Annotated in this window: 108 protein-coding genes, 1 other RNA gene, 1 pseudogene and 1 riboswitch (1 of these 111 only partly in view); of the genes and pseudogenes, 26 read left to right on the top strand and 84 right to left on the bottom strand. The window is 36.3% G+C overall.

Features of this window, described 5'->3' with window-relative positions; all coding sequences use genetic code 11:
* Window positions 1–69: 69 nt before the first annotated feature.
* The 3 genes from AC6UDG_RS04095 (at window position 70) to AC6UDG_RS04085 (ending at window position 4,185) form a co-directional block, all read left to right on the top strand.
* Window positions 70–2,883 carry a helicase C-terminal domain-containing protein gene (locus AC6UDG_RS04095; RefSeq protein WP_500706517.1) on the top strand — a complete coding sequence of 938 codons (2,814 nt, stop codon included), beginning with the start codon at window positions 70–72 and terminating at the stop codon, window positions 2,881–2,883.
* 67 nt (window positions 2,884–2,950) lie between these two features.
* On the top strand, window positions 2,951–3,454 hold the full coding sequence (locus AC6UDG_RS04090; protein ID WP_500693735.1) for a cell wall elongation regulator TseB-like domain-containing protein: 504 nt from the start codon (window positions 2,951–2,953) through the stop codon (window positions 3,452–3,454).
* A gap of 26 nt (window positions 3,455–3,480) precedes the next feature.
* Window positions 3,481–4,185, top strand: a complete 705-nt coding sequence (locus AC6UDG_RS04085; RefSeq protein WP_500706515.1) for a DnaD domain-containing protein — start codon at window positions 3,481–3,483, stop codon at window positions 4,183–4,185.
* A 164-nt stretch (window positions 4,186–4,349) separates the two neighbouring features.
* Here the strand turns inward: AC6UDG_RS04085 and AC6UDG_RS04080 are convergent, their stop codons facing one another.
* Together AC6UDG_RS04080 and recU are read right to left on the bottom strand one after the other, a co-directional pair.
* The gene (locus AC6UDG_RS04080; RefSeq protein ID WP_500706513.1) at window positions 4,350–6,656 is read right to left on the bottom strand and encodes a PBP1A family penicillin-binding protein; all 2,307 of its coding nucleotides are present in this window, start codon (window positions 6,654–6,656) and stop codon (window positions 4,350–4,352) included.
* Window positions 6,657–6,668: 12 nt separating this feature from the next.
* The gene (gene recU / locus AC6UDG_RS04075; RefSeq protein WP_500706511.1) at window positions 6,669–7,295 is read right to left on the bottom strand and encodes a Holliday junction resolvase RecU; all 627 of its coding nucleotides are present in this window, start codon (window positions 7,293–7,295) and stop codon (window positions 6,669–6,671) included.
* A 107-nt stretch (window positions 7,296–7,402) separates the two neighbouring features.
* Between recU and AC6UDG_RS04070 the strand changes: the two genes are divergently transcribed.
* The 5 genes from AC6UDG_RS04070 to AC6UDG_RS04050 all read left to right on the top strand — a co-directional run bounded on the left by AC6UDG_RS04070 (window position 7,403) and on the right by AC6UDG_RS04050 (window position 11,180).
* A complete protein-coding gene (locus AC6UDG_RS04070) occupies window positions 7,403–7,966 on the top strand; it encodes an SLOG family protein (RefSeq protein ID WP_500706509.1) in 564 nt (187 codons plus the stop codon).
* A 54-nt stretch (window positions 7,967–8,020) separates the two neighbouring features.
* A complete protein-coding gene (gene gpsB / locus AC6UDG_RS04065; RefSeq protein WP_500706507.1) occupies window positions 8,021–8,461 on the top strand; it encodes a cell division regulator GpsB in 441 nt (146 codons plus the stop codon).
* A 12-nt stretch (window positions 8,462–8,473) separates the two neighbouring features.
* Window positions 8,474–8,850, top strand: an RNA gene (gene rnpB / locus AC6UDG_RS04060) — RNase P RNA component class B.
* A 68-nt stretch (window positions 8,851–8,918) separates the two neighbouring features.
* Entirely contained in the window at window positions 8,919–10,067 is a 1,149-nt protein-coding gene (locus tag AC6UDG_RS04055) for a THUMP domain-containing class I SAM-dependent RNA methyltransferase (RefSeq protein WP_500706506.1), read from the top strand.
* Window positions 10,068–11,180, top strand: a complete 1,113-nt coding sequence (locus AC6UDG_RS04050; RefSeq protein ID WP_500706504.1) for an NAD(P)/FAD-dependent oxidoreductase — start codon at window positions 10,068–10,070, stop codon at window positions 11,178–11,180.
* Here AC6UDG_RS04050 and AC6UDG_RS04045 read toward each other — a convergent pair.
* Window positions 11,177–11,581, bottom strand: coding sequence for a reverse transcriptase-like protein (locus AC6UDG_RS04045; protein ID WP_500695657.1), 405 nt, complete (start codon window positions 11,579–11,581; stop codon window positions 11,177–11,179). The genes AC6UDG_RS04050 and AC6UDG_RS04045 overlap by 4 nt on opposite strands.
* A 40-nt stretch (window positions 11,582–11,621) precedes the next feature.
* Here AC6UDG_RS04045 and AC6UDG_RS04040 point away from each other — a divergent pair, with 40 nt between their 5' ends.
* Genes AC6UDG_RS04040 through AC6UDG_RS04010 form a run of 7 tightly spaced genes read left to right on the top strand, consistent with a single transcriptional unit; the run spans window position 11,622 to window position 19,231 of the window.
* Window positions 11,622–12,017: an EbsA family protein gene (locus AC6UDG_RS04040; RefSeq protein WP_500706502.1), complete on the top strand. Its 396-nt coding sequence runs from the start codon at window positions 11,622–11,624 to the stop codon at window positions 12,015–12,017.
* Between the two features lie 11 nt (window positions 12,018–12,028).
* The gene (locus AC6UDG_RS04035) at window positions 12,029–13,687 is read left to right on the top strand and encodes a formate--tetrahydrofolate ligase (protein WP_500706499.1); all 1,659 of its coding nucleotides are present in this window, start codon (window positions 12,029–12,031) and stop codon (window positions 13,685–13,687) included.
* The gene (gene lspA / locus AC6UDG_RS04030; protein ID WP_500693746.1) at window positions 13,662–14,165 is read left to right on the top strand and encodes a signal peptidase II; all 504 of its coding nucleotides are present in this window, start codon (window positions 13,662–13,664) and stop codon (window positions 14,163–14,165) included. Before AC6UDG_RS04035 ends, lspA begins: the two co-directional genes overlap by 26 nt.
* A complete protein-coding gene (locus AC6UDG_RS04025) occupies window positions 14,155–15,072 on the top strand; it encodes an RluA family pseudouridine synthase (protein WP_500693747.1) in 918 nt (305 codons plus the stop codon). The genes lspA and AC6UDG_RS04025 overlap by 11 nt, the downstream gene beginning before the upstream one ends.
* A 12-nt stretch (window positions 15,073–15,084) precedes the next feature.
* Window positions 15,085–15,621, top strand: coding sequence for a bifunctional pyr operon transcriptional regulator/uracil phosphoribosyltransferase PyrR (gene pyrR / locus AC6UDG_RS04020; protein ID WP_500693748.1), 537 nt, complete (start codon window positions 15,085–15,087; stop codon window positions 15,619–15,621).
* A 12-nt stretch (window positions 15,622–15,633) separates the two neighbouring features.
* Window positions 15,634–16,707 carry a carbamoyl phosphate synthase small subunit gene (locus AC6UDG_RS04015; RefSeq protein ID WP_500693749.1) on the top strand — a complete coding sequence of 358 codons (1,074 nt, stop codon included), beginning with the start codon at window positions 15,634–15,636 and terminating at the stop codon, window positions 16,705–16,707.
* A 4-nt stretch (window positions 16,708–16,711) separates the two neighbouring features.
* On the top strand, window positions 16,712–19,231 hold the full coding sequence (locus AC6UDG_RS04010) for a carbamoyl phosphate synthase preATP-grasp domain-containing protein (protein WP_500706497.1): 2,520 nt from the start codon (window positions 16,712–16,714) through the stop codon (window positions 19,229–19,231).
* A gap of 12 nt (window positions 19,232–19,243) precedes the next feature.
* Here the strand turns inward: AC6UDG_RS04010 and AC6UDG_RS04005 are convergent, their stop codons facing one another.
* Window positions 19,244–20,980, bottom strand: coding sequence for an Rqc2 family fibronectin-binding protein (locus tag AC6UDG_RS04005; protein WP_500706495.1), 1,737 nt, complete (start codon window positions 20,978–20,980; stop codon window positions 19,244–19,246).
* A gap of 125 nt (window positions 20,981–21,105) precedes the next feature.
* Between AC6UDG_RS04005 and AC6UDG_RS04000 the strand changes: the two genes are divergently transcribed.
* On the top strand, window positions 21,106–21,525 hold the full coding sequence (locus tag AC6UDG_RS04000; protein ID WP_500693752.1) for a MarR family winged helix-turn-helix transcriptional regulator: 420 nt from the start codon (window positions 21,106–21,108) through the stop codon (window positions 21,523–21,525).
* Window positions 21,526–21,539: 14 nt separating this feature from the next.
* Window positions 21,540–22,403 (top strand): DegV family protein, encoded by an 864-nt coding sequence (locus tag AC6UDG_RS03995; RefSeq protein ID WP_500706656.1) that lies wholly within the window; start codon window positions 21,540–21,542, stop codon window positions 22,401–22,403.
* A gap of 308 nt (window positions 22,404–22,711) precedes the next feature.
* Here AC6UDG_RS03995 and AC6UDG_RS03990 read toward each other — a convergent pair.
* From AC6UDG_RS03990 to parE, 9 genes and pseudogenes are all read right to left on the bottom strand, one after another.
* Window positions 22,712–23,254: pseudogene (locus tag AC6UDG_RS03990) on the bottom strand (HAD family hydrolase); the annotation flags it as partial.
* Between the two features lie 149 nt (window positions 23,255–23,403).
* Window positions 23,404–24,537 carry an N-methyl-L-tryptophan oxidase gene (gene solA, locus AC6UDG_RS03985; RefSeq protein ID WP_500706493.1) on the bottom strand — a complete coding sequence of 378 codons (1,134 nt, stop codon included), beginning with the start codon at window positions 24,535–24,537 and terminating at the stop codon, window positions 23,404–23,406.
* Between the two features lie 403 nt (window positions 24,538–24,940).
* Window positions 24,941–25,894, bottom strand: coding sequence for a Dyp-type peroxidase (locus AC6UDG_RS03980; RefSeq protein WP_500706491.1), 954 nt, complete (start codon window positions 25,892–25,894; stop codon window positions 24,941–24,943).
* A gap of 140 nt (window positions 25,895–26,034) precedes the next feature.
* Complete coding sequence (gene msrA, locus AC6UDG_RS03975; protein WP_500696684.1) at window positions 26,035–26,562, bottom strand: peptide-methionine (S)-S-oxide reductase MsrA; 528 nt, start codon at window positions 26,560–26,562, stop codon at window positions 26,035–26,037.
* Between the two features lie 30 nt (window positions 26,563–26,592).
* On the bottom strand, window positions 26,593–27,030 hold the full coding sequence (gene msrB / locus AC6UDG_RS03970; RefSeq protein WP_500706489.1) for a peptide-methionine (R)-S-oxide reductase MsrB: 438 nt from the start codon (window positions 27,028–27,030) through the stop codon (window positions 26,593–26,595).
* Window positions 27,031–27,138: 108 nt separating this feature from the next.
* A complete protein-coding gene (locus AC6UDG_RS03965) occupies window positions 27,139–28,077 on the bottom strand; it encodes a manganese-dependent inorganic pyrophosphatase (RefSeq protein ID WP_500693759.1) in 939 nt (312 codons plus the stop codon).
* Window positions 28,070–29,101: a LysR family transcriptional regulator gene (locus AC6UDG_RS03960; protein WP_500693760.1), complete on the bottom strand. Its 1,032-nt coding sequence runs from the start codon at window positions 29,099–29,101 to the stop codon at window positions 28,070–28,072. The genes AC6UDG_RS03965 and AC6UDG_RS03960 overlap by 8 nt, the downstream gene beginning before the upstream one ends.
* A gap of 65 nt (window positions 29,102–29,166) precedes the next feature.
* A complete protein-coding gene (gene parC / locus AC6UDG_RS03955; RefSeq protein ID WP_500706487.1) occupies window positions 29,167–31,629 on the bottom strand; it encodes a DNA topoisomerase IV subunit A in 2,463 nt (820 codons plus the stop codon).
* A 15-nt stretch (window positions 31,630–31,644) separates the two neighbouring features.
* Window positions 31,645–33,606 carry a DNA topoisomerase IV subunit B gene (parE, locus tag AC6UDG_RS03950; RefSeq protein ID WP_500706485.1) on the bottom strand — a complete coding sequence of 654 codons (1,962 nt, stop codon included), beginning with the start codon at window positions 33,604–33,606 and terminating at the stop codon, window positions 31,645–31,647.
* Between the two features lie 172 nt (window positions 33,607–33,778).
* Here parE and plsY point away from each other — a divergent pair, with 172 nt between their 5' ends.
* On the top strand, window positions 33,779–34,426 hold the full coding sequence (gene plsY, locus AC6UDG_RS03945) for a glycerol-3-phosphate 1-O-acyltransferase PlsY (RefSeq protein ID WP_500693763.1): 648 nt from the start codon (window positions 33,779–33,781) through the stop codon (window positions 34,424–34,426).
* A 40-nt stretch (window positions 34,427–34,466) separates the two neighbouring features.
* On the opposite strand, the gene AC6UDG_RS03940 is transcribed toward plsY, so the two are convergent.
* The 13 genes from AC6UDG_RS03940 to AC6UDG_RS03880 form a co-directional block, all read right to left on the bottom strand.
* Entirely contained in the window at window positions 34,467–35,351 is an 885-nt protein-coding gene (locus AC6UDG_RS03940) for an aldose 1-epimerase family protein (RefSeq protein WP_500706483.1), read from the bottom strand.
* Window positions 35,352–35,397: 46 nt separating this feature from the next.
* A complete protein-coding gene (hslU, locus tag AC6UDG_RS03935) occupies window positions 35,398–36,852 on the bottom strand; it encodes an ATP-dependent protease ATPase subunit HslU (RefSeq protein ID WP_500695639.1) in 1,455 nt (484 codons plus the stop codon).
* A gap of 16 nt (window positions 36,853–36,868) precedes the next feature.
* Window positions 36,869–37,411, bottom strand: coding sequence for an HslVU peptidase proteolytic subunit (gene hslV, locus AC6UDG_RS03930; protein WP_500706480.1), 543 nt, complete (start codon window positions 37,409–37,411; stop codon window positions 36,869–36,871).
* A gap of 20 nt (window positions 37,412–37,431) precedes the next feature.
* Window positions 37,432–38,358 (bottom strand): tyrosine recombinase XerC, encoded by a 927-nt coding sequence (gene xerC, locus AC6UDG_RS03925; protein ID WP_500695637.1) that lies wholly within the window; start codon window positions 38,356–38,358, stop codon window positions 37,432–37,434.
* Between the two features lie 76 nt (window positions 38,359–38,434).
* Window positions 38,435–40,564 carry a type I DNA topoisomerase gene (gene topA / locus AC6UDG_RS03920; RefSeq protein ID WP_500695636.1) on the bottom strand — a complete coding sequence of 710 codons (2,130 nt, stop codon included), beginning with the start codon at window positions 40,562–40,564 and terminating at the stop codon, window positions 38,435–38,437.
* A gap of 90 nt (window positions 40,565–40,654) precedes the next feature.
* Window positions 40,655–41,527 carry a DNA-processing protein DprA gene (dprA, locus tag AC6UDG_RS03915; protein WP_500706478.1) on the bottom strand — a complete coding sequence of 291 codons (873 nt, stop codon included), beginning with the start codon at window positions 41,525–41,527 and terminating at the stop codon, window positions 40,655–40,657.
* A 38-nt stretch (window positions 41,528–41,565) separates the two neighbouring features.
* Entirely contained in the window at window positions 41,566–42,330 is a 765-nt protein-coding gene (rnhB, locus tag AC6UDG_RS03910; protein WP_500706475.1) for a ribonuclease HII, read from the bottom strand.
* Window positions 42,320–43,195, bottom strand: a complete 876-nt coding sequence (gene ylqF / locus AC6UDG_RS03905) for a ribosome biogenesis GTPase YlqF (RefSeq protein ID WP_500706473.1) — start codon at window positions 43,193–43,195, stop codon at window positions 42,320–42,322. Before ylqF ends, rnhB begins: the two co-directional genes overlap by 11 nt.
* A gap of 17 nt (window positions 43,196–43,212) precedes the next feature.
* A complete protein-coding gene (locus tag AC6UDG_RS03900; RefSeq protein WP_500693772.1) occupies window positions 43,213–43,434 on the bottom strand; it encodes a YozE family protein in 222 nt (73 codons plus the stop codon).
* Between the two features lie 11 nt (window positions 43,435–43,445).
* A complete protein-coding gene (locus AC6UDG_RS03895; protein WP_500693773.1) occupies window positions 43,446–43,940 on the bottom strand; it encodes a dihydrofolate reductase in 495 nt (164 codons plus the stop codon).
* Window positions 43,941–43,949: 9 nt separating this feature from the next.
* On the bottom strand, window positions 43,950–44,900 hold the full coding sequence (locus AC6UDG_RS03890; protein WP_500706471.1) for a thymidylate synthase: 951 nt from the start codon (window positions 44,898–44,900) through the stop codon (window positions 43,950–43,952).
* A gap of 30 nt (window positions 44,901–44,930) precedes the next feature.
* Entirely contained in the window at window positions 44,931–46,850 is a 1,920-nt protein-coding gene (locus AC6UDG_RS03885; RefSeq protein ID WP_500706469.1) for an ABC-F family ATP-binding cassette domain-containing protein, read from the bottom strand.
* Window positions 46,851–46,870: 20 nt separating this feature from the next.
* Window positions 46,871–48,079 carry a CCA tRNA nucleotidyltransferase gene (locus tag AC6UDG_RS03880; protein WP_500706467.1) on the bottom strand — a complete coding sequence of 403 codons (1,209 nt, stop codon included), beginning with the start codon at window positions 48,077–48,079 and terminating at the stop codon, window positions 46,871–46,873.
* A gap of 114 nt (window positions 48,080–48,193) precedes the next feature.
* Between AC6UDG_RS03880 and AC6UDG_RS03875 the strand changes: the two genes are divergently transcribed.
* Window positions 48,194–49,012, top strand: a complete 819-nt coding sequence (locus tag AC6UDG_RS03875; protein ID WP_500693777.1) for a site-specific integrase — start codon at window positions 48,194–48,196, stop codon at window positions 49,010–49,012.
* Between the two features lie 38 nt (window positions 49,013–49,050).
* On the opposite strand, the gene AC6UDG_RS03870 is transcribed toward AC6UDG_RS03875, so the two are convergent.
* From AC6UDG_RS03870 to dnaE, 17 genes are all read right to left on the bottom strand, one after another.
* Window positions 49,051–50,313 (bottom strand): tetratricopeptide repeat protein, encoded by a 1,263-nt coding sequence (locus tag AC6UDG_RS03870; RefSeq protein WP_500706466.1) that lies wholly within the window; start codon window positions 50,311–50,313, stop codon window positions 49,051–49,053.
* A 68-nt stretch (window positions 50,314–50,381) separates the two neighbouring features.
* Window positions 50,382–50,657 (bottom strand): non-specific DNA-binding protein Hbs, encoded by a 276-nt coding sequence (gene hbs, locus AC6UDG_RS03865; protein ID WP_010021419.1) that lies wholly within the window; start codon window positions 50,655–50,657, stop codon window positions 50,382–50,384.
* A 209-nt stretch (window positions 50,658–50,866) separates the two neighbouring features.
* On the bottom strand, window positions 50,867–52,174 hold the full coding sequence (der, locus tag AC6UDG_RS03860) for a ribosome biogenesis GTPase Der (RefSeq protein ID WP_500706463.1): 1,308 nt from the start codon (window positions 52,172–52,174) through the stop codon (window positions 50,867–50,869).
* Window positions 52,175–52,239: 65 nt separating this feature from the next.
* Window positions 52,240–53,460 (bottom strand): 30S ribosomal protein S1, encoded by a 1,221-nt coding sequence (gene rpsA / locus AC6UDG_RS03855; RefSeq protein WP_500706461.1) that lies wholly within the window; start codon window positions 53,458–53,460, stop codon window positions 52,240–52,242.
* A gap of 64 nt (window positions 53,461–53,524) precedes the next feature.
* On the bottom strand, window positions 53,525–54,226 hold the full coding sequence (gene cmk / locus AC6UDG_RS03850) for a (d)CMP kinase (RefSeq protein WP_500706459.1): 702 nt from the start codon (window positions 54,224–54,226) through the stop codon (window positions 53,525–53,527).
* Window positions 54,227–54,256: 30 nt separating this feature from the next.
* Window positions 54,257–54,919, bottom strand: a complete 663-nt coding sequence (locus AC6UDG_RS03845; protein WP_500706457.1) for a LysM peptidoglycan-binding domain-containing protein — start codon at window positions 54,917–54,919, stop codon at window positions 54,257–54,259.
* A 58-nt stretch (window positions 54,920–54,977) separates the two neighbouring features.
* Entirely contained in the window at window positions 54,978–56,405 is a 1,428-nt protein-coding gene (locus AC6UDG_RS03840; RefSeq protein WP_500706455.1) for a RecQ family ATP-dependent DNA helicase, read from the bottom strand.
* Window positions 56,398–57,465, bottom strand: coding sequence for a helix-turn-helix domain-containing protein (locus AC6UDG_RS03835; protein WP_500706453.1), 1,068 nt, complete (start codon window positions 57,463–57,465; stop codon window positions 56,398–56,400). The genes AC6UDG_RS03840 and AC6UDG_RS03835 overlap by 8 nt, the downstream gene beginning before the upstream one ends.
* Window positions 57,462–58,094: an ECF transporter S component gene (locus AC6UDG_RS03830; protein WP_500693785.1), complete on the bottom strand. Its 633-nt coding sequence runs from the start codon at window positions 58,092–58,094 to the stop codon at window positions 57,462–57,464. Before AC6UDG_RS03830 ends, AC6UDG_RS03835 begins: the two co-directional genes overlap by 4 nt.
* Before the next feature lie 6 nt (window positions 58,095–58,100).
* A riboswitch (FMN riboswitch) is annotated at window positions 58,101–58,221 on the bottom strand.
* A 6-nt stretch (window positions 58,222–58,227) separates the two neighbouring features.
* The gene (locus tag AC6UDG_RS03825) at window positions 58,228–58,953 is read right to left on the bottom strand and encodes a pseudouridine synthase (RefSeq protein WP_500699459.1); all 726 of its coding nucleotides are present in this window, start codon (window positions 58,951–58,953) and stop codon (window positions 58,228–58,230) included.
* Window positions 58,946–59,518, bottom strand: a complete 573-nt coding sequence (gene scpB / locus AC6UDG_RS03820) for an SMC-Scp complex subunit ScpB (RefSeq protein WP_500706450.1) — start codon at window positions 59,516–59,518, stop codon at window positions 58,946–58,948. The genes AC6UDG_RS03825 and scpB overlap by 8 nt, the downstream gene beginning before the upstream one ends.
* The gene (locus tag AC6UDG_RS03815) at window positions 59,518–60,240 is read right to left on the bottom strand and encodes a segregation and condensation protein A (RefSeq protein WP_500706448.1); all 723 of its coding nucleotides are present in this window, start codon (window positions 60,238–60,240) and stop codon (window positions 59,518–59,520) included. The genes scpB and AC6UDG_RS03815 overlap by 1 nt, the downstream gene beginning before the upstream one ends.
* On the bottom strand, window positions 60,209–60,589 hold the full coding sequence (locus AC6UDG_RS03810; RefSeq protein ID WP_500706446.1) for a riboflavin biosynthesis protein RibT: 381 nt from the start codon (window positions 60,587–60,589) through the stop codon (window positions 60,209–60,211). The genes AC6UDG_RS03815 and AC6UDG_RS03810 overlap by 32 nt, the downstream gene beginning before the upstream one ends.
* 45 nt (window positions 60,590–60,634) lie before the next feature.
* A complete protein-coding gene (gene xerD, locus AC6UDG_RS03805) occupies window positions 60,635–61,522 on the bottom strand; it encodes a site-specific tyrosine recombinase XerD (protein ID WP_500693790.1) in 888 nt (295 codons plus the stop codon).
* A 6-nt stretch (window positions 61,523–61,528) separates the two neighbouring features.
* Window positions 61,529–62,398: a CvfB family protein gene (locus AC6UDG_RS03800; RefSeq protein ID WP_500693791.1), complete on the bottom strand. Its 870-nt coding sequence runs from the start codon at window positions 62,396–62,398 to the stop codon at window positions 61,529–61,531.
* Window positions 62,399–62,488: 90 nt separating this feature from the next.
* Window positions 62,489–64,249 (bottom strand): pyruvate kinase, encoded by a 1,761-nt coding sequence (pyk, locus tag AC6UDG_RS03795; protein WP_500706444.1) that lies wholly within the window; start codon window positions 64,247–64,249, stop codon window positions 62,489–62,491.
* A 115-nt stretch (window positions 64,250–64,364) separates the two neighbouring features.
* Window positions 64,365–67,715: a DNA polymerase III subunit alpha gene (gene dnaE, locus AC6UDG_RS03790; protein ID WP_500706442.1), complete on the bottom strand. Its 3,351-nt coding sequence runs from the start codon at window positions 67,713–67,715 to the stop codon at window positions 64,365–64,367.
* A gap of 125 nt (window positions 67,716–67,840) precedes the next feature.
* Here dnaE and AC6UDG_RS03785 point away from each other — a divergent pair, with 125 nt between their 5' ends.
* Window positions 67,841–68,017 carry a YjzD family protein gene (locus AC6UDG_RS03785; RefSeq protein WP_500693794.1) on the top strand — a complete coding sequence of 59 codons (177 nt, stop codon included), beginning with the start codon at window positions 67,841–67,843 and terminating at the stop codon, window positions 68,015–68,017.
* A gap of 45 nt (window positions 68,018–68,062) precedes the next feature.
* Here the strand turns inward: AC6UDG_RS03785 and pepT are convergent, their stop codons facing one another.
* The 14 genes from pepT to rpsU all read right to left on the bottom strand — a co-directional run bounded on the left by pepT (window position 68,063) and on the right by rpsU (window position 81,711).
* Window positions 68,063–69,301 carry a peptidase T gene (gene pepT / locus AC6UDG_RS03780; RefSeq protein ID WP_500699455.1) on the bottom strand — a complete coding sequence of 413 codons (1,239 nt, stop codon included), beginning with the start codon at window positions 69,299–69,301 and terminating at the stop codon, window positions 68,063–68,065.
* Between the two features lie 11 nt (window positions 69,302–69,312).
* Window positions 69,313–70,125, bottom strand: coding sequence for a Nif3-like dinuclear metal center hexameric protein (locus AC6UDG_RS03775; RefSeq protein ID WP_500706440.1), 813 nt, complete (start codon window positions 70,123–70,125; stop codon window positions 69,313–69,315).
* Complete coding sequence (locus AC6UDG_RS03770) at window positions 70,112–70,816, bottom strand: tRNA (adenine(22)-N(1))-methyltransferase (protein ID WP_500693797.1); 705 nt, start codon at window positions 70,814–70,816, stop codon at window positions 70,112–70,114. Before AC6UDG_RS03770 ends, AC6UDG_RS03775 begins: the two co-directional genes overlap by 14 nt.
* Window positions 70,817–70,873: 57 nt before the next feature.
* A complete protein-coding gene (gene rpoD / locus AC6UDG_RS03765) occupies window positions 70,874–72,139 on the bottom strand; it encodes an RNA polymerase sigma factor RpoD (protein ID WP_500693798.1) in 1,266 nt (421 codons plus the stop codon).
* Between the two features lie 26 nt (window positions 72,140–72,165).
* The gene (dnaG, locus tag AC6UDG_RS03760; protein WP_500706438.1) at window positions 72,166–73,986 is read right to left on the bottom strand and encodes a DNA primase; all 1,821 of its coding nucleotides are present in this window, start codon (window positions 73,984–73,986) and stop codon (window positions 72,166–72,168) included.
* A gap of 45 nt (window positions 73,987–74,031) precedes the next feature.
* A complete protein-coding gene (gene glyS / locus AC6UDG_RS03755; RefSeq protein WP_500706436.1) occupies window positions 74,032–76,110 on the bottom strand; it encodes a glycine--tRNA ligase subunit beta in 2,079 nt (692 codons plus the stop codon).
* Window positions 76,111–77,079 carry a glycine--tRNA ligase subunit alpha gene (gene glyQ, locus AC6UDG_RS03750; protein WP_500696652.1) on the bottom strand — a complete coding sequence of 323 codons (969 nt, stop codon included), beginning with the start codon at window positions 77,077–77,079 and terminating at the stop codon, window positions 76,111–76,113.
* 280 nt (window positions 77,080–77,359) lie between these two features.
* Complete coding sequence (recO, locus tag AC6UDG_RS03745; protein ID WP_500706434.1) at window positions 77,360–78,133, bottom strand: DNA repair protein RecO; 774 nt, start codon at window positions 78,131–78,133, stop codon at window positions 77,360–77,362.
* 8 nt (window positions 78,134–78,141) lie between these two features.
* The gene (era, locus tag AC6UDG_RS03740; protein WP_500706432.1) at window positions 78,142–79,050 is read right to left on the bottom strand and encodes a GTPase Era; all 909 of its coding nucleotides are present in this window, start codon (window positions 79,048–79,050) and stop codon (window positions 78,142–78,144) included.
* A gap of 10 nt (window positions 79,051–79,060) precedes the next feature.
* Window positions 79,061–79,456 (bottom strand): diacylglycerol kinase family protein, encoded by a 396-nt coding sequence (locus tag AC6UDG_RS03735; protein WP_500706430.1) that lies wholly within the window; start codon window positions 79,454–79,456, stop codon window positions 79,061–79,063.
* Window positions 79,440–79,922: an rRNA maturation RNase YbeY gene (ybeY, locus tag AC6UDG_RS03730; RefSeq protein ID WP_500696650.1), complete on the bottom strand. Its 483-nt coding sequence runs from the start codon at window positions 79,920–79,922 to the stop codon at window positions 79,440–79,442. Before ybeY ends, AC6UDG_RS03735 begins: the two co-directional genes overlap by 17 nt.
* Before the next feature lie 2 nt (window positions 79,923–79,924).
* Window positions 79,925–80,899, bottom strand: coding sequence for a PhoH family protein (locus AC6UDG_RS03725; RefSeq protein ID WP_500706428.1), 975 nt, complete (start codon window positions 80,897–80,899; stop codon window positions 79,925–79,927).
* Window positions 80,900–81,015: 116 nt separating this feature from the next.
* Window positions 81,016–81,459 carry a GatB/YqeY domain-containing protein gene (locus AC6UDG_RS03720; protein ID WP_500706426.1) on the bottom strand — a complete coding sequence of 148 codons (444 nt, stop codon included), beginning with the start codon at window positions 81,457–81,459 and terminating at the stop codon, window positions 81,016–81,018.
* Between the two features lie 54 nt (window positions 81,460–81,513).
* Window positions 81,514–81,711: a 30S ribosomal protein S21 gene (gene rpsU, locus AC6UDG_RS03715; RefSeq protein WP_039142968.1), complete on the bottom strand. Its 198-nt coding sequence runs from the start codon at window positions 81,709–81,711 to the stop codon at window positions 81,514–81,516.
* A gap of 143 nt (window positions 81,712–81,854) precedes the next feature.
* Between rpsU and AC6UDG_RS03710 the strand changes: the two genes are divergently transcribed.
* Window positions 81,855–82,673: a pyruvate, water dikinase regulatory protein gene (locus AC6UDG_RS03710; protein ID WP_500696648.1), complete on the top strand. Its 819-nt coding sequence runs from the start codon at window positions 81,855–81,857 to the stop codon at window positions 82,671–82,673.
* Here the strand turns inward: AC6UDG_RS03710 and AC6UDG_RS03705 are convergent.
* From AC6UDG_RS03705 to aspS, 6 genes are all read right to left on the bottom strand, one after another.
* Complete coding sequence (locus AC6UDG_RS03705) at window positions 82,654–83,589, bottom strand: deoxyribonuclease IV (RefSeq protein ID WP_500693809.1); 936 nt, start codon at window positions 83,587–83,589, stop codon at window positions 82,654–82,656. The two genes, AC6UDG_RS03710 and AC6UDG_RS03705, sit on opposite strands and share 20 nt — an antisense overlap.
* Complete coding sequence (locus tag AC6UDG_RS03700; protein ID WP_500695604.1) at window positions 83,582–84,805, bottom strand: CDP-glycerol glycerophosphotransferase family protein; 1,224 nt, start codon at window positions 84,803–84,805, stop codon at window positions 83,582–83,584. Before AC6UDG_RS03700 ends, AC6UDG_RS03705 begins: the two co-directional genes overlap by 8 nt.
* Before the next feature lie 11 nt (window positions 84,806–84,816).
* On the bottom strand, window positions 84,817–85,626 hold the full coding sequence (locus AC6UDG_RS03695; protein ID WP_500693811.1) for an ABC transporter permease: 810 nt from the start codon (window positions 85,624–85,626) through the stop codon (window positions 84,817–84,819).
* A gap of 27 nt (window positions 85,627–85,653) precedes the next feature.
* The gene (locus AC6UDG_RS03690; RefSeq protein ID WP_500695603.1) at window positions 85,654–86,721 is read right to left on the bottom strand and encodes a CDP-glycerol glycerophosphotransferase family protein; all 1,068 of its coding nucleotides are present in this window, start codon (window positions 86,719–86,721) and stop codon (window positions 85,654–85,656) included.
* Between the two features lie 157 nt (window positions 86,722–86,878).
* Window positions 86,879–87,757 (bottom strand): YitT family protein, encoded by an 879-nt coding sequence (locus tag AC6UDG_RS03685; protein ID WP_500693813.1) that lies wholly within the window; start codon window positions 87,755–87,757, stop codon window positions 86,879–86,881.
* Between the two features lie 101 nt (window positions 87,758–87,858).
* Window positions 87,859–89,637: an aspartate--tRNA ligase gene (gene aspS, locus AC6UDG_RS03680; RefSeq protein WP_500706424.1), complete on the bottom strand. Its 1,779-nt coding sequence runs from the start codon at window positions 89,635–89,637 to the stop codon at window positions 87,859–87,861.
* Window positions 89,638–89,985: 348 nt separating this feature from the next.
* On the opposite strand from aspS, the gene AC6UDG_RS03675 reads away from it, so the two are divergent.
* Window positions 89,986–90,837: an N-acetylmuramoyl-L-alanine amidase family protein gene (locus AC6UDG_RS03675; RefSeq protein WP_500696642.1), complete on the top strand. Its 852-nt coding sequence runs from the start codon at window positions 89,986–89,988 to the stop codon at window positions 90,835–90,837.
* Window positions 90,838–90,850: 13 nt separating this feature from the next.
* Window positions 90,851–91,699: a fructosamine kinase family protein gene (locus AC6UDG_RS03670; protein ID WP_500693816.1), complete on the top strand. Its 849-nt coding sequence runs from the start codon at window positions 90,851–90,853 to the stop codon at window positions 91,697–91,699.
* Here AC6UDG_RS03670 and AC6UDG_RS03665 read toward each other — a convergent pair.
* From AC6UDG_RS03665 to AC6UDG_RS03620, 10 genes are all read right to left on the bottom strand, one after another.
* Window positions 91,688–92,320 carry an HAD-IA family hydrolase gene (locus tag AC6UDG_RS03665; RefSeq protein ID WP_500706422.1) on the bottom strand — a complete coding sequence of 211 codons (633 nt, stop codon included), beginning with the start codon at window positions 92,318–92,320 and terminating at the stop codon, window positions 91,688–91,690. The two genes, AC6UDG_RS03670 and AC6UDG_RS03665, sit on opposite strands and share 12 nt — an antisense overlap.
* A 1-nt stretch (window position 92,321) precedes the next feature.
* Window positions 92,322–92,777, bottom strand: coding sequence for a D-aminoacyl-tRNA deacylase (dtd, locus tag AC6UDG_RS03660; RefSeq protein WP_500706420.1), 456 nt, complete (start codon window positions 92,775–92,777; stop codon window positions 92,322–92,324).
* Window positions 92,778–92,783: 6 nt separating this feature from the next.
* Window positions 92,784–95,009 carry a RelA/SpoT family protein gene (locus tag AC6UDG_RS03655; protein WP_500706419.1) on the bottom strand — a complete coding sequence of 742 codons (2,226 nt, stop codon included), beginning with the start codon at window positions 95,007–95,009 and terminating at the stop codon, window positions 92,784–92,786.
* Window positions 95,010–95,015: 6 nt separating this feature from the next.
* Window positions 95,016–95,759, bottom strand: coding sequence for an RsmE family RNA methyltransferase (locus AC6UDG_RS03650; RefSeq protein ID WP_500706418.1), 744 nt, complete (start codon window positions 95,757–95,759; stop codon window positions 95,016–95,018).
* On the bottom strand, window positions 95,760–96,716 hold the full coding sequence (gene prmA / locus AC6UDG_RS03645) for a 50S ribosomal protein L11 methyltransferase (RefSeq protein ID WP_500706417.1): 957 nt from the start codon (window positions 96,714–96,716) through the stop codon (window positions 95,760–95,762).
* A 36-nt stretch (window positions 96,717–96,752) separates the two neighbouring features.
* Window positions 96,753–97,076, bottom strand: coding sequence for a hypothetical protein (locus AC6UDG_RS03640; protein ID WP_500695594.1), 324 nt, complete (start codon window positions 97,074–97,076; stop codon window positions 96,753–96,755).
* A gap of 152 nt (window positions 97,077–97,228) precedes the next feature.
* The gene (locus AC6UDG_RS03635; RefSeq protein WP_500693823.1) at window positions 97,229–97,615 is read right to left on the bottom strand and encodes a VOC family protein; all 387 of its coding nucleotides are present in this window, start codon (window positions 97,613–97,615) and stop codon (window positions 97,229–97,231) included.
* Between the two features lie 97 nt (window positions 97,616–97,712).
* Entirely contained in the window at window positions 97,713–98,075 is a 363-nt protein-coding gene (locus tag AC6UDG_RS03630; protein WP_500693824.1) for a hypothetical protein, read from the bottom strand.
* Between the two features lie 20 nt (window positions 98,076–98,095).
* Window positions 98,096–98,410 (bottom strand): acetyl-CoA carboxylase, encoded by a 315-nt coding sequence (locus tag AC6UDG_RS03625; protein WP_500693825.1) that lies wholly within the window; start codon window positions 98,408–98,410, stop codon window positions 98,096–98,098.
* Complete coding sequence (locus tag AC6UDG_RS03620; RefSeq protein WP_500706416.1) at window positions 98,403–99,701, bottom strand: Y-family DNA polymerase; 1,299 nt, start codon at window positions 99,699–99,701, stop codon at window positions 98,403–98,405. The genes AC6UDG_RS03625 and AC6UDG_RS03620 overlap by 8 nt, the downstream gene beginning before the upstream one ends.
* A 129-nt stretch (window positions 99,702–99,830) precedes the next feature.
* Here AC6UDG_RS03620 and AC6UDG_RS03615 point away from each other — a divergent pair, with 129 nt between their 5' ends.
* A complete protein-coding gene (locus AC6UDG_RS03615; RefSeq protein WP_500695590.1) occupies window positions 99,831–100,280 on the top strand; it encodes a sunset domain-containing protein in 450 nt (149 codons plus the stop codon).
* Window positions 100,277–101,059: a DNA/RNA non-specific endonuclease gene (locus AC6UDG_RS03610; RefSeq protein ID WP_500706414.1), complete on the top strand. Its 783-nt coding sequence runs from the start codon at window positions 100,277–100,279 to the stop codon at window positions 101,057–101,059. Before AC6UDG_RS03615 ends, AC6UDG_RS03610 begins: the two co-directional genes overlap by 4 nt.
* Window positions 101,060–101,103: 44 nt before the next feature.
* On the opposite strand, the gene pnuC is transcribed toward AC6UDG_RS03610, so the two are convergent.
* Window positions 101,104–101,868 (bottom strand): nicotinamide riboside transporter PnuC, encoded by a 765-nt coding sequence (pnuC, locus tag AC6UDG_RS03605; RefSeq protein ID WP_500693829.1) that lies wholly within the window; start codon window positions 101,866–101,868, stop codon window positions 101,104–101,106.
* 294 nt (window positions 101,869–102,162) lie between these two features.
* Between pnuC and AC6UDG_RS03600 the strand changes: the two genes are divergently transcribed.
* Window positions 102,163–102,432, top strand: coding sequence for a hypothetical protein (locus tag AC6UDG_RS03600; RefSeq protein WP_500701126.1), 270 nt, complete (start codon window positions 102,163–102,165; stop codon window positions 102,430–102,432).
* Window positions 102,433–103,244: 812 nt separating this feature from the next.
* On the opposite strand, the gene AC6UDG_RS03595 is transcribed toward AC6UDG_RS03600, so the two are convergent.
* From AC6UDG_RS03595 to infB, 10 genes are all read right to left on the bottom strand, one after another.
* Window positions 103,245–103,730, bottom strand: coding sequence for a GNAT family N-acetyltransferase (locus AC6UDG_RS03595; protein WP_500706413.1), 486 nt, complete (start codon window positions 103,728–103,730; stop codon window positions 103,245–103,247).
* Between the two features lie 29 nt (window positions 103,731–103,759).
* A complete protein-coding gene (lepA, locus tag AC6UDG_RS03590) occupies window positions 103,760–105,598 on the bottom strand; it encodes a translation elongation factor 4 (protein WP_500706412.1) in 1,839 nt (612 codons plus the stop codon).
* 126 nt (window positions 105,599–105,724) lie between these two features.
* A complete protein-coding gene (gene dnaJ, locus AC6UDG_RS03585) occupies window positions 105,725–106,870 on the bottom strand; it encodes a molecular chaperone DnaJ (protein WP_500693833.1) in 1,146 nt (381 codons plus the stop codon).
* A 97-nt stretch (window positions 106,871–106,967) separates the two neighbouring features.
* Complete coding sequence (gene dnaK / locus AC6UDG_RS03580) at window positions 106,968–108,827, bottom strand: molecular chaperone DnaK (protein WP_500693834.1); 1,860 nt, start codon at window positions 108,825–108,827, stop codon at window positions 106,968–106,970.
* Between the two features lie 39 nt (window positions 108,828–108,866).
* The gene (gene grpE, locus AC6UDG_RS03575) at window positions 108,867–109,448 is read right to left on the bottom strand and encodes a nucleotide exchange factor GrpE (protein ID WP_500706654.1); all 582 of its coding nucleotides are present in this window, start codon (window positions 109,446–109,448) and stop codon (window positions 108,867–108,869) included.
* A complete protein-coding gene (gene hrcA / locus AC6UDG_RS03570; RefSeq protein WP_500693835.1) occupies window positions 109,445–110,488 on the bottom strand; it encodes a heat-inducible transcriptional repressor HrcA in 1,044 nt (347 codons plus the stop codon). Before hrcA ends, grpE begins: the two co-directional genes overlap by 4 nt.
* Window positions 110,489–110,578: 90 nt before the next feature.
* Window positions 110,579–111,529: a riboflavin biosynthesis protein RibF gene (gene ribF / locus AC6UDG_RS03565; RefSeq protein ID WP_500701131.1), complete on the bottom strand. Its 951-nt coding sequence runs from the start codon at window positions 111,527–111,529 to the stop codon at window positions 110,579–110,581.
* Window positions 111,530–111,537: 8 nt separating this feature from the next.
* Window positions 111,538–112,449: a tRNA pseudouridine(55) synthase TruB gene (truB, locus tag AC6UDG_RS03560; protein WP_500695581.1), complete on the bottom strand. Its 912-nt coding sequence runs from the start codon at window positions 112,447–112,449 to the stop codon at window positions 111,538–111,540.
* Window positions 112,450–112,511: 62 nt separating this feature from the next.
* Window positions 112,512–112,865, bottom strand: a complete 354-nt coding sequence (rbfA, locus tag AC6UDG_RS03555) for a 30S ribosome-binding factor RbfA (protein ID WP_500706411.1) — start codon at window positions 112,863–112,865, stop codon at window positions 112,512–112,514.
* Between the two features lie 21 nt (window positions 112,866–112,886).
* A protein-coding gene (infB, locus tag AC6UDG_RS03550; protein WP_500706410.1) for a translation initiation factor IF-2 crosses the window boundary here: on the bottom strand, window positions 112,887–115,343 show its 3' portion. 57 nt of this gene lie beyond the right edge of the window; 2,457 of the gene's 2,514 nt are visible here — the last part of the coding sequence; its start codon lies beyond the right edge, outside the window; the stop codon is at window positions 112,887–112,889.

Genomic DNA, 115,343 nt, shown 5'->3' with positions numbered 1-115,343 from the left:
GTTTATATAAATATTAAGATAAATGTAGTAATATTGTAGTGGAGTTAGTTTTAAGGGTAGGTGAGACAGGTGTCCAAGAATACAAAATATGCAGTCGTTGACATGGAGACAACTGGAACGGATGTCTCTAATGGTGACCAAATTATTCAATTTAGTTGTACTTTTGTTCAAGATGGTCAAGTGGTCGATTCCTACTCAACATATGTTAATAATGGTGAGGCGATTCCAAAAGATATCACCCACTTAACTGGCATTAACGCCCAGACAATTAAAGGAGCACCAACGTTTGATCAAATTGCTCCCCATATTTATAAGATACTGAGCGGTACTGTCTTCGTTGCCCATAACGTTAATTTTGACTTTCCGTTTTTAAATGCGGAATTAGAAAGAGTGGGTTATCCTGAGTTAGATATTAAAGCCATTGATACGGTCACGTTGAGTCAAATCTTTTTTCCGGAATTAACGGGATATCGATTAAAAGACTTAAGTCATCATTTTGGGATTTCACACACCCATCCGCATTCCTCTAAAAGTGATGCTGACGCAACTGCTCATTTACTGTTAACAATCATGAAGAAGATTGAAAAATTACCCTTAGTGACAATTCAGTCTATTCTTAAGGTTCATCCTGATCTCCCTAGAGATACGGTTCAATTTATTGAAGATCGTGAAGAGATTAAGCGGGAACATTTAAAGAATTTGAATTCGCAATATGTGGTTGTAAATGGGATTGCGCTAAAAAACCAAGTACCATCCTATTCAATCTCAGAGCACAATTTGATAAAGTATCCTAGGACTAAGAAGCAGAAGAAACGCCAATTTATGGGTAAGTTAAATTGGCGAAGCTCACAAAGTAAAATGATGAACTTAATTTATAATAATTATCATGATAAAGAAAAACCCACCTATAATTTATTAATTGAAGCACCAACCGGGAGTGGGAAAACCCTGGGATACATGGTTCCAATGGCTTATTTGGTTAATGAAGGTGAACAGCTAGTGGTCAGTACTTCTACCAATGGACTTCAGGAACAGTTGTATTCTACAATTAAGAGTCAACTAGAACCGTTACTTAATACTAGTTTTGATGTTGCCATGTTAAAGGGTGTCAATCATTATATTAATCTAGAACGGTTTAGCAAAACACTTCAATTTCACGATAAATCTAAACAGTCACAATTCATGAAAGCACGAATCTTGGTCTGGCTCACTGAGACAAGCACGGGTGATCTTGACGAATTAAATCTTCCCAATGAAGTTCCGTTTATTGATCAAATTAATTATCAAAATTCTCATGTGGAGACGGATAAGAAGAACTCTTTTCGGGATGTTGACTTTTTACTCGCTCAATTGAAGCGGGTGGAACGTGCTGATATTGTTATCGTTAACCATAATTATCTTTTTGAGAATAGTCGTCAATTAAGTAATTACATGACTTCAAAGCCATACTTAGTGGTTGACGAAGCTCATAAACTTGCTGACGTTGCGTTTTCATCGCAAGAAAAAGTCATTAAATTCAATACTTTAAAGAAAAATACTGGAAGGGTTAAGAATGATTTATTTCAAACCCACGGATTAAATTTAAATGAAATCTTTTCTGACGATATTGATGAGTTAAATCGACTTAATGGGTTAGATTCCCAGCTAGATGCTATTTTTGATACAAATCAGTTGATTTTACAGGATTTTAGGGTAAAATTCATGAAACCTGTTACTACTAGGCGTTCTGAGTCTTCGATTAGTGCAAAAGAACTACTTCAATTTGTGAAAGACCATCAGGATCAAATAAACCATTTGACTCATATTAACGTAAAATTAGAAGAATTTATAAATACTTTCAAAAAGTTAGTTAAGAAGGAAAAGAATCGTTGGACGATTTCTGATGAAGCTTTGATTGAAAAGTTTGAACGTCATTTACTTACAATTACTGATTACATTGATAGTGTTAATGTGGATCAAGTTAAGCAAAGGGTTAGTGAGCGATCCTCTTTTTACTGGATCTATTATACAGAGGATCTAGATCCTAATCATGTCAACCTCATGACTGGCGATTTTGCTTCCAAAAATAAGTTAAAGGAAAATATCTATCACTATTTTAAGCCAGCAATTTTTACCGGTTCGACGTTGTTTACATCAAAAAAGTCACAGTATATTTTTGATCAGCTTGATTTAAGTCGGAGTGATACGAGAATGAAACGGCTAAAATCTTCTTTTGATTATTCCAAGCAAGCTGAAATGATGATTTCTGAAACGACACCGATGCCACCTAGTGTAGATAATGATGAATATATCTCTTATCTGGCTAACTCAATTTGGAAGCTTATCAACGCTAATGCAGTACCAACGCTAGTACTGTTTAACTCATTGGATATTTTGAAAAAAGTGTACGAAAAATTAGATCAGAACAATAACGATAATTTTATGATTCAAGCCGCCGGTGTTTCTGGGAGTCAAGAAAAAATGATCAAAAGATTTGAGTCAACCAAGGATGCAGTTCCAGTAATACTTGGAGCTAATGGTTATTTTGAGGGTGTTGATTTTCCGGATAATTTACTCAAGCAACTCATTATTACCCGGATACCGTTTGAATCTCCCAATAATCCGGTTGTTTCAAGTCGGGCTAAGTTTTTAAAAGAACAAAACAAGAATCCATTTTATAATTTTGACTTACCAGAAGCTATTATCAAAACTAAACAAGGGGTGGGAAGATTGATTAGAAGCTCAACTGATTATGGTATCATTAACTTTTTGGACAGTCGTTTGATTGACAAACGGTATGGTAAGCAAATCATCGATGCGCTTCCCTCTGATTTACCAATTAAAACGGGGTCAATCGCTAAGATTGTTAAAGATGGTCAAGATTTCTTTAATAAGAGGGATTAATTAATTATTAAACAAGGAAAGTTTGCTATAATGATGCATGTAAAAGCTAAATAAAAGAGGAATTTTCATGTACAGAGAACAATTAAAACGAAAAAGGACTCATCGGATTCGATGGATAACTGTTGCGGTGATCGTTCTAATCATTCTGGGTGTTATTATTTTCTTTCATGTTGCTAAAGCACCCCAATTACGCGCTCGTTCTCATGTCACTACGGTAGCAGAAAATAGTGCTGGATTTCATGATATTAATCATTTCTACTCGTCTAATTTAAATAAGACATACTATTCAGTTGGTGGTTATAATAAACAGAATCAGTATGCGTATGCCATCTTACCTAAGAACGGGAAAAGTATGCAGGTCGTTACCCAAAAGAGTGGGATTACACAACAGGAAGCAGAAAAGACGGCTCAAAAAATTGGGAAAGCCTCTAAGATTATTAACACCGGACTTGGGATTTATCAGGATCAGCCAGCCTGGGTGGTTTCCTATTTAAATCAGAACAATCGAATGAATTATGTCACGGTAAATTATAAGACGGGCAAGATTGTGCAAACAATTAAGAATTTGTAATGATGAATTATTGAAGGAGGAATAAAATGAGTGAAAATTTAGAGCGCTATTTAGAAAGTGGTTCAATTAGCGTTTCTGGTTTTTTATTGCAGCATTTCTCTGAGTTGGGGATGAGCCCAACTGAATTAGTGGTCTTCTTGGAGTTAGTACTAGCTCGTTCTAAAGGGGATTTGTTTCCAAGTGCTACTGAGTTGTCGAAAGCGACTGGTTTAAAAGAAAACGATATTTATAATTTATTACATCAATTAGTTACTAAAAAGATTATCAACATTTCTAGTACGAAGTCTGGGAAGGACGAATATAAGTTTGATCTTTTAAATCATAAAATGGACAAGTTGCTTGATTCTACATCGTTAGTAAACACTAATAATCATGCTCAAAAAGAGCGTAACAAACAAAGTAATGATATTAAGGAACGAAAAGGATTATTTAAAAAAATTCAAGAGGAATTTGGTCGGCCATTATCTTCAATCGAGTTGGAAACAATCAATCAATGGCTTGAACAAGATCATTACTCACCAAAGATTATTGAATTAGCCCTCAAAGAGGCGGTGCTAAGTCAGGTTTATAGTTTGAAGTATATGGATCGAATTCTTTTGAATTGGCAGCATCGCAACATTAAAACCGCTGCACAAGTTCAGGAAGCCAATGAACAGCGACAGAGAAATTTAAACAGTGATCAACCAAGAAAACCAAAACAAAATATCCCGATTTTTAAAATTAATCAATGATGCATGGATGTAAAAGATCTATGCATTTTTTTGTGGTTAAATAATTAAAATTCAGGTGAAAAGTTAAAAGTTACTTTAACTTAATTAAAAAAACAAAACAACAACAAAAAAGACCCAAGCCACATAAATCATAAAGTGGATGAGTCTTAAAGAGAATATTCAATTTATTGATTTGGAGTAGAAGTGCTTGATGATTGACTATTATTAGAAGCAGGAGTGATCTGATTATTGTTATCTTGATTATTTGATGATTCAGAAGATGATTGATCATTAGGTTTGCTTGATTCAGATGGCTCTTCAACCTTAGAACTAGACCCCGATGACGTCTGACTTGAACTAGAATTATCGTCAGATGATGAACTGTTGGAGTCTTTTGAACTTGATGAATTTGAGACAACTGAACGATTCTTGGATGCTTGTCCAGATTGACTAGCATTATTAGCTGAAACCGCGGTTCCCATGTGGCCTTCGATATAGTATTCGTTTACGCCATCTCGTTTGGTTTCAATCACATTATCCGGCTTCTGCCAATCAATATTAGGTTTATTAGTAGATGCCTGTGACATTACTTCTTTGTAGTAGGTTTGAGCAATTCGTGTTTGTGGCTCGGAAATATAGTTTCCAGGTTTAAACTGGTGGTCATATCCGGTCCAAATAGAAAGTGAGAAATTCTTCGTGTATCCACTAAACCATGAATCCATTGATGATTGGTCAGGCACTTTCTTAATCCAATCGTCTGGATATTGAGTAGTACCAGTTTTACCAGCTTGATAAAGTCCAGGGATCTTAGCAGCAGTTCCAGAACCATTAGGGGAAGTCATGACGCCTTTTAGCATGTCATTTATCATAAAGGCAGTATCTGGTGACATGGCTCGATGCCCCTTAGGGCTGTATTGCTTTTCAGCTCCGTTGACATTAACTACTTTATTGATTAAATATGGTTTGTAATACGTCCCACCATTTGCAAATGCAGCATACGCAGCTGCTTCCTGCTCTGATGAGATATAGGCACCAATTCCGTTTTGTAGTTCAAGTGGTTTATTAAATGTCATTCCTAATCCAGCTAAAAAGTCTTGTGATCGTTGGATTCCAACCTGTTGAAGGGTCCTGATCGCAGGAATATTACGTGATTCAACAAGTGCTTTTCGCATCGTGATGGTACCTTCGTGCTTATTGTCAAAGTCTTGAAGTTCTTTATTTGTTCCGGGATACGTGAAGGGCGTGTCTTGAACGGCTTGATAAGTTGGCCATTTTAAGTATTCAATTGCTGGTCCATAGTCCATTAGTGGTTTCATAGTTGATCCACTAGAACGATCGGTTTGAATTGCACGATTTAATCCAAAGGCAATTTTTTGTTTTCTTGATCCAAGCATCGAAACCACTTTACCGTTATTGGAATTTACCATCGTGGCACCAATTTGGAAGTTATTGTTAGGAAATTGAATAGGTGAGTTGGGATCGTTGGCCAGTTTATACATTTGTTTTTGAGTGTCCATATTCAAATTTGTATAAACCTTATTTCCAGCATTTAATTTGTATCCCTTTTGGTCTAGTTCTTGAACAACTTGTTGGATATAGGCATCGGCATACTTCTCATTTTTTGCGTATGGAGACGAATTTGAATTGTGTTGTTTAACCAGACCATCTTGAATACTGGTCTTTTCAGCTTCACTAGCTTGCTCCTTAGAAATCACTTTATTGTTAGCCATTGCTTCTAGAACTTGATTTCTTCGTTCAGTTGCTAACTTAGGATTTGTATAAGGATTATATTGAACAGGAGCTTGAGGTAAACCAGCCAAAAAAGCCGTTTGTGGGAGGTTAATCTTCTTTAATGGTTTATTGAAATAATAATCGGAAGCAGTTTGCATTCCGTAAGCATTATTACCCATGTAAACCTTGTTGATGTAAAACTCTAAAATTTGTTGTTTACTATAATCATGGTCGACTTTGACCGCTAACCAGGCTTCTTGAGCTTTTCGTTTTAGCGTTTGGTCGGATGCCTTAGTCGAAAAGACTGATAATTTGACTAATTGTTGAGTAAGGGTACTGCCACCCTGTAAACCACCTTGGCCACGAAGATTTGAAAAGGCTGCTTCAACAATTCTAGCAGGATCAACCCCATGATCCTTATAAAAATGACGATCTTCAATTGAAATAATCGCATTTTTTAGATTATCAGGAATCTGATCTTGTTTTACGTAATCCCGATTTTGGGCACCTAAACGCGAAATTATTTTACCACTTGAATCATAAATCGTCGTTGAATTATCGCTTGAAAGGGTATTATAAGATATCTTTGGAGCACTAGCTGCATAGTAAGTAAAAAGCCCTGCTCCACAAATAAATATGGCAACGATTACTGCTAAAATCCATAAAATGATTTTTTTCCAAAGTTTCATCTTTTTCCTTCTTGGTCGCTGATGATGCTTAAACCTTTGTACCCTAGAAATATTTTCATCTGAATCAGCCATTAGACTTCTCCTTTACATATTGTTCTTATTATCGATAATTTGATCAACCGCTCTGAGGTACGGAATCAAGGGTTGAAGATGGTACTTAATTTGGTATGCATTATCCTGAAGCTCTATTTTTGAAATTGACTTTCTTCCGCCCTGATTTTGTCGGTCCCAATAATAGAATAGATTCGGTCCTTCAAGCACAAAAAGTTCATTACTTTTAACAAATTTTATCATTGCAAAGGTGATCCCACCTAATTTGGTGCATTTTTTCATGTGTTCAATTTGATGTTTATGAAAGTTACTAAGAGGAAAAGAAGTGGTACTAGTAGTTTCTTTAGCATCAAAATCAATATATTTGCCCCGATAAATACCGTTATAGTCGGTTGTAGAAGCATGCTGGAAATATGCCTCCTTAATAACGGCTGCACTACGTTTGGGGTAGTCAACATTTACAATTTGAATTGGGGTAGGTTTTTTATGAACCACTGCAATATCCCTTTCCAAATAATATTGGTTGCTTTCATTTAATTCAGCTTCAAGGGACATCCCCCGATCACCGTACTTAATGGTAGATTTATTTTTTTTAATGATAAGTTTACTTGATTTACTGGTACTTCGATAGGAATTACCGTTAGGATAATGGAAATTCATTGTATAACCTCAATCCATTTATTAAAAATGATCATGTTATCATATACGTAGTATATTATAGCAATTGTAGGTAACTTGGAGAAATAATTATTGAAAGGTGGATAGAAATGAGCCGCGTTTGGGTATCAGGGTACCGGAGTTATGAATTAGGAATCTTTCAAAATGATGATCCTAAGTTAAAAATTATTAAGCAAGCTTTGTTTGATCAACTTTCACAGTTAATTGAAAATGGATGTGACTGGATTATCACCGGCGGACAGCTCGGGATTGAGCAATGGACGGTTGATGTTTCTAAAGAACTTCAAAAAAAGTATCCACATGAATTTCAATTAGCAGTAATGTTACCATTTAAAAAATTTGGGTCAAACTGGAATGAAGATAATCAAGCAAAATTAAATCGAGCAGTTTCTAAAGCTGATTTTGTAAGTTCAGTAAGTGACCATCCGTATGATTCACCTAAACAATTAAAAAATTATCAACGATTTATGCTAACGCATACAGACCAGTCGTTATTAGTGTATGATCCAGAAAATGAAGGTAAAACTAAATATGACTATCAAGCTATTCAACAGTTTCAAAAAAATCATGCATATCCGATGCAATTGATCGATTTTGATCAGTTACAAGATCTTGCTGATGATTATCAAAGACAGTTAAATGATGACTTTTAGTTTTATTTCTGATAGAATAGAATTATGCGGAAATGATTGGTGAGGTGTGCATTAATGGAAAATATTAATTTTACTCCAAAACAAATTCTACAAAAGGAATTTAAGCAAAAAATGCGGGGTTACGATCCTGCTGAAGTTGATACTTTCTTGGATAGTATCATTAAGGACTATGAGACTTTTCAACGTGAGATTGATCAGTTAGATCAGGAAAATCAAGATCTAAAGTTAAAAGTTGACGAATTATCTCGTCAAGTATCAATGGGATCGAGCACACAAAGTACTCAACGTCCTATCGAACGTTCAAGTGCTCCACAACGGGCACCAGAAGAAACAACTGCTGAGCCAACTAAATCTGCTGAGGAAGCATCAAAGAATACTGCTTCAAGTCAGCCGGCTCAAGGTCAGAATCCGACTGACATGGATATCTTAAAACGGTTATCCAGCTTAGAGCGTCGTGTATACGGCGAGGATTCAGATAAATCTAATAGGTTTTAAAGACTTGGTGCAGGTCCTGAGTAATCGCGGTCAACAATTGTTGGCTGAGGAAAGTCCACTCTCGCACAAGCTGAGATGCTTGTAGTGTTCGTGCTCGGTGAAAAAATAAGCCGAGGGATCATTGATTTGATTACGGCGAAAGAAAGAACTAAGGCAATTGCTATGCTCTAGTATTTCATAAAGTGCCACAGAAACGACTAATTTGAGAAATCAAATTATTGGAACGCAGTAAACCCCGCGAGCGGGAAACCCAAACTTTGGTAGGGGAGCTTCACACACGGAAATTGAACCAAGTGTGGGGGAAGAACAATTTGTTCTTGAGATAGATGATTACTACTTAACCACTTTTTCCTGAAGTTGTGGTTAAGCACAAAACATGGCTTATAGGGGCCTGCACCATTTTTCAGGTTGAGTGGGATCTTCCCACTCTTTTTTTATATAAAAGGGAATGAATAAAATGAAAAAAATTAATTTAATGGCAACTTGTTCTGCTGGTTTAGAAGGCTTAGTAAGAGATGAGTTGCGGGAATTGGGATACGATCCAGAAGTTAAGAACGGAATGGTTCTTTTTACTGGAACGATTACTGACATTATTAAGGCTAATTTATGGTTAAGAACTGCAGACCGAATTAAAATTATTGTGGGTCGTTTTAAAGCGACAACTTTCGACGAGTTGTTTGAGAATACTAAGAGGTTGGATTGGGAAGACCTGATCCCGATGGATGGAAAGTTTCCAGTCGAGGGACGTTCACAAAAATCAGTTCTTCATAGTGTTCCGGACATTCAAGCCATTACTAAAAAAGCAATCGTTGAAAAGATAAGTAAATTTTATCATCGCCGCACCAGATTACCTGAATCAGGGGCACTATATCCACTTGAAGTTCGGGTTAATAAAGACGAAGTTATGGATACACTAGACACTACTGGCTCTAGTTTGTTTAAACGTGGATACCGAGTTGCAAAGGGTGAAGCCCCATTAAAAGAAAATATGGCCGCAGCTCTAATTCTTTTAACAAATTGGCATCCCAAACAAATGCCATTTCTGGATCCAATGTGTGGGTCGGGGACCATCCCAATTGAAGCGGCTTTAATTGCTAGAAATATTGCACCAGGTTATAATCGTGAGTTCGTATTTGAACACTGGGATTGGGTGGATCTAGAACTTGTAAAGAAAGTGCGTGCCGATGCAGATTCAAAAGCTGATTATGACACTGAGTTTGATATCATGGCCTCTGATGTTAATGAACAAATGATTAATTATGCCAAAGTGAACGCTGAGGAAGCTGGTTTACTTCATGACATTCAGTTTAAACAAGTGGCCGTCCAAGACTTTCATACCGATAAACAAGATGGGGTTTTAGTTACTAATCCGCCATATGGTCAAAGAATGGGTAATACTAAAGAAGCAGCTCAGCTTTATCATGACATGGGAAAGGTGTTTATTCCTATGAAAACTTGGTCTAAGTATTACTTAACCAGTGATTTAAATTTTGAAAAAGAATATGGCAAAAAAGCCACTAAACGACGTAAATTGTACAATGGACGAATCAGAACGGATTATTTCCAATACTGGGCTGAGCAAACTTTTAACAAGAAGGACAAGTAATTGAAAAGAAAAATTGCGATTATTGGTGGTGGAATAGTTGGTTCCACCATTGCATATTACCTAAGTCAACTTCCAAATGCTGATGAACGAGAGGTAACGATGTTTGACGATAGTTATGGGCAAGCAACCAAAGCAGCTTCAGGAATCATATCACCATGGTTGTCGAAACGTAGAAATAAACAATGGTATAACTTAGCAAAGGCTGGAGCTAAGTTGATTCCTAAAATTGCTGATCAAACTCAAATGAATTCAGCAACTTTTAATAGTAGTGGGACCATCATTACAAAACAAGATAATAACGATTTAGATGAGCTTTATGCTTTAGCTAAAAGAAGGGCTCAAACAACTCCTGAGATGGGAAACATAATGAGGTTAGATAAAAAAGAAGTGCAAAATAAAATTCCCATTCTTACGATTACTCACCCAGGAATTTTTGTTTCCGGAGGTAGTCGGATTAATGGGAATCTCTTCTGCAAGCATTTAGTTGCAATCGCCAAAAAACGAAATTTGACTCTTTATAAGGGCAGAGTGATACTTACTAGTGACCATACCATTAGTTTTAAAGATCAACTATTAAGTTTCGATCAAATTGTCATAGCTACCGGTGCTTGGGTAAAAGAAACACTTGCTCCTCTTAACATTAAAGTAAAAGTCAGACCTCAAAAAGGACAACTGGTAGAATTAAAAGTATCTGATATTCCAGCTCATGAGAACATGCCGGTGATGATGCCAGAAGGAGAATATGACTTTATTCCGCTTGGACACGGAAAATTGATTATTGGAGCTACTCACGACGATGAAAAGGGCTTTGATTTAAAAGAGGAACCAAAGGTTAATGATGAATTGCTTAATTCAGCCAAAAAATTAATTCCTACCTTGGATTATTCTGATATTATTGGTAGTAGAATGGGAACGAGGGCTTATACAGATGACTTTGCTCCTTTCTTTGGTTCAATCCCCAATTACAAAGAATTGTTGATCGGTAGTGGTCTTGGATCGTCGGGTCTAACTACTGGACCAATGATTGGAAAATTATTATCGGATTATATCGTTTTTGGCACTACTAAAGACTGGGATATGTACGAAAAACCAATCTCTAACTACGTTAATTAATTAGAATGAAGAGCTTGAAAAGCTAATTCGTGAGCACCTAGATTTTGAGTGTCTGGAATCCATTTAGTTAACACCATTGCGAAATGATTTTGTAATTTAACGATTTCATCAACGTATTTTTGATAATGTTTGGCGTATTGTTTATTAAGACTGTCGCTTAAAATGGAACTGTCAGTGTAGTACAGGACAGTAATATCACTTGGATGCTTGTTAATACTATTTAAATGATCACAAAGCTCTCTTAGGGCAGTGAGGCATGCTTTGAATTCACCAATATGATTATTTTTTGCTTTACATTGCTTTTTAATTTGAATTTGTTGTTTCTGATGAAGAATTAAAATTCCAATTCCACATTGATTACTTTTAGGTTTAATAGCTGCATCAGAATATAATTTATACATTAATAAATTACTCCATTCGTTTAATAAAGAGGTTTAGACTATGATAACTCAAAAGAGAAAATTTTTGTATCAACCAAATATCACTACTAGTATTATCTGCTGGAGTTGGACGTTTATTATTTTGCTAATTGGGGTGATCATTTGGTTAGAAATAACTCACTTTCAAGAAATTACATTAGGTTTTTTTATTGTTTTTATCCTACTATCATGGATTCAAATTCATTTTAGAAAGTTAATCTTATCAAATAAGACATTAACAGTGCGGAGCATGTTTCATCCCAAGGGGATTCAAATGAATATTAAGGACATTATTGATATTCATTCCAAAAAATTTCAATTATCTTTCAACTATAAGAATAAAAACTATAATTTTATACTTCCCAACAATTCTATCATCGAATTAAAAGAAGCTTTTAGCACTGAAGTAAAAAAATAGAGGGTGTATGAATGAAAACTGACATTGAAATATCACAGGAAAGTCAATTGGATCCGATTCAAGATATCGCAAGTAAACTTTCGATTCCCCAAAACGAAGTTGATCCATATGGAAAGTACATGGCAAAAATATCAGGTAATACTCGTGATCGACATACTAAAAAGAAACTGATTTTAGTAACTGCTATTAATCCCACTCCGGCTGGAGAAGGGAAATCCACTGTATTAATTGGTCTTGGCGATGCGTTAAATCAACTAAATAAAAAAGTTGCCATTGCTTTGCGGGAACCTTCTATGGGTCCTGTGATGGGAATGAAAGGTGGAGCAGCCGGAGGCGGATTTGCTCAAGTTGAACCAATGGTGAACATTAATCTTAATTTTACGGGAGATATTCATGCTTTAACTTCGGCTAATAATACTTTAGCAGCACTGATCGACAATTCGATTCAACAGGGAAATCCTTTACATTTAGATCCACGTAAAATTCAGTGGCACCGAGCGATGGATGTTAACGATCGTGAACTAAGAAATATGGTGATTGGACTAGGTGGATCTAAGTCCGGCGTTCCTAGAGAAGAGCATTTCGAAATCACAGCTGCAAGTGAATTAATGGCCATTTTGTGTCTATCAACTGATTTAAATGATTTAAAAGAACGTATTAAGAATATTTTAATTGGATACACTTATGATAATGAACCAGTTTTTGTTTCAAATCTGGGGGTTGAAAGTGCTTTAACAATTATTTTAAAAGATGCGATTAATCCTAATCTAGTTCAGACATTAGAACATACCCCAGCGTTTGTTCATGGGGGGCCGTTTGCTAATTTAGCTATGGGGTGTAACAGTGTTCAAGCTACTAATGTGGCTCTTAAAGTTGCTGATTATACGTTAACTGAAGCAGGATTTGGTTCTGATCTAGGTGGTGAGAAATTCATGGATTTGGTATCACCACACTTAAATGCAGATCCGAGTGCAGTCGTTATGGTTGCATCAATTCGTGCTCTAAAATTTAACGGTGGGATTAGTAAAGAAAACTTAGCTATACCAAACGTTAAAGCATTAAAATCTGGAGTAAAAAATCTTGATCATCATATTAAGGCAATGAAATCCTTTAACAAACCAATTATCGTCGCCATTAATCAGTTTACTGATGATTCCCCTGAAGAAATTAAGTGGTTAAGTGATCATTTAAAGAAACAAGATGTTGAATTTGGTATTAGTAAGTCATTTCTTGAGGGTGGTAAGGGTTCAATTGACCTTGCTCGAAAATTAATCAAACTTGTTGATAATAATGCATCCATTAATCGAGTTTACAATGACGAGGATTCCTTGATTGATAAAATTAATAAAGTCGCTAAAAAGATTTATGGAGCAAAGGACGTCGTACTTTCTGGGAAAGCCATGAAACAATTAAAGGACATTGAAAGAAATGGATGGGATAAACTACCAATCTGTATTTCTAAAACTCAATATTCTTTATCAGATGACCCCAAAAAATTAGGTGATCCAAGTGGGTTCACTTTGCATATTACTGAATTATTACCGAAATTAGGAGCAGGATACATTGTGGCGATGGCTGGAAAAGTAATCACTATGCCGGGATTGCCTAAGCATCCAGCTGCAGCAGAAATGGATATTGATAAAAATGAAAAAATCACCGGATTATTCTAAAAAACAAATCTTGGCATGGATATGTTTTGCACTAATGTTTTTTATTCTCCTGATTTTTGATCAAATTTCGAAATGGTGGATTCGGATTAACATTCCACTTGGAAAAGAAATTCCATTCGTTCCTGGAGTTATATCATTGACTAATATTAATAACACAGGTGCTGCTTGGAGTTTTCTTGCTGGGAAATCTTTCATTTTTGAATTCATCGCCACTGGAGCTGTTTTGGTTTTTATGATATTTATTTACATCGAAAGATATCATATCGGATACTTGTTTGGTTTAACGTTGATGTTGGTTGGAACGATTGGTAATTTGTTAGATCGGCTGTTTTTAGGAGCAGTTACCGATATGATTCAATTAGATTTTATAAACTTTCCAATTTTTAACGTAGCTGATTCGTGTGTAACGATTGGTGTGATTGTCCTGTTCTTAGTTATTTTATTAGCAAAGCCTGAGAGTGAGAAAAATGCAAAATAGAGAATTTAGAGCTGACAATGAAAACGAGCGACTTGATAAATTGGTTTCGGATCACTATGAAGATTTAAGTCGTAGTCGTGCAAATGAATTGATCAAGGATCATTTAATTTTAGTTAATGGTGATACTAAAAAGCCAAAATACAAATCCCAAAATAATGACCTCATTCAAATTTCTATCCCTGAACCTAAACAAATGAATTTAGTACCAGAAAACATTAAGCTGGATATTATTTATGAAGATGATCAGGTAATTGTGGTCAACAAACCACAAGGTATGGTAGTCCATCCAGCTCCCGGTCATCCTGATCATACGTTAGTTAACGCGCTGTTATATCATACAAAATTATCTTCTATTAATGGAACAGTCAGACCAGGAATTGTTCATCGCATCGATAAGGATACTTCTGGATTGTTGATGGTAGCTAAGACCGATATTGCTCATAGATCATTGTCCAAACAACTAAGGGAGAAAACTAATCGCAGAAAGTATTTAGCGTTGGTTCATGGTAATATTAATGAAGAACGCGGTACCATTGATGCTCCGATTGGTAGATCTTTTAAAGACCGCAAGAAACAGGCAGTAATTCCTGGCGGAAGGAATGCCATCACTCATTTCCACGTTCTTGAACGGTTTGGTGGGAAATATACTTTAGTGGAATGTCAGTTAGAAACCGGAAGAACTCATCAAATTAGAGTCCATATGAAGTATATTGGTCATCCACTCGTTGGCGATCCACTTTACGGACCTAAAAATACCATTAAAGGGAAAGGACAGTTTTTACATGCTGCTGAACTGGGATTTAAACATCCAGTTACACATGAAGAACTCAATTTTAAAGTTCCAGCACCACCAATTTTTCAAAAAACAATCGATCAATTAAGAAAACAGTATTCTGATATCAGTTAAGGAGTGACATTTATGGCAAAAGAGAAAGTTGTAGTTGATGGCATGGCCATGCAACGTGCTTTGACACGAATCACTTATGAAATTATTGAGAAAAATAAAGGTATCAACGACTTAGTTTTAGTTGGTATTAAGACTCGTGGAGTTTATTTGGCAAGAAGAATTGCTAAACGCTTGGAAAAACTTGAAAATGCTAAAATTCCGGTTGTGGAACTAGATGTAACCAAATATCGTGATGACTTAAAGAACCGAAAAACAAAGCCTAATCCAACTAATAATGATGGGGTAGACATTAATAATAAAAATGTAATCCTAGTTGATGATGTGTTATACACTGGCCGGACTGTCCGGGCAGCATTAGGAGCAATCAATGAAATGGGAAGACCGAAGAGAATTGGTTTAGCTGTATTAGTTGATCGTGGTCATCGTGAACTACCAATTCGGGCTGATTTTGTTGGGAAAAATATTCCTAGTTCAAAGGACGAAAAAGTTAATGTCTTGGTTTCAGAAATTGATGATCGTGATTCTGTCGAAATCGTTTCTAACAAGTAAGGGACCTTCATTATGACTAAAAGATATTTAATCCTAAATGATGGCACTTCATTTGTGGGAAAATCGATGGGGGCTGAATCAACCGTAACGGGCGAGATTGTTATGAATACGAATCTTAATGGCTACCAGGAATCAATCACGGATCCAATTTATCACAATCAAATCGTGGCATTCACACAGCCTTCAGTTGGAAATATCGGAATCAATCGAAAAAACTATGAGTCTATTTTGACATCAGCTAAGGGTGTGGTTGTTCATCATAGTGAAGATATTTCAACTAGTTACTTAAAAAATATATCTTTAGATACATTTCTTAAGCAACGTAATATTCCGGGGATAACTGCAATTGATACTCGTTATCTTTTGAAATACATTATGGCACATGATATTTCAAAAGCGAGTCTCGTTGATGTTAATGATGAACATGCATTTGATCAGTTAAATGCAGCCGTTTTAAGTAATCAGCAGATTCAACAGGTTGCCACACCCAAACCTTATTTGGTCCCTGGGAATGGCAAAACCGTTGCGGTACTTGATTTTGGCTTAAAAGAGGGTATTATTCGTCAATTATCTCAAAGGAATTGCAATGTAATTGTGCTTCCCTTTGACACTTCATACCAAGAAATCATTGATCTTGACCCAGAAGGAATTATTTTATCAACAGGGCCTGGATCTCCGCACGAAATTGATGAAAGTGTTTTAAAGACGATTGCTAAATTAGAACAGGCACTTCCAGTTTTTGGTATGGGATTAGGGCATGAATTGTTAGCTATGGCTAATGGAGCCAGTGTTTATCGAATGAGACTTGGACACCATGGAAGCAATCATCCCATTCAAAAAATTATTACTAATCAAATTATTTATGCTAATCAAGCTCAGGATTATGCCGTAGATCCAAATTCTATCGACACATCAAAACTAATTGTGACATACATAGACTTAATCAATGGAACAGTTCAGGGAATTAGGCACCGTGACTATCCAAGTTTCTCAGTTCAATTTTCTCCGGATGGGTCTAGTGGTCCAACTGACAGTATTGACTTATTTGATGAATTTCTAGAAAGTATCACAGCTCATGGGAGATAGCCTAATGAAAGACGATATCAAAAAAATCTTAATAATCGGAGCAGGACCGTCTGGAATTGGTCAAGAATGTGAGCTTGATTCCGCTGCATTTCAAGCACTAAAGGTTTGGAAGAAAATTGGGATTACTACTTTTCTTTTGGATAATAATCCATACTCAGTAATATTACAGGAAATGAATCCTGATAATATTTCCATTAAACCTGTTAATACTGAAAATGCTAAACATGTTATTGAAACAGAGAACATTGATGCAGTTACCTCAGTTTTCGGCGGAGTTAATGCACTAAAGGTTATTCAACGCTTAAATAAAAATGGAATATTAAAAGAAAATAATGTAAAAATTATTGGTTTAAATGATGATAACATTGATCTGTTTAACAATGAAAATCGATTGAATCAAAGATTAAAAGAATATGGGATTCCCACCCCTGATTATTATATTGTTGATAATTTTGATGATTTAAGGAATGTAATTGATAAAATTTCATTTCCAATTTCTGTTAGACCGTTAGATCCTAAAGTTCGACAACAACGGTTGATTTTTCAAAACATGGAACAAATAACTAACGATGCTGATACCATCTTTGAGGAGTCAAAGTCTAGTAAATGCCTAATTGAACGGGAAATTGTCGGCTACAAAGAAGTTGGAACGGTTTCACTGCGTGATACAATGGGGACAAAATTGATGGTATCTTCTTTAGAAGATATGAATCCAGTCGGAGTGAACTCAAATGATTCGGTCGTTTATACCCCGGCACAAACTTTAAGTGATACCCAGATTCAAATGATGCGATCAATTTCATTTCAGGTCATGGACGTTTTGGGAATCAAGGGCGTTTGTCATGTACAATTTGCTCTGAATACTGAAACAAATGATTGTTTTGTTCTAAAGGTAAATCCTAGTTTTAACATGAGTACTACCTTAGCAGCAAGATCAACGGGATATCCGATTGCCTTAGTTACCTCACAATTATTATTAAATCATCCAATTACTAAAATTAAGTTACCAGCACGTTTTCATAAATTTACGACGGTGCTTCAACCAATCAGTGATCATATCACGGTAAAAATCCCCATCTGGCCGTTTGAGCAATTACCTGATGCTGATTCAAGGCTTGGAACTAAAACCAAATCCATTGGATCAGTAATTGGGGTAGGTCGTAGTTGCGAAGCCGCTTTGTTAAAGGCCATTAGAAGTTCGCAATCGAGTCCAAAAGATGTTTTGCCAAGTTATTCTGAACTTTCCGAAGATGAACTAATTTCACAATTAATTCACCCAACCGATATCCAACTCCCAATTCTATTTGAAGCCCTCTCACGTCATTATAGTATTGAAGATTTACAAGAATTGACCAAAATTGATCAATTTTTCTTTGTGATCATGGCAAATATTGATAAGAGTCGATCGTATATTTTTAAACACCAAAATGACGCTAAAGCTTTCAGGTTAGCTCATGAAATGGGATTTGGTGATGGAATGTTGTCATCCATTTGGCATACAGATATCAATCAACTTCGTCAAAAGGATTCTTATAAAACCTATAAAATGATCGAACCAACGGCTGGAGAATTTCCCGAAAAAATTAATTCCTTTTATGCTAGTTATGAAATTGACAACGAATCTAATCAAATCGGGAATAACACCGCACTAGTAATTGGAAAGGGTAGAAATAAAATTGGCCCCAATATTGCTTCTGATTTCTATACTAGTGAAATATTAATTCAACTTAAAAAGATTGGATTTGACACTGTAATTTTAAATAATAATCCTAATTCTGCCTCCTTAGCGCCAATGATGAGTGACAAGCAGTACATTGAACCAATTCAACTGGGAGAAATTTTAGACGTCATTCAAACTGAGAAACCCCAATACGTCTTTCTGCCGGGTAATCGTCACTTCCTAATTCGTGAACTTAGCAAGTATCATGATTTCAAGTTGGTGGTTTTACCACCAAATCAAAAAGATGCAGTTTGGTATGGATCTCATGTTGATTTTGCGTTTGATTTATTAGTAACGGAGAACAAAATAGTTCCAATTTCAACCGTGGGGTTTAAATCCGGTGATGGAAACGATGACGATATCAGTCTTCAAACAGATTATTATGTTCCTTATGGTAAAGATGTTTTGAATGTGGAAGGGCTAGTTGAACGAGCTAAGGTAGCGGTGAAAAATCAAAGTCTTCATGGACTAGTTCAGGTTCTTTTTTACAGGGATCAAGACAAGATTAAAATTACTGGTGTGAGACCACTTCGAATTACCGAGACCGTTCTTTTAAATATGTCCACTGGAATTAACTGGATTGGGGTGCTGGTCAGGATGGCAACCGGACATTTAAATATTGATAAAATTGTAAATACCGTTCCCAAAATTGATTCTTCAACACACTTTACGGTGATGCAGGCTTCTTTCCCATTTAAGCAACTTGGAGTGTACGATTATCAAAAAGACCGATCACTCGAGTCAGGGGCTAAATTATCAATAGGTCATACTATTAACGAAGCAACCAACAAGTTATTGAAGTAAAAAAACAAGATACTAATTAGTATCTTGTTTTTTACTATTCTCTCTTAAATGTTTAACAATTGCTTCCGTTGGCGTTACGTAAATCGTATTTTGCCCCCGATAGGTAACAAAACCGGGTTTCCCTCCATTGGGCTTTTTTACAGCTTTTACTTTAACGTAATCAACTGGCACGTTGGCAGATGCTCGTGCTTTGGAAAAATAAGCAGCCAGTTCAGCAGCTTGAAGAATTGTCTGTTCAGTTGGATTGAAAGATCTAATTATTACATGAGATCCGTGGATATTTTGGACATGAAGCCAAGTATCACGTTTATCTGCTGTCCGAAGGGTAAGTTGATCATTTTGTAAATTATTTTTACCAACCAAAATTATCTCACCATCATCTGAGACAAACTTTTCAGGTTTGCTAACTTTAGTTTTATGATGTTTACTGTTACCTTTTTTTGGCTTCCTAATGTATCCACCATTTTTTAATTCTGTCTTAATGTCATCTAAATCACGTGGATCCGCGATTTCAATTTGGGATTCAATACTCTCAAAATAATCAATTTCATCCTGACATTCCTTGATTTGCTTAACTACATATTCCTTTGCATTTCGCTTTTTATCGTATTTTTTAAAGTATTTTTGAGCATTTTCAGAAGCTGAGAGGGAAGGATCTAGTGAGATAATGATCTCCTTATTATTATTGTAAAAATTGGGTAGTTTAATCTCTTTAGATCCAACTTTAACTTGATTTAAATAAGTCGTTAAAATCTCACCTTTAACCCGTAGGTCATCTGCATGCTCAGATTCTTCTAAGGTATTTTGTAATTTTTTAAGCTTTTTCCGATTCTTTTTTAATTCATTTTTGGTAATTCGAATTAATTGTGACCCTTGTTCTCGAACTCGCTCATGTTGAACCTTAGTTTGGTAATATTCATCTAACATTTCGCTTAAAGTTTTAAATCTTTTATCCGGCTGAATGCCGTTATACTGAAATGCTGAAAATTGTAATTTTCCCTTCATATCATCTCCAATAATAGGTTCTGGATTTTCGAAATGATTAAAAAATTTCCAATATTTTTGTTTTAAAGTTGATCCAGATACATGAAGGGCACTTGCGAGCGCATAGGACGTATCAGTCCCAAGTCCTTGAAGATATTTACGTAATTGAGTAGCAAATACATCTACATTTGGAAACTCACGATTGATTTTTTCAATTTGTGTAAATTCTTTTTCGTTAACTTGAAATGGATCAATCAGATCTTGTTTTGGGGGTTGAATATATTTAGATCCTGGAAGAATGGTTCGGTATCGATTTTGAGCAGATGAAATTCTTCTAACTGAATCAATTATTGATGAATCTTTAGCTTGAACTAAAATGATGTTACTATGACGTGCCATTACTTCAATGACAAGGACTAATTCCTCAATATCACCTAATTCATTCCTTGTATTAAAATGAATGTGAATAATCCGATCATTGTTTACTTGATGAATTTTGCTAATAAAACTTCCACTTAAATGTTTTCTTAACGTCATTGCAAAGTTAGTTGGAACTTTCGGATTTGTAAAAGGGACTTTTGTAATTTGTACTCGAGCGTATGAGGGATTCGCTGATAATAATAACTGATAATTATTATGATTAGAACGAATAGTTAAAATAATTTCATTAGGGTAGGGCTCGTTTATTTTTGAAACACGTCCGTTTAGTAATTTGTTATTTAATTCATGACTCATTGCATGTGTAAATGATCCGTCAAATGACATATATAACACTCCTTTTGGCTTCATTGTCCAGTATAACTTATATTGTTGAGTGGTAGCACATAAATATTAAATCCGTAATCTTGTATTAGGCAATTAATGGTATAATATTTTACGGAGGAATATCAATGAAAAATAGTTTAACTGCTCTTAGAGTTGTTGGAAAAATGCATCAACAACAGCTCCAAGCTCTTACCAAAAAATCAAATCTTACTATTTCAGAATGGCAATTGTTAATTGCCATTGATGATGGCTATACGACCCAAGAATCGCTTTCTAAGTCAATGAAATTAGATACATCAACTTTATCGCGACAATTGAAACGATTAGTTGTAAAAGAAATGATTCAAAAGAAAGCCATTGGGCAGGATAAACGCCAGTTAATATACAGTATTACTGATAAGGGTAAGAAGGCATGTCATCAAATTAGTAATGACTACGAAGATCTTTCCACACAAATTTTTAATCAGTGGACTGATGAAGAAAAGAATCTTTTAAAGATTCTCCTCAATCGATTAGAAACAAGTATGAAGAAAATCCGTAAATAGGTTAGGTGAAAGAAATGAAGACAGCGATTGTTACTGATAGTACATCGTATTTATCTAAGGAAGATATCAAAAAATATAATGTTCATATTATTCCAATCTCCGTAATCTTCAACGGTAAAAGTTACCGCGAAGGAATTGACATTACAAATAAGGAATTCTACCAAAAGCTTAAAGAGTCACCCAAATTACCGACGACTTCACAGCCGCCAATTGGAGCACTAATTGAAGAATATAATAAATTAGCTGACGATGGTTATGATGCAGTGATTAGTATTCATTTAGCTTCAACCATTTCTGGCATGTATCAAGCAGTTTGTAATGTAGCCAAAATGATGGATAACATCAAAATTTATCCTTTTAATTCTGGAATTACTGTTGATCCAATGGCTGCTTTAGTGAAATATGCAGCTAATTTAGCACAAAATAATGTTCCTCCAGAAGAAATTATTCAAAAACTTAAACTTCTTCGGTCAACCATTGATGAGTTAATTGTTGTCGATGATTTAGATAACCTAGTGAAGGGCGGGCGTTTATCAAATGCAACAGCATTTGTAGGTGGACTATTAAACATAAAGCCCATTTTAACTTTTGATAACCAAACTGATGAGATCGTAGCATTTGATAAAGTTCGTTCTAAGAAAAAGGCACTTAAACGTGTTGAAGATTTATTTTCTCAAGCAGTATCAAAAGCCAATTATCCAATTGAAGTTGCTGTAATTGATGCCAATAACCCCAAAGAAGCTGATATTTGGCAGAAATCCATTCAAGAAAAATATCCAAATATGAAAGTTACCCGCGGATCATTCGGACCAGCAATTGGAACCCATTTAGGTAGCGGAGCTCTTGCATTAGGATGGATCAAAGATATTAATAGATAAAATAAGTTGGAAATTAAAGAACACCAAAAATGGTGTTCTTTTTAATATATATTTATAGAGGGAACCACTTAATTATTTATTCTTTTTCTAGTTTACATAATATATATTATACGAAGTAGACTTAATTTTAAGAAAAGACCAATTCATACTCATTTTAGATTATCATCATTTGTATAACTTTGAATTGATTTTGCAACTTCATCATTTGGATTCACAATAATTTGATCTGACTGTAGATTCATCTACTTTTAAAAGTTTTCGCGAGTAATTCTTGATCGTTACTATCGTTTCCAAACGCAATCTAGTTTCTAATAGTTGCTATCGGTTATAATTCTTAATGTACTGAATTTGTTAATATTTTGAGCTGTCAGGTCAATATTCTTTTCGCCAAAATGACGTATTTTGTTTAATGAATACTGTATTTTATCAATTAAGTCACTATTTATGTCCAATAAGATGATTTTAACGGCTTTTTTGATTGATGAGATAGCTACATTTTCAGCTAATTGATTTGAGTCTAGTTGCTTAAATATTGGATTTAAAGCGCTTACTTTATCACTGTAATTCCAATTATCATCAATTATGTAATTTAAATCGTATTTTTTAATGATATTTTTAGTCAATTGTATATCACAATTACTAATGGGTTTTATTGAATAAGTATGACCATTTCTTGATACAAGCGCCCCGTTTGCACCTATTAATGTCTTATTTTTAAATGTTGGTACGCTTGAAATTAGATATCTGATTGGCCTGGTTGAATCAAAGATAATTTCATTACGTTTTGCTAGTTGTTTAATTGCATTTACAATTTCTGAATTTATTTCAACACCATTAAAGCTCAACGTTCGGTCAACATCAAAGTCTTATTTAAATAGTTTCTATACTCAATGATACGCTAATAATGAGTGCTTTTAAATAACCTTCATTATTGGCTTGCTTTCAAAAAAAATAACAACAGCATTTGTTGTTATTTCATCGATTAAATTTTTGATTATTTTCAGTGGTTAAAACGGTCTAATCTAAATGGTTCTAAGTTATAAGGATTTGATTTTCCAAGAGCTTGATCACTTAATAGTTTACCAAGTACACTGGAAAATTTGAATCCGTGTCCACTTAATCCAGTTACAATTTGAATCTTATTCATGGATGGAATCCGGTCAATAATAAAATCACCGTCAGGAGAAAGATCATACGAACATGTACCACCATGGTCAATACCATCAGTCCCTGTCAAATGATGCTTTAGTAATGGATCGATTTCATCTAAATCTTCAGAATAATCGCCAAAATTGCCCCTTTCTTTTCTATTTTTAATCTTTTGACCACCCTGGTGACGTCCAATTTTAATGGTGCCATTACTTCCTGGGAAACCGTAATACTGAATAGCATTTGCAAGTTCTACCGTAAAAGCTGGGAACCCTTCATTTTCATTTAAACCGTTATCGGCGACGTTAAACCATGCAAATACCTTTCTTGTTGGCGTGATTGGTAAATTTGGCAATAGTTGTTTGACCCAGGTTCCTGCTGATAAAATGACATTTTTGGCATAAAAAGTATGATCTTGTGTTTTAATCTCAACAATTCCATTGTCTTGCTGATCAATCTTTCTAACAAAACTATCAAAGCTTTGGGTAACGCCATTATTTTTAGCACCTTCAATATATGTTTTAATAATTTCCTCTGATTCTAAATACCCTGCACCTGGCTCTAAAATCCCTTCGTATTGATCGTTAAAATTCCAGTTATGCCATTGATCGTGAATTTCAGTTGAAGTATAAGGAACAATATCAATATCGTAGTCATTGGCAGACGCTTTGATATTATTTAAAAATGCTGAATCTTTTGGCCCAACGGTCAGAACGCCAGTTTTATGGAAAAGACGTTTGCCCGTCTGTTTCTGGAGTTTATCCCATAATCTTTGAGCTTCTAGTAGTAGCGGGATATACTTCTCTCCCTCACCATAGGCATGCCGGATAATTCTAGTCTGCCCGTGATGTGATCCTAGTGTATGTGGAGGTTTAGCAATATCTAGCTCTAAAATATTGCTATTATTTTGACTGGCGTAATATCCTGCCGCCGAACCAACTGATCCTGTTCCAATGATTGCTAAATCAAAAATATTATCAGACATATTATGCCTCCGTTGTTTTATTATATTAAAAGAAAATACAAAAAAGCTCTTGAAACAAAAGTTTCAAGAGCTTGGACGAATAAACGCGGTACCACCGAGCCTTGATTGTCAGTTTTCTGCCAATCCTCAGTAACATTGCTAATTATATCTAGAATAAATTAAGCAGTGTATAGCGCTCTAATGGACGCCATCCAAATATGACTTGTAAATAACTTGTCTATATATGCTCCAAGACCATTTTCCTAAATGCCAATATGCAAACATCTCAGCGTCGCTTGCTTTCTGTATCATGGTTGGTTCAGTACTCATCTTTTCTTAGCATTTTCTTTAGACAATACATTATGCTTAACCAACGTTTTTGTCAATGATAATTAATCAATAATTTTTAAAAATTTACTGATGACTAATTCAAATCCCCATCAGCAATTTTTTCAAGCATTGGTCTTGAAGGGATGAAAAACGTTTGACCAGTTAATAAGGTTGAGAACGTTAACAAGAAATCATCTTCATCAACCATCTGTTGAAGCATGCCCTTAATAACGTGCCAGTATCGTGAATACGCAATAAAGTAAGTTCCTGTATCATTGTTAGCAGGATCAGAATAAGGAACATTCATCCTGACAATTTTTTGTTCAACTCCGTCAACGGATGTGTTTGAAGTTACATTATGGGCATTTTTAAATTTTTCTTCATCAGGTAATTCTAAGTCAGAAAATTTCTCTCTTCCAATGGCTTTATCTTGAGTAGTAGTATCTAGGTGATTCCAATAGTCCATGTTATGATGCCATTTTTGTGCAAAAGCATATGAACCATTGATAAATTCGGGATCTTCATCACCAATAAGCGCGTATGGAGCAACATCTTCAACTTGTGGAACTTCAGTCCCATCAATGAAACCAATGATAGCTCTTCCCTCTAAATATCTAAAACCATGAGTTTCGTTCACTACTTTAGTAAAATCTCTTAAAAAGAGCATGAATTGTGTAGTAACTTCGTATACAACGGCTTCAGTATTAGCACGAATATGAAGAAAGATATCTCCCTCAGATGATGGCATCGAATAGTTTGGACCATTAACGCCTGTAAAGTCCTCTAATTCTTTAGGTTTATTAGCCTTCGGAAACAAGTAATCCCAAGCTTTACTACTAAAACCAATGGCAACTCTAAGGTTTGCTTCAGGTTCTCTAATTCTCATTGATCTAATAATAGATTGTGAACGATCAGCAAAATCTTGGATTCCTTCTTGAGCCGCCTTTTGATCTTTTCTAGTTAGCTCTAAAGTGGCAAATTCAACGTTTTCACCGGTATCTTTCCAAACGTCTTGCGATTTATTTGGTCTTATCTTTTCTTCAGTCATTATAATACCTCCCAGAATATACTAAGTATTAGTATGAGATTAGAATCACTTTATTACTAATCTCATACCACTTTTATTTTACTACATATAACTAGTCATTAAAAAAGAATGTCAAATTGACATTCTTTTTGTTAACTTATTTACTTCTTCCAATGATCATCAATGAATTTTTTTCGTCCGCCACTTTCTTCGATGGCGTATCGAAGTGGATTCTTCTTGTAGAAGTCTTGATGGTAATCCTCAGCTGGATAAAACGGTTGAGCGTCTTCAATTTTCGTTACAATTGGTTCATCAAACTCGCCACTATTTTCTAATTCTTTCTTAGATTCTTCAGCAATTTTACGTTGTTCGGGACTATTCACGTAAATTACGGGACGATAAGAATCACCACGATCTTGGAATTGCCCCATTGCGTCGGTTGGGTCAGTTTGATGCCAATAGATTTCAACTAATTTTTTATATGAAATGATGCTCGGATCAAAGGTAATTTTAACTGCTTCTGTGTGACCGGTAGTACCTGAAGCAACTTGCTCATAAGTTGGATTTGGGACATGACCACCTGTGTATCCAGATACAACGGAAATAATTCCTGGCATCTGATCAAATGGTTGGACCATGCACCAGAAACAACCACCGGCAAAAATTGCTGTTTCTTTTTTATCACTCATTAATAAAGACCTCTATTTCAGTTATTTGTATTATTTAACAAACTTTTTGTATTTGCCATACCCTTCTTCGTCCATCTTATCATAAGGGATGAACTTAAGAGCGGCAGAGTTAATACAGTAACGTAAACCACCCTTGTCTTGCGGTCCATCTGGAAAGACGTGTCCTAGATGGGACTTAGAGTCTGCACCACGAACTTCTTGTCTAATCATACCAAAAGAAGTATCAGTATCATTCTTTAATTCGTCTTCACTAATTGGTTTAGTAAATGATGGCCAGCCACAACCAGCGTCATACTTATCAGCAGAACTAAATAATGGCTTACCATTTACAACATCAACATAGATTCCTTTTTTATAAAAATCATCATATTTGCCAGTAAATGCAGGTTCAGTTCCAGCATTTTGAGTTACGTTGTATTGCTCAGGTGTTAAGCGGTTTCTCAAATCATCTTTATTATTTTCAGCCATAATATAAACCTCCTATTTGTTTCTATATTTAATTTATATCTTATCCAATTAAATAGCAAACAATTTGTTTTAAACCAAAAAATCCACAATTAAGTGGATTTTTTATAACTATTCTTTTTCTAATGCATCAGTTAATGGGGGAACAACTTGCTTTTTTCTAGAAACGACTCCAGGCAAATTCATAATGTCATCATCATTGAATTTGTTATCAAAAGCTTGTTCGACCACGCTCTTTGGTTTCCCAACTACAATTAATTCTGAATTACTATCAAGAATATTGGTTACAAGCACTAAGAATAAATCATAGCCCTTATCCTTAGATTCGGCCTTCATAGCTTTCTTAATATCATCAGCACGTTTGGTAATATCGTCTAAATCGACAACGTTAATTTGGTCGATCCTGACATTCTTACCACCTAACGTAAATGACTTAGCATCTCCGTCAATAAGCTGTTGATCAGTTTTTGCGTCAACGTTAGTCCCGGCCTTAAGCATTTTAACGCCATAATCTTCGTAATCATCGATTCCGGCAATGTCCGCTAAAGCTTTGAGTGCATCGCGATCAAAATCAGTAGTAGTCGGTGATTTTAACAATAAAGTGTCAGAGATAATAGCTGACAACATTAAACCGGCTAATTTCTTGGGAATTTTAATACCCTCTTCTGAAAACATCTTAGTAATAATTGTACTGCAGCATCCATAAGGTGCAGCACGATAATACAAAGGTGCAGCAGTGTTAAATCCATTAATTCGGTGATGATCAACAACATCAGTTACGGTTAATTGATCAATATCACTTACACTTTGTTGAGGTTCGTTGTGGTCGACTAGCATTACTTTATCAACTTCAGGTTTTGCACGTTCAATCACACGTGGTGCCTTAGTATCAAAGTAATCAAGCACATACTTAGTTTCAGCATTGGGATTGCCTAAAGCGACTGCTTCTACATCATACCCGTCTTGTTTCTTCAAATATGCGAGTGCCATTGCAGCCACAATTGCATCCGTATCCGGTACTTTATGTCCAAAAACTAGTTCTTTACTCATGATTCTCTCTCCTCTTTTTCCATATTTCCAAGAGTCTCTGACGATCTCTAACTTCTATATTAATACTACTTAAGTATACATCTTTAGCCTGCTCATATTCTCCTACAAAACCACTAAATTCGTCAAATAATTTATTTAACCGCGGAATACCATCTTTAGTATCACGATAGACGGCAACGGCTTGAAGAGAAAAATCAGGAATAATATCAGTATAATAAGTATTCTTTCGAGCCATTTTAGTTCGATCACGTGTCATCATAAAGGTCTTCGGTAGAATGGTATTTAACCCAGATGATAAAGCAAATTCTATGATTTGCACTGGTCTTGTAAAACATACTTCCATTTTTGGCATTTCATAGCGCTTGGCGCTGTAAATATTCTTTAAAAATTGATTAAAGTAATAACCATTGGGAAAGCCTACCATTGGCCCAACAACTTTTTTAAGATTGATTTTACTTCCAATTTTACTTTTATCATGATGAACATAGCACAAAGTATCGTGAGTAATCGGTTTAATGGCCATTCCCTTCCAATTATGCAATTTCTCGTTTGGTAGGTACATAATGGCTAAATCAATTCTTCCACTTTCAAGATCAGAGATTAATGTTTGTTGAGTCAACATGTACATTTCAATTCGCAAATCTGGATTCTTTTCATAGAAATATAGGGCAAAATTTTCAAATATTTCATCTTCAATTGCAGAAAGAATTCCAACCTTAATTGTTCCACGGATTGAGCTTGAATATGATTCAATTTCATCAGTAGCATTATCAAGGATTCCATATACTTCCTCGGTAGCATTTTTTAAAGTATAACCCGCATCAGTTAAATGAATTTGTTTACCAACAGAATAAAATAAGTTAGCATGGAGCTTATTTTCTAATTTTTTAATTTGTTGGGATAGTGCAGGCTGTGTAATTCCTAAAATACCAGCAGCTTTTGTATAGTTCAGCGATTCAGATAATTGTAAGAAATATACCAAAGCCTTGGATGAAAATAATGATTCCCTCTTAGATTCTCTCAAAACTAATACCTCGCACTAACATTTATTATTATATTGTGTATATTATCACGAAATCACTATATTTACTATAGCAAATTATCAACTTGAGATTGTTTTAAAGTGTCATGAGCAATCAAAATTGGAGTTCCAATCATCTTCGTATTCATTACGGACGATCCATTTGACAAACGACCAGATGTTCCGTAGTCACCCAAGACCACTTCGTGTGAAGTCGCGTGATCAGTATAAATTTTAAGCGTTTCATCACTAGAATCAATTTTGATAAAATCAGCTAACAGATTACTTTTGGTTTTAAATTCCTTTAAGACTTTAATTCCTTTTCGTGCGCGGCTAGTCACTGGAATGTCGCTTACTCTCATCTTTTTAAAGTTCCCATTTTGGAAAACAACTCCAATTTCAGACTCATCATTTACAAATTGCATGTTAATGACGTGATCATCATCAGCCAAACTAATTGCCTTCACTCCTGTAGTCCTCGGACCATTCAATGAAACTTCCTGTAAGTCGTATCTAAGTGCCATTCCCTTTTCTGTCATCAATAAGACACTACCAGGATCTTCAACCCGATTGTATGAGACATTGACTACTTTTGATAGCGGTCCCTTCAATTTTTCATACATTGCAGCGCGACTTTTATAGGTACGACTGGGAAGTAATTTACTAAATTCAGTGCGCTTAATATGGCCAGCACTAGTTGTAATTACAAATTCACCATCTTGTTTACTTAGATCAGAAAAGTCATAAACAGCAATGATTTTCTCATTGGCATCAAGCCCATTCATTCTTGAGATATGTTCTCCCGTGTCTTTCCACTTAACGTCTTCGACTTCATAAACACGGCGATAAATCATATTACCCTTGTCAGTGAACATAAACAGCGAATCACGAGTGTTTAATTCATTTAGGTAAACGGCATGGTCATCGTCTTTTAAGCCGTTATCAGTGATCTCAGACGCATTAAATGAGCGAAGACTACTGCGTTTTAGATAACCATCATTACTTACCATTACCATTACATTTTCGTCCGGAAGCGTAACTTCCTCACTAACTTCCAGATTTTGAATTTTGTCTTCAATTTTAGTACGACGTGGATTACGGTAACGTTTTGCAATATCTCTAAGTTCGCTTCTTAAAACAGAGTCAAGTTCATCTGGACTTGCTAAAATAGTCTCATATTCAGCAATTTTAGCTGCCAAATCAGCGTTTTCTTTTTTTAATTCAGTAACATCTGTATTAGTTAGACGATACAATTGTAAGGCAACAATCGCATCCGCTTGTTTTTCGGAAAAGTCGTATTCAGAAATTAAATTATTTCGCGCATCTTGTTTATCTTTACTAGCACGAATGGTTTTAATCACTTGGTCCAAAATTGATAGTGCCTTAATCAAACCCAAGACAATGTGTTGTCGTGCATTGGCTTTATCTAAATTAAATTTAGTTCTTTTAGATATAACATCGCGTTGATAATCCAAGTAAGCAACTAAGATTTCTTTTAGAGAAAGCCTTTTTGGTGCCATATTGCTAATAGCAACGACATTAAAGTTATACGAAATTTGCAGGTCAGTATTTTTGAACAAGTAATTTAAGATACTAGTACTATCAACGTCCCGTTTCAATTCAATTGCAATCGTTAATCCTTCACGATCTGATTCGTCTCTTACTTCGGCAATTCCATCGATTTTTTTGTTAATTCTAACCTCATCAATTTGTTTAACTAACTGGGCTTTGTTAACTTCATAAGGAATTTCGGTTATCTTGATCATCTGTTTATTTCCACGTAATGCTTCGATTGAAGTTTTAGAACGGATCATGATGCGTCCCTTACCAGTTTCGTAGGCCTGTTTAATTCCGTCAAGTCCCTGAATGATTCCGCCGGTTGGAAAGTCTGGTCCTTTAACGTACTTCATTAGACTATCAAGTGTGGCATTTGGATGCTTTTGTAGATAAATTAATGCATCAATTACTTCACCGAGATTGTGTGGTGGAATTTCAGTGGCATATCCCGCTGAAATTCCAGTAGCACCATTTACTAGTAAGTTAGGAAATCTAGAAGGAAGAACGACAGGTTCATACTCCGTATCATCAAAGTTTAAAACCCAATCAACGGTATCTTTATCGATATCCCGCAACATTTCATCTGATATTTTACTTAAGCGAGCTTCTGTGTAACGCATGGCTGCTGGAGGGTCACCATCCATTGAACCATTGTTTCCGTGCATCTCAATCAACGGTTCCCGTAGTTTCCAGTCTTGACTCATACGAACCATAGCTTCATAGATTGAACTATCGCCATGAGGATGAAAATTACCCATGACGTTACCAACTGATTTAGCTGCTTTTCTAAATCCTTTAGAAGAAGTATTGCCATCCTTATTCATGGCATACAAAATCCGTCTTTGAACGGGTTTAAGTCCATCACGGACGTCTGGCAATGCTCTCTCTTGAATAATTGATTTAGAATAACGACTAAACCGTTCGTCCATAACTTCTGAAAGAGTTAAATCTTTAATTTTAGATCTATGTGCCATTTCATCACCTCCAAGCTAATTTTTCTCAGTATTATCTAAAATACTTCCGTCTTCTTCGAGATTAAATTGAACGTTATTTTCAATCCATTTTCGACGTGGTTCTACTTTATTACCCATTAAAGTTGATACTTGTCGTTCTGCATCAGCTGCATCATCGATTCGAACTCGAATTAAAGTCCTTTTGGCAGGATCCATCGTAGTTTCCCATAATTGATCCGCGTTCATCTCGCCCAAACCTTTGAAACGCTGTAACGAATATCCTGATTTAAAATCTTTAATGTCTTGATCACGTTCTTCATTGGTCCAAGCATATTCTACTTTGGATCTCTTCCCCTTACCATGTTGCAATTTATAAAGTGGCGGTAATGCAATATATACCTTACCTGCTTCAATCATTGGCCGCATGTATTTATAGAAGAAAGTTAAAAGGAGGATCTGAATGTGGGCACCATCATCGTCCGCATCTGTCATGATAATAATTTTGTCATAATTTGATTCCTCGATCTTAAAATCAGTTCCTACACCAGCTCCTACTGTGTAGATAATCGTACTAATTTCCTCATTTTTCATAATATCGGGAAGTTTAGCACGTTCAGTGTTTAGAACCTTCCCACGTAACGGTAAAATTGCTTGATGCTTTCGATCTCGTCCTTGCTTAGCGGAGCCTCCGGCCGAATCTCCTTCAACTAGAAATAATTCGTTTTCATTCGTATCTTTTGACTGAGCTGGGGTCAGTTTCCCAGAAAGGAGTCGTTCTCGTTTCTTTTTCTTTTTACCGTGTCGACTTTCTTCCCGAGCCTTTTTAGCAGCCTCACGCGCTGTGCGCGCATTGGTGGCCTTTTTAATCAAAGTTTTAGCAAAGTCACTATTTTCCATGAGGTAATAAAGTAATTGTTCTGAAACAACACTATCAACAACTGACCTTGCAATCGGGGTTCCCAACTTTTCTTTAGTTTGACCCTCAAATTGGAGCAGTTCTTCAGGTACTTTTAACGCTACGACAGCAGTTAACCCCTCACGAACATCGTTTCCCTCCAGGTTCTTGTCTTTATCTTTTAATAAATCAACTTTTCTAGCGTATTCATTGAAGGACTTGGTCCATGCACTCCTAAAGCCGGCTTCATGACTCCCACCGTCCTTAGTTCTCACATTGTTAACAAATGAAAGCATATTTTCGGTATAGCCGTCATTGTATTGAGCAGCAACTTCAACTTCGATGCCATCTTTTTTACCATCGAAATACATAACTTTTCCAAGGGTACTTTTGCCTTCGTTCAGATAGTCAACAAATTCCTTAATCCCATCTTTGAACTGAAATTCATCTTCACGAATCTTTCCGGGTCTTTCATCTTTAAGCGTTATTTTAACGCCCTTCAGCAAAAAGGCAGACTCACGAAGCCGTTCTGCCAAGATATCATAATTATAAGTTGTAGTAGTAAAGATGTCCGGATCAGGTTTAAATGTGACAGTCGTTCCAGTATGTTTATTGGTTTTTCCAATTTTTTTTAGGGTTCCAACAGGATGCCCACCATTTTTAAAATCTTCTTGATAAAGAGTACCATTACGGACAATTTGAACCGTTAAATGAGTTGAAAGTGCATTAACAACACTTGACCCAACTCCGTGCAATCCCCCAGAAGTTTTATATCCTCCTTGGCCAAATTTCCCACCAGCATGAAGAACCGTTAAAATTACTTCAGGAGTTGGTTTTCCAGAAGAATGCATTCCAGTTGGCATACCACGCCCATGATCAACCACTGTGATACTATCATCTTCGTGAATGGTAACGTTGATTTCATCACCATAGCCAGCTAATGCTTCATCGACTGCATTGTCAACAATTTCGTAAACTAAATGGTGCAATCCCTTTGAATCAGTAGAACCTATGTACATACCAGGTCGTTTTCGAACTGCTTCTAAACCATGTAAAACTTGAATTGAAGAGTCATCATACTCTTGCTTTTTTGCCTGTGTCATTAGGAAAGACTCCTTCTTTTAGTCATCGTTTTTAATAATAACCTATTTAAACTTGATTGCAAAGACGTTTTAAAGTTAGCTCATTTTTCCAAACTAAATTTTAAAATCATCTTTTTAATGATAGAATAAACTTTTGGGACTTATATATTACATTAATAATACGGAGGAAGATATGGTTAAATTTATTATTCTCCTAATCTTTGCTTATTTATTGGGATCAATTCCCAACGGAATTTGGATTGGCAAAGTATTTTTTCATATCGACATTAGACGACATGGCTCCAAAAATATTGGCGCTACCAACACTTATCGGGTACTAGGATGGTTTGCAGGAACCATTGTGATGATTCTTGATATTGCTAAGGGCGCCATTGCTACTTGGTTACCAATGCAGTTTGGAATCCATTCATGGTACCCACTCATTTTTGGACTGGCAGCGATCTTAGGCCATACTTATTCAATTTTTGATCATTTTCGTGGTGGTAAAGCAGTTGCAACTAGTGCCGGGATGCTTTGGGCATATAACTTCGTCTTTTTCTGCATTGCGGCCGGAACTTGGATTATCTGTATCTTTGTTACTAGTATGGTAAGTCTTGCTAGTATGCTAGGCTTTACCATTATTGTTATTGCATCATTATTTGAAAACGATCCAGCACTGACAATTCTAGCAATTTGTTTAACAATCTTTACTTTCTATCGCCACCGTAACAACATCATTAAGATTATTCATGGAGATGAAAATCTCGTTCCGTTTGGTCTTTATTACTGGTACTTAAAATACGTAAAGAAATCCATTCCTTCAAAAAAACAGCATAAATAAGGGGCACTCAACGAGTGTCCCTTATTTAATTTAATCTTATTTAGAAGAAAGTAATATCAAAATCAGCATTTAAGCTTTCGTTCGGGTCAAGTTTACTTATATCGGCCTTATCTTTTAAAAATCCAGTACTGCCTTCCTCATCAGCAATTCCCCACCATGGTTCTAAACACACAAAGGGAGCATTTTTAGGATAAGTTGACCAGATACCAATGTACTTACAGTCGTAAGCAGTCAAAGCGACTCCATGCTCGGTGACATCTGATTGGAGCATAACGGTAGTTTGCTCATTATCAGATACATCAAGCACCTTTGCATCATGAATAAATAGGTCACGATTTAACTGTAGTGGATTGTTCAGCGTTTTTTCAATTGGATGTTTAATATTACTGTATCCATTCTGATCAATTCTAACAGTTTTATAGTCATGCTTTGGAGCAATCGAGACCGAATAATCATCAAATGTTTCTTTCTTAGGAAACAATGGGACGTTGAATCCTGGATGAGCTCCTAATGAGAAATACATTGGATCTGGATTGATATTTTCTACTACCATTTCAACCGCAATGGTGTGTTCATCTAGCTCATAGTGAATAGATAAATTAAAGTTAAAGGGATAAATCTTTCTAGTAGCCGCACTCGAATGCAACATAAAATTGACTTCGGTTTGGTTGTGAGATTCGATCTCAAACTCACTATCTCTAGCAAAACCATGCTGATACATATGATAACTGTTTCCATCGTAAATATAATCATCATCTTGAAGTCGACCAACGATTGGAAACAAGATCGGTGCATGACGCTTCCAGTACTTTTTATTAGCACCCCAAATATATTCAGTACCGCTTTGATCCTTAACCGAAACAATCTCAGCACCTTTTTGATTAATTCGAACCGTTAAGTAATCATTTTTTAGTGTAACTGGCAATTTAATCCCTCCCTTTCTTTATATATTATTTCACAAAATGTAGAAACTATAAAATATATCGTGCTATATTTTCATCAGCCGCAAGATTACCAACTTTGTCTTCAACGTATTGTTGGTTAATCGTAATATCACCCATATGCATATCTGGTCCTTCATACAAAATATCTTCAAGTAATTTTTCTAGAATTGTGTGAAGCCGTCTAGCCCCGATATTATCAGTATCATGGTTAACAGAATATGCAATATCAGCAATTTTTTCAATTGCTTCCTTAGTAAAAGTTACTTTAATATTATCCGTCCCAATTAATGCTACATATTGCTTAATTAATGCATCACTCGGTTCAGTTAAAATTTTAACAAAGTCATTCTTACTTAGATCATTTAATTCTACTCGAATTGGAAATCGACCTTGCAGTTCAGGAATTAAATCTGAAGGCTTACTATCAGCAAAAGCACCGGAACCGATAAACAAGATGTGATTGGTATTTATGACTCCATACTTAGTATTTACATTTACACCTTCAACGATTGGTAAAATGTCTCGTTGAACACCTTCTCTTGACACTTCTCCACGAGTTTGTTTGTTTCCACCAGTCAATTTATCAATTTCATCTATAAAAATAATCCCGGTATTTTCGGCACGTTTAATTGCTGAGCCATTCACTTTGGCATCGTCAATTAGTGTTTCTGATTCTTGATTGATTAATGCTTCACGAGCTTCTTTTAACGGAAGGACTCTTTCAACTTGCTTCTTCGGCAGCATACTCTCTAATCCCTGCAAGTTAATTCCCATTTGTTCCATTTTGCTGTTGTCCGCGTTTAGTGCAGTTGCTGGGTCATCAATGGAGATTTTAACTTCATGGTCCTCTAACTCGCCGTTTTCAATTTGATTTAAAATTTGATCGGCATCATTTTTAATTTTATTCTTTTCGTCATTATCCATGAAGGGATCTTTTTGAGTTAACCAAGATAGATCAATTGGCTTACCCTTCTTAAACGCCTTATTAAACTCTTTGACCGTATCTTCTAATTTTTTATCGTTATTTGCGATTGCTTCTGGATCATCTACGTGATTTTCTTCGCGTGAAATGATCTCAGCCAAGTCCTTATTCGCTTTCTTTTCAGCTTCACGTCTAACGTTTTTAAACTCAATTTTCTTTTCCATTTGAACTGAGCTCTCAACTAAATCACGAACCATTGAATTAACATCTCCACCAACGTATCCAACTTCAGTGAATTTGGTTGCTTCTACTTTGACAAATGGAGCGTCTACAATCTTAGCCAAACGACGTGCAATTTCTGTCTTACCAACTCCAGTGGGACCGATCATCAATAAGTTTTTAGGAGTAATGTCCTCTTGCATCTGTGGGCTTAATTGAAGACGACGGTAACGATTACGCAACGCGATTGCTACAGACTTCTTAGCATCGTCCTGTCCAACAATATAATTATCTAATTGGGAAACAATTTCTTTTGGTGTCATTTGTTCTTCTTTTGTCATTAATTAATACCTCGGTTTATAGTTCTTCAGAAATTACATTGTGATTAGTAAAAATATCAATGTCAGCAGCAATGTTAATAGCAGCTTTGGCAATTTCTTCAGCTGACATTTCAGGCGCCTTATGTTTCATTGCAGTGGCTGCTGCTAATGCAAAATTACCACCAGATCCAATTGCTAAAATATCATCGTCTGGCTCAATTACTTCTCCTGAACCAGATACTAAAAGCAAATTATCATGATCGGCAACAATTAGCATGGCCTCAAGTTTTTGTAACTGTTGATCGCCGCGCCATTCTTGAGCTAATTTTACTGAAGCTCTTTTTAAGTTGCCGCTATATTCTTTCAACTTTTTTTCAAACTTTTCTTCTAGGTTAAATGCATCAGAAACACTTCCAGCAAAACCGACTCCAACTTTCCCATCAAAGATCCGACGGATTTTATGTGCGGTTCCCTTCATGATAACTTTTTCTCCCATAGTAACTTGACCGTCACCAGCTAGTGCAACGTGACCATTATGTCTGATGGCGCAAATTGTGGTAGCTTCAAATTTTCCTGTCATAATTAAATTCCCTTCAAAAGTTAGTTTGGATTATCTTCATCAGGACGCTTAAAGAACTTCTGGTAGTTCTTAAGTAGTCCTTCTTTGGTAACATGAGTATAAATTTGGGTTGTAGATAAATCAGAATGACCAAGCAATTCCTGAACAGTTCTAAGATCAGCTCCATTATTCAACATTTGAGTGGCAAATGTATGACGAAGCATGTGAGGATGAATTGAACTATTAAGACCACTTCTTTTCATAATTCCATCTAAAATGTATTCAATACCGCGGCTTGACAGTTTATCACCATGCTGATTGATAAATAAGTAAAGATGGTCTTTATGATATTTACGCATAATTGGCGTTCGGCATTTCTCCATATATCGTAAAATAGCACTTTTAGCATACCTTCCAAATGGCAGATAACGTTCCTTGTTTCCCTTACCTAAAACAAGCATGATTCGATTATCAAAATCAATGTCGTTAATATCAAGATTGGAGCACTCACTGACTCTCATTCCCGTCCCGTATAGAACCTCAAGAATGGCACTGTCACGAGTAGCAATTCGTTTGTCCTGATTACTTGCGGCTGTTTTAAAAAGAATGTCTAATTCTTTTTGATAAAAGAATCTTGGTAAATGCTTATTATGCTTTTTTATGTGAACATATTCAAACGGATTGTCCGAAATTAGTTCATTGTTTAGCAAAAAATTAAAAAAAGACCTTAATGAAGAAATTTTACGAGCGATGGTGCTATTCTCATCTCCTCTATCGTGCAAAGTACCTAAGAAAACTTCAACGTCAAAATTGTCGATATTTTTAAAGCTTTTAGCATTTCCTGACGTCTGTAGAAATACATTAAATTCCTCAAGATCGTCTTCGTAAGCTTTAGCCGTGTCTTTTGAATATTGACGTTCGTTTACAATATATTTTACGAATAGTTTGATTAGTTTTTTGTTTTGCATTAGTTTTTCCTAAGTTAAAGTAACTTTTTACATTTTACCTTATAAATAAAACCGTTCCGAGGAACAGCTATTTTAATTATTTCTGAATGTCTTCTTTATAATCGCCGTTTGGACAAATCACTTGCATGCCACCGCGAACCTTTTTTTCAACCAAGAAATGACCACACTTTGGACAATCTCGTCCAATTGGCTTATCCCATGAAACAAAGTCACATTCAGGATAACGTGAACATCCATAAAACAACCGATTCTTTTTTGTTTTACGTTCAATAACTTGGCCTTTCTTACACTTCGGACAAGTTACACCAATTTCTTTGACAATTGCTTGAGTATTGCGGCAATCAGGAAAGCGTGAACAAGCGTAAAACTTGCCATACTTCCCCATCTTTACGACCATCGGCGCACCACATATCTCACAGTTAAACCCGGCTAATTCATCCTTAATTTGAACATCTTCCATAAGCTGTTCCGCATGATCAACTTCTTTTGAAAATGGTTGATAGAAGTGATCTACAACTTCAACCCATTTTTCTTTAGCTTCTTCGATCTCATCCAATTTTCCTTCGACATCAGCCGTGAAATCAACGTTGACAATGTCAGGAAAGTACTCTTCAATAATTTTATTTACAATCTCACCGAGTTCGGTTGGTTCAAATCGTTTTCCAACTAGTTTAACGTAATAACGTTTTTGAATTGTACCTAATGTTGGCGAATAGGTAGATGGACGCCCCACTCCATTCTCTTCTAAAGTTTTAATCAGATTGGCTTCAGTGTATCGAGCTGGTGGTTGAGTAAAGTGTTGGTCTGGATTATTTTTAGATAATTTAACGGTGTCACCACTATTTAAATCAGGCAAGATATTATCTTTCTCTTTCCCATTTGAATAGACTTTCAAAAAACCTTCAAATTTCATCTTTGAGCCGTTAGCACGATACGTTACACCATTTTGTTCAATGGTTACTGTTTCAGTATCCATAATTGCTGGAGTCATTTGACTAGCTACAAATCGTGACCAAATTAAATTGTAAAGTTTATATTGATCCTTAGTAAGATATTGTTTAATGTTTGCAGGAGTCCGATAAACAGATGTAGGTCGGACTGCTTCGTGCGCATCCTGAGCGCCTTCTGGCATTTTCCCCTTAATTGGTTTATTAGCAGAGTATTCTGCCCCATACTTTTCATGAAGAAAGGTAGCTGCCTCATGCTTAGCAATTGATGAGATTCTTGTTGAATCAGTTCTCATATAAGTAATGAGACCCTGGCTTCCTTCTTTGCCAATATTAATTCCCTCATAAAGTTGCTGGGCAGCCATCATTGTTCGTCCAGTCTTAAAATTTAATTTCCGGTTAGCATCTTGTTGAAGAGTACTAGTTGTGAATGGTGCGTTCGGTTGTCTCCGCCGTTCTTTTTTAGTGACTTTTGTAATATCAAAATCAGCTTTTGGATCAATTTGTTTTAAAACTTTTTGTACATCATCATTATTCGCAAGTTTCGCTTTCTTGCCATTAAGACCGTAGAAACTAGCTTTAAACTTTGAACGCCCAGACTTAAATTCAGAATCGATTGTCCAGTATTCTTCTGGCTCAAATTTTCTAATCTGACGTTCCCGATCAATCACTAACCACAATGCTACTGACTGTACCCGTCCGGCACTTAATCCCTTTTTTACTTTTTTCCAAAGCAGTGGAGAAATCGAATATCCCACTAATCGATCCAAAACCCGACGTGCTTGTTGAGCATCCACGAGATTCATATCGATCGTTCTTGGATGTTTAAAAGCATCCTTAACGGTATCCTTGGTAATTTCGTTAAAGACCACGCGATTTTGATCATTAACGTCAAGATTCAACACGTGGGAAACATGCCAGGCAATTGCCTCACCCTCACGATCAGGGTCAGATGCTAAATAAATCATCTTCGACTTCTTAGCCTCAGACTTTAGCATTTTAATTACGTCACCCTTCCCCCTAATTGAAATGTAATCAGGTTTAAAATCGTCTTCAATGTCCACGCCCATCCTACTCTTAGGGAGATCACGAACGTGTCCTTTACTTGCTACGACCTTATAGGTACTTCCTAGATACTTTTGAATTGTCTTTGCTTTAGCTGGCGATTCGACAATCACTAACTTTTTCTTTCTTGAACTTGCTTTACGTTTTTTTGTTTTAGTTGTTTTCTTTGTCTTTGCTACAGAAGTTGTGGCCATTAAAATTATCCTCGTTATTTTTTTCTTCATTAATACATGATAATTTCCGTTTAAATTTCTTCCATATCATATTGCAGTTTTAAAGACCTGTCAAACTAAAGAATCTTCCAAAACATCATTATCACTCAAACAAGGACGTGCTCCAGAAGCAATTAGTTGATTACAACCCTTAGAAAGTGGAGAAGTAATATTGCCTGGTATGGCAAGGACATCCCGATTTTCAGACAAAGCCAAACTAGCAGTAATTAAACTTCCTGACCTTTGCTTTGCCTCAACAACAATTAATTTTTCGCAAAGGCCAGCAATGATGCGATTTCGTTCCACAAAATGGTATTTTAAGGGCCTACTTCCTAATGGATACTCACTGATAACCAGGTTGGTTCTCATCAAATTATCCTGAAGCTGCGTACATTCAGCGGGATAAAAACGGTCGAGGCCTGTTCCAATCACCGCAATGGTACGGCCATCATGTGCTAAAGCGCACTGATGACTTAAACAATCAACTCCCTTAGCCAGACCAGACACAATCGTAAACTTTTTAAGTACTGGACGCGTAATAATATCCTTAATTGCTGCGATTGAATAACTTGTACACTGTCGTGCACCTACCACAGAAATCGAACGTGTTGTAAGTAACGACACGTCACCCACATAAAAGAGCACAATTGGCGCGCAATAAATATCAGCAAGTTGTTCAGGATAACCATCATCAAGAATGGTCATCCAATGACACTTTTGGTTCAAACGAAAAGATCGCTCTAACTCACTACTTAAAAATGAATTCTTAAACTTCGTTGTCTGCAAATGATGACGTTTTAATAGATTGATTAATTCACCTTCAACCTCAGATAAAGACATGTTTTCAACTGAAGTCCCCTTAACCCACCGTGCAAGAATTGCTTCGCCTTTAATCCCAATCCCACGACATAACTTGATTCTAAGCAATAATTTCCGTTTATCCATTTTCTACCTCCTGGTTTGTCTATGGATAAATACGTAAATTAATGATTGATTGTTTTTAATACTGGTGAAAAAGTCTTGCGATGAATTGGGGTCGGTCCAAGTTTATCTAAAGCCCGTAAATGTTCTTTGGTTCCATAACCCGCATTTCGTTCGAATCCATATCCAGGATACTTACGAGCGTATTCATTCATTAAATCGTCTCGAAAAACCTTAGCAAGGATACTAGCAGCAGAAACACTAACTGATTTTGAGTCTCCCTTAATCAACCTAGTCTGCGGAATACTGTCATCAATTGTCATGGCGTCCACAATAATATGACCTGGCTGTGGATCTAACATACTAATTACGTTTTTCATGGCAATTCTAGTTGCTTCATAAATATTGACTTGATCAATCATCTGACTTGAAACCGCAAAACAGTTGTAAGCAATCGCTTCCTTTTTGATTTTTGGAACTAGTTCTCGTCTTTTTTCATCACTTAATTTTTTGGAATCATTGACGTCAATAAGATCAAAGTCAACTGGTAAAATTGCCGCACCAGCGACTACTGGACCAGCAAGCGGCCCTCTGCCCACTTCATCAACGCCAGCAATATACTTCACCCCGCGTTGCCATATTTCTTTTTCATATTTAAGTCTGGTTAAAAAATCACGTTTTTTCTCGGTCTGGGTATTAATTCGCTTCAACGTTCTCTTAATAATTCTTTGAACTCCAATTCGTGGATCATCCCCAAAGCGGACAAAAAGCGGATCACTAACATTATCAACGTTAGCAAACCGCTCAGAAATTTCTCTAATCGTCATTGCCATGCTCATTTCTTTCCACCAGTTCAAGGGAATCTAACGTAAAACGTCCTAATTTTCCCCTTTGAACATCATTAATAATCCTGACGCTGGCTCGGTCGTAATCGTCTTTCATTCCAATCTTTTCAGTAATTTTAAGTAATAACTCAACATCACTTAGATTTAAATCAGACGGACCCAAATGATAACGTCTCAAGATCTCGTCGCTATGGTGACTACGAAAAAAATGAAGTGCAAATAAAGCAATATCATCAGGATGATAAATACTCTCCTTAATTGCTCCCGTTAACGCTAATTTATCAGCAATCTCCTGATTTTGAAACTTCGGCCACAATATTCCGGGAGTATCTAATAATTCCATCGTTTTACTGGAGGTTAACCATTGTTGGCCCTTAGTTACTCCTGGACGATTGCCAACCGCTGCTGATCTTTTACTAACTAACTGATTCAACAAAGTTGACTTGCCTACGTTCGGAACTCCCACACAGATAGCTTTAATGATGTCTTTCTTTAGGCCCTTTGCTTGCGATTGCTCTAACTTATCCTTCAGAACTTTCCGAGCAGCAGTCTCAATCTTATTTCTGACTCCACGTGATTTTGAATCAATTGAGATGGCCGATAATCCCGTACTATTAAAGTAATCTAACCATTCTTTAGTCATCTTTGGATCAGCTAAATCAGATTTAGTTAAAATAAACAAGCGTGGCTTATTACCTGATACCCGCTTAATCTCTGGATTAATCGATGAATACGGAATCCTTGCATCAACCAATTCAAAAATAATATCAACAACATGGACATTTTCCTCAAACTGACGAATAGCTTTCGCCATGTGTCCAGGAAACCATTGTATATTACTTCCCATTTACTGCTCCTTTATCGTTAATCGAGGTAGGCAAGATACTCTTTCCATGCATCATCAAAAATTGTCATGGATGGTAAATAACCAGCATTTTCCTCCAAGTACTTAGAAAGCCTTTCAAAATTATCCTCTTGCTTTGGAAATAATTGATCAAAGAACGCATTATTAGCAAATTCCGCAATTGGATCAGAACTCCCTGGATGTCTTCTAGTCATTAAAAACTCATAAAAACTTTTTCTCAATTTCTTACCTCTTATTTCTTACGCTTAAATATCTCAAAAGTATGCGGATAAACATTATGTTCATCAACTTTTCCGGAAATCTTCTTTTCTAATTCAAATTGAGAATAATCAATATCAATCATTTTAACATCCCCATCAAAATCATGATTGATACTAGTACGATATAGATAATCAACAAACGGCAACAAATCTTCAAATACGGACGTTCCACCAACCACAAATATCATTTCATTAGGGTATCTTTTTGCATACTTCAAAAATTCATCAACCGTTTTAAAGGTCACAACCCCACTCGGAAAATCACTCTGCGGGCGGTGAGTCAAAACCAAATTTTTGCGTCTTGGTAATGGTCTTTTAAAACTATCATACGTGGTTCTACCAGCTAGAATTTGATGATCGATCGTATTACGTTTAAAAAATTGCATGTCATCCGGCAAGTGCCAGGGTAATTTACCATCTTTTCCAATGACATGTCCATTTGATTCTGCCCAAATATAAGCTAACATAATAATCTCCTATACTGCCACTGACGCTTTAATTGGCTTGTCGTGGTGATAATCAACCACCTTAATATCATCCATATCATAATCAAAAATACTTTCCTTATTGGGATTTAGCCATAGATGTGGAGCTGGGTGTGGCTTTCTCGTTAACTGCTCTTTGACTTGATCAATGTGATTACTGTAAATATGAGCATCACCCAACGTATGGACAAAATCACCAGGAATTAATCCGACCTCTTTGGCAATTAAACTAGTAAGTAAAGCATAACTTGCGATATTAAATGGAACTCCCAAAAAAATATCACCACTACGCTGATACAATTGGCAACTTAACTTGCCATCGTTTACGTAAAACTGAAACATTACATGACAAGGTGGAAGAGCCATACTAGAAATATCTTCTGGATTCCAAGCACTCACAATCATTCTTCTGGAATCGGGATTAGTTTTAATGGTATTAATAACATTTTTAATCTGGTCAATGGCCTTACCATTGCTCGTTTTCCAGTTACGCCATTGACTCCCATAAACCAAGCCTAAATCGCCATATTTTTTGGCAAAATCATCGTCATTTAAAACCTGCTCACAAAATATTTTTTTCTGCTTTTGGTATTCTTCACTAAATTCGGGATCACTTTGTGAACGCAAACCAAAATTAGTCATATCTGGTCCATGATATTCATCAGAATTAATCCATTTTTCAAACGCCCATTCATCCCAAATATGATTATTATGTTTAAGTAAATAACGAATGTTAGTATCACCCCGCAAAAACCAGAGTAATTCTGACTTAATCAACCGAAAGGGAACCGCCTTAGTGGTTAAAAGTGGAAAGCCATCCTGTAAGTTAAAATGCATTTGATACCCAAACGTACTAATGGTTCCGGTACCAGTTCGATCTGACTTTTTATGACCATTCTCTAAAACGTAACGTTCTAGATTTAAATATGCATCCTCTAACATTTTAATCTCTTCCTTTTTTAATAAAAACAACTACTCATCAACGTACTGGCTCAAATATTCCCATCGGTTCATTAATTGATCCGATTTCTGATTTAATTCATCAAGATTTCGTTGTAACTCTGCTAACTTATCGTAATCCGAACTATTTTCTTGCATCTGTTTTTTTACATCTTTAGTCTGACGATCTAAAGAATTAATCTTGCCATCGATCTTATCCCACTCAATTCTTTCAGCATACGTTAACTTGGTTTTCGATTTCGTGCTTTTTTTCTCGGAAGTGCTATCTTTAGCTTCATCTAATCGGCTATTGGTTTGGTTCTTACTATCATGATGAACCTGTTTCCTTTGCATTTTCATTTTTTGTAGATAATCAGTAAATTGACCAGTATAACGCTCAATTTTAGCATTCCCATCAAAAATCAATAATCGATCAGCTACTTTATCAAGAAAGTAACGATCATGAGATACTGTAATCGTTGTCCCATTAAAGTGCTTGATGTAATCCTCTAGAACCGTTAAGGTCCCAATATCGAGATTATTAGTTGGCTCATCAAGAAGCAGCACATTTGGTTGCTCCATCAATAATTTCAGTAAATAAAGGCGCCTTTTTTCTCCACCTGAAAGCTTGCGGATCAAAGTTCCATGCATAAATTTAGGAAAAAGGAACTGTTCTAATAAATTAGTAACGCTGACCTTATTTCCATCCTTATCAACCACATTTTCACCGATATCAGTTAAATAACTAATAACACGTTTGTCTTCCGGGATTTTCTCCATTTTTTGTGTATAATATGCCATTTTAACGGTTTCACCAATATCAATGGTACCGGACTGAAGTGGAAGCTTTCCAGCAATTACATTTAAAAAGCTTGATTTCCCGGCACCATTTTCACCACTAATTCCGATTCGTTCACCATTTTGAATTAACATGCTGAAATCTCTTAGAATTGGCTTATGAGCAATTGTTAAGTTAGCGTGTTTAATGTCAATCACTTTTTTACCAAGCCGTTTTTGACCCATCGTGATATCGACATCTTCATCGATTGGATTGCCCTGATCAACATCAGCTTTTAAATCGTTAAATCGATTAATTCGTGCTTGTTGCTTAGTGGAACGAGCTTTAGCACCTTTTTTCATCCACTTTAACTCTTGTTTGTAAAGCCGTTGCTGCTTATGAGAGGCAGCCTCTTGCTCTTCATCAAGTTCAGCCTTCCTCTGGACATAATCTTGATAATTACCGGGATACTTATAAAGTTTACCAAATGATAATTCCCATATTTGATTAGCAATTTGATCCAAAAAATAACGATCATGGGTAACAAATACTAAAGCTCCCTTGTATTTACTCAAAAATCGTTCCAACCAGTCAATCGAGTCAAAATCCAAGTGATTGGTAGGTTCATCTAATAAAAGTAAATCAGGTGACTGAATTAAAACCTGAGCTAATCCAACTCGTTTCTGCTGGCCACCCGACATGCTTCCCACCTTTTGATCTAAATCGGTAATTTTCAGTTGATTAAGGATGTTTTTAACGTCCACTTCCGCCGTCCAGGCATCCTCTTCATTCATTTTTGCTTCTGCATTCTCAAACTTTTTTTCAAAATCTGAATTTTCCGGATGCTTAGAGTAATTTTTAAGTGCATGTTCATAGGATCTGATGATTTTAAAAATCTTTTGATCACCAGCAAAAACAGCGTCAATAACAGTTAGGTTTTCATCTAAATCTGGAACCTGCTTTAGGTATCCAATTGTGTACGACTTAGAAGTGGTAATTGTCCCATTAACATCATGATCAATTCCAGAAATAGTATTTAAAAGGGACGATTTACCACTTCCATTCGTTCCAATTAATCCAATTCGGTCATGTTCATTGATAATAAAGTCAAGATTTTTAAATAAAGTCTTTTCACCATACGTCTTCGTCAAGTTTTCTGCTTTTAATGTTTGCACAATATCTGCTCCAATTATTTTTAATCATTATTTATTTGCTTCGATGCAGAAAGTAGTGAATCTGAATCATTTTTAATTTGGCCACTTATAACGGAACGTTCCAGTTGATTAAGAACATTTCCTAATAATGGACCTGGTTTAAAACCTCTATCAATCAACATTTTACCGTTAATTTTTAGTTCACTTTTACTTTTAATCGGAAGGCGATCATATTCATTTTCTATTTGGTCAATATTTACTACCTTACCTAAGGTCATGGCTACTTGACATGCGTTATCAAGATTGATGCGACCAACTTTATACGACGTTACTGGATCTAAAACATCACTTACAATCTTGTAAGTTGCTTTAACCGTTAGTTTAACGTTCTCGGTTAACCTATTTGATCCCTTCCAACTCTTCATCAGATGTCCAATCTGTTCACTATTTAATTCGCACTGACATGCAATTAAGGACCAAACCTGAACTTCATTATTAATGTATTCTGAAATGGGACGTGACCCTAACCTAGCTATTTCAGAAACATAATCACCCAAGACGGGAACATACTTAATTAAATTCGTTTGGATCATCTGTTTAAGCCCCCTGCCAGGAGCCATCCCTAGCATCATCTTTACAAATTCCACGTTAATTCGTTCCACAGCAATCTTTTTTAATAGATAACTATGTTTACTAATCGCATTAAAAGTGTTCTTTTCAATTGCAAAATTCAGTTTACTAGCAAAGCGAACAGCACGCATCATTCGTAAAGCATCCTCATTAAAACGTTGTTCTGGATCTCCAACAGCCTTAATTAGATGATTTCTTAAATCATTTAAGCCACCAAACAAGTCAATGATTTCACCATTTTCTTTCATGGCAAGCGCATTGATAGTAAAATCACGACGCTTTAAATCATCTTCAAGTGATCGAACAAAGGTAACTTGATCGGGACGCCGATAATCTTGGTATCCTGATTCAGTCCGAAACGTCGTGATTTCATAAGATCGACCATCGTGCACCACCGTGACGGTTCCGTGTTCAATCCCAGTATCAATTGTCTTCTTGAAAATGGTTTTAATTTCTTCAGGATACGCACTACTTGCGATATCAACGTCATGAATTGGTGCATGCAAAATAGTGTCACGGACTGATCCGCCAACAAAATAAGCTTGAAATCCCGCTTCTTCAATTGTCTGAAGAACCCTTCTAGCATCATCAAATTCACTTGGTAAGTTGTCTATTTTCATGATCCACACACCTTCACTGATTTCATTCTACCAAAATTATCATATAAAAGTTAGGCTTGTGTCTGGTTCTTGTGTTATAATTAAGTTAAAGTAACTTATTACAGGAGACAAATCATGAGTAACAATTATCCATATCAAGATCATTTTGAACGTTATCTAAGAAAAAAAGAACTCTCAAATGTAACCATTCGAGAGTATTCCAAAACCTTATCGGATCTTTTTAATTATTTATCTAATTTTAACGTGGGATACCAAGCGGATCACCGAGTTAGTCAAATCTTTGATCGAGACATCGAGCAATATCTAGATATGATCATTTCTAAGCGTAATAACGGAAACAATACCTATAACAAGGTTTTATCTCAGATCAACGTCTATTTTAAATTCTTATTTAACAACCACCTTAATACCCATCTTCCTACAATTAACATTAAAAGTAAGGAAAAAAACGAACATAATTCATACATTACCAAGTGGATCTATTCTTTACCAACTATCCTCGAAGATCCTGAGGTTCACTACTACACTAGAATGACGCTGTTACTTATCAGTAAGGGATACCAATCTTCAGAGTTTCTCTTACCTGGCTTTTATCATGAATTAAACCACGTTGACTTTTCACCTGAAGAAAAATCCTTTTTATCTAATTTTCAAAAATTTGTTACCCCGCTTCAAATTCGTCATCATTCAAAGGACCTCTTTTTAAAGCAAAGAATCGCTTCCAACTGCCATATTACATCTGCAGGTCTTCACAAATACTTAAAGCCAGATAGTGAATACCTAGCAATGAATCTTAATCCCAAATCACTATACCAAGCATTCGTCGTTAACTACCTCAATCAACATCCAAATGATAGTGACAAAACTCTTGCACAGGATTTAAGAATGGATCCAGCGTCACTAATCTATTATCAAAAATTAGCACAAAAATAAGGATCAGAGTATCAAATCCAACTCTGATCCTTATTTTGTTACTCGTAATCTTCTAAATCCTCAAGCATGTATGCCATTTCATCATCAGTCGGGACAAGTTTCACATAATGTTTTAACAATTTAATGGTTTCCTTAATTTGACCATTCTCTCTGAACAATAAAATCGCCTCACGTAAGAAATCAGGATTATCATCAAAGTACGGAAGAGCTCGCTCATAGTACTTTTGAGCATCATCATACTTTTCAAGATGAGCATAAGACACCGCCAAATTCCAGTAAATTTGTGGATCGGTTTCTTCTTTTACGTATGGGCTCAAAAAATCAACATTTTTTTGATATTCACCCTGCTTAACGTACAAATTAGATAACTTAATAACTAATTCCATGTTATCCGGATCAACCTGATGTCCCTTATTAAGATACTTCAGGGCTAGATCTTCTTTTGAAAGTTTAGCAGCAACGTCTGCGGCTTTAATGTACATATTGACATTATACTGATCAACGCTCATACCCTCCTGATAAACCTTTAAAGCATTTTCAGGTTCATTCATTTGAATGTATGCTTCCCCTAAGTAAGGATACATTGAGGCATACTGAGGATCCTCTTCTCGCAACTGCTTGAACATCTCAATCGCTTTAGCGTAGTTCTTCAACTGTAAGTAAGTAAAACCCGTTTCAAATTTGACGTCTGGCGTCATATCAGTGGGCTTAATCTGTTCAAGATATCCAATAGCCTGTTCAAAATGACCTGCATTAGCGTATGCCACCCCTAACCTTTCAACCAAATTAACTGAAGAAATGTTCAAAACACCTTGTTTAATTATTCCCAAGTATATAGGAATGGCTTTATCAAATTGTCCGGTAGAAAAATACAATTCAGCCAGGGCAAATTTAATTACGTTTTCGTCTGGATCAATTTTTTCAGCTTCAAGTAACTTTTGTTCACTAACGTTATACATTTCCTGAGTTTGATAAAGATCAGCTTCAACCATCAAAGCATTAACATAATTTGGTGAATCAGGTTTAATCTCACTTAAATAATTAAGCGCTTTATCAATCTTGCCTTCAGAAATCAAAATATCCGCAATACTTGTTCTTAACTCGTCTTCCTCAGGATATTTTTTTAAAAGATCTTTATATATATCAATCGATTCGTTTAAAAAACCTAATGAATAAAGTTCTTCTGCTAACGAATAAATCATATCATCACTATCATTTACCTTGGCTTTTTTGATGTCATCGTTAAATTGACTCATATCACCCTTTTTTAGGGCGTCTAAGGCTTGCTCTGAATAAGTCATTACACATGTCCTCCTACTAATAAAAAAACCAGTACGCATAAGCGCACTGGTTAAACTATTAAATAAAACTATTTAACAGCTTCCTTTAAAGCCTTACCAGGTTTAAAGGCAGGTACTTTACTTGCAGGGATTTGAATTTCTGCACCAGTTTGGGGGTTACGTCCCTTACGAGCGGCACGATTACGTACTTCGAAATTACCAAAACCGATCAATTGTACCTTTTCACCGTGAGTCAACTTGTCTTGGATTGAGTCAAAAACTGCATCCAAAGCTGCGGTGGCATCTTTCTTAGTTAAACCAGTTGCCTTTGCGACATCATTAACTAATTCTGCTTTGTTGGCCATGTGTATTCACCTCCTGAATAGATGTTTTTTATGTAAAAAACACCCAATAAGTTAAAGATTAAGCCAGGGGAAATGATGTACTACTACATCATTTCTAGTCTTAATTTAGCATAAGAATGGTGTCATTGCAACAAATAATGGAAGTATAATTAACATTTACTAAAAAAATTTTAATATAATTATGATTAGAAGGTTGTTACCATTACTCATTACTTTCGACGCCTTGCTATCAAGTGAATTGGTGTCCCAGCAAAGTCAAAATTTTTTCTAATTTGATTTTCCAAATAACGTTTGTACGAAAAATGAAGTAGTTCTGGATCATTTACAAACAAGACAATCGTTGGCGGTCCAACAGCAACCTGGGTAGCATAGTAAATCCGAAGTCGCTTCCCATTTCTGGTTGGTGTTGGAGTAATTGCGATTGAATCCATGATAACATCATTTAAGGTTGACGACTGGATTCGACGTTGATGGTTTTCGTTAACTCGTTTAATCAAAGATGGTAACTGACTAACATGTTGTTTGGTCGTTGCGGATACAAAAATAATGGGTGCGTAAGCCAAATACTGAAATTGCTCACGAATATCAGCTTCAAATTGTTGTTGCGAGTGATTATCTTTTTTTAAAGCGTCCCATTTATTAACGACAATGATGACACCCTTGCCAGCCTCGTGCGCATATCCAGCAACCCGCTTGTCTTGCTCTCTAATGCCTTCTTCTGCATTGAGAACCATTAATGTCACATCACTTCCATCAATTGCTCTCATAGCTCGCATTACGCTGTATTTCTCGGTCTTTTCATAAACCTTACCACGTTTCCGAATTCCTGCGGTATCAACAATGGTGTACTCTTGACCATCATTTTCAAACTTAGTGTCAATCGCATCGCGAGTAGTGCCAGCTACATTTGATACGATCACCCGATTCTCTCCTAAAATAGCATTGACAAGTGATGACTTGCCAACATTTGGTCGGCCAATCACACTAAATTTAATACTATCATCGTCAGCTTCGTTAGCATTTTCTGGGAAATTCTTAACAACAGCATCTAACAAATCCCCTAAACCAAGTCCGTGAGAGCCCGAAATGGGATATGGGTCACCAAACCCCAAAGCATAGAAATCATAAATGTCGGCCCGACTTTCGGGATTGTCAATTTTATTAACCGCCAATACAACTGGTGTATCAGATCGATACAATAATTGGGCCACTCGTTCATCAGCGTCAGTCATTCCCTGCTTACCATTTACCATAAATATAATTACATCAGCTTCATCAATCGCAATTTCTGCTTGATCAGTAATTTGCTTAATAAATGGTTCATCAGCAACTTCAATTCCACCAGTGTCGATCAAATTAAAATTGTGACCAAGCCAACTCCCATGAGCATAAATACGATCACGGGTCACTCCAGGAGTATCTTCAACAATTGAAATTCGTTCACCAGCAATTCGATTAAAAATTGTTGATTTACCAACGTTTGGTCTTCCAACAATTGCTACAGTAGGTTTTGCCATTTTATATCACCTCTTATTTTGAGAATAAAAAAAATCCTTCATAAATATGAAGGATAATTTTCTAATTACTCATTGTCATCATCATTTAATTCATTTCCAACAATGTCACCTAACGTAAAACCATTCTCTTCTTCAGGAGCATTATTAGTTGAATTATCACTCACATTTTTCTTTGGAGTTTTTTGATCATCTCTGGGGTCTTTTTCGAGAGCTTTCATTGACAATGCTAATCGATGTTCTTCAGGTTGAACGTCAAGGACTTTAACTTTAACGTCTTCGCCAGACTTCAAAACATCACTCGGCTTGTCAATATGCTTATGTGAAATTTGTGAAATGTGAACTAATCCTTCAACACCAGGGAAAACTTCAACAAAAGCACCAAAATCAACTAAGCGCTTAACTTTTCCATCAAGGATACTTCCCTTAGGAGCTTTTTCTTCAATGTCACTCCAAGGACCTGGTTGAGTTTGTTTAATTGATAATGAAATACGATTACGATCAGGATCAACTGAAAGAACTTTAACCTTAACCTCTTCGCCAACCTTCAGAACATCACTTGGTTTGTTAACATGTTCATAAGAAATTTCTGAAACGTGAACAAGTCCATCAATCCCACCAAGATCGACAAAGGCACCAAAGTTAGTCAAACGAGCAACTTTCCCTTCAACAACATCTCCGGGTTTTAGTGTGCTCATAATTCGATCACGAGCTTCTTTACGTTCTGCTTCAGCAATCGCTCTATGTGATAAAATCAAACGATTCTCTTCAGGGACAACTTCAATAATCTTAACTTCGAGTTCTTGACCTTTAAATTGATTTAAATCATCAACAAAGTGATCAGTAATCATGGAAGCTGGAATAAATCCACGAACTCCGTCAGCATTTACCACTAAACCACCTTTTACCGCACGAGTAACAGTAACTTTGATGGTGTCACCCTTATCAGCTTTTTCCTTGATGTCATCCCAAACCTTGAGAGCCTCAAGTCTTCTGATTGAAAGAAGGTAACTTCCACCTTCCTTATCATCACCAATTCGAGATACAACAACAACCTTAACTTTGTCTCCAACTTTGTAGTTTGAAGTTGGGTTATCTTCCCTTTGTGCGGAAATTTCTTTCCTTGGAATAACTCCTTCAACACCAGCGCCTTCGATTCCCACGACTAATTGCTGGTCATCATCAATGGCCAAAATTTCACCATTAACAACATCACCAACGTTTACCTGCTTAATATTATCGAGAGCGGCTAATAAATCTTTGTTTGCATTAGTATCGTTTTCACTCATCAAACATTTCCTCCTTGCAACAACTCTAATTGCTATTTTATCTTAGTTGGAAATAAAATACCAGTTAATCGGCTTTATTATTTGAAAGTTGTTGAATTTTATTTTCGATTAATTGCGAAATTGCCGCAACCACGTCATCAATCGACATTGAAGTGGTATCAATTTCAAAAGCATCAGATGCTTTTTTTAATGGGGATATCTTTCGATGGGAATCCTTATAATCCCGTTCCTCAATATCTTTTTTAAGTTTATTGAGATTAACCGAAATTCCCTTTGCTTGATCCTCTTTATATCTCCGCTCAGCTCGCTCCGTAACACTGGCAATTAAAAAGACCTTTACATCTGCCTTTGGTAGAACCGTCGTGCCAATGTCTCTACCATCCATAACGATTCCACCATCTTTTGCCAAATCCTGTTGTCTTTTAACTAATTCGAAACGAATTGATCCAAGTGCTGAAACTGCTGAAACATTACTAGTTACCTGAGGACTGCGAATATCATTTGTAACTTCTTTACCGTCAACAAAGACCTTTTGAACTGAATCACCCGGTTCAAAAGTAATCGTGGTTTTTTTTAAAAGATCAAGAAGGGTCTTCTCATCATTTAAATCTAATCCTAGTCTAATTGCTTTTAACGTAATTGATCGATACATTGCACCGGTATCACAATATATGTAATGAAATTTTTTTGCAACTAGTTTAGCTACCGTGCTTTTACCCGCTGAAGCAGGTCCATCGATTGCAACTTGTAAGCCGTTCTTACCCAAATGTAATCAATCCTTATCATTTATTTGTAATTATTTAACCCTTAAACTTTGTCCTGGATGAATCTGGCTGGATGAACTAAGTCCATTTAATTTTAATAACTGTTGCATACTAATACCCGCATTAGTAGCTACGCGATAAACTCCCTGACCTTTTTGAACCTTAACGTAATCATTACTACCAGCATTATCAGTGCCATTCGTTGTTTGGGCTGGTTTTTGTTGCTGCGAGTTATTAGCAGTAGATGATGAATCACTACTTGGAGTCGTACTACTTTGGTTACTTCCCGTTTCGTTTTGAACGGATGAAGATGAAGCCTCTTCAGATCCAGCATCAGATGAAACAGTATTATCATTTGTAGTATCCTCACTTTGAACACTACCTGAGTTTGCTTTCGGTTTCTTTGATTTCTGATCTTTATTCTTTTTGAGTTTTTCGTGGTGCATCTTACTACTCTGAGTCTTTTCACTGGTACTCCCATTTCCAACCGCACGTTCCTTAGAAAGCCCAAAAACAAGTGCAACAAGGGCAATAATTACAATAACAGAAACCAGCATAATCACGACTAATGAATTACTACGATGGTGCTTACGATACTCCGTTCTTGAAAGATTTCCATCTGGATCGGTATCATCTGAAAATGAATCATCCCATGGATCATTTTTTTTGTTATCTTTATGTTTGTCGTCCCTCATAAATACATCCCTCCAAAACTTCTATGGTGATTATATCATTTTTTGTGCCTAATTATTATTAAAAAAGTTTGTCCAAAATCTCATACCAAGTACCAGTTAAATTGGACTTTTCACTATTAACGTCTTTTAACAAACCAAGACTCATTAAATCAAACTTTTCACTTCCAAAGTCACAACAATCATCAGTGTGGTCATCAAAGTTCACATCAAATAAAGAAAGCAGAAGTTTTCGCCGACAGCCAGTATGATTAATGTACCGGACAACTTGCTTTAAACTTTGATCCTTTTTAAGGGTGACCTCAGAAAAAATCTGTTTGACGTCATCATTACCATACCCATGATTTAAATAGAACTGAAGGAGTTTCTTATTCTGCTCACTCATTTTAGCTTTGGGATTTGAAAAGAAATTATCAATCTGTTGATCATTAGGAATGGACCTAACAATTAAGCTCTGTGCAATTTGTTCATCACCATTAGAGTAAAGTAACACTGCGATACTCTGTTTACCGTCTCTTCCAGCTCTGCCAATTTCTTGAACATAACTTTCCATATCAGTCGGCATATGGTAATGGACTACAAATCGGATGTCTGATTTATCAATCCCCATTCCAAAGGCGCTGGTTGCACAGATGACCTGAAGCTCATTATCCATAAACTGATGCTGAATCCGATACCGATCATCGTTACTAAGACCGGCATGATAAGCTGCCACTTTGATATCAGTTTGTTCTCTAAGTTTCAAAGCAACTTTCGAAGCCTTATCTCGGCTAGAGAAATAAATTATACCGGGATACTTGAGTTTCTCAATTAAATTAAAAAGATAGGCTTGCTTATCTTTTTCACTTGAACTTTTATGAACCGCAAGGAAAACGTTAGGCCGATCCACATTTTCAATTATTTCTTGAACGTCAGTTAACTTCAAATAATTAATGATATCTCTTTGAACTTTTTTTGAAGCAGTTGCCGTTAGCATTAGCGTTTGCGGATGTCCTAACGTACGAATCACCTGTCTTAATGACAGGTAATCAGGACGAAAATCAAGCCCCCACTTAGAGATACAATGTGCTTCATCAATCACCAATAAGCCAATTTTCAATTGCTTAATTCGGTTAAGCACATCAGAATTAGATAATAGTTCTGGAGAAACAAAAATATAACGAAACTGATCAAGATGCTTCAATAGCCGGTGTCGCTTCGACCAATCGTTCATTGAATTTAAAGCACACACCCGCTTTTCTCCCATAAAGTTCATTCGACCAACCTGATCTTCCATAAGAGAAATAAGTGGCGAAACAATCACAACCGGCCGCTTAACTAAATACCCATATAACTGGTATATTAATGATTTGCCTGCCCCAGTTGGCATGACTGAAAGAACATTTGCGCCATTTAATAGTGCAGAAATGGTCTTATCTTGACCAGGCTTAAAATCACTAAAGCCAAACTTGTTTTTTAATATTTGTTTAGCAAGTTTCATCTTATTCATTATGAATTCCCTGTTTTGTCTGTTTGATTTCAAGTAATCTAAATTGAAAAAAACTAAACTGCTCTAAAACGTCAGTTGGTAATTGATGATAGTCCCAGTCATCAACGTCCGTTCCAAGTAGAATACGCCTAACTTTTCTTTCCATTTGAAGGGAAATGAAATTTCGATAAGGAAACTTGTCATAATCAACGTAAATTGCAACTTCCAGAAGATGTTCTAGGACAGTTGACTCTCGTAGATTTCGCAGTTGTTCAACCTTTTTTATATTACCCAATCGTTCATATTCATCAAAAGTCCTTTTAGCACTACCAGAAATTGGATTTTTGAAAAGACCATTAAGTAATGGAACCATTACAGATTGATCACTTTGCTCAACAAAGTTCGCCAATTTTGCATAATTGATAAAATCAGCAATATAACTTTTGACTAACGATTGGTTTAAATTATGTGCAATCTGCTGGATTGTGAATCCATTAGTACTAAATCCAACTAATCCTTGAGCAAATAAATCAGCGTCATTTAGATCGAGTAAGGATAAAAATCGTTTCAACTCTTTCTTTAAATCTGTGCCAACTTGCTTGCGATCAATCAGTCGATAATATTTTTTAATAAAATCTTTATTCACTCCATCAACATTGACTGGATAATAGTGTCTAACGTTATGGACATGCTCTGAGATAATCTGAACAAACAACTGCAATCGTTGCTTAAAACTAACTAAATCAATCCTTTGAAAAGTATGTAATGAAAAAGAAAGATTAGAATCATCAATCATTTTAACTAATTCTGCTCTTTCTTTTTCTCCTTCAGACGTTAATTTAAACTGACCATGTTCAACTTCTTCCAGCAAGTTCGCACTAATCAGAGACTTAACATCTAATTCGTTTTTATTAAAATATCGTCCAACTCCAAGAAGGTCTAAAAGACCATATCTCATCGCCCAGTATAAGGTGGCTACCGTTTTCTTGCCTAACAGTAAGTTTTCAATTAATCGAGCCCTTCGTTTTTGGGTTGCACTAAAAACGAAAAGACCAAGAGCTTCATTTGTATTATTAATCATTTTTGATAAGATCGCTTATTAATCCATTTCTGCATTTGTTTTGCAATAATCACAAAAATCAATCCAATCACAATACCCTTGATTAAGTTAAAGGGAACTACTCCGTAAAGAATCGTTTTGGCAAGCGAAAAATCTAACTTTAAATTTGTTAGTTTCACATACAGTGGAGTACTAATGAACAAATTGGTAATACTCATGACAATTGTTAACGCCAGCGTTTCAACCAAAACAATCAAAAAGTCAATCCAGTGACTTTTAAATAAATATTTTCTCAAAAAGTAAAACACCAAAATCATTGTTAATGAGGCTAAAAGAGAGGTGGTCAACCCAATTAACTCAAGTGGTGAAAAACCCATCACCATCCAGTAAATAAATAGTTTAAGTATCACAGCTTCAATGGCTGCACCCGGTCCCAATAATAACAAACAAATCAAAATTGGAATATCCGAAAAATCCAATTTCAAATAACTCATGTATGGGATGATTGGAAATGAAATCAACATTAACAAAAATGAGATCGCACCAATCACGGCAGTTATAGTAATTCTTTTAATTCGATCGTTTTTAGCTATCATCACAATTCCTCCAATTAAACGTTCTTCAAAGTCAATTAGGGTAAATTGCGCCATAAAAAAACTCATCTTCTTTATACCAGACTTTACTGTCGGCAATGGGATTTCACCATCTCAACCAATTTTCATTGGGTAGTGGGCTGTAACCACCGATTGGGAATTTCACCCGACCTTGAAGACGTTTTATTAATTATTTAGTTAAAGCATACAAATCTCGTATTTCTCTTTTTCGGAGCCTACGAAACTCACCAGGTTGTAAGTTTTCTAAACCGATCCCAGCAAACTCTTCCCGTTTTAATTTTTCAACAGGATGACCAACTGCTTTCAGCATATCTTTAACTTCATGATTCTTACCCTCGTGAATCGTCAAACGTAGCACCGAATTATTCTTTGAATTACCAGCCTTATAAATCACCTCAACTTCCGCGGGTGCACTCTTATACTTGCCATTAATTAAAACACCCTTTCGAATTTTATTCAACTCATTGTGATCGAGTTTCCCAATCACCTTAACTAAGTATGTCTTTTTTACTTCATATTTAGGATGAGTTAACTGGAAATCAAGCGTTCCGTCGTTAGTTAAAATAATTATCCCACTCGTATCATAATCTAATCGTCCAACGGGGTATATTCGTTCAGGAACCTTTTTTAAAAAGTTCAAAACGGTCTCTCGATCCCTTTCATCCCTCACAGAAGAAATTACCCCACGTGGCTTATACAGGGCAAAATATACTAGATCTTCTTTTCTTAACGATGTTCCATCCACCTCAATCTTGTCAGTGGGTTCAACTTTTATCCCTAACTGATTAACAATCTTACCATTAACCTTCACATGTCCAGTACTAATGAGTTCCTCAGACTTTCGTCTCGAAGCCACCCCATCATGCGCCATAACTTTTTGTAATCTTTCACTCATCTTGCTGATCCTCCAATGGTTTCATTTTATCATCAAACATCTGACCATAATCTTTTGGATCTCTTTCTGCATCTAAAGCTGGTAAATCATTAATGCTTTTAAGGTTAAAAGCGTTTAAAAAAAGGTCGGTAGTAACATATAGCTTAGGTTTGCCTGGTTCATCACGCTCACCCTTGATGGTAATTAAATTTTGTGCCAAAAGATTTCTAATTGAAATCAAACTATTTACGCCCCTCACCTCATCAACCTCAACGCGCGTTATTGGCTGTTTATACGCAATAATCGTAAGCGTCTCAAGTGCCGACTGCGTTAACAACTCTTCATCGGATTTAACAAACTTTTGAATTACTTTTGAATAATCCTTTTTAGTTGTCATATGGATAATGTCACCATTTTGTAAAATGCAGATGCCAAATCGATCACTTGAATAACGCTCACTCAACGAAGCAATACAGCTCCGAATGGTGGAATCATTTGCGGAAGTTAATTTTTTCAACCGTTCAATTGTCATTCCAGACTCTCCCGAAACATACAAGAGAGCTTCAATTTCTGCCATTAAATTCATTAATTAGATTTCCTTAATAAGATTTCTCCGTCATTACTGGTTTGCACAACCATAATACGATGATGTTTAACCATTTCCAAAAGTGCCAAAAAATCGGTCACTAATTCTTCTAAAGGAGAATTGGCCTCAAACAACTTGGAAAAATAGATTTCATGACTACTAGCTCCATTTATTCGTCTCATAATTACTTCACTTTGCTCATTAACGCTAAAATTCCATTCTGAAACTTGTTGAACTGGCGGTTTAGAAGTTAACTGATGTCGCTTAATGATCTTATTCCATGCTTGTTCCAGCAAGCTAATTTCAAACTCATTTTCACCAATTGCAATCTCCGACTTATTAAAAGAACGAATCCTAGAATGATAATGATTTCGTTCTACTTCTTTTTTTTGCAACTTTTTCGACGCTTTTTTATAACGATTATATTCAACCAACTGATCAACCAGATCGTCCCGTGGATCATCATCTAATTCATCATCAGTTTCTTTAGCTAACAACATTTTAGATTTAATTCGCATCAAATTAGCCGCCATTACAAAGAAATCACCAGCAATATCAAAATTTAAACGTTTCATTTCATTTAAATATTTAAAATATTGCTCAGTAATATCCTTAATGTCAATATCATAAATATCCATCTTTGCTTGTTTGATTAGATGCAGTAAAAGCTCTAGTGGACCATCAAAGTCATTAACGTGAATCTGTAGATTGTCTCTGTTCATGACTTAACTCCCATTTACTAATGACATCTTGCGTATTAAACGTTCCCATGATTTTTTTGTCAGGATATTCATTTTCAACACTATCAAGAATTCGAAATTCATTAAAAATATTGTTAGCATCTGGCGTAAGGGTAATCCTTCTAACAACCACGTTTTTCGGGTTGGTTTCAACTCCTACAATTCCAGCCCAATTTCCAAATCGATCCTTCCAAAGAAAAATGTCACGATTGTCAGCATTTCGATACCAATTCATTTCTTCCACAAGATGTTTCGTTTTATCGTTACTTTTAGAAAGTGACAACATCCCCATCACAATCTTTTCATAATCATTTCGATACCTGAATAGCATCGACATCACCTCAATTACTTGCTGTCATTATTATTCCATCTCATTTTATGCTCTTGGATGATATTTATCATACACCTGACTTAACCGCTCGTGGGAAATATGAGTGTAAATTTGCGTCGTGGAAATATCAGAATGTCCAAGTAATTCCTGCACAGTTCTAAGATCTGCTCCATTTTCTAAAATGTGCGTTGCAAAAGAATGTCGTAATGTATGTGGAGTAACGTTCTTTTTAATGCCAGCTAAACTAACGTAACGTTTAATCTTTTCCCAAATGCTTTGTCGACTAATTCGTCCACCATGCGCATTCAAAAAAACGTACGGAGATGTCCGGTGCTTAAGTAACTGTAATCGACTATCATTTAAATACTTAAATAGCCAATTCTGAGCAACTTCTCCAATTGGAACAATTCGTTCCTTATCCCCCTTTCCAATGGTCTGAATCAGATTCATTTCTAAATGAAGATCGGATAACTTTAAATTAATCAATTCAGATACTCGAAGCCCAGTAGCATACATCACTTCTAAAATGGTTCGATCTCTTACCCCATACTTGGTGTTCACATCCGGCATTTTAAGTAATCGATCAACTTCATTAACGGATAAAACATCGGGTAAGTGCTTGCCCTTTTTAGGAGTATCAATCTTGTTCATGGGGTTCTTTTTAATCACCTTAAATTCCATTAAATATTGAAAAAATTTACGAAGCGTTGATACAAATCGAATGATTGTATTACGAGACTTACCACTATTTTTCATTGTTTCCATGTAATTTAAAATTGCATACTGGTCAACATCTTTAAACGAACTGATGTGATTTTTTTTTAAATCCAACTCAAATTCCCTTAAATCTTGTCGATAACTTTTAATGGTATTGTCAGATAATCCTCTTTCTACTAGTAAATAGTGGAGATAATCTTCAATTTGATCATTCACTTACTTTCATCTCGTTTCAGTTAATTTAATTCCATCTGGGGTTTCGGAAATAACATGAGCCTTTAATAAATGCCCCAGGGCTCGTTTAAACTGAGATTTGCTGATTCCAAAGTAATCCTTAATTACTTGAGGGTCACTTTTATCGTTATAAGGTAATTCATTATTAGGCTTATGCTCAAGAATTGTCTGAATCATCTTGGCGTCCTCACCAATCACTTCATAAGATCGTGGTCTAAGTGATAAATAAAGCGTTTTATTAGGTCGGATTCCAATAATCCTAGCGTTTACTTTCTCTCCTAGTCGTGGTTGTTCTTCCTCTTCTGATTTGTCAATGAACCCTAAATTGTAGTGATCCGTTATTACTTGCGTTCCCATCAGTTTAGGGTTAATGACCCAAGCATTAACATCCCGATTTTTCAATTTTGGATCATTAACTGGTTGGGAAATCGCTTTATATATCTGAGGATCAGCTAATTTACCCCAGATTCGATTCTTACTATCCTTTTTTAAAGCAATTAAAAGTTGGTCACCAACTTCTGGCCATAATGACTTAATATCCGGCAAATCATCAAGAGAAACAGCAACATCCTTATCTGGTAAACCGATGTCAACAAAGATTCCCAATCCAAATTTAATTCCAACCACTTTTCCCCATGCATAGCTGTCAATTCCAACATCCGGAACGTTTCGCGTGATTTTCATTTGATGCTTTTCATTTTCGTAGACAAATCCTTTAAAATTTCCACCTAATTTAATTGGCTTTTTTAACTCGCCCTTGTTTAAAGAATAGGTAATTCCGTTATTTTGAATGAAATACTCCTTATCGTTTTCATCAGTGACTTTTCCCGTAATTACGGTTCCCAAATCTTCATTCATATTAATTCTCCATCCCAGTGCTTTTAATGAATATTATACCAAATAAAAAAAGCATCCGATAATAATCGAGTGCTTCATTCTTAATAATTATTATTTAGCTTTTGATTGGTTTCCAGCGTAAACAACACCGCGACGACCGTCAACAGTAACTAATTGACCATCTTTGATGTTTTCAACTGCATCAGTAGCACCCACAATTACTGGAATGTTAAGGGAGATACCAACGACAGCAGCGTATGAGGTCAAACCACCGTTTTCAACCACGATTGCACTTGACTTCTTCATTGCTGGTAAGTAGTCCTTGTTTGTATCCTTAACAACTAGAACACCACCATCAATGGCTTTATCGTTAGCTTCCTTAGCATCTTTAGCAACTACTGTCTTGCCAATAACAGTTTCACCACCAACACCTTGACCTTGAGCTAATTTAGTACCAATCAACTTAACGCGAATTGTGTTAGTAGTTCCTTGATCACCTAATGGTACACCTGAAGTAATCAAGATCATGTCGCCTTCCTTAGCAAGTCCAGTTTCAACTGCCTTTTTAGCAGCCAATTCGAACATTTCATCTGGATTTGATGGTTTATCAACTAAGATTGGTTGAACACCATAGTTAACCGTCAAGCCACGACGAACACGATCGTTAAACGTTAAAGCAAGAATATCAGCGTCTGGATGATATTTTGAAATCATTCTTGCAGTGTAACCTGAACCGGTTGCAGCTACAATTGTGTGAATTCCCATATCCTTAGCAATCCGTGCAACTGCTTCACCAAGTGACTCAGTGACGTCACCAGTACCGAACTTAGGACGTGGAGTACCAAATTCAAAGAAGTGTTTGTCAGCTTCGATATCAATCTTGCTCATCATTGCAACTGACTTAACTGGGTAATCACCGTTAGCACTTTCACCTGAAAGCATAGTTGCATCAGTACCATCATAAACAGCATTAGCAACATCAGATACTTCGGCACGAGTAGGTCTTGGTTCTTCTTGCATGGAATCAAGCATTTGAGTAGCAGTGATAACTGGTTTACCTAAATCATTACAGATCTTGATTAAATGTTTTTGAACGGTTGGGACATTTTCTGGTGGAATTTCAACTCCCATGTCACCTCTGGCAACCATCAAACCATCAGATACTTTGATGATTTCGTTAAAGTTGTCGATTCCTTCTTGTGATTCAATCTTAGGAAAAATTTGAACGTCTTCCATATTCTTGCTTTCAAGTAAGGCACGGATATCTAGGACATCTTGTGGCTTTCTAACAAATGAAGCAGAGATATAGTTAATACCATGGTCACATCCGAAAAGGATATCATCAGTATCTTTTTCAGTAATACCAGGTAAGTTAATTGAAACTCCTGGAGCATTAACACCCTTACGTGAGCCCAAGACCCCGTTATTTTGGGCAGTAACCACTAACTCTTTGTTGGCATCATCTTTTTTGTCAATCTTGGTATCCAAAAGACCGTCATCAAACAGAACGTGTCCGCCAACTTTAACGTCGTCATACAAGCCTGGGTAAGAAACAGCAATCTTGTCTTTAGTTCCCTCAAGGTTACCATCCATTGAAATTCTAAATTGATCACCAGTGTGGTATTCAATCTTTCCGTCTTTTTGTACCGTGGTTCTGATTTCAGCACCCTTAGTATCTAAGACAATTCCAACAACCTTACCAGTTTTCTTTTCCGCTTCTTTCACTTTATTCATACGGTCTAAATGTTCCGCATGGTCTCCGTGTGAAAAATTGAAACGAAAAACGTTTGCTCCTGCTTCAATAAGCTTAGTGATGGTATCAACATCAGTACTTGCAGGACCAAGTGTACTTACGATCTTTGTTCTCTTCATAAGTAAAGCCTCTCCTTTTTGCATGGCACACATCTGCGTACCATGCATTATTTGATTTCAAGTGTATTGTATCACTTTTTATAAGGATTGTCGTTAGTTTCACAGGCAAAATTTATCATTGTGTAACAACGTTTCCCACTCCTAAAATGTCACGTAGATCATGCATTAAATCAGAATTAATGGCCACGTTATATGCTTTATCTAATAGTTGCTTTCGATCATCGGAAGCTCGATAAAGCAAAATTGGTGTTGAACCAGGATATCTTTTTATTATCCGGATTAAATCTTGATAGATTGAATCTCGATCATGATCTAACGCAATCTTTAAATAAAGCTTTTTTTGATGATCAACTTTTTTTAAAGACTGATGAACGACATTAGCAGCTGGTTCAATTGAATTTGCCACTAATTGAAGTCCCCGTTGAACCTCAATGTTTCCAGACACCAAAACCACTATTCCACTTTTTATCCATCCACTAATTTTAGCGTAAAGATTAGGAAAAATGGTCACATCAATATCACCAAACTGATCATTACCATCTATGAAAGCCATAAGTTGCCCTTTTTTCGTTCGGATCGTCTTTACATGAGATACAAACAAAATCATTTTCACGTTTTTACTGGGCTCATGAATATCATTAGTAGTTAAAGCATGCACTTGTTCTTGTAAATCAGTATAGTGACCAACTGGATGTCCGGTTAGGTAAGTTCCCAGGTACTCATTTTCCTTGTTTAGTTTCTCCCAATCAGAAAAATCATCAGTTCTTTTAATTTTGGGAGCCAACGCTTGAATTAATTCAATTGAGTTTCCACTTAATTCAGTAGAACTAATAAATTCTGGAATTGCATTAATTAATTCTTTTCGGTTATACCCAAAACCATCAAGCGCCCCTGAATAAGCAAGTGCGTTTAAAAGATCAATTTTTCTAAATCTGGGATCGATTCGACTGATTAATTCCTGTAAATCATGAAAATTACCATTTTGCTTTCGTTCTTCCTCAACATTCTTAATAAAATCGGTTCGTAATCCTTTGATGGTACGAAGTCCAAACCTGATTTTACCATCCTGATAAGTATAAACATCTTTACTCTCATTAATATCAGGACGCTCAACTTGAATACCTGATTCTTTGGCTTCTTGAACGTAATTCTTGGTCTTACGTGAATTACCGATCACCGAATTTAGCAACGATGTAAAAAATGGACCAGGAAAATGAACTTTTAAATAGGCCAACTGAAACGCCATTTTGCTATATGCAACTGCGTGAGACTTATTAAATCCATAGTCGGCAAATCGTTCCATATAGTCAAACGTTGTCTTTGAAACATCTTTAGAATATCCTTTTTTACTAGCGCCATCAATGAACTGGATCTTCATGTTATCCATTTCTTTTTTATGCTTTTTGCTCATCGCACGGCGCAAAATATCAGCTTGTCCCAGTGTAAAACCACCCATTGCCGATGCAAGTTGCATAACCTGTTCCTGATAAACAATAATGCCAAAGGTTGAACCCAAAATGTTTTTAATGGTTTCATTTGGATAGTTAACCGTCTGAGTTCCATTCTTTCTGGCAATAAACATATCAATATTCTTAATGGGACCGGGTCGATACAAAGCATTCACGGCTGCCACCATATCAAAATCATTTGGTTTTAATTTACGTAACACGTTTTGAATCCCAGATGATTCAAATTGAAAAACCCCATTAGTCTTACCAGATTGAAAAAGCTTCAAAGTATCCTGATCATTTAAATTGATGTCAGTTATTTCAAAATTACGATCAACTTTTGAATGAATAATTTCTAAAATGTTAGCCATTGTAGAGAGGTTTCTCAAACCCAAAAAATCAATCTTTAAGAGCCCCACGCTTTCAACATAATACTTGGAGTACTGGGTCATCAACAATCCATCATTTCCGGATTGAAGTGGAGCACGATCAACGATGGGATCTTCACTTAAAATTAAACCAGCAGCGTGAGTGGAAAAATGGCGTGGTAGTCCCTCTAGTTTTTCAGCAATATCAAATAGCAACCGATTGGTTTTACTATCAGCTAATAAATTTCTTAATTTCTGTGATTCTGATTCGGCCTTAGCCAGGGATTCATGAAGCTGATTTGGAATTGCAGATGACCACTTTGCCATTTGAGTTGGAGTCATTCCAAATACCCTGCCAACATCTCGAAGAGCTTGTTTGGCAGCTAACGTTCCAAAAGTCACAATTTGAGCAACATGTTCATTTCCATATTTTTGATGAACATACTGTAAAATATCATCACGCCGATTATCGGGAATATCTAAATCAATATCCGGCATCTGTGCTCGTTCTTCGTTTAAAAATCGTTCAAATAGCAAATTATACTTAATCGGATCCACATCGGTAATTTTTAAAGTGTACGCAACTAATGATCCCGCTGAAGATCCCCGACCAGGTCCAGTTATAATTCCTTGGTGATGAGCAAAATTTAAAACATCCCATACAATCAAGAAATAATCATCAAATCCCATCCGATTAATAACTTTTAGTTCAGAATCTAACCGGTCCTGATACTCATTACGATTAAGATGCGATTCATCCTTCAATCTTTCCTTTAAACCAAGTTCACATAATTGACGTAAATAGTCCTTTGAAGAAAGATTATCTGGAGCTTTAAACGTCGGTAGTTTAGGTTGCTCTTTGGGAATCGCTACGTCAACTTCATCAACCATTTTCTGGTTATTTAAAACCGCTTGATCAAGCCCTAGATTGTGATACTGAGTCTCAATATTATGACGATCCTTCAACCATTTTGTTCCAACCTGGTGCCGTTCTTCCATTGGATTTTTGATCACATCACCAGTTCCAATCGACTTTAAAACTTCATTTGAAAAATAATCATCTGCGTCAAGATATTCAACCGAATTAAGCGCCACTAAATCAACATCAGCTTGGACCCCTAGGTTCTTAAGCTCATTTATAATTATCTTAGTTCGATTTAAGCTAATTCCAACCTTTACTGCATTTGAATCGCTAACGCTCTTTACCTTAGCAATTAAGGTTTTGGCTTCGCTCATTCTTCCTACTTCAATTAGTTTATTTAACTCACTATTCTCTGGAAAAATGACAAATAAATGGTGAAGTTTATCCTTGATTTTTTCAACAACATTAGTTTGATCATTACTCATCAAAAGTGATGAAATTTTCATCAAATTCTTGTACCCGTCCTGATCCTTAGCAATCAAAATCAATTCGGACTTGTTTTCTTTAAAAAACATCCCGTCCAAAACTGCCGTTAAACCAATAATTGGCTTAATACCCTGCTTTTTTGCCTCATTATAAAAAGCTACCGACCCATACATCACATTCCGATCAGTTAGAGCCACACTTTGATAACCACGCGCACGAGCTTTTTCAATTAACTTAGGAACCGTATTGGTACTTTGAAGCAAACTATACGATGTGATGTTTTGTAACGGATTGTATCCCAAAATTTGTCATCTCCTTTCTTAATTCATATTCATTATAGCAAATGGACCCGATAAATTTTATTCGAAGTTTGTAATTGATTTTTTCTACTGTAGTGATAAACTACTGGTATTGAGAGGTGTTAATTATGAAGACGTTTGCTGCTAACTTAACTGGTGCTTTCTGGGGATTTGTATATGGCGAAATTATTGGTTATATTGGATCGGCCTTGGTTGGCGCACCTTATAATTGGATTCAAGTTGGAGTAATCGGCGCTGTTGTTGCCCTTATTGCCTTCAACGGAATTAAACTAATTAGTCGTTAATTAGAAATAAAAATAACCTGCAGGTTGAACCTGCAGGTTATTTTTTTAGTCTTTTGAAACATCCTCTGAAATCTTAATAATTAAATCGACAGCCTTTTCCATCGTTTGAAGCGACACATATTCAAAGCGACCATGCATGTTTTCTGGTCCAGCAAATAGGTTGGGAGTTGGAATCCCAAGAAAAGAAATCTTAGAACCATCAGTACCACCACGAACCGGATAAATATTTGGCTTAATGTTAACTTCATTCATGGCATCCTTAGCAATATTGACGGGTGTCATATCTTTCTTAATGATTTCCGCCATGTTGTAATATTCATCATGCATCTCAAGTTCAACTCTCCCATCACCATATTTATCATTAAACTTATTAACTAAGTTTTGAATGAACTGCTTGCGTTCGTTGAACTTACTCTTATCATGATCACGAATGATGTAATCTAATTTAGCATGATCAGTTACCCCATCAATCGCAAGCAGATAATAAAAGCCCTGACGATCTTTGGTATTTTCCGGTCGTTGGTCCTTTGGTAATTGATTATGAAAATCAATTGCAAGCTGAGAGGCATTTACCATCACACCATAGGCGTCACCAGGATGAACATCAGTTCCGTTGAATTTTATTGTGGCAGACGCCGCATTAAACGTTTCGTACTCTAAGTCTCCAAGTGGACCACCATCAACCGTGTATGCAAAATCAGCACCAAAATCAGTAACGTCAAATTGATCGGCTCCGGTACCAATCTCCTCATCTGGTCCAAACCCAACTACGATATCGCCATGCTTAATTTCGGGATGATCAACTAAGTATTTCATTGCCGTCATAATTTCAGCCACTCCCGCCTTATCGTCAGCTCCTAAGAGAGTTGAACCATCGGTAGTAATTAAAGTTTGACCAGCATACTTTTTAAGGGTTGGAAATACGCTCGGATCCAGCTGGTATTTGCCATCTTTATCAAGTTTAATAATCGATTTTCCATCGTAATTTTTAACTACTTGTGGATTGACGTGTTCTGAATTAAAGTCTGCAGTGTCTATATGAGAGATAAATCCAATCTTAGGAACTTTTTGCTTAACATTACTTGGTAAATCAGCAAAAACATAACCACTTTTTTCATTGGTTCGTACGTTTTCCATCCCAATATCCTTTAATTCATAAGAAAGTTCGTTTAAAAAATCAACTTCTTTAGGATCAGACGGAATTGTGTCAGAATTCGGATTAGATCTCGTATTCACCTTCACATATTTCAAAAAGCGATCCAGTAACTGCTTGCTATCAGCCATAACTATTCCTCCTATATAAACTCAAACGGATCCGTGTTTAGTTGCGATGCAAATACATTGATATCCCAACGATTTTCATCAGACCAGCGCGTAAACATTTCAGCTAACTTATTTTTACATATACTTTCAATATGGTGCCCGGGATCAATCGCAGACAGACCACTTGAAAGCATCTCTTGAGAAGTATGATAATACAAATCGCCAGTAATATAAACTTGAACGCCTTGTTCAATCGCTTGTCGATAGAACTTGCCACCGTCTCCACCTAAGATAGCAATCCGCTTAACACGCTGCTGATCATCATTTGTTACTATTCGTAAACCACTAATTCCAAACACTTGTTTACATAGTCGACCTAAATCAATGATTTTCATTGATTGTTTCAAGTTGCCAACGCGTCCCATCGAATAATTAGTAGGAAAACCCTTAGTATCCAAATGGGGTACCAGTCCAACGGTATTTTGAAGACCGATCGCATCTGCTAGCCAGTCATTCATTCCACCATTTGCATTGTCCAAGTTCATATGAGCCGCATAAACGGTAATATTATGTTTCAAAATATTAGCGTACATTTGATTTTGGGGATCAGCTAAATCTAAATTCTTTGCAGGATGAAACATCACGGGATGATGGGCAAAAATAAAATCAACGTTCTTGTTGATCGCTTCATCAACCACTTCAGGTCTAACGTCTAAAGTGGTCATGACGTTTTTAATACTTCGCTTTTTAGAACCAATTTGAAATCCAGTTGGGTCTTTTGGTTCAGCAAGTGAAAGTGGTGCGAATCGTTCAAATCTAGTAATTAAGTCATTAACGGTTGTCATCTAAAATCTCCTCTAATTCTTCGTTAATCTTTTGGATGTGTTGAATTTTTTCAAGAGGTGGATTAGTAGCATTATGCAGATTATCCAAAACAATCTTATTTTTCCGCATCCGATCAGTCCATTTTGCAATAAATGCTTGTTTTTGTTGTTTTAAAAGAATCGGTCCAAACCTTAGTTCCTGATTAGAATACTTAACCGGATTCGTTGATGGAGTTGCCAAGATCATTTCATAAAAATGACCAGCATCAAAAACAATGTTTTCAATATCGATCTTATACTGATTTGTAACTAACCAACTTCTTACTCGAATTTCATCAACGTTTGGTTGCAGAATTAGGGCCGTTTGTTTAGAAAGTTTCTCTTTGCCACGTTCAAGGATCTGAGTGATTAATTCACCACCCATCCCAGCAATCACAATTGCATTCACGTGGTCACTTGATTTAATCACATTAAGTCCATCTCCCAACCGGGTCACCATTTTATCACCTAAGTGTTGTTCTTTCATTTCCGATGTTGCGTTATGCAGTGGTCCAGGAGCAACCTCACCGGCAATCGCAAACTTAATCAAATTCCGTTTTAACAAATAAGCCGGAACATAAGCGTGATCCGAACCGATATCAGCTATTGTTGCCCCATTAGGAACTAAATCAGAAACTGCTTGTAAACGTGGCGATAACTTTTTTGCCGTCATCGTTTCCCTCCTAATCCAATAAAAAAGCAGCGATCCAGTTGGATCTCTGCCACATCTTTAATCTAAGAAATCTTTTAATTGTTTACTGCGTGATGGATGTCTCAGTTTTCTTAATGCTTTAGCTTCAATCTGTCGAATTCGTTCTCTAGTGACACCAAAGACTTTTCCAACCTCTTCTAAGGTTCGAGTTCTTCCATCATCTAACCCGAATCTAAGTCGTAAAACGTTCTCTTCACGGTCAGTTAACGTATCTAGGACACTTTCAAGTTGTTCTTTTAAAAGCTCATAAGCAGCATGATCAGCAGGACTAGTGGCATCTTCATCTTCAATAAAGTCACCTAAGTGGGAGTCATCTTCTTCACCAATTGGAGTTTCAAGTGAAACTGGTTCCTGAGCAATCTTAAGGATCTCTCTAACCTTTGAAGTTGGCATATCCATCTCAGCACCAATCTCAGATGGTAACGGTTCTCTGCCAAGGTCTTGGAGTAATTGACGCTGAATTCGAATCAGTTTATTGATGGTTTCAACCATATGAACGGGAATTCGAATGGTTCGAGCCTGATCCGCAATGGCTCGAGTAATTGCTTGTCTAATCCACCAAGTAGCGTACGTTGAAAACTTAAATCCCTTACGGTAATCAAACTTCTCAACGGCCTTCATTAAACCCATGTTCCCTTCTTGAATCAAATCAAGAAATTGCATGCCACGGCCAACGTAACGCTTGGCAATTGAAACAACTAATCGCAAGTTTGCTTCAGCTAATTCTTGTTTAGCTGTTTCATCACCCTGCTCGATTCTAAGAGCTAATTGTACCTCTTGATCAGCGGTAAGTAATGGAACTCGACCAATTTCCTTTAGGTACATTCTGACCGGATCATTAATTTTAACTCCCTTTGAACTGGAAGCATTTTTTAGTTCTTTTTGAGTAACTTTTTTAGCTGCTTTTAAAGCTCTGGGATCAGGTTCGCCACTTTCATCAACAATACTTATTCCTGAGTCTTCAACCTTTTCCATCAATTCGTTCATTTGTTTTTTATTTAAACTAAATGGAACCTGGAGTTCTTCCTCCAAGACCCCATAGGTGATGTGACCAACCTTCTTGTGCTTCTTTACAACGGCGTCAAAAACCTTCTTATATCCAGTTTTATCAAATTTTTCTTTACTCGTTGTCTTCTTTGCTCTAGTTGCCTTAGTTTTAGTCGTTTTCTTTGCAGTAGTCTTTTTAGTGCTCTTATTTTTAGGAGCACCGCTCTTTTTGGGAGCTGCTTTCGCAGTCTTATTTGTGGAATTTACTTCATTTTTCTTAATGTCTTTTTCTGCCATAAAAATTGCCTCCCATTACTGTATTCTTATTGATACTTCTTTTGCAGGTCCTGGTATTCTTTACCCAATTGGGCAGCCTTATCAGTATCACCAAGTTTAACTGCATCTAACATTTCTTGATACTTTGATTTAAGGGATACCCCACCAGTTAAAGCCTGCTTTATTATTTTAACACAATCGTCAACTTCTTTTTCACTTGGCTCATTAGATAAAGCAGCCATTTCAATATTAGCGAAAGTTGATTGCAAATCAGATTCCTTCAAAAAGTCACTAAATTCAGCAGGAACGTACTCGTCATGCGACTGAAAATAATGTTGTGCAAGTAAATAAATCGTTTGATACCCATCATGAACAAAACTAAAATCAGGATCATCGGTCACCTTTAGCCAAACATCATGATTATTCAACATTCGTGACAAAAGTAAGCGCTCCGCACTTTCAACTTTAGTAATCTTCTTTGGATTTCGATTCAAAACTTCAGGAGATGAGTCAGTCTTCAACCTACGAATTTGTTTTCTTTGCTGTTTATTGATGAAGGTCGAACGAATTTGTTTACATTGAACCGACAAAGCATTGATATCCAAGTCAAACTCATCAGCTAAATGTTTTAAATAAACACTACGTTCAACGGGTTTGTCAATTTTTGCAATCACATTAACAGCTTCATCTACATAATTTAGTTTTTCTTCATCATTACTTAAATCATACTGCGTTTTAAGAAAATGCAATTCAAAGGAAGTTGTGGTTTCTCGAGCACTTTTGATAGCATCTTTAAACTTGTCATTTCCATTTTTTCGTCGATACTCATCAGGATCAACCCCGTTAGGCATTTGAATCACGCCAACTTTAAACTTACCTTCACTACTTAAAAGGCTAATCGCTCGCTTAGTAGCCTTCTGTCCAGGTTCATCGCCATCATAACAAACGTATATCTGATTCGTTAACTGATTGAACTGATAAATTTGTTCGTTCGTCAAACTCGTTCCCATTGAAGCAACGCCGTTTTTAACCCCGGCCTGAAAAGCAGAAATAACGTCCATAAAACCCTCAAACAGAATTAAATTTTGCTCATTTCGAATACTAGACTTGGCAAGATCGAGATTATAAATAATCCTTCGTTTATTAAAGATGCTAGTTTCAGGACTATTTAAATATTTTGGAAGATCAGGATCTCGATGTAAGATTCTACCGGAAAATCCAATGGTCTTAGAATTAGGATCCCTGATAGGATACATGATCCGATTCGAAAATCGATCATTCAATTCACCACTCGAATTTTCAACAAACAATCCCGATTTTCGTAAAAGTTGAAAATCAGTTTTTTTGTTCTTAAAGAACGGTTTTAAGAGTCTTTGGCTAGGGGCAAATCCTAAGTTAAAAGTTTCAATCATTTCATCCGTTATTTTTCGTTCATGCAGATATTTTAATGCGGGAACTCCAAGCTCAGTGTTAACCAATACATGATGATAGAGTTTACTGGCTTCCTCATGAAGATTAATGAGGCTGTTCTTTTCTGAATTTACTGGAGATTTACTATTATCATTTTGAACTGAGTCAGGAAGAGTAATTCCCTCATCTTCTGCCACAGCAATAACAGCTTCTGGAAAGGAAATTCCTTGCAAATCCATGAGGAATTTAAAAACATTTCCACCGCGTCCACAACTAAAACAATGAAAAATCTGTTTACTTTCTGACACAGAAAAGGATGGTGTTCTTTCCTCATGGAACGGACACAAACCGAATAAATTATTTCCTGACTTCTTTAGATTGACATACTTACTAACAACGTCAGTAATGTTAGTCTTACTTAAGACATCATCAATTACCGTTTCAGGAATTTTTGCCATGAGATCACCATCCTTTCTCGGAAATCTATTCTAATATTAATTTTTTTATTTAACAATTATTTCGTCGACATCAGCAAAGTGATCAATCATTCTTGCTAAATTAGTCAATTCTGCCAGACGATTATTGCGAACTTTCGTGTCGTCTGCCATTACCATGGTTTTATCAAAATACTCATCAATGAGTGGCTTTAAAGAAGTTAATTCATTAAAAGCTTGGTTAGCATTCAATTCATTAAAGTTTGGGCTGATAAGTTTGATTTTATCATTAAAGACTTTCTCTGAATCATTTTCAAACAACTTTTCATCAACTTTAACACTACCAGCTGGAAAATGACCTTTTTGAGCAATCCGAACCACTCGTGTCAGTGCTTCAATTGATTCTTTAAAATTAGGATCATCTTTATGATCATTTAATGTCATTGCGGTTTCAACGTTAAAGTAAATATCACTGTCAGTTGATCCCACCGCCGCATCAATTAGATCATAGCGAATATCTTTCGACTTGAGTTGTCGTTTAATTCTTTCTTTAATAAACGCAACCACGTCAGAAACAATCTTAGTTTGATCTACTTTTGGTAAGACCGCTTTAGCTTTCTCTTCAGCAATCACTTGATTCATTAATGGCATAAGTGGTACTCGCCACTTTTCACTAACAACAATTCTAACAATTCCAGCTGCCTGCCTTCTTAATGCATACGGATCATTTGAACCACTAGGAATCATATCTGCAGCAAAGAAGGTCATCACACTGTCAAGTTTATCTGCCACTGATAAAACAGCACCTACTTTAGTTTTGGGAAGTTCCCCGTCGGATGAAATGGGAAGATAATGTTCACGAATTGCAGTAGCAACTTCCGGATCTTCACCCGCAAGCAGTGCGTACTTTTCACCCATTACTCCTTGTAATTCAGCAAACTCTCCAACCATCCCGGTAACTAAATCAAATTTATAAATTTCTGAAGCACGTTGTAAGTGTTTTAATTGAGTTTCATCTAATCCAACATCTTTCCCAATTATCTGGGAAATAACTTGAACCCGCTGCATCTTATCGTATTCAGAAGAAATCTTATCGTGAAAACTAACTGTTTTGAGCTTATTAACATAATCGTCAATTGATTGCTGTTGATCCTCATTATAGAAGAAATCAGCATCATCAAGTCTAGCAGTCAAAACTTTCTCGTTTCCGGCAACCACGTTATCAAGATGATTCTCATCCCCATTTCTAACGGAGACAAAATAAGGTAAAAGATTACCATCCTGATCTTCAACGTAGAAGAATCGTTGGTGGTTTCTCATTGAAGTAATCAATACTTCACGTGGAATTTTTAAGAAACGGTCGTCAAATTTTCCAGCAAAACTAGTTGGCCATTCCACTAAGTTATTAACTTCTTCAAGAAGATCATTATCAATATTGACCTTCCAATTGTTCTTTTTCGCAATCGCTTCAATCTGTTTACGAATTAAATCTTTTCGCTTGTTAGCATCGGCAATCACGTGTTGGCTGGTTAAAGCTTCTTCATAATCATCGGCATTTTTTAACTCGACGTCTTTTCCAAGAAAGCGGTGTCCCCAGGTGGTCCGTCCAGAATTAACATCAACAATCTGCATTGGGATCACTTCATCGTCCAGTAAAGCCACAATCCATTTAATGGGGCGAATAAATTCAAACTTGTTGGTTCCCCACTTCATTAACGTTGGAAAAGTCATTGATTTTATAACATCATTAAGACCACTTAATACTTCTTGAACTGGTTTTCCCGCTACGTGTTTTTCAACAAAAGCATACTTAGTTCCCTTAACATCCTTAAAGACGATATCATCAGGCGTTAATCCTTGTCCTTTAGTAAAACCAATTGCCGCCTTACTCCAATTGCCATCTTTGTCCTTTGCAATCTTTTCGGCCGGACCTCGAACCTCTTTATCAACATCTGGTTGTTTGTTAACTAAGCCAGTAATTTGAATTGCCAGTCTTCTAGGAGTAGAGAACTTTTTAATTTGGTCATAAGAAATTCTTTGATCTTTTAAATACTGAGCCGCTTTTTCTGCCAATTGATTAACACTTGGCGTCACGACATGAGCGGGCATTTCTTCTAATCCAATCTCCAACAAAAATGTCTTAGCCATCTACTTATCCCCCTTGCCATCATGATGCTTTTTGTTTTTCTTCTTACTATTTTTTGAATCATCTTTTAAAAGCTCTTGTCGTTTTTGCTCATCCTTAATAAGTGGAAAACCACGCTTTTTACGCTCAGCAACAAATGCTTTGGCGATCGCGTGTGCCATTTTTCGAATTCGTGAAAGGTAACCAGCACGTTCAGTGACAGATACGGCTCCTCTTGCATCTAGTAGATTAAAAGTATGACTACATTTCAAAATATAATCATAGGCTGGGTGAACTAGTCCAAGTGATATTAATCGTTTGGCCTCTTTCTCGTAAGCATCAAACATTTCGTGCAACATTTTTTGGTCTGATTCTTCAAAACTATACTTAGAATGCTCATATTCGGGCTCTTTAAAGATGTCACCATACTTAACTCCGTTACCCCATTCCAGGTCAAAAACATTGTTGACGTCTTGAATGTACGAAGAAAGCCGTTCCAATCCATAGGTGATTTCAACCGCAACTGGATCCATAGTTAATCCACCGACAACCTGAAAATAAGTAAACTGAGTTACTTCCATGCCATCGAGCCATACTTCCCATCCAACACCGGCACATCCCATTGATGGATTTTCCCAGTTATCCTCAACAAACCGAATATCATGTTCAAGTGGATTAATTCCTAGTTGTTCAAGCGAATTAATGTACAATTCTTGGATGTTGTCCGGAGATGGCTTCATTAATACCTGAAACTGATGATGCTGATAAAGCCGATTAGGATTTTCTCCATACCTACCATCAGCTGGACGTCTTGATGGTTCAACGTAACAAACATTCCATGGCTCTGGTCCAATCGCACGCAAAAAAGTGTACGGACTCATTGTTCCCGCACCTTTCTCAGTATCATATGATTGCATCCGCATGCAACCAAGCGAACTCCAATATGACTCTAGAGTACTGATAATATCTTGGACTGATAGTTTTTCTGTCATTAACTTCTCCTCCTAATCAATAAGCAAATAAAAAAACCTATGCAAAAGTACAATGACTTTCACATAGGGACGATTTATTCGCGGTTCCACCCTACTTCTGAACTTAATCAGCAACTCGAGATTAAATGGCTCCGAAAGTGCCAATTTATACCCACATTAACCATTTCCCACTAACATGGTTTCACTGAAATGTGATAAGCATAAAACTTCCTTCATCAACACCAATTATTTAACTACTATAATTATAAAATTATCACACAAAACAGTCAACGGTTAACCATCAATTAAGGTTGATTTTCCAATTGTTCATCTGATCTAAAAATTTTTTACTCTTTAAATTTAGTCCAACAGAACTATCGTAAATTTTATCAATCACACTGCGAATTTTCTTTTTAGTTTTGCTATTAACCTGAATGTTACCGATTTTTTTCAGGTCAATCGCAGAAAACAAGCGAAGATAGTAAATTGTTTTTTGGTCGAGATGCATTCGATGAGGATCAAGATGAAAATGATCCTCACAAATAATTCCTCCATACTCTTCTGAATAATCAAACTTTTTATTGGTTTGATGACAAATAACACAGGATTTAAATTCAGGTGCTACCCCAAAAGCAGGAAGAAGTTGAACCTCAATGATATTAGTAATTACTTCAGCATCAAAACCACTGTTAATCATATTTAAAGCGTAGTATAAACGATTAAACCAATCGTTTATCTTAACTCCTTCAGGAAATGCCGCATCCACTAACGTCATAATGTAAGTAGCGTATGCATCTAAATAAATATCATTTGCAATCTGTTCAAAATGCTTAACCTCATTACCACTACTAATGTACGACAATCCTTCTGATTTGAGCGTGCCCTCGTACGTACCAAAGCTAAATGGCAAAATATCACCTGCCATTTTAAAGTTCGCTTTATTGGCTCCTCTAATAAAAAACATTTTGAGCCCAGCTTCTGCCGTCAAAAATTTCACCAACATATCGTGCTCGCGATAGTTCTTACGATACAATAAAATTCCATGAAAAGTTTGACTCCTTGGATTTACTGACAAAATATCACCTAGTAACTATCTTTTCGGTATCCTAATTGTCTTAAAGCTGATTCTTTTTCACGCCAACTTGGTTGAATTTTTACCCACAATTCAAGATAAACTTTGCTTCCAAGTAGAGTTTCAATCTCTTTTCTGGCCAATGTCCCAATCTTTTTCAGCAATCCACCATTCTTCCCAATTAAGATCCCGCGTTGGCCCTTTCGTTCAACAATAATATTAGCGTCAATATGAACGTTTCCATTATCTTGGGTCTTCATTTTTTCAACTTCAACTGCAACAGAATGTGGAATTTCTTGCCTCGTTAGTTCTAAAACTTTTTCGCGAATTAATTCGGAAACGATGAAACGTTCAGGATGATCGGTAATTTCATCGTCAGGATAATACTGCGGTCCTTCTGGCAACTTAGAAACCAAAGTAGTCAGTAATTCATCAACATTGTTCCCTTGAAGAGCAGAAATAGGAAACACATCAGCCCATTTATAAGCTCGTTTGTACGTGTCCATGATTGGTAATAAACTGTTCGGATTGACTTCATCAATCTTATTGATAACTAAGTAAACCGGACAATCCACTTTTTTTAATTGATCGATGATGTAATTATCACCAGCACCACGAGTTTCAGTAGCACTAACCATAAAAAGGACTGCATCGACCTCCTTTAAAGAAGAGAGAGCAGCGTCGTCCATATAATCATCCAACTTGTTTTTTGGTTTATGAATTCCGGGAGTATCAATGAAAACAATTTGTGCATCATCAGTGGTATAAATTCCCTGAATTTTGTTACGAGTGGTTTGTGCCTTGTCAGACATAATCGCAACCTTTTGCCCAATCACTCGATTCAAAAAGGTTGATTTCCCAACATTTGGACGTCCTACAATTGCTACAAATCCTGACTTATACTGTGCCTTTTCTGCCATATTTTCCCCTTTAGCTCATTAATTCAATAATTTTTGGAACGAAAACAATTAAACCTACAATGATCGCAAAAATTGCCGTTAAAACAACGCCACCAGCCGCAACGTCTTTAATTACCTTAACTCGTTCGTCGTAATGATGGTCCGCCATAAAATCCATGATCCTCTCAACAACGGTGTTAAGAATCTCACCCACAAGAACTAAAATAATTGCGGTAAACAGCCACATAAATTGTTCCAAACTAATTTTCAAAAGAAACCCAATTATTAGGGTAATAATGGCACTAGTTATATCAAACTTAAAGTTTCGTTCATGAACAAAAACCCATTTAATGCCATCAAACGCATGTCCAAAAGCCTGAAATATATTTTTATTTTTCCCAGTCTGTTTATTATTTTGTAAGTCCATAAGAGTCCATAATCTTTCTTTGAAGTGGGAACATGATGGCTTCATCCTCAGGCTTCATATGGTCATAACCATTTAGATGCAAAAATCCATGTACAACTAAAAAACCAAGTTCTCGATCATTTGAATGATTTAAAAAATCAGCCTGTTCAGCAACTTTATCAACACACACAAAAATATCCCCAATATTTTCAGGAATATCTTTTTTCATTTCATCATTCATGATTACGGGAAAATCATCATCACTCTGATCTTCAATCGCAAAACTAATCACATCAGTGGCCCGATCTACACCACGGTAGTCCCGGTTAATTTCCTTGATGCGATCATTGTTGACCAAAGTAACCGACATTTCGGTATTATTCTTTAAATCAATATACTTAGCGGCATAATTTAGAATATCTCTAATCAAATCAATTTTTTGGGGGTCGACCCCATCCTTAGTTTGATCATATATTTCCAGATCCATATCTATTCCCCATTATCATTTTTTTCGTAGGCATTAATGATTTTAGCCACAACTGGATGTCTAACTACATCATCAGCACTAAAGTTTACAAAATTAATATCATCAATATTTCTCAGGATTTTAGGAGCGGTGACTAATCCACTCCGGATTCTTCCGTTTAAATCAATTTGAGAAATATCACCATTAACAATCATTTTAGAACCAAAACCCAACCGGGTTAGAAACATTTTCATCTGAGCATTAGTAGTGTTTTGAGCTTCGTCTAAAATAACAAAAGAATTATCGAGGGTCCGACCACGCATATAAGCTAATGGCGCAATTTCGATAACGCCACGATCCATTAGCCTTTCAGTGTGATCAGATCCAAGGGTCGAATTCAGTGCATCGTACAGTGGTCGTAAATATGGATCAACTTTTTCTTTTAGGTCGCCAGGTAAAAAGCCTAAACTCTCACCCGCTTCAACAGCTGGTCTGGTTAAGACAATCTTATCAACGTCACCCTTTTTTAAAGCGGCAACTGCCATTACAACTGCTAGATAAGTCTTTCCCGTCCCAGCAGGTCCGATTCCAAAGGTAACATCATTATGCTTGATGGACTGAACGTACTGACGCTGCCCAAAATTCTTAACTCGAACTGGCTTCCCCTTATTATCCTTTAAAAGGACTTGATTATATAATTCTGGGAGAAAACCTAGAGTCCCTTTCTCAGCCATCTTCATTGCCGAAACAAAATCACTACCATTCAAAGTGATCCCAGAATGAACAAGTTCAAGCATTCCATTTAAAATATCAATGGTATTTTGAACCGCTTTCTGAATGTCACCTTCAACCGTAATCTTACCACCAGAATGGCGAATAGAAGTTTCCATCCCTCGTTCTAGAATATCTAAAAAGGCATCTTGAGCTCCAAATAAAGCTGATTCATCATTTGGATTCTTTAACGTTAATTCTTTTTTAAATTCAAAATTATCTGTCAATCAAACAGGTTCCTTTCATATCAACTCAACTTTTACTTAAAATACTAGCATATAATTTGCCACTTACAAAGTAAAAGAACAAAAAGAACCCATTGACCATTCAATGAGTTCCCTTCTTAACTAAGCGCTTTATTAACAAGTTTATTAACAGTGTTGCCATCGGCTTGTCCTTTAACTTTACCCATGACAGCACCCATTACTTTGCCAAAATCGCTCTTGTTTGACGCACCAAGTTGCTTAACCGTTTCGTTAACAATTTTTTCAAGATCAGCTTCTGACATTTGCTTTGGGGCATAATTTTCAAGAATCTTTAGCTCATCTTCTTGCTCCTTCACCAAATCATCCCTGCCACCATCTTTAAACTCAGCAATCGAATCTTTGTGTTGTTTAACTTCTCGATTAACAACAGCCGCTTCTTCACTATCAGAAAGATCATGACCTAATTTAATCTTTTCATTCATTAAGTTCGACTTAAGCATTCTGATAATTGTCAGCTTAGTCTTATCATGATTCTTCATTGCATCTTTTAGATCATTATTTAATTCATTTGATAAAGTCATATTGGACCTCTTTTCGTCAATATAAAAAACGCTCCTGATCAGGGGCGTTTAATATTAGAAGCTGCGACGCTTCTTTTTCTTATTGTTACGTTTACGAGCTGCTTCTGATTTTAATTTACGTTTTACGCTAGGTTTTTCGTAAAATTCACGTTTACGGAATTCCTGAAGGGTACCGCTTTTTGAAACCGTGCGCTTAAAGCGTCGAAGAGCATCATCAAGAGATTCGTTTTTACGAACGACAGTTTTTGACATGATAAAATCCCTCCCTCCGAGCTTAAATGATACCGTCTGTAATCCTTAACGGTCAATATCAATTATACATTATGGCACGGAGCCCGTCAACGAGTCTGAACAAGAAATATGATAAAATGTTAACAAAGTAGGAGGTAAATATTATGGCAACTAATTTTAATGCATTTATCATTTCTGATTCAAGTGGTGCCACGGCAACTTCGATCGCCCGAACCGCTGCTTCTCAATTTCCAGAAGCAAACGCTAATTTTAAACGATACCCATTTACTCAAACGCAATCCATGCTCGATGGAATACTCAAACTTGCTAAAAAACAGGACGCCATCATTTTTCACACTTTAGTTGATCCAAGCCTGAGTAAAATGGTATCTCAATTTGCACTAGAAAATAACCTTTATAGTTTTGACTGCATTCAAAAACCCATTCAAATCATTTCTAAAAAACTTCATGAATCTGCTGCAGAGGTACCTGGCCTAGTTCACAACTTAAATGAAGACTACTTCAAACGGATCTCAGCAATCGAATTTGCGGTAGCTAATGATGACGGAAAACGACCTAATGACCTCAAAAAAGCTGATATCGTTCTTTTAGGAATATCAAGAACATCTAAAACGCCATTATCGCTATACCTTGCCAATCAAAACTTCTTAGTAGCAAACGTCCCAATCGGTCCTACCATCCAATTACCAGAAGAGGTTTATCAGATCGACCACAATAAAATATTTGGTTTAACCAATTCAGTTACCAATCTAAAAAAGATTCGGCAAGAACGGATGATTGCTTATGGGTTAGACCCAAACACTCCATACTCGGACTCAAATCAAATAAAAAAAGAGCTTGACTATGCCAAGCAACTTTATCGAAAACTAAATTGTCTTCAAATTAACGTGTATAACAAGTCAATTGAAGAAACAGCTACCATCATAACTCAAAGTCTTAATATTAACGAACAAGATCATTAATCTTTTTAGCTTGATAATCTTCTTTAATATCCTCAATCATATCAGGATTAAACTTCTGTTCTTTTAACATTTTAATTTCATATTGATGAGGATTAATTTTAACATCCCCAATCTTAACAACCGGCGTCTCTAAAATCTTAGGAACTTGATCAAACTTGGGATACCGGGCTACATAATTTAAAGCATCAAATCCAATGGTCCCGAAACCAATGTTAGTATGACGGTCTTTATGGGATCCCATTGGATTTTTAGAATCATTTAAATGAATCACTTTGATTCGATTAATACCAATAACTTGATCGAACTCTTCCATAACCCCATCAAAATCATTTTTAATGTCATAACCAGCGTCGCTAGTATGACAGGTATCAAAGGTAACCGATAACTTATCATTCAAATTAACACCGTCAATAATCTCAGCAAGTTGTTCAAAAGTCGACCCGATTTCAGTCCCTTTTCCTGCCATTGTTTCAAGTGCAATTTGAATCTTTTGTTCTGGGGTGATTACTTCATTTAACCCTTTAATGATCTGCTTAATTCCGGCTTCAACGCCAGCACCAACATGTGCACCGGGATGCAAAACAATTTGATCAGCTCCCATTGCTTCAGATCGATCAATCTCTTGTTTAAGAAAATCAACCGCAAAGTGGAAACTTTGTGGCTTTTTTGTGTTACCTAAGTTAATGATGTAAGGTGCATGAACTACCACCTCACGTAAATCATGATCAGCCATGTAGTCGTGTGCTTGATCAATTTTAAGATTTGCAATCGGGGTCCTTTTTGAGCTCTGAGGAGCACCAGTGTATAACATAAAGACATTCTCACCATCGCGTTCGGCTTCTTTTGCGGATCCTAACATCATCTCTGGCTTTTTCATTGCAACATGTGAACCAATCAAAAATTCATCATTACTCATGTTTATCCCCCATTACTTTAACAACTTGATTAGAAGCATCTCCATGCTCCCAACTACAAAACTTACCATAAAATTTCTTCATTTTCTGATGATACCCAGCAAACTTACCATTTTCATTAAAATTAGACAACTCTTCATAAAAAGAATTTTGATTTTGAACAATTGGACCAGGAGCATCGCTTAGAAAATCAAAATAAAATCCACGTAGTTCATCCTTATAATGCTTTAAGTCGTAAGTATAAAACAACATTGGCCGTTTTAGATTGGCATAATCAAACATTACTGAAGAATAGTCAGTAATGAGTAAATCTGAAATTAAGTATAACTCATTAATATCACGATCAGCTTCAATGTAAACTCGCTTTTCATACCCAGAAATATCAATTTGGTCCTTGACTAAGTAATGCGGACGAATAATTAAAACAGTGTCACTAGATACATACTTAAAGAAACCCTTTAAAGAAAACGGTAACTCAAAGTTATAACTGCCCTTCTTTTGATAATCATCATCACGCCAAGTTGGTGCATACAAAATAACTTTAGAAGTCGAGTCACCAATAATTTTTTCTTTTAATTTTTTAATCTCACCTGAAGTATTTTTATGATATAAGACATCGTTTCTGGGATAACCAATTCGTAACGGAATATTTCTAAAATCAAAGGCGTGATCAAAGATTCGTTCTGAATACTGATTAGGCATAATTAAATAGTCCCACCGCTTGGCTTCTTTGACAAAATCATCATGGTATTGATTAGTGGAAATACCTGGAATCGCAACGTGTTTGATATCAATTCCTAATTTTTTTAACGGGGTTCCATGCCATGTTTGGATATAGGTGGTCCGCTTATTCTTTTTCCACCACTTCGGAAATCGGGAATTAAAAACCCAAAAGTCTGCCCTAGCAATGTGCCAAACCCACCTTGGAAAAAAACGCCGTAAAATCTTTATGTTGGGATACTTTTCGTGTAATTGTTTGTATTTGGAAGCTTTGACACCAAAATAGGCTTTTTTAGCATCATGAGGATGTTGCTTCACCCACGCAAGGTAAATGGCGGCTGGATTATCGTTTATATCCCTACCATTAAAACTTTCAAACATTACTTCATTTTTTTTAGTTGGTAAACAAATAAACCCATCGTTTAAAACGATGAGCCCAGTGCGAATAGTCAACTTAATCCCATTAATTAACTTGTTTTTAATTTGTTTTCCATTCATGTTATTTTTACCTATACTAAATCAACAAAATGCGATCTAAATTTAAAGTGAAGATGAGATCCAATTAAAAAGAAAAATAACGTCATCAACCAAAAAATCACGGTTAACAGTGGCTTCTCCCAAAACCAGCTACTCGATAACATTGAATCCCTGAATCCTTGAACAATGTAAAAAAACGGATTCAACTCCAAAATTCTGATTAAAAATGGCGGAAATGATGCAGACGATTCAAAGTTAAATAGAACTCCTGAGATGTAGAACAGCATTCTCATAAACGATTGCAACATGACATGATAATCTCGTACCAAGACGGTAATGGTCGAATTAAAAATGCCAAAAGCAATTAACCAAGCAATCATGGCAATAAAGTAATAAATCCACTGGAACCAGAACAAACTCGGTCGAACTCCATAAAGATAACCAATTACAATTGAAAACGCCAACATTGTCCAAAAAGAACTCAAGTTACTGACTAACTTAATCGAAGGTAAAATGCTAATTGGAAACTTCATCTTTGAAACTAACCCAGCTCGTTGATAAATACTCTTAGAGGCGTCTAGTGTAACTCGGTTCATAAAAAACCAAGGAGTAATCCCAATGACCATCCATGGGAGATAACTGCCGTTGTGTCCGGTACTACCCTTTAACCCAACACCAAAGACTAACCAGTAAATTGCAATTTGAATCAGCGGATAAAGATACTCCCAGACTAAGCCCAAATAATGACTTTGATACGTAGCCTTATCTTCATACTTTGAAATTCGAAAAATAATGCCCAAATTTTCAAATTGTTCCTTAAGTAAGGCCCAAACTTCCTTCAAGCTCAGCACTCTCCCTTTTCTGTTTATCTAATTATTTTGTAAAACATACTTTTTAATAACCCGTTCGGTTGCATACCCATCATTATAAGTGTTCCAGTGTTTATTAAAATTAGTAAAATCAATTTTTTGATTATCCACAATGGCTTTATTCAACTGATCAACCTTAGTGATTGGTTTAGATGGTAACCACTGTAAGAAATCCTTTTGAATTCCTGGGTCTTTTTCGTATTGTTCTAAATCAAACATAAAGAAAATCATTGATCGTGCTTGTGGCAATAAACTAAAATCAAAGGCAACTGAAGAATAGTCCGTTACAAGTGTGTCACAAACTGAAAGTAAATCAGACGTTGAAAGTTGATTATAAAAACGAATATTTCCGTTTGAAAACTTTCTAATACGTGCTTCCTGATCCCTGAGTAAGGGATGAAGTTTAACCACTGTAATCGCATTTGGATCGGCGGTCAATGCTTCGCCAATACTTTTTGGAGGTTCAAACTCTAAGCCATCCCGATATGTTGGAGCATACAAAATGACTCTTTTACCCTTTAATTCTGGAGCAACCTGATAAACACGATGTCTGGCAACTCTTCTCCAGCGTTCCTTAAACAATCGATCCGAACGTGGATAGCCTAAATATTTCATTTTACTAGGAACTTCATGATAACTGCGTTCAAAGATCTTTCCCATCGCTTTTGAAGCTACCACAAAGTCATCAAAATGATTGTACACACTTTGAAATCTAAGTCTATCGAAAAACGATCTTTTCTTGGTCGTGGGATCTTCCCATCCAAAACATTTAATGGCACCATCAGCATGCCACAATTGAACAATTCTCATCTTACTCTTTGGTCGTACTAAACCAGCCAAAAATGGGAAGTAATTATCACAGAACAAAACTCGAGCTGACATTAATTGAGGAACGGTAAATAACGCAAATTTAGCGTTTTCATTAAAGGGAATCGTCTTGATTCCAAATGCACTCAAATCAGTTGCTGCAGCTTCAATTTCGGGTTCGTATAATACGACTAATTCTTGTCCAATGGGCGTGTTAGTGGCAATCTGTTTAATCAACCTAAGGTTATTATCGAAACTCATAACATAATATATATTTTTCTTTGGTCGAAAATAAAAAATTGCGGAAACTATTTTAATTAACCATGTATACATGACTTTCACTTAAACCACCATTTTCAATAATTACAATGAGACATTATATCATAAAGAAAAAACCGGGACACTCTAACTTAATAAGCTATTTTCGCTTCTTTTCATAGAAATTCCCTAGTACCTTATCAACATCCACAACCACTCCAAATGAATCTGGATCAGATTCATTTAAAGCCGCTTCAAATTCGGTCATTTCATATCGTGAAATTGAGGTGAACAAAACCGACTTTTTTTTATGGTTATAGGCTCCCTCAGCATTATGAATAATCGTAATACCTCTCCTAAGGTGATTTTGAATACTATCAACCACCGTCTTAGGACGATCAGTAACTACCATTACTTGCACGATTTGTTGCCTTGTATATGCCAGATCCATCGCTTTCGCGTTAACTAGGACTCCAATTGCTGAATAAAAAGCATAGGGCCAACCATAAAAGAATCCCGCTGATAAGATGATAAAAGTATTGAATATCAGATTAATTGTCCCAATTGATTTACCGGTTTTACGTTGGATAACAATTCCTAAGATATCTAACCCACCAGTAGAAATCCCATTTTTAAGCGACAGACCCACTCCAAATCCGTTAATGGCACCACCAAAGATAGCACAAATCAATGGATCCGTTGTCAGAGTCAGTGGCCGTAATATTTTGATCATAACACTGGCAACCACAACGGAAACGAACGTAAACATGGTAAACTGATGACCAATTTGTTTCCAAGACAAAATAAACATTGGAATGTTCAGTAAGAAAAGTCCCAAAGCAGCTGAAATTGTAAATGGAAAATACCGTTCTGTAAGAGTATCCAATAGCTGTGCAAAACCGGTAACTCCTGAAGAATAAATGTGTCCGGGAGTCCAAAAGAAATTCATCGCAATTGAAACCATGATTCCGTACACGAAGGCGGTCGAGAACTTAGATATGTACTGATGTCGCTTTAAAATTTTTTGTACGTCGTCCATTTAAGTAGCCCCTGATCATTTAGAAATTCATAACTAGTATACCATTCCAAAATTTAAAAAAAATAAAAAGTTGTGGGGTTACCACAACTTTTAGCTAATATTTAATTATCCTTTTTATCGACTGAAATGCCTAATTCATCTAACTGTTTGTCAGAAACAGGTGTAGGAGCACCAGTCAATGGTTCAACTGCCTTTGAATTCTTAGGGAAGGCAATTACATCTCGAATATTACCACGATGTGCTAATAACCTAGCAAAACGATCTAATCCAATTGCCAAACCACCATGTGGTGGAAAACCATAATCTAATGCTCTAAGGAAATACCCAAATTGATTCTCCGCACTTTCCTTAGTAAATCCGAGGGCTTTAAACATCTTTTCTTGAAGATCACGTGTATGAATACGAATTGATCCTCCACCAAGCTCCAGTCCATTCAGAATAATATCATAACTTTGAGCATGCGCTTTGTGGGGATCTTCTCCATCATTTAGGTAATGTTCGTCACCTACATTTGGCATCGTAAATGGATGGTGAGCAGCAACCCAACGCCCAGCACCCTCATCATATTCAAATAGTGGCCAATCAACAATCCAAAGGAAATTATACTTGTCTTCTGGAATCATATTTAACTCATTGGCAATGGCAACCCGGAGGTATCCTAAAGTATCAGCCACTACCTTACTCCGATCAGCAGCAAATAATAACAAGTCACCGTCTTTTGCCCCAGTGGCTTTTTTAATTTTACTTACCATTTCTGGATCTTTAAAGAATTTAGCGATTGGGCCAGAGAATCCATCATCAGTGACTTTCATCCATGCAAGTCCCTTAGCGCCAAAACGCTTTACGTATTCACCGTACTTATCAATATCTTTTCTTGAAAATTTTGCTGCACCACCAGGAATAGCAATGGCTTTAACCTGACCACCATCTTTAATTGCTGAATCAAATACCTTAAAGTCGGACCCAGTAACTACGTCCGAAAGATCCTTTAATTCCATCCCAAAGCGAGTATCCGGTTGATCTGTACCAAATCGGTCCATTGATTCCTGCCAAGTAATCCTCTCAAAGGGCAAATTAACATCAACGTCAACCGTATCTTTCATGACTTTTTTAATTAATCCTTCTGTGATTTCCTGAATTTCTTCAGCAGAAAGAAATGAAGTCTCCATATCAATCTGGGTAAATTCTGGTTGACGATCACCCCGTAAGTCTTCATCTCTGAAGCACCGTGCAATTTGATAATAGCGATCAAATCCAGCTCCCATCAGTAACTGTTTAAACTGCTGCGGAGACTGAGGTAATGCATAAAATGATCCCGGATATACTCTTGATGGGACTAGGTAGTCTCTTGCTCCCTCTGGAGTTGAAACCGTTAGATCTGGGGTTTCAATATCGATAAATCCATTTTCGTCAAAATACTTGTGAGTAGACTGTAAGATCCGATTCCGGATCAATAATCCCTTTTGCATCACTGGACGTCTAAGATCAAGATAACGATACTTTAATCTTAAGTCATCAGACGCATTGATATCATTTTTGATTTCAAATGGGGTTTGCTTGGAGGTGCTTAAAACCTTAGCGTCAGAAACATCAACTTCAACTTTTCCGGTATGGATATCCGGATTAATTTCTTTTTCTGCTCTAGCAACCACTCTTCCTTTAATCTGGATAACATACTCATTTTTAACTGATTCGGCTACTTTAAAGGCTTCTTTGCCATTTTTTTCATTAAAAACCAACTGAACGATCCCAGCACGATCACGTAAGTCAATAAAAATAAGACTTCCCAAGTTACGCTTTTTAGCAACCCATCCATCTAAGACTACTTCTTGATCTAAATAATCCTCGTTAACGTTTCCAGCATACGTTGTTCGCTTCATGTACTAATCTTCCTCTCATTTAGTTGAGTCAAAAGCATAAAAAAAGCGCACCATGTAATCACAAGGGCGCAATTAGCACGGTACCACCTTTTTTAGTTTCTTTTGTTTATTCATTTTACCTCGATGCGTCTTTACCATTTATAGGACACGCCCTCTCAGCACTTGGACGTTCTCTTCAGACCACTAAACGGTTACTATTCATCGTCAACAGTATTTTAAATCACTTTAAGACTAATAAAACCCACATAAATTGTCAAGATTCTAGTGAGTATTTTTATTATATGCTTAAACAAAAAGACAAAAAGTTATACTATTATGAGTAATCGTATCATTAATGAGGTCGAAAAGATGAATATAAATTTATACATAAAAAATAAACGCGGTTTTTACACTACTTTGATAATTGTGGGCGTAACCTTGATTATCCTTTTAGTTATGTTAATAAAAAATAATGTCAGTATTGGCTTTAATAACCTGGACATAAAATCCGGTCCAGGGATTGAATATCGTACGGTCAAAACCATTAACCGAGGAACTAGACTTCAAATTCTAAGTGAAAAAGACAACTGGTACAGAGTTGTATATCAAAACCAAAAGATTGGTTGGGTACCTACTTGGTTAGTCAATAATCGTAAGCTTAATAAAGCCACTAAACTATCAGAAACAACCATCGTCTTAGACCCTGGTCATGGAGGAAGTGACTCGGGTGCACTATCAACCAGCGGGCAAAAAGAAAAAAACTACACCCTTAAACTAGCCCAACAAGTCGCAAATAAGCTGCGTAATCGTGGTGCGCATGTTATCATGACAAGGGATTCAGATAAGACGGTTAGCCTATACAAACGACCCGATTTTTCAACTGATAATCATGCCAACCTCTTCGTGAGTTTCCATTTTGATTCATCCAGTACCGATAACACCGCAAGTGGATTTACCAGCTACTACTATCATTCAGGAAAATCAAAACAACTGGCATCTGATATCAATTCCAATATGGATGATGTTCCCCTTAATAATCGTGGTGTCCAAGTTGGTAACTATTTAGTGATTAGGGATGTCTCAATCCCATCGGTTTTACTCGAAATGGGATACATTAATAATGACCATGACTTTAGTAAGATTAAAAATGCTAGTTACCAAAATCTCGTTGCAAATGATGTAACCAATGGAATCAATAATTATGTAAACAAGACTTATTAGAAGGGAGTTTACTATGAAAAAATTAAATCAAGATTGGATTACTCAATTACCATTAAAGAACGTTGAATCGTTAACTCCGGTTTCAGGCGGAGACATCAATGACTCGTACCAAGTTAAAACTCCAGATAAAACTTACTTTATGAAGGTCCAGCCTAATCGTGGAAAAGTATTCTTTGATCATGAAGTTGAAGGAATTCACTTGTTATCGAAAGCGGCCAACGTACCAACGGTAGTAGCATCTGGTGAAATTGATGGTGACGGCTTTTTAATCCTAGACTGGATTGACGTTGGTTCTGGAAACCAATACGATCTTGGCAAAATGGTCGCAAACGTTCATAAAATTCATAACGATCAGTTTGGATTAGACCAAAACTTTGATGCTGGAAAAATACCAAAAAATAACACCTGGCAAGACACTTGGCAAAAATTCTACGTCGAACAACGAATTGATCCGTTGGTAAAAATAGCAAAAGAAAAAGGCCGCTGGAATGATTCCAGAGACCAACATTATCAAGTTATGAGACAACAAATTATTGACTACTACACAAAACATCCCAGTACCCCAAGCCTGCTCCACGGAGACCTCTGGTCTGGAAATGCTATTTTTACAGCTAATCATGAGCCGATGTTAATTGATCCAGACGTTTATTTCGGCGACCGTGAATACGACCTTGGTGTAACAACCGTCTTTGGTGGATTTAACCGCGATTTCTACCGCGGTTACAATGACACCTATCCAATTGAACCGGGTTTTGAAAACCGGGTCGGTTGGTACCGCTTCTATTACTCACTAATGCACGTTGTATTATTTGGGGAGACATTTGGACCCTTATTAGACGGCGTGCTAAGCTCATTTAATTAAACTTAACATATCGTTAAAATCATGAACTACGTAATCTGGGTCTCCTGATTCAGCAATTACGTAGTCAGGATCGAAAAGGATGGTTTTAATTCCTGCATTATGACCTGCATCAACATCCAAACGTCGATCACCAATCATAAAAGTATCAGATCGATCTAAATTCATCTTTTCAATTAAATAATTCAAAGACCCCGGATCAGGTTTCCTTTTAAAAGACTGTTTGCTGGTAACAAAACCAGTAAACAGTCTTTTTAAGTCAAAATGATCAAGTAGAGTTAATGCTTGGTCATCTCTATGAGTTAAAAGTCCGTTCTTTCCATCCGTTTTTAAAACTTTTAACAAAACAGATTGAACCCCTTTAAATGGCTTTGCTAACATAACTTCATCAACTTCAAACTTTTTATAGTCTTTTAGAAATTGATCTCGATTAAGATTAAATTCAGCGCAATATTTGGTCTCAGCTGAGCCCAATGAATGAACTCGCATATCTTCATAGATTGACTCAGGATCAAAGTTAACATCACTCACTCCATTCTCAGCTAACGCCTTACAAAACGAAGTCACCATGTACGGGTAAGTATTAAAAAGTGTTCCATCAAAATCCCAAACTGCATTTGTCATGTTAAATCTTTCCTTTTTTCTGATAATTCAAAATAAATGTGGCAGGACCATGGTTCTCTAAATCAACGTTCATATCGGCACCAAACACGCCAGTTTCAACTTTCAATCCGATCTCTCTGAGTGCGTCATTAAACTTTTCGTAAATGAGTTTAGCGTGCTCAGGATTACCAGCTCCAGTGAAAGTTGGGCGATTTCCCTTTTTGGTGTCAGCAAGTAATGTAAATTGCGAAACAGAAAGAATTGAGCCGTTAACTTGCTGGATGTTTAAATTCATCTTGCCATGCTCATCTTCAAAAATCCTTAGATGAGCAACCTTATGAACAAGATGATCAATTTCATCTTGTCCATCGGATTCTGTAACACCAACTAAGATCATATATCCGTTACCGATTTTCCCGTTTATTTTACCATCAATACTTACGCTTGCATGGTTAACTCGTTGAATCACTAATTTCAATCTTCCTCATCCTTCCGTTCGTTTAACTTCATAAACATCAGGAACAGCACTCACACTATCAATAATGCGATTTAGCTGTTGAATATTTCTTACGCCCACAGAGACTCGGATAGAAACAAGGTCCTCGTGAATGACCTTTCCTTCAACTGAATTCAAATTCTTAGTAGCAGAATTAACTCGTTTTAAGATATCGTTTAAAAGACCACTTCGGTTGTATCCCTGAATCTCTAAATCACTACTATAAGTAATGACATTATTATCAGTTTTACGCCAACTAAGATTAATAATTCGATTATTACCATTCTTTGCTTGAATTAAGTTAGGACAATTACTTCTATGAACTGAGATACCATTTCCCATTGTGATGTATCCTTCAATGTCATCTCCTGGAACCGGATCACAACAACGACTGATATGAACTAATAGGTTGTCAACGCCTTGAATCTTGATGTTATCTTCTGGTTTCTTTCCTTGTTCTGCGTCCTCACTCTCATGTGAGATGGTTTTATGACCTTCTAATACATCACGTTCGGCATCTTTTTGTCGTTTCTTCTCAATTTCATCTTTTTCTGGTTCTAGTAAACGATTAACAACTCCGTTAGGTTGAATATCACCAAACCCAATGGCTGCATATAAATTATCGATACTTGTATAATGCATTTCATTGATAACACGGGATAAATTATCATCAGTTAAAATGGTAGCCGGATCAAATCCAGAATCGACAATTTCTTTTTCAAGTATTTCTCTTCCAGAATTAATGTCATCATCGTGACTACTCCGTTTGAAAAATTGCTTAATCTTATGCTTAGCACGACGCGTTTTAACCATGCCCATCCAGTTTTTGCCAGGACCGTCGGAGCTACTGGAAGTGATAATATCAACAATATCTCCATTTTTAATTTCATAATCTAGGGGAACTAATTTACCATTAACTCGTGCCCCTGTGGTTGAATTACCAACATCTGTATGAATTGAGTAAGCCATATCAATCGGAATTGACCCCTTGGGTAATTCAATAACATCACCTGATGGAGTAAAGGCATAAACTCGGTCGCTAAATAAATCCCCTTGGACACTATCCATGAAATCAGAGGCGTCCTCTGACTCCTCTTGAATTTCAATGATCTTTTTAAAAAGATTGAGTTGAACATTGTTTTTATTACTTTCAACCTCGTCCTTTTTACCTTCTTTATAAGCCCAGTGAGCAGCAACACCATACTCAGCAATTCGATGCATTTCCTCAGTTCGAATTTGAATTTCAAGTGGTTTGCCTTCAGGACCAACAACTGTAGTATGCAACGATTGATACATATTAGGCTTGGGCATTGCAATGTAATCCTTAAACCGATCTGGGAACGGTTTCCATTCAGTGTGGATTGCACCTAAAACTGCATAACAATCCTTTACTGATTTCACAATCACCCGAACAGCCAGTAGATCATAGATTTCTTTAAAGTCTTTATGTTTGTCATGCATCTTCCGATAAATGGAGTAGATATGTTTAGGTCTTCCATATACCTCTCCTTTGATTCCCAGTCCTTTTATCGCTTGTTGCACCTTTTTTACAGCGTTATCAACATAGGCCACTCGCTCATTCCGCTTGGAATTCATCAAATCAACAATTTGATAGTAATCATCAGGCTTTAAGTAACGCAAAGAAAGATCTTCTAATTCCCACTTAATCGTTCCAATTCCGAGCCGATCGGCTAAAGGGGCATAGATATCTAAAGTTTCTTGAGCAATTCGCTTTTGCTTATCTGGGCGAAGAGCATCTAACGTTTCCATGTTATGCAATCGATCCGCTAATTTAACAATCATTACTCGAATGTCTTTGCACATTGCTAGTAATAGTTTCCGGTGATTTTCAGCAAGTTGTTCTTTACTCGATTTATACTTAATCTTACTAAGCTTTGAAACCCCATCAACGATTAATGAAACGTGTTTACCAAAAAGTTCAGTAACATCTTCAATCGTTGCACCGGTGTCTTCAACCACATCATGAAGAAAACCAGCCGTGATCGTTTCTGCATCCATATGAAGATCAGTTAAAATGCCTGCCACCTCAACAGGATGATTAATATAAGGCTGCCCAGAAGCACGTTCTTGCCCCTCATGAGCAATTTTGGCAAATTTATATGCTTTTTTTATCATTTGAACATCACTATCATCAAGATACTCAGAAGCATCACGAAAGATTTCTTGTGGTGTCCATTCTTTAATTTTCGACATTATATCCTACTCACCTTGTTTTAATTCTAATATAGTTGAAACGGCTGATAAAAAATATAAAGGCGCTGATTCAGTTCGCAAAATCCTCGGCCCCAATCCGACGGGAACAAAACCATCTTGCTTTAATTGTTCGATTTCTTTAAGTGAAATTCCACCTTCAGGTCCAAAAAAAGCGGTCAAGCTTTTGCCAGGCTTCATTTTCGACACACATTCATACAATTTACTGTTTTCACCCTGTTTAGCCGATTCCTCATAGGCCACAACTTTTTGATCACTACTAAGTTTTTTTACCGTAGTGATTGAATCGGTGTACTTCACCATTGGAATAACATTTCGGTGAGATTGTTCGGCAGCACTTTGAGCGATTTTTTGAAGTCTCTTAATCTTCTTAGGTGCCTTATTCCCCCATTTAGCAATTGACCACTCAGTAGGCACAAAAATAATCTCACTGACCCCCATTTCGGTTGCCTTTTGCGTGATGAGGTCGGCTTTGCTCGCCTTCGGGATTCCACAAATAATCGTTACTTTAACCGGAAGTTCAGTATTTTGACTAGTTACATCAACAATCTTAATTGTTGAGGACGTTTCATCAACTAATTCCCCAATATAAATAATATTTTGGCTAGAAACAAACTCCGCCTTGGTTCCAGCTTTTGCTCTCATAACCCCAACAAAATGATGTGTAACATCGTTTGGAAGTTTAACAATTTGACCCACTTTTAGTGGCTTATCTAAAAAGTAGTGTTGCAATTAATTAACCTCACTATCTTTCTTTGCAATTACTGATCGCCAATCATCCATACTTAAAACTTGATCAACCTTAAAATGATGTTTTTTTAGCGCGTCAATCACTAGCTCTAATTTATCGGCAATAATACCGGAAGTAATGAACACACCACCTTCATTTAAACATCGTTCTGCTTGCGGGATTAACGGAATGATAATCTCAGCTAAAATATTAGCTACCACAATATCTGCTTTTTCATCGATTCCATTTAACAAATTATTAACACTAACGTTGATTCCCTTCATCCCAGAATTTAATTCAATGTTTTTTTCAGCTGATTTAACGGCCACCTTATCGACATCATAAGCATTTATATTGCCAGCACCAAGTTTCCTCGCTGCAATACATAGCACTCCAGATCCAGTTCCAACGTCAAACACTCTTTCGTTTCCTTTAATAACAATCTCAAGTGCTTGCATGGCAAGTTTAGTAGTAGGATGGGTGCCGGTTCCAAATGCCATTCCAGGGTCTAATTTTACCATCAACTCGTCAGAGCTTTTGACATCATAGTCTTCCCAACTTGGGACAACGGTTAAAAATCGTGTCACCCGTTCTGGATGATAATACTTTTCCCAAGATGTCGCCCAATCCTCATCTTTTACATCATGAACATTTATCACATTTTTACCAGGATTCAAACCGAACCGCGTTAAATCAGCAACTTTTTCATGAATCTTTTTTACGGTCGCATCTACCTCAATATCATCCTGAAAATAAGCACTTACTTTAGCGTTAACTAGATCGTTATCAGCTTTAGAATCTCCCAATTCATACTGATCCCAATTAGATTCTCGTTTTAAAACTTCATAATCATTTCTATCATTAATCTGAACTCCATTTGCTCCAAAGTCCATTAAAATATTAGCGACCGCATCAACTGCTTCGTGACTGGTTTCAACTGAAATCTCGACTAAGTTCATTGTTACCCCTCATTCTTTTTATAAAAAAAGCACCCGTTAATTGGATGCATTATTTTTATTGTCCTCAATTTTTTTAAGCTTCTGCTCGTGTTGTTTCAAATGACCAGCCAAATACTTAAGCAATCCTCGTTCTGTCTTAAAAATCCGAGGATGCTTTTGTTTATGCAATCGAAGATCAATTTCCTTAATTCTTTGTCGCCCTGTCCATCCATGGCCATAACGAATAATGAGCCGATTATTTAAATTATCCTTACCGAAGCGAAATACATAGACGTTATCTGGAGTAATTAACGGTCTGATATATGTTTTTTTGTAATGATATCCTTGATCGCGCAAAAATCTTTTAGTTTGATCTAACATATTCATCCTCCTCTCATATTTTTAATAAAACTCGTTCTTAAAACCTTTAGTCTATATCATAATGGAGATATATTTAATTGGCAAGCATCTAACTTCCAGCAAACAAAAAGACGTGTATCGCCACGTCTTAATATAAACATTCAAACTATAAACTAAACAATTTGACAGAATTCAATTTTTTCGTGGTTAGGCCCATAAATGTTAAAGAAACGGATTCCCTTATCCCAGAATGGACGAGTATCAATTTCATCTTCCTGAACATCTAAGCCCATTTTCTTAGCTTCTTTAAACGCTGCGTCAGCATCAGTAGTGTTTAATGAGATATGGTTAATAGCGCCATCTTTATCAGCAACTGGATCGCCCTCCCATGTCTCAATCATTAAATTGCCATACTTCATAAAAGCACAACGATTTCCTTGATACATGAATTGACCAGCTTTATCAAAACCTAACTTCTTATAAAAATCAATCGTTTCATCTAAATCTTTTGCTGGAATACCAACATGTTGGATGCCGGTAAAGTAATTACTAAGTGCCATAATAATTCTCCTTATGATATATTTTTCACCATATGTGAAATCTCTAACAACTACATTGTAAGACATTAATGATAAATAATAAAGCCATCATCCTAGTTTATTTTATTAATTTAGCACTCACAATTTCATTCCATTTAAGAATTTGGTCTCCCACAATTACTAAGTTCTTATAATACCCTTTCATCCTACCGATAATTTGTTCCACTTTTAGTTCGTTTTTGTCATAATAAGCATACTGTAGTTCCACTCTCAGTCGACTGACAAACGATTTTTGCAGAATTTCATCAATTTTTGAGTGATCCATCTGATCATCTAATTTTCTGGTTTGCTCATTATCCTTTTCTTTCTTTATTTGATTTAGTTTACTGGTATGATCTGATAAAAAATAACCCTGCCATTTTTTAATCCCACGATCATGATAATCAAACTTAAAAAAATCATGTACAGCTTCTTCGTTCATAACGTTCTCCTAACTTTAAGTTAATCTTGAATTTTCTTCTGTGAATCAGGCCAAACCATGTCATCAAAATTACGATAATAAATGGTTAACAGGTTATATTCAGTTACATAGTTAACTACCTTTTCTAAAAGTTCCAAGTCGTAATCAGAAATAACATAGATTGGTTGCGATCGCTCCTGTTGATACTTCTTCTTAGAACTCAAAAACCAATCGTACTCTTTATCAAAAGTGTTATTAACAATCATCATCCAGTAGCGGGTCTTAGGAATTCGCAAAAATAGATGATTAATATGGGATAAAACTTGATTCCCAATAAAAATCACATCATTACTCATAAGAATTGCCTCCATTGTGTCCGCCAACCAAATTAGATCTTGAAATTGCGGTAGCACCGACACACAAACTATTGGCATTTAATAAAGCCGTGTTACCAAACCGTTTTCGAATTTGATCACCGGTTTTATTTAACACATTTTGTTTAATCATATTTTGATTATCCTTAAATAGGTTTAATTGTTCTCCAACCTTATTTGAGAGATGACTGTAGTCAACTCCAATATTTCGCACAACTTCACCGTGCCAGTTCCTTTCAAACAATTCAATTAAATAACGACCAAGGTCATGATCATCATCTGTTGGTTCAACTTTCATTGACTGAGAAAAACCATTGCTACCAATAAGCTGTTTTATTGAAAAAGAAAAGCCAACCCATAACGTCACACATCCGGCTTGCAGTCCATGATTACGAATTCGTGAAGCAACCTGACTCGCAATTTCTCTAATAACAACTTCAATCTCATCCCGCTTAACGTAATCACGTGGAAGTACCTGAGAATTACTGTAACTTTTTTCTTTAGCATGCAGGGGTTGTCTCAAGTTACTTCGATCAATTCCCCATGCAGTGGCAAATAGCTGTAATCCAATGACTCCCATTTTTTCTTTCAACAGATACGGGTTAGCATGCGCCAATTCATACATATTATTAATATGAAGTCGCTTTAGATGGACTTTTGTTCTTTTTCCAATTCCCCAAACATCCGTTAATCTATTGATATTCCAAATCTTATCAGGAACATCTTCGTAATGAATCTCACCAATCAGGTCGTAATCATGCTTTGCATAAACGTCTAACGCTAGCTTAGCTTGAACGGGATTGTCACCAATCCCAACCGTTGTATACAGTCCTAAACGGCTTCTGACCTCCTCTTGAATTTTAAGGGCCACTTCCCTCAAACTACTACCAAACAATCTCCAAGTATGAGTCATATCCAATAATGACTCGTCAATTGAGTATGGCAAAATGTCGTGTTCATCAGTAAATTCAGCAAAAATATCATTAATTTGTAGATTCTTTTTAATGTATAAGTTCATTCGTGGAGGAACAATCAACAACCTTTCATCATCAGGAAGATCACGCTGACGACTAACGTTGCTAATCCCAAATAACTTTTTTGCCATAGGAGAAGCGGCCAGTATTAATCCTCCATTTGTATTAGCTTGTTCCGACATAACCACCAAAATCGAACGAAGTGGATTAAGTCCACGTTTAACACTCTCACAACTTGCATAAAAAGACTTATTATCAATGAAAAAGTAAACACCATGAGGTTCATCATCATAATTCAAAATATCACCTGCCCGAACATCTGTTCGTATTAAATATTACTATCTTTCATTTGCTTTGTAAATATAATTTTTTGCTTTTATTTTTTATGATATTCTAATTATATTAAGTAGAAACGGAGCATAATAACCATGCATCGAATCAAGAAAGCAATAATATTAATCGGCTGTACCTCATTACTATTCACTACTCCGGCAGTAATTCTGTCTGCTTCAAAATCTAGTAGATCAGAATTAATTTCCCAGAAAAAAGCACTCATTGAACAGAATCAACAACTATCAAAACAAATCAATCATACGGAAAATGATCTAAACAGTAGATATGTATCGATTAATCCAGTCTCAAATGTCAAAACAAACGACTCCGATACCTTAAAAACAAAACCTACACCAAATCATCAAGATCAAAGTAATAGCAATGACATCAATACTTCAAACGCTCAGCGAATCGTTGGAAATAAAAATTCACACATTTATCATGTCCCTGGCCAAACGGGTTACAAAATTAACAGCCAAAACGTCATCTACTTTAATTCGGAGGCAGACGCACAAGCAGCTGGATATCGGAGGGCTAAACGATGAAAAAGTTCCTGCTATTTCCAATCATGGTATTATCCTTATTACTTGCTGGATGTTCACAACAAACCAATTCAAAAGAACATAAAAGCCCCCATGATAATGAAAGTACCCAGCAACTTGAAAAAAGCATTAATCAACTTCAAGGGCAAGTTGATACTAAAAGATCAAAGCTTAAAAAACTTCAATACCAATTGAAGCATGCAACAGATTTAAAATTAAGTGATTTAAATTACGACGGAAATCAAGAAGTAGAAGTTGATCATAATAATCCTAATTTTTCTACTGATGAATTGCATAATAAACGCCCCTGGTTACGATTTAGTAACCTTGATCATCTTAACCGAGCCACCGATGCTAACGGTATGTTAAACGTTAAAACAATGCCCACTAAGAAACGTGAACCACTTACCTTTAATCCCACTGGATGGCACCATAAACACACCAACAGTGGTTGGTTATATAACCGAAGTCATCTGATTGGTTACCAACTATGTGGTGAAAACAATAATCCCAAAAACTTAATAACTGGGACAAGAACGTTAAATTCCCCATTAATGCTTTATCATGAGGATGATATTGCTACTTATCTAAAAGAAAATCCAAATAACTACGTTAGATATCAGGTCACTCCGATTTATCGAAATAATGAATTACTTAGTCGTGGTGTCCAAATGAGAGCCCAATCAGTCGGAAGTAATCAAATTCACTTTAACGTGTACATTTTTAACGTCGAGCCAGGATACAATATTAATTATCAAACTGGATACAGTACCAAATCATAAAAAAGGACAGTGACCATCTAGTCACTGTCCTTTCAATTTAAATATTAATGATTGGTTGGTTTCGTATGGAACCATGCAATGTTTTTGTCAAAGAAGCTTAACAAGTCATTACATAAGTACAAAATGTAAGTTAAGAATAACGTCCAATTGGCACCACCCTGATATGCAGTAATGCCCCACAGAATAATCGAGAAAATCCCCTGGGCAAGCCAGAAATAATAAGTATCCCGAAACCTTAAAGTCGTAAGTAAAGCACCAGTAATTCCAATTGTGGCCGCAAAACTATCTACAAAAGGACGAGGGCTATCACTGTATCCATGCTCCCAGGCATATAAAGCTCCTAATACTACAACAAAGAAAAGAGCTGTCAACCCCCAATTCATAAACGTTTTTTTAAGGTTACCCTTAACAGTCAATTTCTTAATATGTTCATCAACATTAGTAGCCCAACTAGGAATTAACAAGACCGGAATATCCAAAAGTACAATGTATGTAGTTTGGAGAATAATATCATTGTAATTCTTAGCAGTGAATGCAACATAGATATAAATCAAAGCACTAATCAAACCAAAAATTCCATTTAATGGTTTCGTATTAGTAATTGAAATGGTAGTAGTAAATCCGAGCATCCCCGCTAACATCGTCATAATCGCAATAAACGAAAGTGGTTGTGTGACAGTTGATCCAGCAATGACTCCCAAACCAAATAGGAGCAACAAATAGCTTTTAAAGCTCCAACCTTTCATCTGATTGACATACCAATTAGGCTTTAATATGTCATAAGCCGCAATGTTGTTTTTCTCTGACATAAATAATCATCCCTTCGACAAATTTGAATTCACTTTTCATCATTACACACTTATAATCTCTAAACAAATTTGCTAACAACCCTAACTTTTATAAATTGGCCCAACATTGGTCCATAAAAAAATTTTTTTATTTTTATAGCTTCATTTTTTATTCGATCATAAGAGAGAAATTGATAAAAAAATTCAAAGTGTGACAAATTAAGATAAATGTATCATTTATAAAATATAAAAGATATTGTAAATGCAAACAAAAAATATGTATAATGAATAATGAAGTATAAAGGAGGAAATAACATGCTAGTAAATGTCCCATTTGCAATCAAAGCCGATGGAGTTCATGATCTTAGAAAAGTTACCGTAAAAATGCCATCTGGTGAAAAAGTAGAATTAGACGCCGTCACCCTTGACGATATTGATCGTGATCATGAACATCTTTTAACCATTACGAAAGACGTTAAACATGAATTGGGAGCTCCTGGTGAAAGTATTTCCTTTGATGAATTCGGTGAAAAGAACTCATTCCCATCAAATAATACGGTTGTGTTCATGGCAATTCCAAAATAAAAAGAAGTACTACCTAACAGATAGTACTTCTTTGGTAAATAAGCATCATAATTATGAGAATTCCCTGGTAAAATTTCGTAAAGTGTGATTAAATATAGAGTGTAGATTAGAGAGGTAATAAATTTCTGTCACATTCTCAACATTCACATCAGCTAAGGCTTTCCACTCCTACTGCTTATTAGTCTTAGACACGTGTGCTCTTTTATTTCATAGATCTTTACTTATTAGATTGTTACTTCTCATAACTATGCTACAGTTCTTGAACCTCTCTAATCGTAGAAAGCACTCTATTTGAGTGCTTTTTTTGTACATTCAAATCCCCTGGCGTGAATTCTTTAATCTTTACCTTACTTTTACAGTATATTATATTAGCTGTTACTAATCAAGTATATAAGTAAAAAATATCAAAATATACTCCTTATAAGAGAACACAAAGACTAATCATAAAGCAATTTTTATCTTATAAAAAATTTTTCTAAGAAATTTTTACAATTATATTGTTTCCCATATCACATATCTTAACACCCATGACAACGGGATTAATAGTGGCAATTCATAATTAAAAACAAAGAACCCCTTCGTTTGATAGTTGGAAAAGTTAGTCATATCACTTCATTAGTGTACTCAATCCAATTGTGTAATCCATAACATTAACTAATGATTTTCATAATCATAATACCGGCATTTCATGAAATTTATTAACAATTAACGGAAAGAATAATATCATTTAAACTAAAAAACCACTATTCTATAATAGTGGTTTTTAGTACTAAATAAAATAATAAATTTTAATTTTTAAAATATCATAATTATTATTTAAAAAGCGGTTCGTGGGCCATATTTACATGTTCAACATTTCCCTCCATGAAAACTTCTCCTTCTGGTCGAAAGCCAAATGAAGCATATAAATTTTCAACGTATTTTTGTGCCTCAATAATAATCTCTTTATGAGGATATTTTTCTTTAATAACCCTCATCACTCTCTGAACTAATTTTGTTCCCAAATGTTTCCCACGTTGTTCGGCAGAAACAGCAATTCTTCCAAAAGTTATATAGTAATCTTGTTTATATATTCGACCATAAGCAATAACGTGATTTTGATCGTTAAGCAAAAAAACATGCCATGCCTTCTTGTCATTATCATCAATATCCTGCAAAGTAATCTTTTGTTCTACTACAAACACCTCGCATCTCAGTTGATAAATATCAAATAATTCGTTCAAAGTTAATTGACCAAATGACTTTACCATCCACATATATTCACTTCCAATCATCAAATTTAACTTATTATAACCCATAATTGTTAGTATCAAAAAAGCGGCAACTACTATTTGTCGCTTTTTTGGTCTTCATCAGTTTGTAAGACAGCCATGAAGGCTTCTTGGGGAATATCAACCTTTCCAACCGCTTTCATCCGCTTTTTCCCACGTTTTTGCTTCTCAAGTAACTTCGCTCTTCGATCAGGGTCACCAGTATGAATTCTAGATGTCACATCTTTTCGATAAGCTTTAATATTAGTCCTAGCAATAATGGTAGCGCCAATTGCTGCTTGAATTGGAATTTCAAAATTTTGTCTTGGGATAATACTCTTGAGTTTTTTAACAATTTCACGACTTCGGCCAGCAGCAAACTGTTTATGGGAAATAAAACTTAAAGCATCGACCTTATCACCGTTCAATAGAATATCCACTTTAACTAGATCACTTTGTCGATACTCAGATAATTCATAGTCAAGTGATGCATAACCATGCGTACTTGATTTTAATTTGTCGAAAAAATTAAAAATAATTTCCGATAATGGCATTTGATAAATGACATTCACTCTGGCATCGTCTAGATACTCCATCGTGACAAAATGACCACGTCGATCTTGACACATTTCCATCACAGCACCAACATAATCGTTTGGCACCATGATACTAGCCTTAACAAATGGTTCCTTAATATCCTTAATTGCTGATACATCTGGCATTTCAGATGGATTTTCAACTTCAAGTGTACTTCCATCATTTAAATCCACATGATAAGTTACTGATGGAGCCGTAGTAATTAAATCCAGCCCAAACTCACGTTCCAGACGTTCCTGAACCACGTCCATGTGAAGTAATCCAAGGAACCCACAACGAAATCCAAAACCCAGTGCTTCAGACGATTCCGGCTCAAATTCAAGTGAAGCATCATTTAATTTAAGTTTTTCAAGTGCTTCCCTTAAATCACCAAACTTCGCATTATCAGTTGGATACAATCCAGCATAAACCATGGGAATCATTTCACGGTATCCTGGTAGAGCTTTATCAGTTGGATTGTTTGCGTCAGTAACTGTATCGCCAACTCGCGTTTTAGTGATATCTTTAATGCTGGCAGTAATGTATCCCACATCCCCAGCCATTAAGTACTTTCGTTGAAGTGGCTTCGGCGAGTTAACACCAACTTCTGTGACTTCATATTCACTTCCACTGTTCATCAAGCGAATTTGATCTCCAGGCTTTACGACTCCATCATACAAACGAACACTTAGTACTACGCCACGATAATCATCGTAAACTGAATCAAAAACCAACGCCTTAAGCGGACCCTCAATATTTCCCTTTGGAGCAGGAATCTTTTTAACAATTTCCTCTAATAAGTTCTCAACCCCGAGTCCAGTCTTGGCACTAATCTCAACCGCATCAGAGGTATCCAATCCAATCACATCTTCAATCTCTTTTTTAGTTTTCTCGGGCTCTGCTGAAGGCAAATCAATTTTATTAATGACAGGAATAATTTCAAGATCATCATCCAAAGCCAAATAAACGTTAGCTAAGGTTTGGGCTTGAACTCCTTGAGTGGCATCAACAACCAGTAAGGCACCCTCACAAGCAGCCAGACTTCTAGAAACTTCATAAGAAAAGTCTACGTGTCCGGGAGTATCAATCAAATGAAATACATAATCAATCCCATCCTTACCATGATAAGTTAACTCAACCGCATTTAACTTGATGGTAATTCCACGTTCCCGTTCCAAATCCATATTATCCAAAATTTGATCTTGCATGTCCCTTTTAGAAACAGTGTCAGTCAACTCCAAAATTCGGTCGGCTAAAGTTGACTTACCGTGATCAATATGAGCAACAATAGCAAAATTTCTCGTCCGACGTTGCTTTTCCTTCATTTTTTTATAATCCACGATATTTTCCTACTTTCATTATTAATTCATTATTAATTCGTCCAAGTCGTTACTATTATTATAACAACCCGATATATGTATAACAAACAAATAAAGGAGCGGTTATTAAACCGCTCCTTTATTTGTTTATTTAAAAGCATCTTTCATTTTATCAAAGAAATTCTTGCCTTCTTCAACATTAGTATCACCACTAGCTTCAGCTAAAGCTTGTAAAGCAACTTTTTGTTTAGAGTTAAGTTTTTTTGGCGTCTGAACCTTAACTTTTACCATTTCGTCACCATTACCATTTCCATGAAGTTTAGGCGCACCCTTTCCTCTTAAACGGAAGACCGTCCCAGTCTGGGTGCCTGCAGGAATTTTCAAGTCAACGTCACCATGAACGGTTTTAACTTTAATTTCTCCACCTAAACCAGCAGTGGCAAATGAAATTGGTTGATCAAAATAGATGGTAGATCCGTCTCTTCTAAAGTACTTGCTTTGAAGAACTCTAAAGATCACGTACAAGTCACCATAAGGACCGCCATTTTCACCGGCATCACCTTGACCCTGCATGTGCATTTGCTGTCCCTCTTCAACACCAGCAGGCACCGTAACTTCAAGAGAATGTTGTTTCTCAACTTTTCCAGTACCGCCGCAGGTTGGGCACTTCTCTTTAATTACTTTTCCAGTGCCGCCACAAACGGGACATGGTTCCTGGGTCTGCATCTGACCGAGCGGGGTATTAACCGTTTTAGTAACATAACCACTTCCATGACAGTTAGAACAAGTCTCTGGTTTAGTCCCGGGCTTAGCCCCAGTGCCATGGCAGGTCGGACAAGTTTCTTCACGATTATACTTAATGGTCTTTTTAGTCCCAAAAACAGCTTCATCAAATGTAAGTGTCATCTGATATTGCAAATCTCGTCCACGACGTGGTGCAGTTGGGTCAGCTTGACGACGTCTTCCGCCACCACCAAAAATATCATTGAAAATATCAGAAAAGTCACCAAATCCGGCACCTTGTCCGCCTGCACCAGCACCGGCTCCGCCACCAAAGCCTCCAAATCCTTGGGGACCATCAGCTGAACCATACTGGTCATAATTGGCTCGTTTCTTTTTGTCACCTAAAACTTCATATGCTTCGGTTATTTCCTTAAACTTTGCCTCTGCATCTGGAGCTTTATTAATATCTGGATGGTATTTTTTTGATAATTTTCGATAGGCATGCTTAATGTCATCTTCACTGGCGCTTTTGTCCACGCCTAATACTTTGTAATAATCTTTATTAGCCATTAGTTCGCCTCCAAGCTCAAATAATACAACAAAAAGCCAAAGCCCATCAAACTGACTTTAGCTTTTCATCAATTGTTAATAGCCTCAATTGCCACAATTATTTGTTGTCATCATCATGGACTTCATGGTAGTCACCATTAACAGTATTATCATCATTTCCATTAGATGATCCACCGTTAGCATTATTTCCACCTTGTTGTCCTTGATCAGCTTGGCCTTGGTTTTGTTGATACAATTTAACTGCTAATGCTTGAACCTTTTCGTTCAAAGCATCCTTTTTAGTCTTCATTGCATCAGTATCGCCATCTTCTTTAGCTTTTTTGAGTTCGTCTTCAGCATCCTGAGCGGCTTTAATCTCATCATCTGAAACTTTGCCTTTAACATCTTTCAATGTCTTATCAGTCTGGAAGATCAATTGGTCAACTTCATTATCTAGATCAACCTTGTTCTTCTTTTCCTTGTCGGCATCTTCATTTGCTTCGGCTTCTTTCATCATCTTATCGATTTCGTCGTCTGATAGACCATTGGAATCTTTGATGGTGATTTTTTGCTGTTTTCCAGTTCCCTTATCTTTAGCAGAAACATTTACAATTCCGTTTTTATCGATATCAAAGGTAACTTCGATTTGGGGAACACCTCTTGGTGCTGCAGGAATGTCAGTTAATTGGAAACGACCTAATGATTTATCATCAGCAGCCATTGGACGTTCACCTTGCAAAACATGAATGTCAACGGCCGTTTGATTATCAGCAGCAGTTGAGAAAGTCTGTGACTTGGAAGTTGGGATGGTTGTATTTCTATCGATTAACTTAGTGAATACACCACCCATCGTTTCAATACCAAGTGATAGTGGAGTAACATCAAGTAAAACAACGTCTTTAACGTCACCAGTAATTACTCCACCTTGAATAGCTGCACCTAAAGCAACAGCTTCATCGGGGTTGATTGAATGACTTGGTTCTTTACCAGTCCACTTTTGAACTTCCTCTTGAACAGCAGGAATTCTAGTTGAACCACCATTAAGAATTACTTGGTCAATATCACTAGCTGAAAGTCCAGCATCCTTCAAAGCATTGTCTAAAGGAGCTTTAGTCTTTTCAACTAAGTCAGAAGTTAATTCGTTAAACTTAGCACGTGTAAGCGTGGTTTGTAAATGAAGCGGACCATTTTCACCAGAAGAAATAAATGGAAGTGAGATTTCAGTTTGAGTTACACCTGACAAGTCTTTCTTAGCTTTTTCAGCAGCGTCTTTCAAACGTTGTAAAGCCATCTTATCCTTTGAAAGGTCAACCCCATTTTCCTTCTTGAAGTTATCGATTAACCAGTCCATGATTCTCTTATCAAAGTCATCCCCACCTAAGTGAGTATCACCATTAGTTGAAAGAACTTGGAAGACTCCGTCACCTAATTCAAGGACAGAAACATCAAAAGTACCTCCACCTAAATCATAAACCAAGATTTTTTCATCTTTATCTTTTTTGTCTAAACCATATGCAAGTGAAGCAGCAGTAGGTTCGTTAATAATTCTCTTAACATCAAGCCCAGCAATTTTACCAGCGTCTTTAGTAGCTTGACGTTGTGCATCATTAAAGTAAGCAGGAACGGTAATAACAGCTTCACTAACAGTGTCACCAATGTAATCTTCCGCATAGCCTTTAATGTATTGAAGAATCATAGCTGAAATTTGTTGTGGAGTATATTCTTTTCCGTTTGCCTTTACTTTGTAACCTTGCTCACCCATGTGACTCTTAATTGATACAACAGTATCTGGGTTAGTAATTTCTTGACGCTTAGCAACTTCACCAACTTGAATCTCACCATCTTTAAAAGCAACTACTGATGGGGTCGTTCTTGATCCCTCTGGGTTGGTAATGATTTTTGGTTCATTACCTTCCATAACGGCTGCAGCTGAATTAGTTGTTCCTAAATCAATTCCAATAACTTTATTACTTGCCATAACTTAAACCTTCTTTTTATATATTTAATAACTATTTAATTACTGTGCCACTACTACCATTGCTGGTCTTAAGACCCGATCAGCAATTTTATAACCGCTTTGAAGTACCGATACTACGGTTCCCTTTGGATGTTCATCACTTGGAGCAACCGTTTGAACAGCTTGATGAAAACTAGGATCAAATTCCACTCCATTAGCATTAATTTCCGAAATATCATTATCCTTCAGAGCTTTTTCAAGATGTTGTTGGACCATTTCGATCCCTTTCTTGAGTTGCTTGCCGTTTTCATCAGATACGTCAACGTCAAGAGCTCTTTTTAAATCATCCATCACAGGCACAACGTCTTTAGCAAGATCTTGTGCACCATACTTTGCTAAATCAGCACGCTCTTTTTTGTTTCGATTTTGAATGTTCTGAATCTCAGCTTCTGCTCGTAAGTAGTTGTCTTGAACTGTATCTAGTTGTTGATTTAGTTCATCAATCTTTTTTGCAGAATCATCTTTCTCGTCTGTTTTGACTTCTTGCTCTGACTTACTCGATTCATCAACATTTTCCGTTTTATCATCTAAATCTTTACTTTGCTTTTCCTTATCACTCGCCATTTTGAACCTCCTTTTTATTTATCATAATTATCATAGTATCCATTGATTCGTTTCTGAAGTTCATCTTTAAACGCATCAACTAGACCCAAAACCTTAGGATAAGACATTCTGGTAGGGCCAATTACAGCAATCCTACCAACACCATGAATCCCAACATCATAAGTTCCAGAGATAATACTATAATTTTTCAATAAATCATTTCGTAGCTCAGAACCAATCATAACTGAAATGGGTTTGGATTCATTATCTAAAATTTTTGCCATATTCGAGTTATTTCCAAACATTGAATAAAGTGGCTTAATATTTTTTAGATCGTTCTTATCATCCATTGTATCCAATAAATTCATTCTTCCACTAACAAAGAAATGGTCTTTAAGCGATTTATTAATGACGTATTCAAAGGCTCCAACAAAGTTTTCTGAAGAAGTTAAATAGTGTCTAATTTCGTCAGGAATTGTACTTTTAAGTGCCTCTAAAACTTCCGGAATTGTCTTACCAAAAAGCTTGTCATTAACTAAATTAGTTACTTGAAGTAACTTATCTTCGTCAATTTGGTGATTAGTTATAAAGGGCTGACTTTCAACTTGCCCATCATTCATCACCATAATTGCCATCACTTGGTGATCGGCTAACTTAATTAGTTGAAAATGTTGTAAAGTTTCGGTATTAGTCTGTTCTGGGCTTAAAGTCATCGCGGTATAATCGGTCAAACTGGACAAAATATCAGCAGATTGTTTAACAATATCATCAATTTGTTGAAATGTTCCTCCCAGAGCATTATGAATCAAACTCTTTTCTTCATTGCCAACTAGTACGGGATTAACCAAATTATCAATGTAATATCGATATCCTTCATTTGAAGGAACTCTTCCAGACGAAGTATGAACTTTTTGAATCAAATTTTGACCACTTAAAACCGCCATCTCATTACGAATGGTAGCCGAACTAACATTCATTGGAAGTTGATCAGCCAAGCGTTTTGATCCAATTGGAACACCATTGTTAGTATAGTCATCAACAATGTACTTTAGAATCATATCTTGTCTCTTTGTGAGCATTCTTACCACCTCTTTTAGCACTCTTTATTATCAAGTGCTAACGTACATTTATACCTTACCAAAGGTATTAAAGAACGTCAAGAAATAAGTTTACTGGTGAGAATTAATGTATTTCTTAAAATAAGATCGGGTGTTACTTTCATCAATTTTTAATTGATCAATCAACGGTTTCCGCCCCTGATATTTGACCTCGTCTCTCATTTTCGATAACCATCTAACTCTGACGTGATTACCATAGATATTTTGATCGAAATCCAAAATATTAATTTCTAAAGTAACTGGATTATCATTTCCAAACGTCTCATTTTTGCCAATTGATGCCATCGCTTTGTACCACGTACCATTAACTTCAAGTTGGACCACATACACCCCAAGTTTGGGCAACTGCTGTTTTGCCGAATACTCAACGTTAGCAGTGGGAAAGCCTAATTCACGACCACGAGCAAACCCATGAACAACCACTCCGTCATTTTCGAATTCATATCCCAAAAGATCGTTAACCGTCCGGATGTGTCCCTGTTCAAGATTTCGACGAATCCTAGTAGAACTAACCTTCTTGTCGTCCATTTCATCAGCGGCCACACTGACTACATCAAATCGCTCCCTGGCATATTGAGGGAGCTCCTTCATGCCCGCATTTTGTTCTCCATAAGTATGATCAAATCCTGCTATAACCGTATCAGCATTCAATCCAATCAAATAATTATCAACGAATTCTTGGGGATTTTGATTTTGAAAAGCAAAGTTGTAATTGATGACATAGACCACATCAACCCCCAGTTGCTCAAATAAATGTAATTTACGATTAAGCGGGGTTAAATAACGTTTTTCATTTCCATCCAACTTCTTGTACACTAACGACGGGTGATGATCATAAGTTAAAATTGCCAAAGGAAGTTTTTTTTGTTTAGCAATTTGTTTAGCTTGATTAATCACTTTTTGATGTCCCAGGTGAACTCCATCAAAAAACCCCATGGCAATGACTTGGGGACGATTTTTTTCGTTCTTATCAAGTGGGTATGATAAATAATTGACTTCCATAATTTCCTCTAATCTAAATCAAACATTTTTTTGGGCTTATAATTATTTTCCTGTTCATTTCTATAATACAAAGCTCGATCAATATTATTATACTTTAAAACTATCACTTCATCTTGACAAGCGATCTCATCAATACTTAAAAAACCGCCATTTTGAACACGATTCCACTGCTCTTTATTAATCACAATAGTCTTAAAATCTTTAAGAGCATGTGAAATTGGAAAAACAACTTTATTGATTTGATTAGAATTCATGGCTTCTTTAATATCTTTAAAAGTTACTGTATCGCAAAGATTAAATCCACCACTTTTAGTCCGAGTTAAACTTGACATCACAGCTGGGATGCCAACTTTTTTTCCAAAATCAGTTGCCAAAGTTCTGATATAAGTTCCCTTTCCACACTTCACCTCAAAATTAAAGGTTTGGGTGTGAGTATCACGATTGTAGGAACTCGCATTGATACGAACAAATTGACTAACGTTAATTTGTCTTTTAGGCCGATCAACTTTCATACCAGCACGTGCGTACTCATATAACCTTCTTCCATTCACTTTAACAGCGGAAAACATGGGAGGAATCTGGGTCGAAATCCCCAAAAATGATTTCAAGACTTCGTCAATTTCTTGATCTGTGATTGGCTGAAAATCAAAATTAGTATCAATAATTTCACCATCTAAATCCTCGGTAGTAGTGGAAAAACCTAACGTAATTGACCCACTATAAACCTTCCCTGATTGCATTAAATAATCAACTACTTTAGTGGCATGGCCCAAACAAATCGGTAAAACTCCATCTACATTAGGATCAAGTGTGCCACTATGGCCCACTCTTTTTTGTCCAATAATGTGTCGAATCTTACTCACACAATCAAAGCTCGTCATTCCCCTAGGCTTATACAAAGGGATAATTCCAGTGACCAATTCACTCACTCCTGTACCATATACGCAAAAAAGACCGGAAATAAATATTTCCAGTCAATTTTTTACTTATTTTTTTTATTTAAATTATCAATCAAACGATCAATCTTACTTCCGTATTGAATGGATCCATCCCGTTCAAAATGAATCTCTGGAGTAACGTAGATACTTAACCGATGACCTAACTCGCCTCGAATTAAACCAGTTGCTTTATCCAAGCCCCTTTGAACCCTTTCTTGTTCAGACTTCTTGTCAGATAAACTACTGTAATAAATCGTAGCTTGTTGCAAATCACCAGTAACTTCAACACCAGTAATAGTTACTCCTTGAACTCGTGGGTCACGAACACGCTTAAGTAAAATATCGTCGACTTCTTTTTGAATTTCCTGCTGTAGTCTTCCAACACGATATTGTGCCATGACAATCACTCCTTACGGTATCTACTTAGGTTGGACTTCTTTCATGTGGTATGCTTCGACTTTATCTCCAACTTTAATGTCATTATAGTTTTCAATCGTTAAACCACACTCAAAGCCTTGTTTAACCTCTTTAACATCATCTTTAAAACGCTTTAGACTACCAAGCTCTCCATCATAAATCACAACATTATCTCTAATCAGACGAACTTTGCTATCACTTTTTACGTACCCATCAAGAACCATTCCACCAGCAATCGTTCCAACTTTAGAAGCTTTATAAATTTGTCTTACTTCAATATTACCAGTAACTTCTTCTTCATAAGTTGGATCAAGCATGCCTTTCATTGCAGCTTCCACGTCATCAATGGCGTTATAGATAACTTGATAAAGACGAATATCAACCTTATCAGTTTCAGATTGAGCTTTAGCTTGCGGAGTAGGACGTACATTAAAACCAATGATGATGGCATTACTTGCTTCAGCAAGTGCAACATCACTTTCGTTCACCGCACCAACAGAGGCATGAATAACGTTAACCTTAACTCCCTCAACATCGATTTTTTTGAGGCTTCCAGCTAAGGCTTCCACTGATCCTTGTACATCAGCTTTAATAATTACGTTAACCTGTTTCATATCTTCTTGTTTCATTGAATCAAACAAGTTATCAAGAGTAACACGGTTATTTTGCTTCCGTTCTTCGATTTGGGCTTCTTTAGCTCGTTCTTCTCCAGCAGCACGAGCAGTCTTTTCGTCATTAAAGACAACAAAACGATCACCGGCTTCAGGAACATCATTTAACCCCGTAATTTCAACTGGAGTTGATGGTTTTGCATTCTTGATTTCTTTCCCGTTCTCATTAGTCATGGTTCGAACTCGCCCGAAAGTATCACCAACAACGATTGGATCCCCAACGTGCAAAGTTCCTTGTTGAACCAAAAGGGTAGCAACAGGACCCTTACCCTTATCCAATCTTGCTTCAACGACTGAGCCAGCTCCATTTTGTTTTGGATTAGCCTTAAGTTCAAGCACGTCGGACTGAAGTAAGATCATATTTAACAATTCATCAACATTAGTTCCATTTTTAGCAGAAATATCAACAAAAATCGTATCTCCACCAAAATCTTCAGGAACCAATCCATAGTTCATCAATTGCTCTTTAACATGTTGTGGATTGGCATTCGGCTTATCAATTTTATTAACTGCCACAATAATTGGAGTTCCCGCTGCTTTAGCATGATCAATTGCTTCAACAGTCTGTGGCATAACACCATCATCAGCTGCTACTACCAAAACAGTCACATCGGTAATGTCAGCACCACGAGCTCTCATGGCAGTAAAAGCAGCATGTCCTGGAGTATCAAGGAAGGTAATGGTCTTATCGCCATGTTTTAACTGATAAGCACCGATAGCTTGAGTAATTCCACCGGCTTCACCTGCTGTAATGTGTGAATGACGAAGATAATCTAGTAACGTGGTTTTACCATGATCAACGTGTCCCATGATGGTAACAACGGGTGGACGGCTTTCTTGGTAATCGGTGTTATGCTCTTCTTCATTAAAGAACTTGTCAATATCTGATACATTAACATTTTCTTTTTCTTTAGCTTCGATCCCATAATCGGTGGCAAGAAGTTCAATGGCATCCTTATCCAAGGATTGATTCTGATTAACCATCATTCCCAGCATAAATAATTTTTTAACAATCTCTGCTGGTTCCCGATGCAGTAACTTACCAAGATCCTGCGCATTCATACCATCCTGATAGATTAAAACTTTAGGTAATGGACGACTCTTACGGGTTGGCGCCGCATTCTTTTTGTGATTCTGACGAATTCGTTGATTCTTAGAATACATATTATAACGATTATCGCGACGCTTATTACGCTTCTTGCCCTTTTTATTTTTGTTGCGGTTCAAACTACCACCAAATTTTCCACTTCCGTTATTATGTGGCTTAGAAGTATTATTAACCGGCTTCTTGCTTGCACTATTTGCAGTTGCGGGACGATTACTATTCGCATGGGTCGCACTTTGACTATTATTCGTGTGCGAATGTTGACTATTTTGATGATTGTTGTGATTAAAATGATTACTTGAATTCTGATTCCGGTGCTGACCACTAGTATGAACACCATTGCTATGAGCATTTTCTGGACGCTGATTACTTGTTTTCCCATTATTTTGATGTTTATTTACTTGTTTATGTTCAGAATTACTTGGTCGATGCTGATTGTTAGAATGATTGCTTCTACCAAAATGATTGTTATTCTGACCATTTTCATGTTTTGCAGTATTGTGACCATTACTTCCGTTATGGGAGTCAGCAGTCTTTTTTGCTGGAGCATGCCGTTGTTCACTTCCACTGGTCGCTTTCTGACTATTCTTAAGCGCGCCTCGGACGGTCTTCTCCTGATTTGAATCAAGCGATGACATATGGTTTTTAACCGTAAAACCATTTGACTTAGCAGTGTCAATCAC

The organism is Fructilactobacillus sp. X2R1C1, assembly GCF_059901435.1.
This window is presented reverse-complemented; position numbering and strand designations above follow the sequence as displayed.

What these genes read in the sequence shown, in the direction of transcription:
- AC6UDG_RS04090 (WP_500693735.1), top strand. Translation starts at nt 2,951, where the DNA reads ATGTACAGAGAACAATTAAAACGAAAAAGGACTCATCGGATTCGATGG.
- AC6UDG_RS04085 (WP_500706515.1), top strand. Translation starts at nt 3,481, where the DNA reads ATGAGTGAAAATTTAGAGCGCTATTTAGAAAGTGGTTCAATTAGCGTT.
- AC6UDG_RS04080 (WP_500706513.1), bottom strand. Translation starts at nt 6,656, where the DNA reads ATGGCTGATTCAGATGAAAATATTTCTAGGGTACAAAGGTTTAAGCAT.
- recU (WP_500706511.1), bottom strand. Translation starts at nt 7,295, where the DNA reads ATGAATTTCCATTATCCTAACGGTAATTCCTATCGAAGTACCAGTAAA.
- AC6UDG_RS04070 (WP_500706509.1), top strand. Translation starts at nt 7,403, where the DNA reads ATGAGCCGCGTTTGGGTATCAGGGTACCGGAGTTATGAATTAGGAATC.
- gpsB (WP_500706507.1), top strand. Translation starts at nt 8,021, where the DNA reads ATGGAAAATATTAATTTTACTCCAAAACAAATTCTACAAAAGGAATTT.
- AC6UDG_RS04055 (WP_500706506.1), top strand. Translation starts at nt 8,919, where the DNA reads ATGAAAAAAATTAATTTAATGGCAACTTGTTCTGCTGGTTTAGAAGGC.
- AC6UDG_RS04045 (WP_500695657.1), bottom strand. Translation starts at nt 11,581, where the DNA reads ATGTATAAATTATATTCTGATGCAGCTATTAAACCTAAAAGTAATCAA.
- AC6UDG_RS04040 (WP_500706502.1), top strand. Translation starts at nt 11,622, where the DNA reads ATGATAACTCAAAAGAGAAAATTTTTGTATCAACCAAATATCACTACT.
- AC6UDG_RS04035 (WP_500706499.1), top strand. Translation starts at nt 12,029, where the DNA reads ATGAAAACTGACATTGAAATATCACAGGAAAGTCAATTGGATCCGATT.
- lspA (WP_500693746.1), top strand. Translation starts at nt 13,662, where the DNA reads ATGAAAAAATCACCGGATTATTCTAAAAAACAAATCTTGGCATGGATA.
- AC6UDG_RS04025 (WP_500693747.1), top strand. Translation starts at nt 14,155, where the DNA reads ATGCAAAATAGAGAATTTAGAGCTGACAATGAAAACGAGCGACTTGAT.
- pyrR (WP_500693748.1), top strand. Translation starts at nt 15,085, where the DNA reads ATGGCAAAAGAGAAAGTTGTAGTTGATGGCATGGCCATGCAACGTGCT.
- AC6UDG_RS04015 (WP_500693749.1), top strand. Translation starts at nt 15,634, where the DNA reads ATGACTAAAAGATATTTAATCCTAAATGATGGCACTTCATTTGTGGGA.
- AC6UDG_RS04010 (WP_500706497.1), top strand. Translation starts at nt 16,712, where the DNA reads ATGAAAGACGATATCAAAAAAATCTTAATAATCGGAGCAGGACCGTCT.
- AC6UDG_RS04005 (WP_500706495.1), bottom strand. Translation starts at nt 20,980, where the DNA reads ATGTCATTTGACGGATCATTTACACATGCAATGAGTCATGAATTAAAT.
- AC6UDG_RS04000 (WP_500693752.1), top strand. Translation starts at nt 21,106, where the DNA reads ATGAAAAATAGTTTAACTGCTCTTAGAGTTGTTGGAAAAATGCATCAA.
- AC6UDG_RS03995 (WP_500706656.1), top strand. Translation starts at nt 21,540, where the DNA reads ATGAAGACAGCGATTGTTACTGATAGTACATCGTATTTATCTAAGGAA.
- solA (WP_500706493.1), bottom strand. Translation starts at nt 24,537, where the DNA reads ATGTCTGATAATATTTTTGATTTAGCAATCATTGGAACAGGATCAGTT.
- AC6UDG_RS03980 (WP_500706491.1), bottom strand. Translation starts at nt 25,894, where the DNA reads ATGACTGAAGAAAAGATAAGACCAAATAAATCGCAAGACGTTTGGAAA.
- msrA (WP_500696684.1), bottom strand. Translation starts at nt 26,562, where the DNA reads ATGAGTGATAAAAAAGAAACAGCAATTTTTGCCGGTGGTTGTTTCTGG.
- msrB (WP_500706489.1), bottom strand. Translation starts at nt 27,030, where the DNA reads ATGGCTGAAAATAATAAAGATGATTTGAGAAACCGCTTAACACCTGAG.
- AC6UDG_RS03965 (WP_500693759.1), bottom strand. Translation starts at nt 28,077, where the DNA reads ATGAGTAAAGAACTAGTTTTTGGACATAAAGTACCGGATACGGATGCA.
- parC (WP_500706487.1), bottom strand. Translation starts at nt 31,629, where the DNA reads ATGGCACATAGATCTAAAATTAAAGATTTAACTCTTTCAGAAGTTATG.
- parE (WP_500706485.1), bottom strand. Translation starts at nt 33,606, where the DNA reads ATGACACAGGCAAAAAAGCAAGAGTATGATGACTCTTCAATTCAAGTT.
- plsY (WP_500693763.1), top strand. Translation starts at nt 33,779, where the DNA reads ATGGTTAAATTTATTATTCTCCTAATCTTTGCTTATTTATTGGGATCA.
- hslU (WP_500695639.1), bottom strand. Translation starts at nt 36,852, where the DNA reads ATGACAAAAGAAGAACAAATGACACCAAAAGAAATTGTTTCCCAATTA.
- hslV (WP_500706480.1), bottom strand. Translation starts at nt 37,411, where the DNA reads ATGACAGGAAAATTTGAAGCTACCACAATTTGCGCCATCAGACATAAT.
- xerC (WP_500695637.1), bottom strand. Translation starts at nt 38,358, where the DNA reads ATGCAAAACAAAAAACTAATCAAACTATTCGTAAAATATATTGTAAAC.
- topA (WP_500695636.1), bottom strand. Translation starts at nt 40,564, where the DNA reads ATGGCCACAACTTCTGTAGCAAAGACAAAGAAAACAACTAAAACAAAA.
- dprA (WP_500706478.1), bottom strand. Translation starts at nt 41,527, where the DNA reads ATGGATAAACGGAAATTATTGCTTAGAATCAAGTTATGTCGTGGGATT.
- rnhB (WP_500706475.1), bottom strand. Translation starts at nt 42,330, where the DNA reads ATGACGATTAGAGAAATTTCTGAGCGGTTTGCTAACGTTGATAATGTT.
- ylqF (WP_500706473.1), bottom strand. Translation starts at nt 43,195, where the DNA reads ATGGGAAGTAATATACAATGGTTTCCTGGACACATGGCGAAAGCTATT.
- AC6UDG_RS03895 (WP_500693773.1), bottom strand. Translation starts at nt 43,940, where the DNA reads ATGTTAGCTTATATTTGGGCAGAATCAAATGGACATGTCATTGGAAAA.
- AC6UDG_RS03890 (WP_500706471.1), bottom strand. Translation starts at nt 44,900, where the DNA reads ATGTTAGAGGATGCATATTTAAATCTAGAACGTTACGTTTTAGAGAAT.
- AC6UDG_RS03880 (WP_500706467.1), bottom strand. Translation starts at nt 48,079, where the DNA reads ATGAAAATAGACAACTTACCAAGTGAATTTGATGATGCTAGAAGGGTT.
- AC6UDG_RS03875 (WP_500693777.1), top strand. Translation starts at nt 48,194, where the DNA reads ATGAGTAACAATTATCCATATCAAGATCATTTTGAACGTTATCTAAGA.
- AC6UDG_RS03870 (WP_500706466.1), bottom strand. Translation starts at nt 50,313, where the DNA reads ATGACTTATTCAGAGCAAGCCTTAGACGCCCTAAAAAAGGGTGATATG.
- hbs (WP_010021419.1), bottom strand. Translation starts at nt 50,657, where the DNA reads ATGGCCAACAAAGCAGAATTAGTTAATGATGTCGCAAAGGCAACTGGT.
- der (WP_500706463.1), bottom strand. Translation starts at nt 52,174, where the DNA reads ATGGCAAAACCTACTGTAGCAATTGTTGGAAGACCAAACGTTGGTAAA.
- rpsA (WP_500706461.1), bottom strand. Translation starts at nt 53,460, where the DNA reads ATGAGTGAAAACGATACTAATGCAAACAAAGATTTATTAGCCGCTCTC.
- AC6UDG_RS03845 (WP_500706457.1), bottom strand. Translation starts at nt 54,919, where the DNA reads ATGAGGGACGACAAACATAAAGATAACAAAAAAAATGATCCATGGGAT.
- AC6UDG_RS03840 (WP_500706455.1), bottom strand. Translation starts at nt 56,405, where the DNA reads ATGAATAAGATGAAACTTGCTAAACAAATATTAAAAAACAAGTTTGGC.
- AC6UDG_RS03835 (WP_500706453.1), bottom strand. Translation starts at nt 57,465, where the DNA reads ATGATTAATAATACAAATGAAGCTCTTGGTCTTTTCGTTTTTAGTGCA.
- AC6UDG_RS03830 (WP_500693785.1), bottom strand. Translation starts at nt 58,094, where the DNA reads ATGGCGCAATTTACCCTAATTGACTTTGAAGAACGTTTAATTGGAGGA.
- AC6UDG_RS03825 (WP_500699459.1), bottom strand. Translation starts at nt 58,953, where the DNA reads ATGAGTGAAAGATTACAAAAAGTTATGGCGCATGATGGGGTGGCTTCG.
- scpB (WP_500706450.1), bottom strand. Translation starts at nt 59,518, where the DNA reads ATGAATTTAATGGCAGAAATTGAAGCTCTCTTGTATGTTTCGGGAGAG.
- AC6UDG_RS03815 (WP_500706448.1), bottom strand. Translation starts at nt 60,240, where the DNA reads ATGAACAGAGACAATCTACAGATTCACGTTAATGACTTTGATGGTCCA.
- AC6UDG_RS03810 (WP_500706446.1), bottom strand. Translation starts at nt 60,589, where the DNA reads ATGCTATTCAGGTATCGAAATGATTATGAAAAGATTGTGATGGGGATG.
- AC6UDG_RS03800 (WP_500693791.1), bottom strand. Translation starts at nt 62,398, where the DNA reads ATGAATGAAGATTTGGGAACCGTAATTACGGGAAAAGTCACTGATGAA.
- pyk (WP_500706444.1), bottom strand. Translation starts at nt 64,249, where the DNA reads ATGAAGAGAACAAAGATCGTAAGTACACTTGGTCCTGCAAGTACTGAT.
- AC6UDG_RS03785 (WP_500693794.1), top strand. Translation starts at nt 67,841, where the DNA reads ATGAAGACGTTTGCTGCTAACTTAACTGGTGCTTTCTGGGGATTTGTA.
- pepT (WP_500699455.1), bottom strand. Translation starts at nt 69,301, where the DNA reads ATGGCTGATAGCAAGCAGTTACTGGATCGCTTTTTGAAATATGTGAAG.
- AC6UDG_RS03775 (WP_500706440.1), bottom strand. Translation starts at nt 70,125, where the DNA reads ATGACAACCGTTAATGACTTAATTACTAGATTTGAACGATTCGCACCA.
- AC6UDG_RS03770 (WP_500693797.1), bottom strand. Translation starts at nt 70,816, where the DNA reads ATGACGGCAAAAAAGTTATCGCCACGTTTACAAGCAGTTTCTGATTTA.
- rpoD (WP_500693798.1), bottom strand. Translation starts at nt 72,139, where the DNA reads ATGGCAGAAAAAGACATTAAGAAAAATGAAGTAAATTCCACAAATAAG.
- dnaG (WP_500706438.1), bottom strand. Translation starts at nt 73,986, where the DNA reads ATGGCAAAAATTCCTGAAACGGTAATTGATGATGTCTTAAGTAAGACT.
- glyS (WP_500706436.1), bottom strand. Translation starts at nt 76,110, where the DNA reads ATGGCTAAGACATTTTTGTTGGAGATTGGATTAGAAGAAATGCCCGCT.
- glyQ (WP_500696652.1), bottom strand. Translation starts at nt 77,079, where the DNA reads ATGACAGAAAAACTATCAGTCCAAGATATTATCAGTACTCTAGAGTCA.
- era (WP_500706432.1), bottom strand. Translation starts at nt 79,050, where the DNA reads ATGGCAGAAAAGGCACAGTATAAGTCAGGATTTGTAGCAATTGTAGGA.
- AC6UDG_RS03735 (WP_500706430.1), bottom strand. Translation starts at nt 79,456, where the DNA reads ATGGACTTACAAAATAATAAACAGACTGGGAAAAATAAAAATATATTT.
- ybeY (WP_500696650.1), bottom strand. Translation starts at nt 79,922, where the DNA reads ATGGATCTGGAAATATATGATCAAACTAAGGATGGGGTCGACCCCCAA.
- AC6UDG_RS03720 (WP_500706426.1), bottom strand. Translation starts at nt 81,459, where the DNA reads ATGACTTTATCAAATGAATTAAATAATGATCTAAAAGATGCAATGAAG.
- rpsU (WP_039142968.1), bottom strand. Translation starts at nt 81,711, where the DNA reads ATGTCAAAAACTGTCGTTCGTAAAAACGAATCTCTTGATGATGCTCTT.
- AC6UDG_RS03710 (WP_500696648.1), top strand. Translation starts at nt 81,855, where the DNA reads ATGGCAACTAATTTTAATGCATTTATCATTTCTGATTCAAGTGGTGCC.
- AC6UDG_RS03705 (WP_500693809.1), bottom strand. Translation starts at nt 83,589, where the DNA reads ATGAGTAATGATGAATTTTTGATTGGTTCACATGTTGCAATGAAAAAG.
- AC6UDG_RS03700 (WP_500695604.1), bottom strand. Translation starts at nt 84,805, where the DNA reads ATGAATGGAAAACAAATTAAAAACAAGTTAATTAATGGGATTAAGTTG.
- AC6UDG_RS03690 (WP_500695603.1), bottom strand. Translation starts at nt 86,721, where the DNA reads ATGAGTTTCGATAATAACCTTAGGTTGATTAAACAGATTGCCACTAAC.
- AC6UDG_RS03685 (WP_500693813.1), bottom strand. Translation starts at nt 87,757, where the DNA reads ATGGACGACGTACAAAAAATTTTAAAGCGACATCAGTACATATCTAAG.
- aspS (WP_500706424.1), bottom strand. Translation starts at nt 89,637, where the DNA reads ATGAAGCGAACAACGTATGCTGGAAACGTTAACGAGGATTATTTAGAT.
- AC6UDG_RS03675 (WP_500696642.1), top strand. Translation starts at nt 89,986, where the DNA reads ATGAATATAAATTTATACATAAAAAATAAACGCGGTTTTTACACTACT.
- AC6UDG_RS03670 (WP_500693816.1), top strand. Translation starts at nt 90,851, where the DNA reads ATGAAAAAATTAAATCAAGATTGGATTACTCAATTACCATTAAAGAAC.
- AC6UDG_RS03665 (WP_500706422.1), bottom strand. Translation starts at nt 92,320, where the DNA reads ATGACAAATGCAGTTTGGGATTTTGATGGAACACTTTTTAATACTTAC.
- AC6UDG_RS03655 (WP_500706419.1), bottom strand. Translation starts at nt 95,009, where the DNA reads ATGTCGAAAATTAAAGAATGGACACCACAAGAAATCTTTCGTGATGCT.
- prmA (WP_500706417.1), bottom strand. Translation starts at nt 96,716, where the DNA reads ATGAACTTAGTCGAGATTTCAGTTGAAACCAGTCACGAAGCAGTTGAT.
- AC6UDG_RS03640 (WP_500695594.1), bottom strand. Translation starts at nt 97,076, where the DNA reads ATGTTAGATCAAACTAAAAGATTTTTGCGCGATCAAGGATATCATTAC.
- AC6UDG_RS03635 (WP_500693823.1), bottom strand. Translation starts at nt 97,615, where the DNA reads ATGGCACTTAGTAATTACTTTACCGGCATCCAACATGTTGGTATTCCA.
- AC6UDG_RS03630 (WP_500693824.1), bottom strand. Translation starts at nt 98,075, where the DNA reads ATGAACGAAGAAGCTGTACATGATTTTTTTAAGTTTGATTATCATGAT.
- AC6UDG_RS03625 (WP_500693825.1), bottom strand. Translation starts at nt 98,410, where the DNA reads ATGAGTAATGATGTGATTTTTATTGGGAATCAAGTTTTATCCCATATT.
- AC6UDG_RS03615 (WP_500695590.1), top strand. Translation starts at nt 99,831, where the DNA reads ATGCATCGAATCAAGAAAGCAATAATATTAATCGGCTGTACCTCATTA.
- AC6UDG_RS03610 (WP_500706414.1), top strand. Translation starts at nt 100,277, where the DNA reads ATGAAAAAGTTCCTGCTATTTCCAATCATGGTATTATCCTTATTACTT.
- pnuC (WP_500693829.1), bottom strand. Translation starts at nt 101,868, where the DNA reads ATGTCAGAGAAAAACAACATTGCGGCTTATGACATATTAAAGCCTAAT.
- AC6UDG_RS03600 (WP_500701126.1), top strand. Translation starts at nt 102,163, where the DNA reads ATGCTAGTAAATGTCCCATTTGCAATCAAAGCCGATGGAGTTCATGAT.
- AC6UDG_RS03595 (WP_500706413.1), bottom strand. Translation starts at nt 103,730, where the DNA reads ATGGGTTATAATAAGTTAAATTTGATGATTGGAAGTGAATATATGTGG.
- dnaJ (WP_500693833.1), bottom strand. Translation starts at nt 106,870, where the DNA reads ATGGCTAATAAAGATTATTACAAAGTATTAGGCGTGGACAAAAGCGCC.
- dnaK (WP_500693834.1), bottom strand. Translation starts at nt 108,827, where the DNA reads ATGGCAAGTAATAAAGTTATTGGAATTGATTTAGGAACAACTAATTCA.
- hrcA (WP_500693835.1), bottom strand. Translation starts at nt 110,488, where the DNA reads ATGCTCACAAAGAGACAAGATATGATTCTAAAGTACATTGTTGATGAC.
- ribF (WP_500701131.1), bottom strand. Translation starts at nt 111,529, where the DNA reads ATGGAAGTCAATTATTTATCATACCCACTTGATAAGAACGAAAAAAAT.
- rbfA (WP_500706411.1), bottom strand. Translation starts at nt 112,865, where the DNA reads ATGGCACAATATCGTGTTGGAAGACTACAGCAGGAAATTCAAAAAGAA.